We start from the raw sequence: 115343 nt of genomic DNA, 5'->3' as shown, positions 1-115343 counted from the left end.
TGGATGTGCTTATGATTGGGCGCAGCGATTGAACACTGTGTGCCCGGGAATTGCTATTCCTGGGGAATCTCATTGCGCTAAAAGACGGTTGGGAACAGTTCCATGCCGCTTTGCCAGATACCCGGATCGACATCATCATACTGGCTAATCGCGTTCGATAAGAACGGTACTGAGATCAGCGATCAGGCGGCAGGCGCAGAAGCTTTGCTAAGCGAGCGCATCCTCTCTGAACTCAAGCTCCGCCCCCCGACTGATATCTTTCTCTCCAGCCACGGCTGGAAGGGCGACCTGCCTGGCGCAAAAGAGCAATACAACCGCTGGTTTGGCGCGATGCTTGCGCGGCAAGACGATCTGAACGCTATGGGAGCGGATTTCCGGCCCTGCTGGATCGGATTGCATTGGCCAAGCCTGCCTTTCGGTGAGGAGTCGATCGACGCACCGGCATTCGCTAATGAACAGCCCTCCCCCGAAGAAATCATGGCAAAATATGTAGATTTCTTCGATGGCGACGCAGCAAACACTCGACGATTGCTCGAAGTCATCATTCACGAAAATGAAGACAATGCCGGCGCGGTATTGATGCCCGATCACGTGGCACAAGCTTATCGAGAACTCGGGCAACAGATCGGCTACGAAAGCGGAGGCCCGGATGGTCCACCCGATGGCGATGGCGTGCAGTTCGATCCCGTTGCCGCGTTTGAGATATCTGAGGAGTTAGGTGCCAATTTTGCCGAACCGACAGTTCTCTCTGGTTTGCTTTCGCCGCTTCGGCAGCTCTCATTCTGGACAATGAAGAAACGGGCTCGACGGCTCGGCGAGCATGCCATGCATCCGTTCTGCGCCCAGCTGCAAGAGCAATATCCCGCAGCTCGTATTCATCTCATCGGGCACAGCTTCGGCTGCATCGTCGTATCTTCCATTTTGGGCGGTCTGAAGGGAATTGCCCGATTGCCCCGTCCCGTTGAGTCGCTCTTCCTAATCCAGGGAGCGGTATCGCTATGGGCCTTTGCCGATTTTATTAAGCTTGTTCGGAAGCCAGGATACTTCAACACCATGGTCCGCATGCCCGCGGTGAGCGGGCCTATCGTTACGACTCGCTCCAAGCATGATGGTGCTGTCGGGGTGCTCTATCCCCTGGCCGTGGGATTGGCCTTGCAAGTCGCCTTCGACGACCAGCTGCCGATCTTCGGCGGAATTGGGACGTGGGGAATTCAGGGGTTAGAAGAAGCGCAAGATTTTGAAATGCTGCCTGTTTCCGAGCGTTACCCTTTCCGAAAGGGCGGTATCTACAATCTTGAGTGCACAGCGTTCATCGGCGGACACTCGATGATCGACGGCGAAGAAGTTGCGCACGCGATCTGGGACGCCGTGCGCACTGGCGCGGGACGTTGAACCCTATGGCGTCGAAATGAATGATTCAGTCGAATTGGATGAAGACGACGACCTGCCCGTTCCCAACGGGATCTGGGAGAATGGCGACCTCCTCCCACCGCTCGACGTTCGTGTACTCTCCGAGGTCGACGTGCCACCAAGAGAGATCGTTCAGCGCGGCGCCGACAGGGATTCAGAAAAGCTTGCGATCAGCGACATCGATACGAATAATCTCGCTGAAGCAGGCTGGGGCATCATCTTTGCGGAAGGTGTAGATCCTTCCATTCGTGAGGCGCTAGATTCACTTATTTCTTATCGCGCAAGCCAAGTGCGCAGTCCGCGTCTGCTGCAGGTTTTCGAAGGCGGCAGAGGATATCAGCGCAATGATACAGCCCGCTCTTGGTTGACCAAGAATAATGTTGGGTTTTCAGTTGTCGACCCCCATCTCGGTGTGCCGTTCTATTTGACCGTTGTCGGACCTCCGACCATCATCCCCTTCGAGTTTCAATACCAACTTGACACTTATTGGGGTGTTGGCCGTCTCGACTTTGAAAAGCCTGAGGACTATCGCAGCTACGCGCGCCAGCTTATCGATTATGAACAGGCCTCAAGCGTGAAGCAACGCCGAGAAGTCGCAATCTTTGCACCTAGAAATCCAGGTGATCGCGCGACCGCTTTACTGCACGACCTTGTCGCGCAGCCGCTGGTAACGGGCAACGCCCATGTCAAACCTCTTGGCGCTCGGCAACGATTTGTGACGAGACCGCTACTTGGGAAGGACGCGACAAAGGGCAATCTTCAGTCTTTGTTGCGCGGCGATCGCGGAGCCTTGCCGGCGCTGCTGTTCAGCGGCTCTCACGGCCTAGCCATTCCCTGCGATGCGCCAGGCCAGCGCGAGCGCCAAGGTGCGATCATCTGCCAGGAATGGAGATCGGGACCGGTCACTCCCGAGATGAGCTACTCGGCTATTGACGTCGATCAAGATAGCAAGCTGGGTGGCCTGATACATTTCTTCTTCGCCTGCTACAGCGGTGGATGTCCGGCTTTTGACGATTATGCGTGGCACGCTCCCGGACGGGCGGTACAACTTGCAAGCGCTCCGTTCACCGCGCGCTTGCCGCAGCGGCTCCTGCTTTCCGGGGCGCTCGCCGTCCTTACACATATCGACCGAGCGTGGTCCTATTCGTTTCGGGGCGGTCGCAGTGTTCCACTAGTGCAGGAATTTCGCGATGTGATGGTACGAATCCTGAAGGGCGAACGGCTCGGACAGGCGACAGATCTTTTCAACTTGCGCTGGTCGGTGCTGTCGGGAGAACTCGCCGACATGCAGCGCGCGCGCGAATTTGATCCGCGGAAAATCTCAGACGCAATTTTGGCAAACCGTTGGGTCGCGCGCAATGATGCGCGCAACTATATTTTATTCGGTGATCCGGCCGTGCAGCTCAGGGTCGAAGCGATGATGGCGTCCTCGCCAGATTAGCTTACATGTTTTCAAATAGAATTGCCGCAAGCTGGTCGATCTCTTGCGCGGCACCGTCGTCAATGGCTTTCACCTCTTCGTCACCAGCCACCCCGTCGGGGCGTGTTGCCAGATGGTGTTCGCGAAGCTTCGACCAAAGGAGCTTGACGGGATAGGCCTGAGGTGGCTGCTCCATCAAGAGCCGCGCGGCCCCGACATAGGCTCGGGGGGGCTTCGGTTGATCATTTGGCAGCTCGCCACCTTGCCGGTATAGGTTCGCGATTGCGACCGAAGTGTTCCACACAGCCGGCTTGAAATTACCATACGCGTTCTGAGTGAGATCGCATACTCCGGAAAAGGCGCTGATAACAGTTTCAAAGTCAGCAACGAAGTCGGCCATCTCGTTGCTCGGATAGGCCTGCGACCAGCCGCCCTCAAATTTATTCGCTTCGTCTGCGAAACCCAGGACGCGCAGCCCGTAACAGCAGAACAAGATTCGAACGGTTGCGGTTGGGTATGAAGTCCAGTCGCCATTTTGTTGGGGCCGCTTTTGCCGGAGAATTCGTGGCGGGTCGTTGGCGAGATGATCGGCGAGCGCCGCGACAAAGGGGGGCCCTCCCATCGCGCAGCCGTACCAGTCGGCGAACGCCTCTTTTCGCCAAGCCTGCCAGGCCTGACGGGACAGGTCTGTGGCGAAGGCCGCACGAGCGATCGCCTGATCGAGGGCATCCGTAAGGCCGGCACTGCGTTCGAGGGCGTGACCCATTTCGTGCGCAAGCAGCGCCATGTGAGGCAGATAGGATAGATATGACCAAGGAATTTTAATGAGAGTCAGTGGGAGCCGATCGAGCGCGTCCTGAAACTGCTGTGGGGTCGGCAGGCCGTCATCATCTCCGTCGGCATCCCTCCCCGGTTCCATATATGGCGTACTTTGCTCATCAAATGTCACGAGCGGCGCAGGACAAAGCTGATCCGAAGCGAGACCACGCAATTGCCGGTGGACGGGAATGTAGCAGTCCCGGGCGTAGGCGTCCGCAAGAGCAAGGTAGCTATCAAACGGCGGCACCAATCGCAGGCACAAGCGATTACGAAATTGGTCCCACACGGTGTGCACGACCAACGCCTTTTTCTCCAAGCTTTCTGCGCGGAGCCAAAGTTCGTCAGCCCGAATAGCCTGATCGACTGCAACCGTGACAAGGTTTTGAAGTCCCTCGAGCCGAAGCGAAAGCCGACTGATCTGGCTGTGGTTCTTTTGCAGCGCGTGCCTTTCTGCAGATTGCTCACGCCACACCTTGAGCTCATCAGGTAAGCTTAAAAGCTTCCATCTCAGTTCGTCTTCCTTCCGCTTCAAATAATCCTGGAGCGCTGTCATGACGATTGCAATGCGCTGGTCTCGACGTTGAGAAAGAGCGCACTCGCGGGGACGCCCAGCATCTCCTCAAGACTGTTTCCTTGAGCAGGGTAAGCCTTCCCGCGCAGGTTTCGCATGATGTCCATGGGGCGTTTCGCGCGCCAGAGGTAATCGATCAACGTATCCTGCAGGGATGGGTTTTCTGGCGGATTTGTGATCCCGATCGCAAGTACGCCCGAAACCGCCCCGCTGTTGACCAACGCTTGTGCCAGACGATTTCGAGCGAACGTCTGCTCAATCGCAGCCGTGACGCCGCCGATCAATGGCGAATGCAGAACCACGAATGGCAGCGGTCGGGCGGGCGTACGCCTCCGTTGAATTTCGCGTCCCATGAGCGCGCCGGTCATACCATTGGGAAATTGGGGTTCACCAATTGAGGGGGAATCCTCAATATCACTCATGATGTAGATAATATCGGCCGAGGTCGGTACCGGAGAAATCGGTATGTTGCTAGCCATGAGCCTATCATCAAGTATGCTCATCTGAGCGATCATGTCTTTTGAAGGCGAATACGGCACTCGGTAAACACCAATGCTTGGGATCGCTCCGGAATGCTTGAATAGGCCTGAAAGAGAATCGGCCACTCGGTGAAAGTCTTTTGGGCGTCTGATTTCATCAACGACGGGGCCTTCAAGGCTGCCATTGCCGATGCGAATGGGCAAGCTTGATGGCGGCAGGCTAAGCTCCCAGGGCACCGCGACGAAGCTGGGACTGCCAAGCGCCAACAGCACCACATCCTCATTCCTGCCAGCAGGCTTCGGCAAGTCCGCGAAGGGCTCGTGCAAATCAACGATCAAAGCGGGCCAATTGGACAGGAAGACCGGAGCAAGCCGTCTTGGGCTCGCCTCGCGGGAGTACCGTGCAAGAATGCTAAGAGCTTCGTTCTCATAGATCGACAAACGCCGATTTTCGCCCCCTGGCATTTCGATCAAGAGGCGTTGGGCGTCGGCTGCAAGTAGGATGCAGGAATAATCGGCCAAGGTCAGGCCGTCCTGAGCAACCGACTCAATCTCGTTAGTACTGGTCGACGCGCCATCAGAGCCTTCCGCAGCATCGAAGATAACCTGGATCTGAATGCAACGTTCGCTCAGGACAGGATGCAGCGAATGCATTTTGACGACATCGCTGGCGGCCTCCAGACATTGCCTCGCCGTCGTCATGTCCTTGTGGTCAAAGGCCCGTTCGGCATTCTCCACCAGCGCTACCACGTAAAGGCTTGGCTCGGAGGCAAGCCCGCACCAGAACTCCAGTGGCTGGGCGAGTACTTCGGAATCACTCAGGCATCTTTGCCGATACACGGCCAGTTCGACTGCCCCGGCGCCCTTCCTGGCTACGATCTTGGAAAAGGCCGCATCAGCCCTCTTGCGATCCCCCATTGCGAGAAGCGCGCGGCCATAACGAACCGAGTCCATCATCTCAGGCTGGTTCCCCGTAGTTTCCAGCCGATTCCGCAATTCTAATCGCCTTAACCAACTGAGCTGCCAAGCTTTGGTTCTTCCGAGGAGAACCGGCGGTTCCATGAGCTGGCACCGCGCAGCCGGATTGCCGACCGCAGTGAGCATATTGGTGAATGCTTCGTCGATTGCTTCAGAGGGAAAGAGGCCCCATGAGACGCCCGCTATCGTTGCGCGAAGTCGAGTTTCAATTGGATGACGAGAACTCTTAAGCTCGTCCAGGATCCGCTCGCAGGCGGCTGTATTGCTTCGTAGTTGGAATGCCCTGATCAACTCCAGCTCATCAACAACGCTCGACCGAGACTGTCGTTGACCCGACGGCTCTGTTGGCAGGCCCGCCTCGAACAGGCGGAAGATGAGCTCGTCACGGCGCACATCATCGATGAACTCCGGTGTTTCGCTCTTGGAAACTGCCTGCATGGCCGCGGCAAAGGCAGCCGCGGCCTCATCGACGCGAAGGAGTTGTCCCAATGCGCACGCACGCAGATGATGAAAGCGGTAGTGGGTCTTGTCAGTCACGTTTTCGAGCACTGCGAGGGCAGACCATGCGTCCCGACGCCCCAGGTGGATCTCTGTCTGCAAGGCCCACAGCTTTTCGCCGAGTGCCGGGTCGGTCACCAACGCCTTTGTCATTTCCTCGTCGGCGTCGCGCAAGCGAGCGGTCTTGACTAGATATTCAAGCAGTTGAGCTTGGATCCGCCTGTATTGCTTGCTTTTGGGCGGCACTGCTCCATAGCTCAAACGCAGATAGCGCTCCATTGTAGGATAAAGCTCGCGCCTCTTGTAGGCTTGGGCTGCCCGTTCCATCAGCGCCCACCCGGGTATACGATCCGATCCTGTGCGGCCACCGAAGAATCCCCACAGGATAGAGTACACGAAGGCAGAGATCTTTTCCTCCGCGAAGATCTCGCTCAACAGCAGCAAATAGCGCGACCGTCCCTCCATCGAAGTGACAACCAACACTAAGTCGGTAAGCACGTTCCAGACGCCAGGGATATTGCCGTCGAGAAAATCGCGCCACCTGAACACGAACGAAGGCAGTCGAACGTCGGCAGACCGGTTGAGATCGACGGCGCGTTCGAGATTCCTTCGGATATCCTCGCGCCGCGCGCCGCTCGGCAAATAGTCGAAGTTCGAATCGATAGCGATAGCATCGGCGATCTCGTAGTGAGCGAGCGCTAATATTGAAGATGGCGCATCTGAGAAGTCGCCATCCGACTTGACAATCTCGCGTAGGACTTCGAGCCGGCTGGCAACATCGTCAGGCAATGGCCGTTCGTCCAAGGCCTTGTTAAGAGCCGTGACGAGATCGGCCTCTCCGAGCTGAATGCGATGAAACAAGCTGGCCAGCGTCAACTCGATCCATTGGCCCGCCTCCTGCGTCTTGCGATTTTCGACCTGGATCAGGGCCTCGCGGTGAATCCGGCCAAAGATCGGCTGCTCCTTCAGCAGTCTGCGCATGGGTTTGACGACATCTGGATGCAATGTTGCGGTGCGCGCATCGCGACTTTCCATAGAGATCCAGCTGCGATCGCTCACGTAACGGGCCAGGCGTTCCCATAGATGCTCCGGCTCAAGCATGACGTCTGCGCTATGGAGCCATGCTTCACGCTCCTTCGGCGACGGAATATCTTCGTTGGCTTCTTCAATTTTTCCGCTGAGCGCGTCAACCAGGAGTGGTTGAAGAACCTCTTGCAGGAACGAATAGGTAAGTCGCCGAGGGAGCGCCCCGTATCGCAATAGCCAACGAAGGCCGAGCTCCGTTCCCACCGGGATACGTTCGATAACGCGCTTGATGAGATAAGCAAGATCGACATCACTTCCGTACTCTTTGAGCTTTGATGCCGTCATGTCAGGATTCTTGCTGATAGTCTCGCAGAGCATCCGCAGCTTGAATGGATTTCCGCCGGCCGCGGAAATCATCACTTGCATGAGCTCGGAATCCACTTCCGGCAACTGGCTCCGAATGAAGCCGGCCGCTTCGATAGAATCGAAGGGTTCGAGACGATCGAATTTGGTTTGCCCCCTCAGAGCATCGTCATATTGGAAGAAATGTCCCCTCCTTCCCGGAACGAGCGGATCATCGTTTGAGGAAGGCGGATACCGACCGGTCAAGACCAGACGTAGCTGCGGTAACGCAGCGTGCAGTTCCTCGAAACGCTCGAGCACGCGACGGAATTCGGCAGGCCAATGCAGCGACGCCTCTTCAATTGTGTCGATGAAGATTACCAGAGGACGTTCACGAGGCAATTCCATGCATCGGCTGACGAAACCGGCCCAGTGCGAAAATTGTTCGGACGCGAGCGATCTCAGGCGATAACGTTGCTCATCCGCTAGAGTCCGACTTCGATTAGATCCTATCCGGTAAAGGAGCGGGCTGAAGATCTTGACGTCAGATAGGAATTGTTCCGCGAACAAGGGTTGAGTGAGTTGCTCGTCCAATTCCTCTGCGATTTCGATGGCGACGAGCCATGGCGTCTTGGCAATTTCGGCCACTTCGATATCGTCAAGATCAATGCGTGCGACGAAAGGAAACGGGGCCGTTTTGAGCAGCTCATGCGCAATCGTCCGATGTACGAACATGGTCTTGCCCATGCCGCCCGCAGCCGAAAGGTAGAAGATCCACTTGGCTCCATCGCCTTTGATCAGCTCCCTTAGATCGCGCTCAACCGTCTCGCGCGGGTAGTAGCTGATTGTCCGTTGATATTCGCGCAAGAACCGAGCGCGGCCGCGGTATCTTGCCGAGATCGATTCGAATTGAGGACGAAGATCCTGGTCAATTATGGAGAGATTGGCATCAACTTGCTGGACAAGAGAATGGCACAGGTTCAGGTCGTCTTCGGCGTTTGCGCGTTCAAACACCGTGCTCAAAAGCTGCAGTGCTTCGTGCGAATCCACACGCAACAATAGGGCCAGTCGTTCGGCCGGATCTTCGTCGTTTATCTCGAGCCACGACGCAAAGCGCCAGGTCCACTGCTTGCGTTCCTCTTCACGACTATTCCAATAGTTCAGCCAATAGTTTTGCAGGCTTTCGCGAAGCCAGTATTTCCCATCCACCCGCGGCACGGGTTGCACGCCCGGATTGTCGATGATCTTGTTAAATGGGGGCAGACCTGGATCAAACTTTAGGCAGACGTCGTCGTACATGGTTTCGTCGAAGGCGCGGACGATACTGAGAATCTGAAGTGCCCTATCCTGCGCCGAATGTGATTGGTCCGTAAGCTTCTGGCGAAGCGCCTCGTTGCCGCTTAAAAGCGCATCGAGCTCTCGTCGCCGCTCGTCATCGAGGTCCAGCTCGTGCAGGTTCATGTCACTTCCACTGCGGCTTGTTCGACCAGCTGGCCCAGGAACTCAAGTTTTGTCGCATCCCATTGCGAATCTTTGACAAGGATGAGCGCAGCCTTATGCAGCGTGGGGATTTCCCCACCGCGATAAAACCGGCATAGCTCTTGAAACAACATCGGAACGTCGTTTCGTCTGAACAGACTAAGTTCGATCGGCTCGTCGGGCAGTGCGGCAAGACCGTAGCTGTCGTATAATTCGTCACGCACGACGGTGATCAGGCGCAGGTTTTTCACAGCACCCTGCGCAATCCTCAACCAGAGCGGCAGCAAGAAGGCCCGAAATTCAGCCGCTGGGAACGATTCAGATACCGCAGCCTCCCTTTGAAATTGATCGAGCACAATCGTGAACTGGTGGGTCTTTGTGATTTCCTGAAGCCCTCTCTCGAAGGCTTCGACTATCCGTTCGACGGAACTGGCGGCATCTCGCTCAGCCACAAATTCCTTGAATGCCTCACCGTCCAGCGCCCCGTGCACCTCTGAACCGACTTGGGTGCGATCGGGATCGATGATCGCGGAAAGCAACTTGACGTAATTCATGGCGGGACTTCTCTCGCCGCATACCGAGACATATTTAACGCGATGACCGATTTGCACCGCATCACGGAGCGTTCGCATCACGAGCCACGATTTCCCCCCCTTGGGCGGCCCCTTAATGACGAGGCAATGAGAGCGGCGTAGGGCGTCGATCGCCTTGAAGCGCTGGTTCATCCATCCGAGCCCTACGAACGGCGCCGGCAGGCCTTCATTGCGCATGAATTTTCTGAGGACGGCACAGCGTCGCAAGATTTGAATTGGATCGGGCTCCAACGCGGGCCTCGGTGGAAATAGATCCTCGGGAGCAATCGAAACACTGAGGACGGGAAGTCCCCAATCACGCGATCGCCAGCCTGCGCCACGCTGGCGCTGGCCAATCTTGTACCGCGCCTTCGTCAGCGCTACATCGACTGGCTTGTCTTGCAGCAACTCTCTGTAGAAGGCTTGCGACAGTTCGGAGGTAACGGCTTGTCGGATCGGCGCTTGCGCCGCAATGACCGCGGTAATTCCGCAGCTCATGAGCGTTTCAAGAATCGAATACAGGTGCCCGGACGCCTGCGCCGTGTCACATGCGTTTAGCACCACGAGACGGGGTTTCTGCGTCCGGTTATGGAAGACCGTGCGGATGCCGTCAGTATCCCACCACCATGTTGGCTCACCCGGCTTATTGAATTTGAGAGCGGGCCTCTGCGTTTCCGGGTGCAGCTCGCCATGACCGCTGAAATGCACAATGTCTGGGTTGAGGCGATCGAGGATCCCTTCGAGGGTTTCAAGTGAAGGAGCTTGCAGCAATTCGGCATGGGCGAGACTTTCTGAGCGCTGAAACTCTCGTAGGACCGCAACGGCATCGTCGCCGGGAAAGCCGCCATTTTCCCAATCAACAACCTCGCCCGCGATGACGAGGATATTGAGTTGGCAAGATAGCGGACCGGGCGATCTGCCTGCGCCTTGAGTTCGCAACATCGGTCTGTCTGGATCCGAGAAATACCGTTCAACGAGCCCACCGGGGAGCTTTCTCGCAAGATATTCCCAAGGTAAATCAACTAGTTGTCGCTCGTAAGCAGGTCTAGCCTCGTTGCGTTTTACTTGTAGATAGGTTCGCGTACCGAACTCACGCCGCCGCTCCCATTCGGCAACGACGTCCTGATTCAACAACCTGAAAAGCTCAGTCCCGAAATCCTCGAATAAAGTGATCGATGGCCCTCCGCTGGCCATCTCCGCCGCCCGATCCGTCCATTCCTGCGAGCCAATACTGGCGAGCGAAAAATCGCGTTCGATGACCGGACGCGTCCCTTCAGCGGGGAAGGGCGCGTCAAACAAGGCGACGCGGCCGTTGTCCCGGTCCAATTGTTCGACGCGGAGCCACAGGGAATGCATAAAATTGCTCGTCCTGAGAGCCGGTGCGGCGTTCTATTTTAGCGGAATGAACCGCCTACCGGTCAACTCCTGATTTTGGCCAACAGACCTCCGGAAGCCTCCCTGTCCCCATTCAAAGCTTCACTTGGATGGTGGAGAACACGGCAGCGGCCGGTGCAAGAGTGCCTCTCAACATCCGATTTTGGCTCTGACGCAAGTTTGGTGTGTCAATCGGCTCGGTAATCCTGTGAGTGTCTGTTTCGCGCCCCTGAGATCTCTGAAGCCCCCGCGCCCTTTACGATGGACGCGGCTAGGTAAAACTGGCGACACTTGGTTTCCGCCTTCCGCCCTCTCGCGACCTATGAGCTGACAGCCACGGAGATCTCGATAATCCTCGAGCTTTTGTCGCTCTTATGAGCCGCGCCCAACGAGACGAAAAACATCGCTTTCTCGCCGCGTTAGTAGCTCGTCAGACTCCTTTTGCAAGGTGCGACGAAGAGCCCGAAGCAGCTCGGCGGAAAGTTTCGGGCCGCAAGGAAATTCCGCGAATTGGCATTTCAACAATCGTACGCAGCGCCGCGATCGGAGTGGCCTTAGTTCATAGCCGATGAACCCCGCATCCGCACAAGCGATAACCTTGTGCCGCAACTTCCTCGGGTGCGAGTGCGATCACCGGAATATCAGGCAAGCCGAAGCAACCGCGTGCCCTTCATGCGCTGCATTTTCCTGAGTGACATCCACCAAGACCACCTCTGGGCGACACTTTCGCATAGCCGTAGCAATAACATGAGGAAGGTTGGCTTACATACAAACCTAGCTCCTCAACTCAATGTATTTCGCTAGCAACTGTTGCCGGACGATCACCATCTTCTGCTCCGAGGAGGATTAGGCTGCACGGGCAATCAAGTTCACCTTGGAGTAGTCCCGGTAAGGAGGAACGAGATGTCAACGAAAAACTGCTTGCGCATCGCGCTGACCGGAGCCGTAATGTTAGGTGCAGCGGTCGGGGGCAATAACCCGGCCATTGCAGCGTCCGACAACAACCCTCACACGTACGCCGGGGATTACCAGGGCGGCTCCCTTCCTATCGGCACGGCAGTTGTGTCCCAATATCTGGGCTATGCTCAATCTAATGCCTTTGTCGATCCTACCGGACGTACACTGCCGAACTCGCACGCCAATACTTGGTATGAGATTACGCGTGCCACTTATTTTGCCGAGTTCGCCAACCGTCCCTTGGTGATCGAGGCGGACCTGGCCTTAGCGACTTTGACCAACCTCAATATCCCCGGCACTAACAACGCGGTTGCCGGAGGCGTGGTGGACCCCGTGCTGCACGTGACATATTTCTTCATCACTGATGCCAAGGTGCAACGCTGGCTCGGCTTTACCAGTTTTTTCTGGCTGCCGGCCGGGCGAAGCTTCGACAACCGTGCAGCTGTCAACGTCTCTACGCCAAACCAATTCACTGTCACTCCTCAGCTCGGTTACACGGAGGGCCTTGGAAAGCTTTCGCCAGAGCTGAATGGGCTGTTTTTCGATCTGATCGCTAATGCGTCGTTCCACACCGACGGGAACAATCCGATCCAGGTAATTAATCCGCCTGGCACGCCAACCCCCGGAATCTTGACATACGACACCTTGACACAACGGGCTTCGTACGACGTCAAAGCCTTTCTACGCTATAACCCAAGCACCTTTCTTTATGCAGCTATTGGGATAGAGAAGTCGTGGGGCGGCGAGCAGACAGCTACAAATGGCAGATTTTTGGTTGCCGGATTGCCGATCAGCTTAGCACAGCCGAATTTGTCGATCGGTCGAGATGATTTCTTGAGGGGCCATTTCGAATTCCAGATCCCCGTCACGCCGGACTTCGCAATAGCGGGCGACGTGTTTCACGACTTCCAAGCAACCGGCGGCTTCAGGCAGAACATTGGGGTCGAAATTCGCCTTGCCAAATTGTTCTATCCGCCGCCGCGCCCGAATTAAAAGCTCGTTGTGTGCCGGCGTCGCTACTTGCCCACGCTTGCCGCGACCACCATGACGGGAAATGTCTCGCCGGCTAGCGCCAATGAATCTCGCTTCAGTTCGAGGAGCGTTGAACCCTTGGGCGATGGTTGAGGAGGTGTAGCCGACTGCCGGATTGGCTGCGATGAACAGCGTAGTTAGAAACGCAAGGAGCCAATGGCTCCCAAATCTCGCGCGCCGAAAAGAAGCGTACCCACGCTGATTATCAGGGTCGAAACCTTTTTCACACAAGTAGGAATCGTAGCGCGGGCGCTGCCGCTGCGTCGGATGCAGCCTGTCGACACGCTCATAGGGCTCAACGCCGCATTCGCTGACATGCACGCCGATAATAGAATCCGGAGCGATGCCGAGCATTTTTAGCCCTTCGTGGTCCGGCGCCATGCCGGTCTTGCCGACCGGCATGTTGCGGACGCCGATCCTTTTCAGGTGGTCGCCCCCGTCGGCTTCGCCGATGAGCGGGGGTCAGCTGTTCCGGTACGAGCCGTGCGAGCGCATGTTCGGCCAATATAGAAGCACATCCGCGACGGACCGCAGATCGGCGATTGCGCGTAAACATTGGAGAAGCGCACGCCGCGCCTGGCCATGGCTTCGATGTGGGGGCTTCAGCGTGGGATGGCCGGTGCAGCCGAAGTAATCACGGCGAAGTCGGTCTAAAATGATCCAGAGTACGCTTTTCGCGCGGGCTTGAATGAGTGAAAAACTGCGCGATGCTGCGATATCAGGCAGAAGACAAGCGCCTCACGTCGTCCACGGCTCCGCCTCGGCCGCGCCCTTGGCGTTGCCGGTCCGGCGCATCGCCGATCACCTGAGCAAGCGCATGCAGTGCTTCCTGACGCCGGTCGCGGCGGAAGCAGCAGTGGCGTCCTTTTCGCGGCGCGCTTCAGCCGCCCGGCAGGGCTACGGCGGCAACCCTTTTGCTAGGCCGGATTGAGCGCATAGTTCTGATTCTCGGCTTGTTCGCCCCGCTTGCACGGGCTGCTCCGGATCAAGAACGCTCGCGTTCTTCGGAATTCGATTGCGGCAAAACGCTAGCTGTTGACGAAAAGATTGGTCGCACCGGGTGCCCTCATGCTCAAGGTCACGGCGTATTGCAGCATCGGCTGCAATGGTGCGTTGGCGGTAAATCCCAGGGTGCCCGGAATATCGAGGCTTGCATATTGGTTGACTCTGACGGTCGCCGCTGGCAGGGCGGTTGGTGTGCCAACCTGATAGGGAGCAAACTGGGTCGCAACCACCGCCTGGTAGCACGCTTCCGTCGGGCTCGATGCGTCGCGGAATTGCTTCAGCCCGATGGTCGAGAATGTAGTTGGGATGGTCGCCAGAAACGCCTGGAGATACGGCTCGAGGATTGGATAGGCGAGGGTGTCGAGGCCGATCCACGGCCAATTGCCGGGAGGAGGCAGCGGTGTCCCGTTGTCGGGTTTGATCTCCACTATAGGCTGCCAGTTGAGCTGTGTCGTCGCAGAGTAAGCTTTCAGCGCAAGCGCGGAGACCGCTACGGCGAACGGGCTGGGGTTATGAACCGGCGTTGGATAGAACTGCGCCATGACCTTCGGAAAGCCGATGACGTTGCGGCCGCTTATCATAGACCATGAATTATCCACGAAAATAAACGGGAACATCCATTCGGGTATCGTTGCGGGAAACAGGACGCCGGTTCCTGGTATCGGCTCGTGTTTCCAAATCATGAAGCGAAAGTAGAGCTCTTGCTGGGTAGCATAGCCCCAGCTGTTGTAAGGCGCGTCGTCAAAAAGCATTTTGGGGTAGGTTACGATGTCCATGTCCACGAAACCCACAACGGCCCGGTACTCAAAACCGCGGCGCTGGAGCGATCCGATGTTCAGCAACTCGTCGCAGAGATTCTGGAGGTTTGCCACGTTTGCCGGTAAGCGGAAGCTCATGATGGACATGTTGGGAAAATCGTAGGGTGGTGGAACTTCGGGGTTGTCGGCTCGCACGATAAACTGAACCATAGCCATCTCCATTTCCTGCAACGCGCCAGCCGGCCAATCCATGAACCGGCCAATTCACATCATGGGACGCTCCAAGCGGACAATGAATCGGCGAGTTCCTCCCGCCGGGTGCCTTTGAATTCGAGAACGAGATCAGCTCCATAAACCCCGGCCGGTGTCTGGAAGCCGGGACGGAAATCGCCGCCCGCCACCCGCGTGGCGATTTCGGTGGCTGCTTCGGCGGTGAAGCTGTAGCCATCAGGTGTCTCGAGCCGCGCGCAACTGCGTTGCCGCCAGCTATCCTCCACCTCCGCGACGATGACACATCTCTCCATCTGGCGCCGCTGCGCGGAGGGGCCGTCGGGCAAGGTGCGAACGACGGCATCGAGCCAACGCTCGACCGGGGGAAGGCGCAACGCATCGGCGACGCCCGCGCCCAGCTGGTAAAACGCGCGTGAGGCAAGGTTGGCTTCGAAGTACGCCTCGATGTTACGAATGCCAGTCGAGTAATACGCCGTGAAGACATCCGCCCAATTCACGGCAACGCTCTCGCGCCCGCCGTCACCATAGTCGAACACCCGCTGCAAGCGGCCAACCGGCACGAAGATCAATCGCCCGTTTCGTCGGATCGTCACCTGCGAATTGCTCAACCCAAGCGCCGAGCGAATAGAGCCGCGCGAAAAGGAATCCGGCCGCAACACCGCCATCCGCAGGTACTTCGCATTCGGGATTCGGCCGGCCACATGCAGCGCGAGACAATCGGACGCCACAATGCCCAGCCCGACGCCCGGCATGATCATGATCCCGCGCTCCCGGGCCGCGTCGTCATAACGAGCGGCACTCTGGAAGATCGGAAGCTCCCCGGTGATGTCGAGATAGTGGGTCCGTGTGCGTAAGCACGCCTCGATCAGGGGCGGCGCTGTTCGCGCGAACGGACTTGCGGCATTGATCAGGACGTCGATATCGCCAAGCGCGTCGTCGATAGCCTGGGGCTCGTCGAGTGTGACGACGCGACCAGACAAAGCCAACTCCGCCGCCAGCGCCAGCACGCGATGCTCCGTCCGACCGGCGATAACGGTCGCACGCCGCAAATTTCGGGCGTACTCGGCGATCAATCGGCCCGTGTAGCCCGTTCCCCCATAAATCAAGATTCGACCACGCATGGACTGCCCCTCGATCGTCGATGCACAAGCCCGTCCTTGAAGGCTGCGCATTCAGCGCAAGAATATCCATGTCGCAAGACCTTGCAGGAACGCCTTGTCCCGCGACTGCGGAAGCTTGCCGTAGATCAAGTCGAATTGGTGCAAGGCGGCGCCGGCCAGCGCGTGGGCGAAACGGCGCGCATATCCTACCGAGTCGCATGCCGCCATCAGCGTCAGCAGCCAGCCTACATCCTGCTCACTGCGTTTCTCGCGCGGCCGCTGGAACAGCTTCGTCATTCTGGCGCGCTCGACCGTCGAGCCATGACGGTAGGCGTGAACCAGCAGGAGACTCCGCTTGCCCTCCAGCAAATCTCCGTTCAATTCCTTCCCGTAACGATCGTCGGGTGACAAATTCAGCAGATCATCCTGGATCTGGAAGGCCGCGCCGAGAAAAAAGCCAAATCGGATAAACGGTTCGAGGTCGAGCGTCCCCCGGCTCCCGATCAGCGCCCCAATCCGGGACGGATGGATCGTCGCGAGCCAGCAGGTCTTCTTCAAGACCATCTTCAGATAGTCGGCATCATCCAGCTCAAGCACATTCTCCCTTATCCAGCCGAGCTCGATCGCTTGGCCTTCCAGCGAATGCCAGGAGACGGCCTCCATTTCGCGCAGGATGCGGAGACCGAGGCCGCTGCCGAACAGGCCCATATTGTCGAGCAGCGGACGAAGGCTCAGGAGAAACAGTGCATCGCCGGCGTTGATCGCAAGCGGCACGCCATGAAGCATGTGAAGGGTGGGCGCGCCGCGGCGCAATTCGCTACCGTCCTGGATGTCGTCGTGAACCAACATGGCATTGTGCAGCAGCTCTATGGCCACGGCCGAACGCACCGCAACCGCGGGGCTGACGCCGAAAGCGCGAGCCGTCGCGATGCAGATGGAAGGTCGCATCATCTTGCCGGCCCGCTGAGGATAATCGGCGAGCAATTCGTACAGATACCGCTTCGGATAGCCGCTTGGCAGGTAACCGAGCAACGCCTCCCGCGTCATCGAACCGTATTCCTCGAGCGTATCGGCGACAAGCGAGGACATTGTCGCGCCAGGAGGCGATCGGGGCTTGCGGGCCCTATCGGCCGATAGTGACACTTACTGTCCCTCCAGGTTCGTTGGTGTAGCTGTCGACGACGACGCCGGCATAGACGGCCTGATGCTGGCCGGCCTGCCCTCTGACCGACAGCACGAGTTTACCCTTGTCGTTGCGCGTGAATTCCACGGTCGCAAGACTGTATTTCGGATCGCGCCCCTGAAGTTCGTGCAGGAACGGTACAAAGCGTAATGAAGGCGGCCGCAGATCGAGAGTCACGCTTTTGACTCCGGTCCCGGTCACCACAATGTCCAGAGGCACTGGTTCGATCGTTGGGTCGTTGGGCGTGATGCTGCTGGTCGTCGCAGCTCCGCCGGATGTGCCGGTTACGGTTTTCGTTCTGGATGGATTCGACGACCCTGGCGGAGGCCGGCCGCCGCCTGGTGGGGGCGACGGCTCTTTCCCGATCGACCGCAGGACAATTGACAGCAACTCGAGCCAGGTGGCTCCAACGTCCTTGGTTGTCGTCACCAGGCCATCGACGAGTGCGGTGACGTCCTTGTTCAGCCGCTCGGAGCCGGAGATGCCATCCCGCAGCCGCTCCGCAGCAGTTTGACCCGCGCGTATCTGATCCTCGATGACGGTCGAACTCAACTCGACGATGTCGGCGATCGCTTTCTGAAGCGTCTCCGAGACCTGGCTCTTCGGACCGGACTGCTTGTTGCCACCATTGCCGTTTCCCGATCCCGAGTGGTTCCGGATATGATCGGTTGGGCTCCGGTTCGGAGTACCGCGCTCCGGATCGCTGCGTCGAAGCCGCTCTGGTTTTCTGCTTTTGCTTTTTGTCGCCATGACGTCCCCTCCGGGCATTGCATGGTTCAGTTAAATTGCATGGTTCAGCTATTAAGGATGATCGTAACCGATAATGTCCTCGAGTGCCGGGCAGTGTGAAAGCGCGTGAGCGGCCAGCCTGCCCGACATAACGGCGGACTCCACACACCCAAGGTTGAGGCTGCAGTCTGTCCAATCGCCGGCAATCGTGAGGTTGTCGTACGTATTGTCAAGTGGTGAAATGCGGTACTCGAGCCGGCTGGGAAGGGAGAGAGAGTAGCGATCGGATGGATTGACGTTGGCGGTCCAGAACTGCGTGTCAAAGAGCGCGCTCGTCGCGGTACGTTTTGCTTTCCCCGCCGCTTCCGGATCGACCAAAAATTCCCAATAAAATCCGCCGGATGGGTGCTCCGCCGCCGGCCACAAGTGCTGAATGTCCCGGTTGAGAAACCCGATGGCGTTAAGACGAACCTCCTCGCGCCGCCGAGAAGGATAATCGATGTCGAACGCGCCGGGCTCGCGCGGCGGGTCCGCAAGCACGTTGCAGAAGTAGGCCACCGTCCGGGGCGGGTTACCGTGCCAAGCCTCGGCCGGGACCAGGTGCCCCATGTCGGCCCATGTATCGAACGGCTTGACGAAGCTGGTGAGCGTCACCGGCGGTAATTCCCAGCCCAGCTCCTGCAGGTCGGCGTTGAGCCAGATCTGAAACGCCTGCGTGGCAACGGTTTTGACGCGCTCAACCATCGCTCGCCAGCGCGAATTGGAAGCAATAATTTCGCTGCAGACGTGCGGCAAGGCGCCGATGCCCACGCCGAGCACGACGAAGTCGAAATCGCGCGTCACTCGAAGCTCGAGCGTCGCCGTCCTGCGCTGATCCCAGTGCGATTCGAAGTCCCGCTTTTCGCGCCGGAATCGCGCTCCGCCTTTCAATTGACGATAGTCGGGCTCGGAAGGCCAGCACTGCATCCCGCGAACAGTGACAAGCGGCTTATACTCGCGTCCCTCGAGGGTTTCCGCCTGCACATCGAACTCGAGTGCATCGACATACTGCTTCTCTCCGGGCGCGAGCTCTTTACGATCCGCAAGTCTGACATTGCGAAGCCGATGAAAGAATTTGAAAGCTACGCCGCGTCGGCGCAATACTTCGTAAAATGGCGCGAAAACGACATCGCCCATACCCGCGCGCATTTTCCATAAGGGTGAGCCGCGGTAGCAGAACAAGAGGCGCAGCGTTCCGCGGAGCGCCGTGCCGGCCGCTATCGACGGCCGCTCTGGATCGCCGTCCTCGTAGGCGAGCGTCAGATCGTAAAGGATGCGCGTAAACGGCGAATTGATCGCGCGCTCGGACGCGCCGTTGTGCCGGAGCCATTGCCGATGGTCGAAATGATTGATGGCATCTAGTCCATTCGGATCGGTAAGCAGCCGAAAACGGATTGCCCCGACTAGATTCGCGAGGATGAGATCGACAATCTCCCACTGGTAGCGGATGCGATCGTCAGTTGCGACGAGCCGCTCGAACTGTTCACGGATGGCGGCGGCAATTGCCTCGACCAGCTTGAGGATTGCGTTTTCCCGGATCACCGAGATCGACTTGATCGCCGCTTCGACCAGGGCAAGCGCTTCGACGACGACTGCGGCCGACGCCAGCACGCCGGAACGTAACAGGCGCGCCACTCTCGCACCAATAAGGTCTGAATCCCCGCCTATTTCATCATACAGCTGATCTGGATCCGCCGCCTTGCTGCTTGCCGGGTGGAAGGTGTCGAGGCCCAACAGGAGTGTGCGCAGCAGCGCAACGGTGCGTCCGAAGTAGTGCTGGAGTGCGAAGGGATTGATCATGTCCAGAGGGTCGCCGGGTAGTCCCGGCGCCGGTGGAAAATGGCTCGCCCAGTTGATCCATCCGCCGCTCGCCGAGTTACCCGCCACGGCGATGTATGGCTCCGGCATGAAGAGTTCGTCCCAATTTTTCCCCGGCTTCTTCGAGCCAGCATTGCGTTCTTCGTAGCACTGCCGCAGCAACTGGAATGCGTTGTCGTAGAAGCCAAGCCAGACGTGAAGTCCGTGCTCTTCGATACGCCCTGCCGGTCCTCGGCCGGAGGAGCCCTTGCCGCCGAGGCGCCAGCCCATCTGATATATCGTGACTTCGTACAATCCCTTGTGCTGCGGCCGGGTCAGTTCGAACGCTGCCGCGACGGAGGCGCAGCCGCCGCCGACGATGACGATCTTTATAGGTTTTCGGGTACCCAATCGCCGCCTTCCTATGTTCGCGGGGAGCTGCCCGCATCCGTTGCCAAGGCCTTCCGGCATATTCAATTCTACACGTACGTGTGGTATTGAAAAGACCCTCCCACTCGCCTTGCGGGAGGCAGGCGGATCTTGGTCCAGGGCGATCTGGCGCCAGGTCCTGACGGACGTGATATAAAGGATGAGATCTTATCCTACAGGAGCGGGTCCGATGGGCGGTCGTCCGAGGGTTGCGTTGCTGCAAGCGGGGCAGGAAGGCGAGCACCGCCAAATAACCGTCCTGATGACCGATCTCGTCGGCTTCACGCCGTTTGTCGAACGATCGGGCGAAGAGGCCGCGTTTGCATTGGTAAGTCACGTTTCCCAACTGACGACGGCAGCTGTGCATCGCCATCGCGGCAGCGTGAAGAACTTCACTGGCGATGGTATTCTGGCTCTGTTCGGTACCCCGACGGCTCTTGAGGATGGACCGCTACGGGCGTGCCGTGCAGCGCTCGAGATACAGGCCCGGCTCATCGACGCCAGCGACAAAATGGAGGTCGAGCTCGGCATCCGTCCGCAGCTTCGGATCAGCATTACGACAGGGCCCGTCGTGCTCGGCGCAGTCGACAGCGGCGAAAGCACGGGCGTCACTGCTCACGGCGACATCGTCAATTTCGCGGCACGCCTACAGACCGAAGCCGAGCCAGGCACAGTGTTGATCAGCGAGGCTATGCTCCGGCAGGTAGAGGGGATGGTCGAGGCACGGCTTGCTGGTGAATTTCGCTTCAAAGGTAAGAGTGGACCGCAGCGAGCCTATCAGCTTGTGGCGGTGCGCGATCATGCGACGCGGTTCGATGCTGCGGTGGCCCGCGGGCTCACCTCCTATGTCGGAAGAAGCCATGAGCTTGCCGTTCTGCAGGCCCAGCTAGAAAGCGTGAGCTCCATTCGTGTCGTTGACATTGTCGGCGATGCCGGTATCGGAAAGTCGCGCCTGCTGCATGAGTTTGCATCGAAGCGCGGCGCTGATCAACTAACGATACTGCGCGGTAATTGTTCTGCCGATGGGCAGGGCACCCCCTTCCTCCCGTTCATCGAAATAGTGCGGCAATGGTTTGCGTTAAGCGCCGGCGAACCGGATACCATCATCCTGCTCAAGCTCGAGGATGGCTTGAAGCGGATAGGCCTTTGGTCTTCGTTCAACCGCGAACTTCTGCTCAATCTGCTCGGTCTGCAAACCGATGAAGGCGCGCTGTCCGAACTGGACGGCACGCTGATAGGGGCACGTACCAGAGACCTCCTGCTGCGACTGATCGCAGAGCAAAGCAGACAATCTAGGCACGTGCTGTTGCTCGAAGACTTGCACTGGATCGATAGCGCTTCGGAAGATTTATTGTTGCGTATCATCGAGGGGGGAGCGGCACTGCCTCTCATGATCCTGCATACACGCCGACCGGAGTATCATCCAACCTGGGCCGTGTGCCCCGGTATCATCGAACTGCGGCTTGCTCCTTTGTCATCGGCTGAAACATTGCGCATTGCGCAGCATCGATTCGGTGTCGACGAGCTTCCAACATTGCTCGGGAATTTGATTGTCGATAAGGCCGAAGGCAATGCGCTCTTCGTGGAGGAGATCGCGAGGTATCTGATCGAACGCGATGTGGTGCACCACACTCCGACGGGATTGATATGCGATGCCGGTATGGCCGCCGCGGCGCTGCCGGCAAGCGTCCAACTGCTGTTGACGGCACGCGTAGACCGTTTGCCGCCGGAAGATAGAAGGCTCCTGCAGATCGCCTCGATCATCGGGCGGCGGTTCGACCTCGATCTGCTTGCCCAGGTCGGCGCAGGTACAGGCGATATCGAACGCAGGTTGATGTCGATGACAGACCTCGACCTCGTTCATCGCAGCGGCGGCTCCAGGGATTTCGAGTTCAACCACATACTCGTTCGCGATGCAATTTATGACGGGATGTTGGGTTCCCAGCGCTCCGAGCTTCACCTACGGACAGCGGATGCGATCGAACTTCGCGGTGCGGGCCGCATCAGCGAAGTAGCTGAAGCGCTCGCGTACCACTATTCCCAGTCGACGCGGCACGATCGGGCGTTTCGGTACTGTGCGTTGGCGGGACGAAAGTGTCTGGACATCTATTCGCTGGAAGAAGCCGAACGGTATTTTCACAAGGCCTTGAGCCTAATCGAGGCTGCGCCTCAATGCGCAGATGACCGAGCCATGGCCACCGTTGCGGTAAGCCTGCTAGAGGTGCTTTATCTCAGGGGCGACTTACTCGGATTGCGCGAAGCTGCAGAATCATGGCTACCGAGGCTGGAAGCACTGGGCGACAGCTCGCAGCTCGTGTCTGCGCTCTACTTCCAATGCATGCTGCTCAATCATCATTGCAACTTTGTGGCAGCTGAAGTGCGCGCAAAATTGGCGCTGTCCATTGCTCAACGTCTCGATGACACCCGTGCGCAAGCTTATGCGCGGTCGGCGCTGCTATTCTGTTCGACCATCCTCGGCCGTTATACGCTTGAGGAGGCCGAGGCCGAAGGAAGCCGGGTACTCGAAGCCTGCATTCGAGCCGGCGACAACTATATTCTCAATTGGGCCTACTGGTCGATTGCCTGGGATTATATCTGTCGTGGCCTGACAAACAACGCGCGCATTTGGGCTCTCAAGTTAATCGACGCAGGCCGCGTGCGCCAGGACGATCGTGCGCTTGGCATGGCGTACTGGACGCTGGCCTGGATCGACATTCAGGACCACCACTTTGCGGATGCCATAGCAGACGCGCAACAATGCCGTAAGACCGCCGCAACGCCGTACGATCGCAACGCCGGAGAGATGGCCATCGCCACTGGATTGCTGCTAGAGGGAAAGATTGCGGAAGGATTGGCGCAATTGCTAGCTTTGAAGAAATGGGCAGTAGACAATGGGTGGTTGTACTCAGCAGGGGGCGTCGATTTCGCGGCCGGCCCCGCCCTTGCAGCCACCGGCCGTATTGCCGAAGGAATTCGGATGCTGAAGGCGGGAATTGCCGCTTGCGATGCGAGCGGCTGTCGTGCCATGGCATCGTGGAACCGACTCTCCCTGGCGGAGCTGTATTTGCGCATGCTTTCAGCGGACAAGGCGCCATCGCTGAAATTCGTTCTGTCGAATTTACGTCCTATCGTTTGGGTGTCAATGTACGGCAATCAGCAGGCGCAGCAACTGCTCAACGAAGTGCTGCAGAACGACCAGCTCCACAAGCTGAGCACGTCACGGGGTTGGATTGAAATCAATCTGGCGCGGCTGTGCCTTTTAAAGGGTTCGAGTGATCAGGCACTCCTCCACCTGGAGGCGGCTCGCGCCGCCGCGACAGCTCAGGGCTCGACGCCGATGTTGAACGAAATCCTTTGCATTGAAAGGACGCTGTCCTCCCCCGCACCTGTGCCAGTTCAAAAACAGTCGCCTTCCTGACCTGAAAGCGCGATGCAAGCAGTCGATCTTGACCATAGATGAGACCGCCGCTTGCTATCACACAGCATTTCGCACGACCTCGCTGTTTGCGCTGGTCTCGTCGGAGCCGGTTGAGATAGTGAAGAAGAGACCAAACGGGATGTGCGCGGGTGATGTTATCGTCGTCTCGGCTTTTCAACCGCCAACTATCCCGTCTCGGCGATATCGCTGTGATAGGTCAACCGATCGGGGATCGTTGTCATCATGAAGCCGCGAAACACGCTCGGCCATCCGCAGAAAGCGAGATCGGTCATAGCGATGGAGCGGCGCTAAGGCGTTCCAAGAATAGCTTGGATCCTCTTAGAAACGCCGTGGGCCCAGAGGCGGACTCGGCCCGCCCTCATGTAACCGAAGCAATTTCAAAGACTTAGCGACTCTCCTCCATCTCTATTTGTACCACCGCTCTGTGCTCGCGTCCACGGCCTCCCACACGGTGTCAGGAGAAGATCACGGGAGGGCATTGCCGGCTCGATCTATAGGGATCTGCACCCATCATCGGCCAAAAATTGGTTCGCAATGTAGTTTTCATTCCAGCGGCACCTCAGGGAGAGAGCAAGACAAGAACAGGCTCTGGCCGCTCCCCGCGTGGCCGATCTACGCGGCTGGCTTGCGGTGGCGTACCCGGGCGGCCGGCGGAGCCCGCGGTGCTTATTGCCACAGTCACTGCCGGATTCCGCTCGGGTTCTCAATGGGCTGTTAGCCAAACGCCTGCATTTGCCTCAACGCAGCCCCCGCTTGTTAGCGGCTTTGAAGCTAAAAATGATGATCGTCATCTTGAATGCACCCTTAGCAGGTGACTCCGTCGTGGCATCACTAAATCAGGCGATACATCGCAAGCCTCAACTGGTCGTCGGCGCCTTCCTGGCCGTCATGATGGCGTGCGTCCTTGGCCTCGTCTCGTGGAAGGCCTCAGTGGCCCGTCAAGCCACCCTGGCCCGGGCTCAGGAGGATTTAGGCAATCTGGCCCGTTCGCTAGCTCGGCACGCAACCACTACCCTCAAGGCCCCTGATGTGGCTATGACCAGGTTGGCGGACTTGCTGAAGTACCAGGACCCACTGCCTGAGCGGCTCAATGCCCATCTGGTCGCCACGACCCATTCGCTGCCTCAGATTCGCGAGATTGGCGTTTTGCAGGCCGAGGGCAACTGGCGATACTCGTCTTTCGAGCGTCTACCAGACCATAACAACTCTGATCGGGCGTACTTCGCGCACCATCGAGACAATCCCAGCCCCAAGATGCTCGTGAGCGGACCGATCGTCTCCAGGACTAGCGGGCAACCATCCATCATCCTGTCGAAGCGGATCAGCACTCCAACCGGGGACTTCGCAGGTGTCGTGGTCGCGGCGATCGACTGCGACTACTTCAGCAACTTCTATTCGTCCTTTGGCGTCGGCGCTCAAGGCGGCATCAGCCTCCTGTCCACCGACGGAACAATGTTCGCTCGCTGGCCGGTAGTGGAAAGCGGCCGAAAGCTCGCCGACACCTCTCTGTTCCAGAAGCGCATAAGCGAAAGCCCTAGCGGGTCCTACAAAATCACGTCGCCGTTCGATGGTCTGGTCAAATACATCGCCTACGAGTTGGACCCCGAATACGCCGTGGTAGCCACGGTAGCGCGATCAGAGAATGAGGTATTGGCAAACTGGCGGACCGATCTAATCTCGGATGCGGTCGTAGCGGTCCTGCTGGTCGCAATCATCGTCGCCATGGCGGCGCTGTTGAGGAGCCAATTCACCTTCAGGACTGGACTCGAACGGTCGCTGCGGGAGCGGGAGGCGCGTCTGCGTTTGTTGGCGGACAACATCGCCGACATCGTGATCGTGATGGACCGAAGGGGATACCTCCGCTACGTGTCACCTTCTGTGGTGGCTGTGCTCGGGATGACCGAGAATGATTTCCTCGGTAGGTCGTGTCTCGACGTGGTCCATGACGACGATCGCGATAAGGTCACGGCTGCGAGCCGAGAATTGAAGCACGCGAACGCCTCCAGCTCTGTCCGGTTCCGTATTCGACGGGGAGATGGGGCGATCGCCTGGTTGGAGGCGCACTTCAAGCTGGCCGAGCAGTCCATCGGCGGCGAGCTGGAGATCGTCGGAACTCTTCGCGACATCACGAAGCAGAAGCGCCTCAAGGACGAGCTGTCATCAGCCAACCTTAGACTGGCGCAGCTCGCGACGACAGACGGTCTGACGCGGCTCGCGAATCGGCGCAGCTTCGATGCCTTCTTGCGGGAGGCCTACGCCAAACATGACATGCTATCGGTTCTCCTGATGGACATTGACCAGTTCAAGGGCTTCAACGACGCGCTGGGCCACCAGGCCGGGGACGGTTGCCTCCAGCGCATCGCCGAGGTGATCGGAAGCGCCACCGCAAATACGGGAGGATTGTCGGCGCGGTACGGCGGCGAGGAGTTCGCCGTGGTCCTGCCCGGCGTGAACGAGGAAAGGGCGGTGAAGGTGGCCGACGCGATTCGGATGCTGGTCGCTCGTTTGCAGATCTACCATCCGCGCTCGCCGCGAAAGTACGTAACGATAAGCGTGGGCGTCGCCGAAAAGCGGGATGCGACCACGGATGAGTTGGCGCTCACCCGTGACGCCGACATAGCTTTGTACCGCGCGAAGGAACAGGGCCGGGACTGCTCGGTCGCAAGCTCCTCGCTCGTATCCTCGCGCCTGGAGATGCCGTCGCTGGTGCCCTCACTGCCTGATCTGGAGGGTGCGTGATGAGAGCACCGGTCTAGCGAGGGACACGGCAGTTGCGTTCGACCGGGCTATTCCGGCGAGCATGATGGCGATCGACGGAACATGGCAGCGCGCTTGCACCTTGAAAGATATATCTGATGTGGGAGCCAAACCTCCTCATCGATGGCTCGGTGGAAGGCTTGCCGTGAAGGAGTTCTTCTGTGTTTCGGCGGGGGGGCTCGACCTTGATCGGCGTGGGGTCCGATCAATCAGATTCTACACAATCAGTGACTTAAAGGGGTTCCGAACGCGCCGATGGGAGTCACTTTTCGGTCAGCATTCACATCATAACGTTCAGAGTGAAGGAAATGGGTGAGCGGGTCGCAGTTTCCGGCGTCTAAAAAGCGTCGGTATCGGGCAGCCAAGCTCAGGGCTGCAGCCCAGCTCGCGCGCAATCCGCTTCAGCCCTCATCCGCACGCTCTCAGGCGCAACATCTCCGCCACGTCATTTGGTGTCTTCATTACCTGCCCCCATGGATCACTCCACGGCGAGCCTCTAGTGATTCGTTCCTTGTTCATTTGCTCTCTCCTTGGCTATCCAAGGAGGGGGCAATTCCTCATGGCGCCGAGGCGGCAGTTTTCCATGGCGCGCGACAGCGAGGGCTGCAACGCGCGTCAACGACGGCTTCAATGCGCGTTTGCTCTGACGGCTGGCTGGGCTCACTCACTCGCCTGCAACCCTGCCTCGCTCTGCACGTTCGCGTATGCGTGGTTATGGAACGATGGGCTGATCGGGTTCACGAGCCTGTCTGTTTTGAATCGAACTAGCAATCTTGTGAACTAAATCACTGCATAATCTTCCGTCGTACTGTTAGGGTTCATTTATTGATTTGCTAGGATGCTCAACGCAAAAGATTGAGCGCGACCGCGTCGTATGTTGACGCGAAGCAAATTTGATTGTGCCGGCTTGTGCGCCATTGCGACGATTCAGAAATCGGATCAAAGTCGCCTTGTAAGAATGTTCATTTGGAGGAAGCCAATGAACGAAACCTTCTTACCCAAGCGTTTGGCCTATTGCTGCCGTTCAGCGCGGTTGAAAACATTCGTTGCGACCTTATTGGTTGCTGCGCCCGTCGCGCTTGCGTCCGCGCAGTCCGTTGCTCCCGCGGAAGGCGCGTCTAGCGGCCAGAATAGCGCTATGCGCATCAATCGGGACGGCGAGGGTGACCCCATTTCGCTCGAAGCCGTTCAGGACGGGGTCAGAAACTTCGAATTGCGCCAGGCGGGCGTTGGGCGACCTAGTGCCACCAGCGCGGATGACACCAAACGTCGCGACTTCGGACCGAGCAAGTCTGATGTGGCGGATCGGTTGGTTTTCCCTGTCGATCGCAAGCCGCCGCGCGATGCACTTCCGCATCGGGGCGCCGAGGCGACAACAGTCCAAACGGAGGCGCCCAACAGGCCGCTGTCTGCGCCAAAGGATCGCCCAAAGCCTCCGGCCGATTATCCTTCGCGCGGCGCGTCGGATGTCCGATCATTTGAGGCCTATCAGCTTGGGTTCTCGGGAGGGACGATGACACCGGCCTCCGGGGTCGACCCGCGCATACGGTCGGATTTAGCGGCAGGGGAGCGGACGGAGACCTATGCCTTTCTGCTGATGGAATCGCTGCCGGACGCGGCCACGGAGCGCACGCTGATGAGCGAGTTCGGGGTCGCATCGCTCGGGCTGCATGGGACAGCACTCAAGGTCCGCGTCCCCCTGCAAGCGCAGGCGTTGGAGGGCATTGCCAAAATGCCCGGGTTTAGATCATTGTCTTACCCCTCACCCGACCAAAAATTAGCGCCGGAGCTGAAATCTGCCATCGAGCGTCTCGGCTCCGAGGTGGTTCGATTTCCAATTATTATCAGCCTGTTCGAAACTGATCCCAAAACTTCGTTCGCCGAACGGGTCCAAGCTACGGGTGCGGAGGTCGGTCGCTACGACCCGGTGTTGCGGAGCTATGAGGCTCTCGCAACACCCGAACAGATCCGCATTCTTTCCGGTTTGGATTTCATCCTGTTCATCGAAATCGAGCGCCGGAGCGGCGGTGGACACGATCAGAGCATGGCTACGAATGGAGTCGATTACATCCGTGCGTCCGGCTTCCTGGGTGCGGGAACTGTATTGGGCTTACTCGACACCGGCGCCATGTTGGGAAGTGCGGCCGCAACCATGCACCAAGACCTCAACAAGAACGGTTGCGGGATTAATTTCACGAGCGACGCCGCGGGCGTTTGGAATGATCAGAATGGCCACGGCACTCACGTTCTCGCGACCATCTCCGGAACTGGCACCGCGAAAGCGCGGTTCCGCGGCGTCGCAACTGCGGTCGGCTCGCGTGAGCGCATCCGGGTTGGAAAGATCTGGAAATCGACCAACACCGGACAAAACTCTTGGCTTCGGGACGCGATCGACTACATGGCGGACGCAACCAGCTGCGACGCGCCGCGGCCCTCGGTCGTTAATCTCAGCGGTGGGGCGAGCGGATCGGGACAGACTGGGACCGACTCCGAATCGCGCAAGCTCGATGCCCGCGTCTGGGAATCCCGCCAAGCCTACATCGTGTGCTCCGGCAATAACGGCCCGGGCGCGCAATCGATCTGGTCTCCCGGTGTGGCCAAGAATGCGCTTACAGTTGGAAACGTGCAGGACGCGGGATCAAGCCTAGTTGGCGAACTGTCCGGCAGCAGCAGCCGCGGCCCGACGGGCGATAATCGGATGAAGCCAGACCTCGTCGCAACGGGCGCTGTCGTGACCTCCGCGCAGGCGGGAACGACGGATGGTTATACGGATAAGAGCGGATGCAGCATGGCAGCGCCACATGTCAGTGGCATCGCGGCGACGTTGCTGGAGCACTATCCTGATTTCAGAGATCGACCGCACTTGCTGCGTGCCCATCTCATGGCTTCCGCTACGCTGCATTCGGACGAGGTTAGTCCCGCGAACAACACTGGTGGCGGTCGCAATGATTTTGGACTGGGACGCGTCTCCGACTATCAGTCGCATTGGGCGCGGCTCGACCCCAACGGCTGGAGCGGCCACTGGGCCTGGATGACGATCACAGACAAGTCTTGGGGCTTTTTCGACATCGACGTGCCAAGAGGAACCAAGCGCGTTGTCGCCGTACTTACCTGGGACGAGCCCGAGGCGAGCGCAGGAGCGTCACAGGCGGTGACATACGATGTTGACCTGTGGGCCGATCCCGGCGCCAGTTGCACGCCGGACGCAGTTGGACAATGTGGTGGCTGGGCCTCGCAGTCTAATATCGACAACGTCGAATATCTCATCATCGACAATCCACCTCCTGGCGTTCTCCGGCTCAAAGCAATCAACTGGAGAGCTCCCTCATTTGGCTTGCCGGTGGCAATCGCGGCTAAAATCATTCGCGGCGATCCAACGCCTGCGATTTCGATGACGGCTACGCCGAGCACAACGTCTCCCGCGATCGGCTCGACCTTCACAATCAAGACAACCATTTTCAACCCGAGTTACGAGGCATATGGAGTTCAGGTGTCAGCGGCGGCGGGGTCTACCGGTTTAAGCCTGCTCGGGGTCTCGACCACCCGCGAGGATGGGGTGGCGATGGATTTTCCAAATGCGGCCAGCCTCACACTTGGCACTGTAACGGAGGCCGATACGCGCTCCGCCATCTGGAAATTCAGTGCCACCTCGCGAGGTCCGCAGACCGTCCGCTTCAGCGGCCGCTCCAACAACGGCGGCACTGTCTTCAAGAGCGTGACCGTTACACCTTGAGCACCCCGGGCGGACCGTATCCTAGTTTGACCAAGGTCGCCTTAGACATCCTAGTTCAGAGTACACGGTCGGCCGAATCGCCGAATCGCGAATGTATCGCTATTGAGAACGCGCGAGGGTTCGAGACGATAGGCACGCAATAGCGAACCTCCGGGATCAGCAGCTTCGGACCGGAGACCGACCTTCGGCAGAGATTGGTCGGACCGGTCGGTTAACGGACTAGTAACGGCTTCTTGCCAGCCTGCAACCATTGCAGATCGTCGCCGCGGCTAGTTTAGAAAACATATCGTCTCTCTCAGTTCATACCTGCTCGGTTGGCAGTCTCATCAAGGGACAAGTCCGCTATGTGCAAGGGAATTCTGATTTCGATTAATGCGCTATTCCTTTTGCTGATTTGCGATCAGTTCTGGTCGAACGGCCGCTATACGGATGTTGCTATCGTGATGGCGAAAGACATCAGTCGCTCTTTCGGCGTCTGATGCAGCCAGTTTCCGCGAGTTCGAAATGACTGACGCAGGTGCTCTTGACGCATGAACCAGAGAGAATGCCCGGATTGCTGGTCAAAGAAGATGTTATCTGGATTGGCGGGTTGATTGCGGAGCACTTGGAATGCCTCGCCGGTGAGGCACGCTTTTACGTTGCTCCGCGACCTCCACATGCCATAATCTTCATCCGACAATAGACCATGCGAGAATCAACAAGCGCTTGCCATGGGTCAACAGCGCCTGCCGTCATTGCCGACCACCTACTTGCAGTCGCGGCAGATCCCCCCTGCTGGCTCTCATGGACATGATGGACGAGACCAGACATTGCCTATTCGACCAAGGCGTCGCATTGCCGACTGATACAGGCCAATAGAGCTGACTTTTCTTATCCGGCTCGGTTCGACTAAAACCAGTTGAACACAAAGGGACCGCGTCGATTGTCGCGTGGCTAGTCGGCCGACTAACCAGTATTGCCGGCATGGAGCGAGGTAGCATACTGATATGAACGGGTCATCCCCAGTCAACGAAGGCCTCCTGAATCAGCGCCTCATAGAGCTCGGGTCGATAGCGAGTTGGGCGCCGCAGACCCTCTCGAATCTCGAAGGTTTTATTCGCGCCTCCGGCGACTATGATCTCTTTCGAGTCAATCCTATCCAGTACGCGACTGCCAACGGCCTACGTGACGCCGAAGGAATCGAGCTGTTCGTGTACGCCGCTAAGGTTGGGTTATTCGAGATGCAGTGGCTGCTCATCTGCGCCTACTGCCCGCAGGTCGCCGGCACTTTTCGTGAGCTAGACCAGGTTCATCCACGTTTCCAATGCGAATTCTGCAACGCCCTCAATGAGGCGGCGCTTGACGACTACATCCAAGTCACCTTTACCGTCTCGAGTTCGATTCGCGACATCCTATATCGTCATCCGGACATGCTGTCCGTCCAGGACTACTATCTCCGTTACAACTTCTCCAAGGACTTCAAGCCCCCGCACGGAATGACACACGAGCAACTGATTGCGGCACTCTCGCGGGGATTCGCCGATATCGAGGCGGGTCAGCGGTTGATATTTGAATTCGCCGTAACTGCCGGTCGTTTCGAGGTGCTCGATCTTAGCCATAAACTTCTTCTGGTTTTCTTCGCGAACGGTGAACCGGCGGAACGCCAGGAAACGCTTGTCCAACTCGAATCGGGCCGGTTCGTTACGGATCGACCCACTAAACCGAGAGATATGATTCTTGGCGACGGACGCTTTGCGTTTCGACAGACGGCCGATCTTAGCCCAGGCAAACACATCATCCACATTGAGAACCGCACCAAGGATCGTGGCCGCTTCTGGTTTCTCCAATACCCTTTCCAGTTCCAGCCCCATCTGGTCGAATATGAGCCTTTTCTTTCCGGTAAGCGATTGTTGCTGACGCCCTGCTTCGGCGAACTGTACAAGACCCAGCTGGTGGACGAGCGCGAAAGCCTGGCCGTCTCCGACGTCACCTATCTGTTTACTGATCTAAAGGATTCGACGCCGTTGTACGAAAACATCGGCGACGTGAACGCTTATTTTCTCGTTCGTCAGCACTTCGACATCTTGAATAAGATCATCAAGATTCGATCTGGCACTATCGTGAAGACGATCGGTGATGCAGTCATGGCTGCCTTCGGGCGTCCCCAGGACGCGGTTCTTGCATCCGTCGAGATGATCGAAGAGCTGTCGCGTTTCAATCGGACCGCTTCGCAGCCGCTCGGCCTCAAAATCGGCGTGCACAGAGGCAGGGCCATAGCCGTAAGGCTCAATGACCGGATCGACTACTTCGGACAGGACGTGAATATTGCCGCCCGTGTGCAAGGTCTAGCCGGCGTCAACGAAATCTGCCTGACAGAAACGGTGATGGAGGCCCCTGGAGTGAGTGACATCGTCAAAGGATGCTCGGCATCGCGCGACTACCAAAATTTGAAGGGCATCGGCCAAAAAATGGAAATACATCGTATCAAAATTCATCCGGCGCAGAGATAGAGGACCGCGCGCGTCCGCGCAACGCAGACCGATTGTCGGCTGCGGTTTAAGCGCCAATTTCGCGCCACTGCGCGTATATTCCGGGCGAACGAGGCCAGCAGGCATCGCTGTGTCTGCATTCCCAAGCAGCGCCATTGTTCGGAGATCCAACCTGGAGTGACTAGGTTCAAGCCAGGGTGCACACGCAAGCAGCGCAACGTTCGCATTTGTACGACATCGAAGCCATACTTTGTCATTCGGCCTGCAATATTGACCCCCTAAGCCGGGGGATCGGCGTCCAAAATTGACCCCCTACAGGTTGGTCTGTTGCGCTGCCTGCTTCGTAACAAAGCAGGTGGTGGGGGATGCTGATCGTGGAGACGATTGCCCGGATCCGGCGCGAGCACTTCATCAAGGGCAAGACGATCAAGGAGATCGCCCGTGACCTGAAGGTGTCGCGGAACACGGTTCGGAAGGTGCTGAGGTCGGGAGAGACCTCCTTCGAGTACGAACGGCAGGTGCAGCCGCGGCCAAAGCTCGGACAATGGGCAGTCGAACTTGACGGGCTGCTTGCGTCGAACGTGACTAAATCCGCTCGTGAACAGTTGACGCTGATCCGGATCTTCGAAGAGTTGCGCGGCCGCGGCTATGACGGCGGTTACGATGCGGTGCGGCGTTACGCCAGGCGCTGGAGCAAAGAACGCGGGCAACCGACCGCAGCCGCTTATGTTCCGCTGAGCTTTGCCCCAGGCGAAGCCTACCAGTTCGACTGGAGCCACGAGGTGGTCTTGCTGAGCGGCACCACGGTGATGGTGAAGGCCGCCCATGTCCGGCTCTGTCACAGCCGCATGCTGTTCGTGCGAGCCTATCCGCGGGAGACGCAGGAGATGGTGTTCGATGCCCACGACCGGGCGTTCGCCCTGTTCAAAGGCACCTGCACTCGCGGCATCTACGACAACATGAAGACCGCGGTAGAGACGATTTTCGTCGGTAAAGGGCGTCTCTACAATCGCCGCTTCTTGCAGATGTGCAGCCACTATCTGGTCGATCCGGTCGCCTGCACGCCAGCGTCGGGCTGGGAGAAGGGGCAGGTCGAGAACCAGGTTGGGCTGGTCAGGGAACGCTTCTTCACGCCGCGGCTGCGGTTCAAAAACCTCGACGAGTTAAACGCCTGGCTGCTCGACAAATGCATCGCCTACGCCAAGGCTCATCGCCATCCGGAGTTGGTTGATCAGACGATCTGGGACGTGTTCGAAGCCGAACGCCCCAAGCTCGTTCCCTATGCCGGCCGCTTCGACGGCTTCCATGCCGTGACGGCGTCGGTCTCGAGGACCTGCCTGGTGCGCTTCGACAACAACAAGTACTCGGTCGCAGCCAGCGCAGTCGGACGACCGGTCGAGGTTCAAGCCTATGCCGATCGCATCGTGATCCGTCAGGATGGACGCATCGTTGCCGAGCACCCGCGATCCTTTAGTCGCGGCGATACCGTCTACGACCCCTGGCATTATGTGCCGGTGCTCGTCCGCAAACCCGGCGCCTTGCGCAACGGTGCTCCCTTCAAGGACTGGGTGCTGCCGGCCGCGATCGAGCGGATCCGGCGCAAGCTTGCCAGCACCGACGATGGCAATCGGCAGATGGTCGATATCCTCAACGCGGTGCTGACTGACGGTCTCCCCGCGGTGGAAGCGGCCTGTGCCGAAGCGCTCAGTCACAGCGTCCATTCCGCAGATGTCGTTCTCAATATCCTGGCCCGTCAACGTGAACTCGCCCCACCGGCCAACATCATGACGCCGGCCGCACTGACGCTCCGTCATGCACCGATCGCCGATTGTGCCCGCTACGACAACCTCCGGAGGACCATCTGATGGAACGAACCCAAATCTTCGACCTCATGGGCGAACTCAAGCTCTATGGCATGAAGGCGGCCTTCGACGAGATCATGGCGACCGCTGTCAAACGCCAGCACGAACCTCAGCGCATTGTCGGCGACCTGCTCAACGCCGAGATCAATGAGAAGCAAGCCAGGTCGATCAAATACCAGCTCACCATTGCCAAGCTGCCACTTGCCAAGGACATCGCGGACTTCCAGTTCGATGGCACGCCAATCAATCAGACTCTCGTCAATGACCTAGCCGGCGGCGGCTTCATCGCCCAGCAACGCAACGTCGTACTGGTTGGCGGCACCGGCACAGGCAAAACCCACCTGGCCATTGCCATCGCCAGAAGCTGCATCCGATCCGGTGCTCGCGGCCGCTTCTTCAACGTAGTCGACCTCGTCAATCGCCTCGAGACCGAGACCCGCAACGGACGGCAAGGACGGCTCGCCGAGCATCTGACCCGGATGGACTTCATCGTGCTGGACGAACTCGGCTATTTGCCCTTCGCCCAGTCGGGTGGCCAGCTTCTGTTCCACCTCGTCAGCCGGCTCTATGAGCGCGCCTCCGTCATCGTGACGACAAATCTCGCCTTCGGCGAATGGCCGAGTGTGTTCGGCGACGCCAAGATGACCACCGCGCTGCTCGACCGGTTGACCCATCACTGTGACATCGTCGAGACCGGCAACGACAGCTGGCGGTTCAAAAGCCGAGACGACGATCACGCCACCCGCGCTCGTCTCGCCTCCGCTATCCCGGCCAGCTCCGACGAGACGAGCGCTACCAGCAAACAACGCCGCACAAAGGGGTCAAAATTGGACGCCGATGAGGGGTCAAAGTTGCAAGCCGATTGACAATACTTTGCATGTGCGCGCAGGTGAAGCCGACCTCTGCGTCTTGGAGAGAGCTAATCCTCTCAAGCGCTGAAGGCTCGGCTCCCTCTCCCTCTCCCTCTCCCTCTCCCTCTCCCTCTCTCTCTCTCTCTCTCGGGCAAATGGCGTCGCTTCTGCGTCGCAACATCTCCGATAACCACGTTACCGTTTTTAATCTACCTTTACCGATCTACTAAGAATTCCGGCCTCAAGATCGTCTCGAATGGGAGACGACCCATGCCGTTGATTAAATATTTCGGGTTGTCGGCAGCGCCCTTGTCCTTTGGCTGATCGGATTGGGGTGGTGTTTGCCGCAGCAAGTGATGGAACCTACCGGTGGCTCGACCGAAAGGCCCGCCATAAGGATAGCCTCGGCCGAACGGGTGCCCGAGCGGGTCGTTATCGACACAAGTTTGCCGACGATCGTCTCGCCGCCGAGCGTACTGGAGTTTGCTGAACGATGGCCACAAACAGCTGTTGCAGCTGTCGTGCCTCCTCCCAAGATAGCAACTGCGACGCCGGTTGGGGACGTACCGACAAAGCCGACTCTCTCAAACCGAGAGCGTTCGAAAAAGCTTGCTGTTCATCAATCAAATACGAATATCAAATCCTCAAGGAACGACAAAGCAACAACCTCACCTGCAGTCGCTGAATTGTCTCTGTTGGACAGCTTGAAGGAAGGGTTGGGACAAGCCCTGGTGGCGAGCCTCGGAACCGTGACAACCAACGCTTCGAAGTCCCGGCTCGAAAAACGGCGATGATGCTACTGCCCAACATCGTCGTTGGGGGCTGACCGCGATTGTACCTACAGAAATTCGGAACCCGACAGATGAGGCACCTGAAGGGGAGCAAGTGCTCCTCGAGGGAGATACTGCACCAGCACGAGGCTGCCTTGTCCAGCCTGCGAGCGCTCCGGTCCTGGCGATCTGTCGGAGGGTTCATCGTCGAACTGAAGCGCAACGATTAACGACGGCTGATGAAGGCCTTTGATGATCCCGGCCCGGTCAACTAAGTGGCTGGGGGAACGATGAAAGCGAGATGCGGCGCCATGCATAATGTTTTCCTTGGCATCACCTTCGCCGGAGCCCTGGTGCTCGTCTTGGCCTCTCTTATCGCACTTCAGAGGATAATCGAGTGATCGTCGCCTGACGATCCGTTGCACTGCTTGCGAGGAACTTTGGCTTGTCGCGGTTTCTTCCAAGTGTTGTGAGCCATCTCTCACAAGATTGCGTCGAGTCTGGCGTATGTTTGGCGTGTAGGTCGCCTTCCGCAAACATCGTGGAGATCGAAATGGCCAAAAATCCAACGGGCTCTGCAAGTGACCGTCTTCCGCATCCATTCAGCGAATTGCTCGCCGCCACCACCGTACCGCCGCAAGCCGAGTTCCTCGTGCACAGCGTAAAGGTCGTTTGCGGCAGACAAACCGAGACGAACTGCTGCTGTACCGCAGGCGCCCGGCCCGGCGTGTACGCGACCGAGGTCAACATTCAAAATATCACCGGTCAGCCGGCGCAGGTCGCGAAATTTTTCGTACCCTTGATCAACGCGGGCGCCGTTATTGGACGCGAGCCCAAATTCGCCGATCCAGCTAAAATCTCTCAACACACCGGCGAGCTCATCACCCTTCCACCGCTGGCGGCGACGATGGACGATTGCTGCCACATCGCGGAATTGCTGCTCGGCGGTCCGCCAAGCGGAGAGTCGGCGCTCACAATCGGCTATCTCACGATCGGGAGCTTCTTCGAATTGGCTGTCTCTGCGGTCTATACAGCGACCCCCCTGAGCGGAGACGGCATCAGCATTGATGTCGAGTACATTCTGCCGCGGCGGCTGGGACGTGGCCCGGGTCAAGGCTGAACCGCCCGACAGAACAAAGGTCATTGCGAGGTGTTGGCCGCTTTGCGCACGCTGGGCGGTCTTCCTTGCCGAGGAAATCCACCTGCAGCGGAAATTGGGCCTACCTCCCGATAGGTCCGCGTCGCGCGCAAGCATTCAGCTTCGTTTGAAGAAGATCCGAGCTGCTGCGCGAGCAAGAACGGGGATTCGCAAATCTTTGTTATGAAAGATATCGGCCGGAGGCCGATCGACCTACCACGAAGGCGCGCCAAGCACATTGCGGAAGCCAAAGGCACCGCGTCCCACGGATGCCACCTTACCGGGATTGGCACCTCCCAAATTAGAGCCCCCGGGCAAGAGCTTAGCCGACGACGTCTGTAACGGCTGAGGATTTTGACAAGAATCTGCTGGGTTGTCTCCAACGAAACTCTCCGCATCACGGCCATGGTCAACGCATGTCCTCAGCGACTCGAGCCAAAATGGCCGATTTTGATGTTGCGGATTTATGAAAGGTGATGAGCAGCGTCCTTGTCATGTCGCCGCCCAACTTCTCGGCCTCGCCACTCTGACGTACTCACCTGTCGAACCCGTAGGCTCAAATTTTGTTTTCCGAAACTTTGCCGGCGATCACTGACCCATCTTCCCCGGAATGATCGCTATCTGTCGGGCGGGCAGGACGAGAGTTTGCGCACGATCTCAACGCCCCTGTTTTGATCGTCGTTCTTGCGCAGGCAACTTGAGTCGCTTGGAATCACGCAACAGGGCGACACCGCCGCCGGGAGCGATAGCCTTCGCACCTGCAGCAACGATCCTCGTTGCTTAAAATCGGTCTGCCGATAAGCTTTCCATATTGTCGCCAGTTCATTTAAGCACCTTTGGAGATTGCTTTGACGAACGACACAGCCGTTTACGTCGTCGGTCGCGTCGATCCAACTACCCGCAGCAAGGAGTGGGCCGGCCGCATGGGCACGCGACGCACCATCGCCAGAGATGGGCTTACCATCGATCCCGCATCCCTCGCCTATTGCCGGCACGAATGGCTGAACGGAAGCGGTTACGTCGATATCGAGCGGGTACGAGAATTCCCGTCGATGTTCACGCTCTGAGCATCAAGATGAACCGGCAGCCTCCTCCGGAAGAGACAGTCCGCCGACTGCTAGGCCGCCTCGCAAGACGAGGTCGGCCCGCTCGAGTGCTTTCGACAACGCCTCACGCGACCGACAGCAACCCAAACCGCGAATTCGCGAAAACCGATCAGTCAGTGGTTTGGTTCTTCGTCTTCTTACCGATCTTCGTGCTGCTCTACGCGATAGTCGAGAAAATGCACGTTAGATAACGCACTCGGCGGCCGCGCGTCGATCTCAAGTCGCAAACGTCCTTAGTCGCATCGCTTGAAGATGCCCTGCTCTAAACTAAATCCCGATCACACTAGTGATCCCTGAGTGCATTCCGCTGGGCAACTCGTATCAGGTCGACCGTTGAAGTGAACTAACTAGGTCTGCCGGCGCGTAAAGCTTCTTTGACTGCTTTCTGATAGGGCGAGGAAGCCAATAGCTGAAACAGCGCTCGTGCCGCCCTATATCCCGCCTCGGCCCGACTGCGCTCTCGGCCTTCTACTAAGCATTCGCCCGAGCTTGTCCGAATGAACCAGCCCCAACGTCGTCCCCTGCGTTGAACATCGATGTCAAAGGTTGGCAGATCACTGGTTCTATTCCGACAGAAGTTGCGGTCGTAGCTTTTCATGAATACGGGCTCGTGCACAGCGAAACTCGTGAACAGCGGACCGGCCCGCATTGCCCAAGAGGGCGGTCGCTACGAGCCCCTGTAGGACCGTGGCCAACTTCCATGATGGTCATTTTGCTCTCGCCTTGCCGAAGTGGGTCTCGCGGGGCTACCCCAACCCCTTGATAAGGCGAATATCCTGAGGCAGCATGGCCCAATTGGGCTATGCCTTTAGAGGTGCTGCGGCACATTCGACGACGTCGGAATGGTGGATGGAACCCTTTGATCTGCAGCGACTTAGCCGCGTGTTGGCCGCCGCCGCGATCGATCCCTCTCTCTGGACAGAGGCATTGCAGACGGCGGCGGAATGCACCGGGTCGTATGGCGCGGTCCTGTTACCAGTTGTCGGAGCATTGCCTATCGTTGCTGCTACTCCTTCCATGGATCGCAGCGCAAATGTTTACGTCAGTGACGGATGGCAAGGCCGCGACGAGCGCTACCGGGGAAAGGCCGCCTTCTTGGCCAATGGAGTGGCGACAGACGACGACTGCATGCCATTAGACGCACGCAAGCGTTCGCCTTTTTATCAAGAGTTCCTTCGGAACTGTAATCTTAGCGGTTGGGCAGGCGTCCGGATCGGCCGGGAAGATCTAGTTTGGAATTTGAGCCTACAAAGGACGCCAGAACAAGGTTCTTATTCCGCGAGAGAGTTGCGAGCTCTTTCCGAGCTGTCCAACAGTTTGGATTCGGTCGTTCAGACTTGCGCAGCGCTCGGCCTGGCAAAAGGGGAATCAGCACTAAGTGCCTTCGATTTCTCAAAGCGCGCGGCACTTCTGCTTGACCGGTCGGGCCACGTCGTTCGCGTCAATCCGGCGGCGGAGCGACTAATCGGATTGGATCTGCAGATTTCGGCAGGACGCATTCGCTGCCAAGATCCGAAATCAAATGAGCTCCTGCACAACGCGATCAGAGCTCTGTTCTGGAGCGTTGAAGCCTTCACTATCGCGCCCATAGTTCTGCAAAAGGTTTCAGGCGGCCGACTTGTCATCTACCCGATGCGGCTTACTGGTCTAACCGACTCTCCCCTTTCCCTCTTCCACGCAATACTAGTTATCTCCGACACCGACTTAACGCAGTCAGCAGGTATGATGACTCTGCGCGAGGCCTTTGAGCTGACGGCCGCAGAATCCCGGCTTGCATGGGCTCTTGCGAGCGGCAAGGATTTGGAGAGTTTTGCGGCAGAGCGAGGACTTTCCAAGCAGACCCTGCGCAATCAATTGAAGTCTGTTTTTATGAAAACGGGGACACATCGCCAGGCTCAGTTGGTGATGATGTTGTCGAACCTCGTTCCGGAGAAGTGATGACTCCAGTTTGGCGACGCCATCTATCACACTGCTAGACCGGTAAGAACGATTGACGTCAATCTTCGAGCGCCATGGTGCCGCAGGCCGGCAACGCTCACTTCCGTCAATTACGCGATTCCGGACTTATCCGAGACGATGCTAAGTGCGGCCACGCGCCCTGTAGTACTGCCCGACGACGTCGGCAAAACCAGCCCTGAAACGGTGCGGCAAAAGCGCAAATCTGACCGCCTGCAACCTGAAGTCACAAGGGCGCAATCGAGAATCCCCTTTACAACCGCCTAGCGCGCATCGTCCATGGCAACTATGCTACAATAAGTGTCCGCCTTTCATCTTCAGTCTTCAGCGAAGCATTCCATCTCTCATTTCCTGATGAAGTACCTCCGCGAAAGTAAAAATGGCCTCCACTATTAACAAGATCGCGCTCTTCATCGATGGAGCCAATCTCTACGCGACGGCGAAAACTCTGGGCTTCGACATCGATTACAAGCGCCTGCTGAAGGAGTTTCAGAGCCGCGGGACGCTGCTTAGGGCGTTCTACTACACCGCGATCATCGAGGATCAGGAGTACTCCTCGATCCGGCCGCTGATCGACTGGCTCGACTACAACGGCTACACCGTCGTCACCAAGGCGACCAAGGAGTTCATCGACGCCTCCGGCCGCCGCAAGGTCAAGGGCAACATGGACATCGAGCTCGCCGTGAACGCCATGGAGCTCGCCGAGCACATCGACCAGATGGTGCTGTTCTCGGGCGACGGCGACTTCCGCTCTCTGGTCGAGGCCGTTCAGCGCCACGGCGTGCGGGTCACCGTGATTTCCACGATCGCCAGCCAGCCGCCGATGATCGCCGACGAGCTGCGCCGCCAGGCCGACGTCTTCACCGACCTCGTCGAGCTGCAGTCCAAGCTCGGCCGCGACCCGTCCGAACGCCCCGCCCCGCGTGATCGTGAACCGCGTAACCACATGCCGAAGTTCTTGCAAGAGCCGAAAGGAAATGACCCTCTCGAGTGAGACAGCCTTCCTCAATGGCCTACTTGCGGCTAAACCAGGACCCATAGCTGGATTGTTATTGGGGCATCACAATCGACGTCCCGTCTCGATGCAATCGCGTCGTTTCGGCGAAGATCGTAGAACTCTTCGCGTGACCTGGCGCGCATCATGGCTTCGTTAGTCTTGCAAGCGCGATGTACATGCGGTGCCGCAGCTTCTTTATTCTCGGCCTCGCGACGCGCGCGCTCGCGTCCTTTTGCCGTACCGTCCCTCGAACCTTTGACCGAGCGACCGTTTGCAGGAGCTTGCCGACGAACCGAGTTTTTTTCGTGCAGGTTGCGGGCCTCGCAGTAGCTAGACCCCAGGGTATCGAAGGCAACCAGTCAGCACAAGTTTTCGCTGTCTGTCAGCGATACGATCCCTATGCGAGGCGGCTTCTCCTGCGATTTGATCCCTATCGATTGCTCCGTTAGCTGCCCGCCAATAAGACCGGTCGCCACCGCTGCGATCAGAACAACGAGGGATGGACAGCCGGGTGGCAAATTCCGGGGAAACCCGCACGAGTGCCGGCGAGGTGCTGCGCGTCGAAGGTTTAACCGTCCAGTACGGCGCGCTGGTCGCGCTGCGCGACATGAGCTGGTCGGTTCATAGCAACGAGATCCTCGGCATCATTGGCCCGAACGGCGCCGGCAAGAGCACCTGCTTTGCAGCCGTTACCAACGCCGTGACGTATCGAGGCCGTGCCTTCCTCGATAGCAGCGACGTCTCCGCGCTCCAAACCTTCGATCTCGCCAGCCGCGGCCTGCGCCGAACCTTCCAGCAGAACTCGTTCTTCGGCGAGTTAACGGTCCTGCAGAATGCCGCTTCGGCGATCTTCCGCGACTTCTCGACCAATTTGATGACTTCGCTTTTCGCACCGTGGCGCGAGGCCTCGACCCGCCGTTCCGCCGAAACCGCCGCCGCACAACTACTCGACTTCTTCGGCATCCCACGGCAGTACCATGGCCAGCTTCCGGGCGACATTCCCTACGGCGTACAGCGGCTGCTGTCGGTGGCGCTTGCCTATGGCACCGGAGCAAAAGTGCTGCTGCTGGACGAGCCTGCCGCCGGCCTTAGCGGTGGCGACATGAAGAAGCTCGCCGACGTCCTGATCGGGTTGCGCAAGCGCGGGCTGGCCCTTGTGGTGATCGAGCATCACATGGACCTGATCATGTCAATCGCCGACCGCATAGTCATGATCGACCAGGGCGCGATGCTGGCGACGGGAACGCCGACCGAGATCCAACGCGATGCCCGGGTTCGCGAAGCTTATCTGGGGCGCGACGAATGACCGGCGTGCTGAGCAGCGACGATCTCTGCGTCCGCTACGCCGGCAATGTTGCGGTGTCAGGCGTTAGTATCGACGTTCCCGCCGGCCGGATGGTCGGCCTCGTGGGCGCCAACGGTGCCGGCAAAACCACGCTGGTCAACGCGCTGGCCGGCTGGTCACGCGGCCACGCCGTTGTAACAGGTCAGGTCCAGCTTGAGGGCCGCAACATTGAGAGGCTCGCGGCCCACGAGCGGGTGGGACGCGGCCTCACGTTGGTACCGGAAGGCAAGAACATTTTCGCCGAACTGACGGTGGACGAGAACCTCGAGCTGGTGCGTCCCCCGGCCGACGCGACCGGCAGGCACCTCTTCACCACCCCGGAGGTCTTCGACTTTTTTCCACGCCTAGCCGAGCGCCGCTCGCACAAGGGCGCGGCATTGTCCGGCGGCGAGCGGCAGATGCTTGCTGTGGGACGCGCACTGCTCGCTGGACCGCGCGTTCTGATGCTGGACGAGCCCTCCGCGGGGCTCGCGCCTCGACTGATCACCGACCTGCTCTCCCGCATCCGCCTGCTGGTCGATCGCGGGCTGCCGGTCCTGCTGGTCGAACAGAATGTGAAAGCCGCGCTCAAAGTGGTCGACCATCTTTATCTATTGGAACGCGGCCGGGTTGTCGGCGAAGGTGCGGCCGCGGTAATGGCGGCCGATCACCGCATCATCGAGGCCTACCTCGGCACGATCGCGGATGCACCTCCATGAACGTCGCGCAGCAGATCATCAACGGCATCGTGCTCGGTTCCGGCTATGCATGCATCGCCCTCGGCTGGACCATTTTGCTAGGCGTGGCTCGCCTCGTGAATTTCGCCCATGGTCAGCTCTATATGCTCGGGGCGTTCGTCACCTGGTACGCCATCACCAAGCTAGGTCTGCCCTATCCGCTCGCCATCCTCGTGGCAATTGTGGTGCTCGGAGCAACCGGCCTTTTAATGCAAAGCGCGATGATGCGCCTGGTGATGACCCAGAACCTAACCAGCCTGATGATCGTGACACTCGGGCTGGGCTATGTACTCCAGGGCGTAAGCGCCCTGATCTTCGGCGGCAATCCGCAAATCCTTCCCGGAACATTGGCGCGCGCCAAGGTGGATCTTGGTACGCTGTGGTTCACTTGGCAGGACGTGCTTGTGCTTGTCGTGACGATTCTGCTCTATGGCGCCGTTTGGGTATTCACGCAGCGTACCCGCTTCGGCGCGGTCATTCGCGCTGTCGCCGAGGACCCCAAGCTCGCGGAGCTGTTCGGGATCAACGCCAAGACAGTCTATCTGCTCGTCTTCATGTTCGAATGTTCTGCGGTGGCTCTGGGCGCGGCACTGGTTGCGCCCCGTTCACCGATCTTGACCAGCATGGGCTTCAACGAGGTTATCATGACCTTCGTCGTTGTCGTGCTAGGCGGTATCGGTTCGATCGGCGGCGCGCTCGCGGCCGGCATCGGACTCGGCCTGTTTACGGCTTTCTTCGGCGCATTCGTTGCGCCCGCCTACACGACGGCGGCTGCCTTTGCGCTACTGCTGGCTTTGCTGGTGATCCGTCCCGCGGGGCTTGCGACCAGATGACCACTATCGAAGCCCCCCGGCCGCTATCGATCCCGTTCCTGCGCCTGGTCGCAATCGCGGCTTCCGTCGTGATCGGCTTCTTCCTGCCGCGCCTGCTCGGCGGCACCTCGGTTGCCTATTCGACGCTGACCACGATCGCGATCTTCGCGGTAATGTGCTACGGTGCCGATATCATTCTGTCTTATCTCGGCGAGGTCAGCCTCGGGCACACCGTGTTCTGGGCCATCGGCGGCTATGCAGCCGCGAACCTGTCCGTCAGCTACGGCGTCAACGGATGGATCACAGCTGCGACGACAATCGCGCTGTGCCTCGCGGCAGCTGCCTTCCTCGGCGCAGTCACCTTGCGGACCCGCGAATTCGTTTTCTCGCTCGTGACCTACGCGGCCGCCGTCGTCGCATACGAGATCGCCTTCAACTGGGACGCGGTGGGCGGTTCCGATGGCATCGTCGGCATTCCGCCCTTAAAGTTACCTTTGATTTTCACGAATTTCTCCGGCGCGATGCAAGAGGATCTCTGGCCGATCGCCTTCGCTCTGCTTGTGTTGACTTTGGCCTTCATCGCACGCTTTCGTCGCTCCCGCCTCGGCACCACTGCGCTGATGGTGCAGATGAACCCGGCACTCGCCGCGAGCCTTGGCGTCGATCCACGCCGGATCAGGCTCGCAGTATTCGTGATATCCGCGCCGATCACGGGGCTCGCCGGCTGGCTGTACGCGTATCAGCGCGCCTATGTCGGCCCGGACATGTTCGAATCCTACTTTCTGGTCCTTATGCTCACCGCCATCGTGCTGGTCGGACGCCGCATCCTGCTGGGGCCCCTGATCGGCACCGCACTCCTGATCGCCCAGCAGAACCTTTTCTCACTCGGCGGTGACTGGAACAAGATCGTGCTGGGATCGGTGCTCGCACTGGTCCTGATCTTCTGGCCCACCGGTCTTGTGGGCCTCTATCGCCGTATTACCAAGAAGTTCTGAAGACGCATATTGGGAGGAATAGCATGCACAAGACGAAACTGGCTCTCGCGCTGCTGGCGGGTCTCGCATCAATGCCGGCGATGGCGCAGGACATCAAGGTCGGCACCATCTTCCCGCTGAGCGGCGGCGCTGGCCCAGACGGACAGACCGTGACCAATGCGGTCAAGTTGATGGTGCAGCAGATCAACGACAAGGGCGGCCTGCTCGGCCGCAAGCTCACGATGATCTCCAAGGACGACGAGAGCACGCCCGCAGTTGGTGTCAGCCGCGCCAACGAGATGATTGCCGAGAAGGCCGACGTGGTCATTGAAGGCTGGAACTCACCAGTAACGCTCGCGATGCAGCCGATCCTCGCTCGGGGCAACGTTCTCGACATCACGGCGGTCTCGAAATCGGAGCTGATCCTCAGCGGCGAAACCAATCCGTACGCGATCCGCATCAACAGCTCGAACGGCTTTGACGCTGCCGTGATCGCCAAATATGTCGTCGAGACCATGAAAGCGAAGAAGGTGGCTTTCCTGACTCAGAACGACGTCTACGGCAACGGCTTCCAATCCGCCGTCGAAGCCGAGTTCAAGAAGCTGAATTTCTCCGGCCAAGTCGTCATGACTGAGAAATTCGCATTCAAGGACACTGATTTCCGCGTCCAGCTCACCAATCTAAAGGGCGCCAGTCCGGACGCGATTATCGTCACGAACTCCTCAAATTCTTCAGGCTTGCCGGCGATGGTCGAGCAGTACCGCCAAGCCGACATCAAGTCGACCTTCGTCGGCGCGGTCGGCATCATGTTGACCACGGTATTCAAGGTCGCCGGCGATGCGAATAACGGCGTGATATCGGCGGACATCTTCTTCCCCGACCTGCCGCCGTTCACGACCATTCCAAAAAGTAACGCGTTCGTGGCCGCTTATACAGAGGCCTATGGGGCCGCTCCCGACAAGAGCGCCGCGTTGGGCGCCGCTGCCGTGCAGGTGTGGGCGCAGGCGGTGGAGTCGACAAAGTCGCTTGATCGCAAGACCGTTGCGGAGGCGATCCGCGGCAAGCCAGTCAAGGGGACGGTGTTCGGCGACGTCCAGTTCCTGCCGAACGGGCAGATGCAGCCGCACTATGTTATGTTCAAGGTAGTCGACGGCAAGAGCGCCAAGCTCGAGGCGCTGCAGCCATAGCTTCGCACGCCCACTGGACACTTCTAAGCCCGCCATCCCGTGACGGGCGCCTCGACCAACCGCAGCGTGATACGGTGCGCTCACCGTCTCATTGGCAGTAGTAATTTGCTCTCTGCGTGCTCGATTGCCTCCGCAAGTCGAGAATTCTGTGTCCGCATCTGGCTTCGGCCGGTGCTTCCGTGGAGGTCGCCGTCCAATCGCGGTTTACTTGAAGCCTACTGGCGAAAACCGCCTCCGTTTGCATAACACTGAGCCATCACAGCTGCGGCTTCATTGGCCCTGCTCATTCACTGTAGGATCGCTGTTGCCCCGATTCGGCCGTCTCGTTCGAGGCCAAGCAACGCCGCGCCCGCTCTATCTGGACGTTGGTGGCACCCTGACTACGGGCATACATTTCAGCCACCGCTGCTGACACCTTGCAACGTAGTATCTGACTTCCGAGCAGGAGATCCGGTCGCCGGGCCTGTGTTGGCATGCGGCATACGCGGCAGAGCGCATCGGGATGAGGAACAAAACGGCAGCTCCGATTCCCGACGCGACCTTCATTGCTACCTCCGTACTTGGTGGTTCATTGCACGGAGGTGGCCTGACTGGCGGTCGTTGCGCAAATTAACATTTGTAGTCTCGCGCAACGCCGTGCGGGGTGTTGCTCTCTTGCGCCACAGTCAGGGTCGTAGAAATGTGAGCGTCACGATGGCGCAGCATCTGGAATGGCTCGTTGCTCCGACGACGGCCGGCTCACAAGCGCCCGACTTGCGTCGGCGTGGAAATCCAATCTCCCCACAGACTCACCAGCCGGTTAAGCCGATGGGTTCCTCGATTAGGTCGCGTGTGGATTCACGACTGTATATCCGCGCAATGAGCGAGCATGAACCCGTGTTGCATGCCCGCCAGAGTTGGAGTCGTACGCCATCCACATGTCGCCACCAACGTGCTGTTCCAATACAAACACGTGGCCGCGGCGTGCGGCGACCATCCCCGGTGCTGGCGATGTACGGGGGAAACGGAGCCAATTCGCCGCAAGGTTCAGCTCCGGAATCACCCGACCGAACACGCGGAGCGCGGCGCCACAACCGCAATATGAGGAAGGGCAGCCGGCCGGACGACCGCCGATCACGCGCCCCTCCGGCTCGCTCGCGCTCGCAAACGCATTCATCGCAGTGCCTCGTTGACGCATCTGCAGCCAGTCACCGCGTCGTACATTGCTGCGATCGGCCTGCCGGTACGAGAAGTCACACGGCATCGACACGTTGCATTCGGCGATTTGCTGATTGCGGAAGGGACGCGCTTCAGATGGGATTGAGCCGGTGATGAAAACAAGCGAAGTGAGAAAGACTAGTTTCAACATGCAGGACTCCTACGCGTGTCCTGCCCCGCCTGCAGAGGCTAAAAACAATTTGGTCAATTGAAGGCTACTTAATGGTCACTCGGCTTCTGCGGCCGTCCTGCTTAACTCAGGTTAAACCTGCTGCTGACCGATAAGGATTGCCGACAATGCTTGTCAGTCTAGAACAGTATCTCCGCTTCGGATTGATACAAGCAAACCGAGTGATGCTCCGTCCTTCAAATTGTCATCAGATTGGGTGCCACTTTCCGCCGCTGCGCTCGGCTTCAGGAGCGGATGGCGTCAATCGCGTGAGCTATCAGGACCGCAACGCTGGCCGCGATTATGATGACTAGCAGCCAACTGATCACGCTCGTCTCCATCAACGTTGTGGAGTGAATGCGCTCAATCCCGCACAGTCAAAAAGAACCCGCCGGAAAGCTTAATTTCAGCGAGGGGCTGAGGACTCAAGGCAACTCTTGCGTCCGCAATCGGTCCTATCAGCGAAATGCCAGTAACCGGGTCTCAACCGAGCCCACCATGACCGGGACTGTGTGCCGCGCCCTCTCGCTTCGCAGCCGTGAAAAATCGGAATTGTTCCGCCTTCGGAACAGAATGCCCGCTAGATGGATTTCGGTTCCGCCGAAATTTGTGTTTGCAAAACAGGCAAAGCTGCGGCAGATTTTTGCTACCGGGGCTGGCTGCATATTTCACTTGGTGTTTTTAACCCGGCTTCATTTGACGACGCGTGGGCCGCAGCGTTTTAACCTCCCGCTGCGGCCTTCGCCGCACGGCAGGCCAGCGTGAACCGGCGAGCGCCCCTCAAGGTACGCCCTGTCGTTGGCGCCTCAGAGTCGGAGGACCGTGAGAACGGCTCAAGCGTCTCCAGCCGCAGCTTTCCCGTCTGCTCCGCTGATTGAGCTTCGCAGGAGCGGGTCGCCCTGGGCATTAGCCATTGGGACAGTGGCCCCGAATCGATGCCGGTTGCACGAAAGGGGCGGAATCCGCATTATGGTTTTGCTGGGCGAAGCGGATCTACCGTGGCTCTGAAGAACCCCGACGCCATTGCGGCAGTCGTGACTGCGCTGCGGCTTACTTACGGCGACGAAACGGCACGAGCCATGCTGGTCGGCGGCATGAGCCTGGCCGCGCTGATAGAGGCGATGTTCTCCGCCTCGGTTGAGCGACGCGATGCCGTTCGATACGTTGCGTCTGCCTTGGACGACTTCGCCATCTCACCGGAACCCGGCCCCGTCTGGCACCTTCGCTACGTTTACGAAAGTCATGGCTCGTTTCGCGTCGTCGATATGGAGATTGCGACCCCAACGGGCACGCTGTCCAGCAAAGACGTTTGGCTACGTCTGCCCGTCTAGCTACCTTGCCACCTCTGCGACGTCACCAGTGCTGTCGACGATTCGCGAGCGCGCGGTGCCTTCCTTGACGGCCTTGTAGGTCTTGATCTTTCCGGCTGGTAGTTCCTGGATCTGCGAGTATCCTGCGGCGCGAAGCTTAGCGACAATTTCCTCCGACGTGAGGCACAGCGCAAACGAGCACGGCCAGACCGCTATGAGGGCAGCCATGACGAACGATCGCAGCACTGGCCCTCGTTGCGCGCACGCCGCCATCGGGTTGGCTCCTTAGCTTATCCGCTGACCGGCCCCGACAACGTCTCCAGTCCCGCCTCTATTGCCGCGATGTCCTGCTCGATCTGCGCAATCGACAACCTGCAGTCAAAGCCCACCCAGGCTTTCAGGTCTCCGGCAAGTCGCCGGCGATGGATCCTCAGCTCTTCAAGCGACTGGCGGTCTTTCACTGTTGTGTAGCTATCCACAATCAACTCAATCGCACTGGACATGACGCTACTCCACAAAAACAACTCGGATCCAATCGAATGAGCTTAGTGCAAGCCGCGCGGTGGCCGCAACATCTGCGCTGGGTCCTACAAGCTGGCCCCTCCGCCGGTTTGCACTTCACAAATGGAGCGGCTGGGAGCGACAAGAGCCAGAGAGCGCCACGAATGCCCAACCAGGATAGGTCATGATCATTGACGGGTTCGCGCCCTCATCGTCCAACGGCAAACTCTTCGGAAACGGAAGGGCATAGGACCTTGGTTTTTTCTAGCTTTTCCCGAACGGAGGCGTCAAACTTGCCCCTATTGAGAACGTATTTTTTTAAGGGACATTGCGATGGGAAAACCTGCCGTTTCCCGTGATGCCTTCCGGGGACTATTCGCTTTGTATGCGGCGAAGGCTCATCACGACCATAAGGCCGAGGCCGAACATTCCCTTTTGCGGATGTTCGGATCTGCGGACGATATACCCGATACGTTGCTGCAGCAGTGGTCGGACAGAGCTGAGATGCTCGGCTCAGAAACCGTTGGCCGCATATTGGATCCACGCGTCCGTCAAATCACGAACGGCAACGCGCAATACGACCATGCCAGCGACTTTCTCCACACGCTGCTGAGAGACCTCGGGCAGAAAATGCAGTGATCGAACCGGCATGCCATTGGCCGCAGCCGTCAGACGCATAGACTTGGCAGCTCTTTTCCTGTGCTTTTGATCGACTTGGACTTCGTAAGAAACCATCCTGCCTTCAGCCAAGCTCAATGAGCCGGCGCGCCCCACTGTGCTAGGCATCCATACCGCCATTATCGGGCTGGATGAAGCCGACCCACGCCCGCTAAACCACTCGACTGTGTCTGCGGCCACCTAGGCGACGATCGCAAGGCGGTGTGAAATAGTTCGCAGATTGGGAAAGAAAAGCTCGCTACCATGGAGAGAGCGGTGGAGATGCTCCCGCCTGCTCTTGCTCGGTCGCCTGCCGATCCCGCTTGATGATGAGTTGTTTGTCGATTCACTCCCGGAAAGCCGACAACGATGATTGACGACGATTTGGTCCGGGCACATCGCAACAATATTCAACGCTATCACCTCTTATTGCAGACCACTCTCACGGACTTCGAACGGCAGTATGTCGAAAGACGTCTGAGCGAAGAGCAATCGAAGCTGGATAAGCTAACGACTCGTGCTCAAGCAAAGCGAGACGGCCAATCGGCTACAGATCACGCAGGGTAGAACACCCGATGAGGCACACGGGTGCTGTTAAGGGCTGCCGCAGAAAAGCTTGTGCGAGCAGCTGCGCAGCTTCAGCATTCCGAGCGGAGACAACTAGCCGAAGCACGGCAGCACCACCTAAACACTTGCACTCGCCCTTCGGTTGCGGTTGGATCGTCTTTTTAGGATTTGATCCAATGGCAATTCAATTCCTTGTGGCGAAGGTTCTCAGGGACGAGCTATCTTTAAGGGGCATGCAATCATTAAGCGTTGAAGATTCCGAGGCGATTGCTGCTCGCATCTTCGAGCGGATCACTGAGCTCGAGCTGGAACTTGCCGCCCGGGGGTTCAACATCCCCGCGAGCGGCGATGATAGACCGACGTGACGAGCCGGCGTCATGTCCATTTACGATCCGCTATTGAGGGAGCTGGGGCGCACAAGGGCGCAAACTATTCGGCTCACGTTCTCGGAAATCGAGGGAATTCTTGGGAGGCCGTTACCGCCGTCAGCTTACAAGTTCAGTGCCTGGTGGGGAAATGAGAGTTCGCGCAAAGCTGGGCACACGCAGGCGATGGCGTGGCTGCAGGCAGGCTTCACGGCCAGAGTTTCTCTGAAACAGCGGGCGGTGGAATTCCGTCGAGCCTGAAGGCTTTCACGGGCGCCACCTTACTGTTGCGAGCTTTCCCGCGCGTCCGGGCACTGTTACTCCACGGAGATGCAGTTCGAAGGTGACGGACTGATCCAGCCCGGTCCCCGCGACCCTTCTCATCCAGGGTTAAGCTCGAGAAACGAGGTCCAGAACTGCAATTCTTTGAGACAGAATAGCTCTCGTTCGAACGCCCCCCACTCCTTGGGTGATCGCTCAGGCCGAATAGCAGCTTACTCAGCAGACGACGAAGACCTTTCCGCGAGCTGATTTCAAGAGCCAATCGGCCAGCTGCACTCGAAAATCAATAAGGCAATTGGCGCCATCGGTGGTACCGGACAGATGATCCAAAAGTCGTCGGCTAACAGGTTGTGGCGCAATCGAGAGGCCGCTCTAGCAGCGTCGCATGAACAGCACCGTGGCTCGAATTTAGCCGGGGGAAAGGCGTACGCCCGGGCTCCTCGCCTCTGCGGGGCGACGCCTGGGGAGGCGCCAGCCTAGCGGTCCCGGGAAGCTGTTGGCGATGCTCAACGCGTGGTTCTCGTCGGTTTCGAGAGCTATTTTCTGGGCAAGCATGACGTCGCCCTGAGCCAAGCCACCTAACGGGACGAAGCAGCGCCCTGTTCCGAGCCGCCCGTATTCGTCTATCTCGTTGACGTTGGCGGACGTCCCGCGCCGAATTCGGTACCGCTTCCCAGTATCGCATCCCACGACGTCGAAATATCTCTTCCTATCGAAGTCCGCCCTCTGCTGAGGCGAAAGCCAAGAACGAAGGAGGCGTAGCGCACGAGCGTGGATCGTTTTCTCGTCCTTGGACGCTTCATAGAGCTTCCCAATGGAGAGGCTACGAAGGGGCCACCGGCTGACCCGAGCTAAGTTCCTCTTCACCTGGCCATCACCCACCGACTAGCCGCGGGAAAAACAATGTCTCTTCGGCGGTCGGATCAAACGTGGTGATCCTGGTTACCTCCTCCGGGCTGCTCCGCACCGCTGCGGTGTATCCTTTCCCGGTGAATTCCAGAAAACGTCTCTCCGCCTCCGCCAGAGCATCACCGCCGGAGTTGTCGAAGAAGTAGCGGCTGTCGCCGCTGTGATCCATCACGATCTGCGTTGCCATGCTGAGGCTCCCGATTGCACTTCGGAAGGAATGTAAAAGCGGAGACCTCGTTCCCATTTTCGTAAGCGCCAGATATTTTTTAGTTGTGCGCCTCACTAGGCCCGACTGTGTAATCCGCCTGGCACGACTGACAAGCGCTCGCTTCGTCAATGTCGTCACGCAGGACTGAGAACGATTTAGGAGCTGACAGTGCCCGATCCTGTGCAGACGAGATCCCACCAGCCCGGTGCAGCCGTTCCGGGGCCGGTGCGATTTCGGAGACGCGGGCGGCAACAAAGATGGTCGAGGGATTGACCAGATGTGCCCAGTGCCATGTGAATACTTGCGCAGGGCGCGCGCCTGCGATGGAGAGGTCTATCGGCAGTCCGGGACGGCCCCACCCGACCAGCGGCCCGGAGGGGGCGCTGTTCCGTTGGGGCGCAACTTCAAGAGCCGGCGGCACCTCGGAGAAGGACGTTGGAGAAACTGCCAGCGTCAAGGTCGCGGCAAATGGACGGGAACTGGGGCCCAACGCATTCTGCTGAAGCCGCAACGGCTTGCCGACGACCTAAAGCGGCCACGGCCCTATCCCCAGGCCCTCTTTCCACAATCCCGTAGTATCGGAGTAAGCGTCATGCGTTCCTCGCCGTCGATTGTGCCCGCCATCGCCCATCGAGACCTCTATCTCAGCCGCTCTACAACAAGGCGCCCTGCCAAACAAACGGGCTTACGCAGACCGGGCTTTGCCGCTTCCGCGAGCCCGATGCCGCTGACATGGCGCTATTCATCTTTCGGACTAGAGCCGCCTTGGGCGGGCTTGCTCCAGCCGCCCCCGGTGACGCAGCAGGCCGATTTGCTGCCGGATGCCATGTTCAGAGACTATTTATGGGGATCGTCAATCGAGCCGGGGCGCGTCCGCGGTGAATGGCGCTCGCCGAGGTCCTGTAGTCGGCACCGTAATTAGTTCAGCTTGAAAAACGTCTGCCCTAGCCGCTCCTTAAGTGTTTCCAGTAACGACAGTCTTGTATCAGGCGCCGCAACCTGCGCCCTCGTTGCGGGTACGGGGATAATATCCAACGGTTTCGCTGCTCGACGGCTAGAGACTTTTTTAGCGGATTCTCCTTTTGCAGCATGCTTCGGCTTCAAGACCTCGCCGCCTGATTTCGGAGTGACCGGTTCCCGGGCGACGTCAAGTTCGGAGAATGCGCTCTGCAGAGGCCGACCAGATTGCACCGACGTCATCGATGTAGAAGGACTGATATTCGACGGAGCCACAATGGTCGGCAAGCTGGTATCGATTATGACCCGTTCAGGTGCCCGCTCGGCTGAGCTGATCCTGATGGACGGTCGCTCTACGTCAGTGTTACCGGGGCCCATCGCCTGCTGCGGCAAGCACCAGCCGATTGCGATCAGCAACAGGACGAGAGAGCTGCCGACAAATGCGAAATATTTCATCAAAGGCATAGGCCGCCTCCGTTTGGCGACGACCTTGCGACCTCGATTGTTAGCAAAAAGCTAAAGGTAGATTAAAACAGAAGACATGGTTATCACGCATGCTGCGACGCAGCGGCTATTTCGCCGGCGTCCGTGACTTCGATGCTGCATCGTAGATCTCGATCTTCAGCATCGGATACTTGGCCAGCAATTCAAGGGCCGCTTTAGTCGCGGCGTCCTGATCAAGAAATTCCGTCTTGAAACGACCATCGACGAGCATTGCATAACCGGTGGCCGGCGCGAGGTCAGCACGCCGAACTTGGCTTGATTGCGGACGTTCAAGGTGAAGGGTTGTTTTGTTCATTCCTTACTTATCCGGTCGGAGAACGCCCTTGCTGCTGAGGCTCTCGCAATTCGCCGAATTGGATGCTTGGGGTTTCCCAACCGGCGTAAGCACAGAACAAGAGTACAAAGATTCGAAATGCAATCGACATGCCGCCCGCCTTTTCTTATTGGTGAGGACGGTACAAGCAACGTCTTACGTCAGCTTAGGAGAAAGGGTTTGCGCAAGGTATACGCCGGAGCAAAGGGCGAGGCCGGTTTGCCGAAGCCGCAGTCACATTTCTGTCAGTGACCGCACCGTTTCAGCATTCATGCTGAATTCGCTATCGTGACCAGGTGTACTGCGGCGGTGCCCAGCTGCTCCATTTCCTTGTCAGCAGTGTAGGCTGAAGCCGCTCGTCGATAGGCGATTGCAACTGTTGCGTATGCATCCGTGATCAGTACAGCTGAATGGTCGTGCGCATCCTTGGCTTTCCGATCACGTACTTGGACGACTTTTGTCGCCGCCTGAGCGGCTAATTCAGCAAGCTTCTCGTTACTTAAACTCGGATCATCAATACCAGGCTGACATGCAGAAGCCGCGCCGGCGATGGCCTGATAGTATTGGCGCTTTTGCCACTCATTGGCCGTCAGGTAACTCTGCAGCAGGCGGCGAGCCCTCACTTCAAGCTGCTTTCGATCGCTTCGGATCTTTTGATGATCTGAGCTAAGCCAGCGGAGCATCGTCTGCCTATTCACTTCGGCGCCTAACGCAAAGATCAAGGGGCTGTAGAGTTCCATCAGCACACTTGAGCGCGTTCGCCCAGCGCCCTCGGCAAATGTTGAAGTCGATTACAGCCTGCAGGTCTAGCGAATGAGAACGAATTCTACGATGAATCAAGTGAGAGGAAAGAGGGAGTTGAGCGCAGGTCGAAAGTAATTTGCCTCCATGTTGCTTTGTCCGCCCTGCGAAGGATGCGTGCCGTCAGGGTATAAAGCTTGGTTTGCGGCAGCGGAGTCAGGGCCCCAGGTCGGATCGGCAGCCCAATCGACAACAAAGTCGCACTTTCCTTCACTCGGAAAACGTCGCAGAGCCCCGTCGGCGGTGGCCCGATTAACATTGAAGAGACCTTCGTTACGAGGATTGTGAGTGCTGATTCCGAGCTGCACGATTTTGCGTGAGGATTTAATTGCATCCTGGAAAGTGGCCAAATACCCGGCAAATGCAGCAAGCCACGCTGAAGTGTCAGTCGAACGAAGATCGTTTTGTCCCGCCTGAACGAACAGGATGTTCGGGACATCCTTGAACGCGGCGATTACTGACGATTGTCGGCCGAGCATATCTGCAAGAAGAGCACCATCCGTCGCAAAGCATTGCTGACTAGTCTCATGGATAGCGTTTGGCAGGTAGAGGGTGTGATACGATGTCGTCCTAGCCCCGCCGTTATCGACACTGGAGCTTGAACCTTCAACGATGAGGTGACGCATCAGAGGCATTCGGCTTCTCCCAGTTGCAGACCATCAGTGCAGCGCTACGGGAGCATTTGGCCCCACCACCTGCTCGGCTGGAGCGCATGCCCTGCGCTGGTCGCACGACTCTTTGCGCCCTCCCAATAATCTGTTTTAGCGCCCTGTTCTTCTTGAGTGACTTCCATTTGGAACGAGATCGAGCTGGGGCGTTTTTTCCTATGCAGCATAGGAGCCCACAATGAGATCTTCCACATTTCTCTTCGTAGCGGCGCTAGTTTTGACCAGCGCCTCGGCGCTGGCGCAAGCTGGCGGAGGTGGTTCAGGTGGAGCTTCTGGAGGAGGAACAGGCTCAGGCAGCACGGCGGCCGGCTCGATGTCGAGCCGTGGCACCGCGAGCGGTACGGGTGGTTCGCCCGGACCTAACACAAGCAACGCTCTCAACTATCAAACCACGGGAAACCGGCTGGGCAATCCCGCCAGGAATGAGAACAACGGCTCTTCTACCCCCGCCAGCGGCTACGTCACCGATCCTACGATGAACAAGGCTGTGCAGGATTTGGGGAATACGAACACTGGTATTGTAGCGCCGAATCGCTAGGCCTCCCCTCCCACCGTGGACGTTCATCAATTCCGGCTACTTCTCACGAGGATAGACCAATCTCCTGGTGGGTGGACCGTGCCGTCTGCAAACCTCGGGAAAGAAAAAGACCGCCAGAGCAGGGGCCTAACCGCTGATGTACCGCCGCCACGACGCGCAGAACATGTCGGGGCCGAGGAGTTTTGCCAAGTGGTGTACACGACCAACACAATCATTCGCGACAAACGGGTGGCGATTCCCGCCTACGTCGCGGGCAAGTCAAGCCAGGCATAGGCGCTTGAGGTTTTGATTCCAGCGATGAAGCACGTCACTGAACGCCCTTTGCCAATCCAGAGGCTGCCGCCCGCCAACTCGTTCAGCTGGCTTCGGGCATTGCGCCAATACAGGACGGCAGAATCTATATCGAGAAGATCAACTACACGCTCAAGGGAAGCGGCACGGAGTTCGGCGCCGGCATCAAGTCTGCATTCGAGCGCGACTGGTTCGATCTGCACGAAAGCGGCACCTATGTGCGACTCCTGACGCCGGGCAAGGATTTGCTGGCGAAGGCATGAAGTGGTCCGCTTTCGACGAGTCGATCGTGCTGCCAAACCGCGGCAAGTTAGTGACGCTGCTTGACGCTAGTGGCAAGCCGCGATGGACCGTTGATTTTGGTCGCGGAAGGTGGAAGCCGACCATGTTTGCCCGCATCGTAAGCGATGTTCTCAGGCCACGCGCCAGCGTTCTTGGGTAGCGAGATAGGCCCAGGGTAGCAGTTTGTCGATCTGGCTATTCGGGTGATCGTTGACGATGCGGGTGATGACGTCGACGAGATAGGCGTGGGGTTCGACGCCGATGAGCTTGCAGGTTTCGATCAGTGAGGCGATGACGGCCCAGTGTTCGCCGCCGCCGTCCGAGCCGGCGAACAGGGCGTTCTTGCGGTTGAGCGCGATTGGGCGGATAGCGCGCTCGACGACGTTGGAATCGATCTCGATGCGGCCGTCGGCAATGAAGCGCGTCAGCCCGTCCCAACGCGACAGCGCATATCGGATGGCCTCCGCGAGTTTGGTCTTCTGGCTAATCAGACCAAGCTTGGCGCGCAGCCAGGGTTCGAGCTCGTCGGCGATCGGCCGGCTCTTCTCTTGGCGGACGGCGCGACGCTCGTCGGCGGTGCGGCCGCGGATCTGGGCTTCGATGACGTAGAGCGCGGCGATACGTTCGAGCGCCTCGCTGGCGATCGGTGCGGGACCGGCCGCGGCGAGTTCGTAGAAGCGCCGGCGCACATGGGACCAGCAGAACGCCAGTTCTACGTCACCGCGCTCAGCCAGGACCCGATAGCCGGCATAGCCGTCGACCTGGAGGATGCCGGCAAAACCCGCGAGGTGGACGATCGGCCGTTCGGCCTTGCGATCGGGAGCGTAGACATAGGCGACGGCGGGCGGGTCCGTGCCGCCCCAGGGCCGGTCGTCGCGGGCATAGGCCCAGAGCTGGCCGGTCTTGGTGCGGCCGCGTCCGGGATCGAGCACCGGGGCGGTGGTCTCGTCGGCAAACAGTTTTGTCGACTGCTTCAGCCTCGCGAGCAGTCGCTCATGCACCGGCCGCAACAGGAAGTCTGCCCGCCCGACCCAATCGGCCAGGGTCGAGCGATCCAGCTCGAGGCCCTGGCGGGCGTAAATTTGAGCCTGCCGATACAGCGGCAGATGGTCGGCATATTTGGCGACGAGTACCTGCGCCACGGTGGCTTCGGTCGGTAGCCCGCCCTCGATCAGCCGCGCTGGCGCCGGTGCCTGCACCATGGTCTCGCAGGCCCGGCAGGCATACTTCGGCCGCCTTACGACCAGGACCCGGAACTGGGCCGGCACGATATCCAGTCGTTCGCTCACATCCTCGCCGATCCGGTGCAGCGCCTGCTGACAGCACGGGCAGGCGTCACCGTCGAGGTCAATCAGCATCTCGACCCGCGGCAGATGCGCCGGCAGCGCTCCTCTGTTCCTGCGGCGCCGTGCGGCTCGGCTCGATCGCTCGGCAGCATTGGCTGCATCGGTTGCGGCATCACTGCTCGCCTCGACCTGCTCGACCTCCTCCAGGCCGAGCAGCAACTGGTCCTCCGGCAGCGTCTCGGCCCGGCGGCCGAAGCGATGACGCTGCAACTCCTTGATGATCTGCTCGAGCCGCGCGACGCGCGCCCGTTCCGCCAGCAGCATCGCCTTGAGTGTGCCGGCATCGTCCGGAAGCGTGTCGGCACTTGTCGCCATGATGCGATTACACCATGCGTCGCGGCATCCCGCGAGCGCGACATGCATACTGATTCACTGTGCCGCAGTTCAACTCGCCTGGATCGGCGACGGTGTCTCGCGCGCGGCGTGGACGCGCCTCCAGTCCAGTCCTTCGAGCAAGGCTGACAGCTGCGCTGCGGTCAGGCGAATGACGCCGTGCTGCACGTTGGGCCAGCAGAACGAACCGGTCTCAAGCCGCTTGGCGAACAGGCACACACCCGTGCCGTCCCAATAGATCAGCTTCACCCGGTCGGCGCGCTTGGCGCGGAACACATACACGGCGCCGGAGAACGGATCGGCCTGCATGCTCTCGCGCACCAGGGCCGCGAGCCCTTCGGCACCCTTGCGGAAGTCGACCGGCCTGGTCGCCACCATCACCCGCACCGCGCCCGTCGGACCGATCACGTGCAACTCTTCAGCACATGGATCACCGCCGCAATCGTCGCGGCATCCGCGCCGCGGCCGACCCGGAGCGCGACGCCGTTGATCTCGAGCTCGATGATGCCACTGTTCTCGGCGCCCTCGGGCGCCTTCCGAAGGCGTCGGCGCTGCCGCGGTGAGCGCTCCGGCGGCGTGCACGATGGGGTAACGACAGCGGGCACGAACGTCTGCGGCTCGGGTCCCACAGGGCTCGCAACCGGCCGTCGCATTTGCCGGCGCCACGTAAACAGCTGTTGCGGCGACAATCCGTGCCGCCGCGCGACCTCCGATACCACGGCTCCCGGGGCCAGCGTCTCCTCGACAAACCGCGCCTTGTCGTCGGCCGAGAACTGCCGCCGTCGGCCGCTCTCCGTGATGACCTCGACCCGACGAACCGAGGTCCTGGGCTCAAGCATATGGTCAAGCTTAGACACAAGCCGATCTCCAATCAGAGATCGATCATTCCTCGCTCGAGGCAACGGGCACTAGAACCACACTGAGGCCGACGCAAGCTGAACAGGATCAATGATCACGGCTGCCCCTGAGGGTCACCAACCTATCGCATGCTGCACATCGCGAAGCACCGTAGCTGTGCTTCGTGTATAGCGGCCATCGTTCCAGCGATGATCCGCTGCATATGCCGCAATCGCAGCAAAGATGATTGCAAATCCGATCTTGCCCATTATCCAACTGCGCTCGCCCGCGCTCAAAATGAACTTCGGGATCAAATTGCTACGCAAGACTGTCGTCTAACGAAAATTTCGATGTGCGCGGCAGTGTATTTCTCACGGAAAAGCCGCAGCGTGGTTCCAGCCCCACTGCGGCATTCCCGGTCAACTTGAAATTGGTTGGTATTTAAATCGCGCCGGTGTTCTCACAGTAGAACACCCCGTTTCGAAAATGGACTCCGGACAACTACCGGATTCCGGTTTTGTACGCATTGTCGATATAGGGCTAACGTGGCATCGCATGGCTTCCAGCCCCCAATGCTCCCGGCAGCCGATCCAATTGCGGATTAGAGCGCCGGGAGTGCTAGGCCGGCCAGCGTGACCGGAGCCCTTAACCCCGCAGTTGAAGGCCGAAGTTTTCCGCCACACGCTTCACTGATGAAATGTATCTATCCAACGCACTCGCAATCTGTACCGCGCCGGCGCCTTCGCGCGACAGAGCGAGCAAGAGTTGCACCTCTGCATCGGTCCATTCTTTGGGTCTGTCGTTTCTCTTCATCCACGCGATGCTTGATGGATCATCAGACTGTTTCAGATAGGAAGAAAGCCCGCCAGGTGCGTTAGCTAGCGGGCTTCCGGCCGAAGGTCGCAGCGAGTTCACCATTGCGACCGACGAATATGAACGCAACAGTTTGTTAGCGGCGGCTGCGTAGCTTGTCGCTTGGGATGGGCCGTGGGGGACATACGCGGCCTTGTGCTCGGGGTGAGAGCCCGCCAGCTAGCCAGCCTCGGCGGCGCTCTCCCTCAGCATGGATGGTTCAGATTAATCACTAATGCGGTTTGTGATTTAGATCATATTTCCCTTGCCCGACGGCCCGGTATGATCGGTTCACCGGGGCTGGCTCCATATTTCACTTAGATCTTTTCCACCCGGATTTTTGACCGCGCGGGGCCGCAGCAGGATCTCCCTGCTGTGGCCTTCGCTCGCCGGGGCGCCGATGGAATTCCCAAAGATCGATCGCGACACGCTTCGCCTGATCAAAGCGTTCAAAGAGATCAAGAGTCGCGGCACGCGCCGCGCAATTCTCCTGCTTCTTAAGCAGCTAGCCCACAAGAACGGCGGAGCCTCAAACGCCGACCGGAAGGGCCATTAGGCCGTTAGAGGCAGCCTGTGAGTCGAAGCCGTCCATCTTCAAATGTGAACTCCGTAAAACTACAGTCTACAAACTGTCATTGCTGCGGCGCACCAACTATGCTTGCTTTTTAGGCACCCTCACCTTCATAAGACACCGTGATCAATTGGATCGGAGATCTCCTCCGGGACTGATCGACCAAGGACCATTTAAACATGACCGATTTTTTCAACATTCAGCAGCATCTTACCGCTATTACAACCGCCCAGACCGATTTCGCGAAATCGTCGTTCGAGGCCAGCAAGGCCTATTTCGAGAAGCTTGCAGCCGTGAAGGTTCCCGACAAGTTCACGGAATTGACAACCGAATACGCCAAGTCTGCACAAGAGACGTTCTTCGCTGAAGCGACCAAGATCGGCGAGCTTTACAGGACTTTTGCGCAGGAAGCCTTCAAGCCGATCACCTCAAGTTTTCTGCCCAAGTGACCGCATAGCTCGGGCACTCCGACGCATTGAAGAAGCAGCGATAAGCTGCATCAGGCTCCGGCGGCCACGACAGTGCTTGGATTACTAACGCAAGTAAGGATTTCGCGCCGTAGCAGTTTGATTGTGACACGCTTTGTCCGCGAAATCTGTGCGCTGCAAGATGCGCGAAGGCCGTCAGCCCGAAACCATATGGCAGGTCCCACGAAGCGATCCTGAAACAGAACGGCACTAGCCTTCATCAGGTGGATAGGGGACCTCACGTCATGTGGACGATCATCAACGCACTCTATGAAGAGTACTGCCAGGCTCGTCTTGACGAGATGCTACGGATTGATGCTGTAAAATAGACGCTGACTTCCGCGCCGTGATGGGCTGAGCGCGAGTTTGGCTCAGCCGCGACAGAACAAATTGGAGGGCAACATGGCGGCATTGGCTACCCGTATTTTTGCCAAGGCGTCGGTCGAGACGATTGCTGACTTCGAGACGTTCTTGTCGGTATCGCTATTCTGTTTTGGCGGCTTGCTCGTGTCTGTGAGCATTATTGTTGCCGACAAGTACATGCCGGGCGAGTGGTTCTGACCGCACGTTCTGATGAAGGCGAACTCGATGGTGCGTACGATAGTACTTGCCGCATTCTTATTGACGTCGGCCTGCTATGGTGCTGCCGCTCAGCAGGCTACCGACGATCAATATGCCGATCTGCAGAAGAATTTTGCCGCGGCATACAATCGCAAAGACGTCGATGCCATGGCTGCAGCGTTCACCGACGACGCCATTAGAGTGACGCCAAGCGGTATGTTCGTGGGCCGAGAAGCGATTCGGCGTAATCTGCAGGACGTCGTCAACTTGGACCTGCACGACTACTCGGTCGAGCGCAACGTGTCGCGGTCCTTCGGCAACTTCGTGTTCAATGCCGGCGAGTGGCAGGCCAAGCTCGGCGACCACCCCCTACACGGCTAATATACCGCAATCGTGGTCCGAGACGGTAGCGTAGCGAAGATCATGGAAGAGACCGTGACCATTGCTGCTCCTGGGCAGTGATGAAGCCTTATCATGAGGCGGAGATCGGCGTGCTGCGCTGGTTGGCATTGTTCTTCTAGCTGTGCTTAACTTGCGGCTCAGTTCACGCCGAACGGTCATCGTCACGATGAACACTGGTCCCGTCTCACTGACGACGCGAAGTGTTCAACTTTCACCGGTCGTAGCCCATGCTCAACGTCACGGGCAAGCCGAAGGGCCGCCCCCAGGCAGCATCGTCGTCTTGAGGACTTCGCCCGTATGGTTAGTATTGGGACGACTTCCTTCAAAGTGAAACTAGTACCTGCGCATTCCATGCAATGCCGAAAGGTTATCGGAATGTTCTGGGACCGGCTGCTGGCAGCGCCGCTGACATGCTCTCACGCCGCCCCCTCGTCGCGGCGCCCAATACGTACGCAAGACAGTCATCGGCGGCGAGACCGCGTCCGACGGCCGGCAGGTAATCTGGGATGGCATTTCGATCGGCAACGCGATACAGACGAGTGCTTGATATTGTCTGCGTTCATCGATGTGATATTTTTAGGAGTACGATCCTTTTGGGGATCGTATGCTGCGTCGCGTTCGCCAGTTTTGTGGGTCCGCTATGGGCGAAATTCGCAACTTCCGATCCGGGAACAACGGTGACCCCCCTTCACACGGCGTGGGGCCTCGCCGTCTGGCAGCGATCATTGTCGGTGACATCGCTTCCTACAGCCGCCTGATGCAGGCCGACGAAGAGGGCACGCACGTCCGCGTCAAGCGGATCGAGCGGGATCTGATCCAGCCCAGCATCGTTGAGCACCATGGGAGCCTGGTGAAGACGACGGGCGATGGCTTCATCGCGATTTTCGACAGTCCGGTCGAGGCCGTGCGATGCAGCATCGTCATCCAGCAGAACCTGATCGGGCGCAACGCCTCGCTTCCGAAGGATACGCGGATCGAGTACCGGATTGGCGTCAATCTGGGCGACGTCATCGTTGAGTCGGACGATATCTACGGCGACGGCGTCAACATCGCCTCACGCATCGAGGGCATCGCCGAGCCAGGCCAGGTCTACATCTCGGGCGCGATCTACGAGCAGATCAAGCACAAGGTGGTGTGCGGCTACGAGTCACTCGGGGACCGGAAGGTCAAGAACATCACCGATCCCGTGCGCGTCTATCGCGTGCTGCCGGATGCAGATGCAGTCGGCAAGACCAAGGGCCGGCGCGAGAATATCTTGATCTTCCTCCTGAGCCTCACGCTGCTGGTCATTGCGACCGGCGTGCTGTGGTACCTGCTGACGCAGGCGCCGGGCAAGGTGAGCGAGCATGCCGCCCTGCCCGCCGCTTCTCCTAACGCTTCTCCTAACGCTTCTCCTGCCGCATCGCCAAGCCCGCAGCCGCCGCCGCGCGAGGGCGTCGCGCAAAGGCCGCAGCCTTCTCCCTCCTCGGCTTCGTCGCCTCCCTCGCCCGCTCCGCTGCCAAGTCCATCGACAGTTCCCGTCCGCGAACCCGAGATGGTCGCCATTCGCGGCGGCAGCTTTGCAATGGGAAGCAACGATGACCCGACCGAACGTCCTGTCCATCAGGTGACTGTCAAGCCGTTCTCGATCGGCAAATATCCGGTGACCGTGCAAGAATGGAACGAGTGCGCCGCTGCAAAGGCGTGCGGCTTCACGGCCATCGGCAAGGACGATGCGCCGGTCAGCAATGTGAGCTGGACCGACGCGCAGCAATATGCGGCCTATCTCGCTCAGGCGACGAAGAAGACTTATCGGCTTCCGAGCGAAGCCGAATGGGAATATGCCGCGCGGGGCGGAACGCAGACCAAATATTGGTGGGGCGACAAGCTGCAGCCGGGCATGGCCGGTTGCAAGGATTGCGGTGATCTCGCGGCCGAGCAACCGGCGAAGGTCGGCAGCTTCAGGCCGAATCCGTTCGGGCTCCACGACATGGGCGGCGGCGTCGATCAGTGGGTCGAGGACTGCTGGCACAAGACCTATCAGGGCGCGCCCACCGACGGCTCGGCATGGAGCAGCGGGGACTGCAGCGCTCATGTCCTGCGCTCGGGCTCCTGGAAGAACGATTCGCGATATGTGCGGCCGTCCAACCGCGATGGCTACGACACCAATGTTCGTTATCCCACGCACGGATTCCGCGTGGCGCTCAGTCCTTGAGTGGAGGAGTTGGTTTGATGCAGGTCCTTCGTTGCGTCGCGCTGGCGGCGGCGCTCGCATTGCTTCCAGGGATAGCCTTTTCGCAAGGCAAGGCAGCGCCCAAGGACGCAAAGCTCTATTTCATCACCCCGCATGACGGACAGAAGGTCCGCGGCGGATTCTGGGTCCGGTTCGGCTTGCGCAACATGGGAGTGACCCATGCCGGCGACGAGTATCAGAACGCCGGTCACCATCATCTGCTGATCGACGTCAACGACCCCATCGATCCCAAGGAGCCGATCCTGCAGGACAAGTCGCATCTGCATTTCGGGGCGGGACAAACCGAAACGCTGCTCGAACTTCCGCCCGGGACGCACACGCTTCAGCTCGTGTTGGGCGATGCCAAGCACTATCCGTTCGAGCCGCCCATTGTGTCGGAGAAGATCACCATCCGGGTCAGGCAGCCCGCGACGGCGAAGTAAATCGCAAGCGGCCAGCCCCGTTATGCCGCCATATGGGAACAGGGGGCATCCTCTGATCGGCAAGCGCGGCACGGGATGTCGCGCAGCCAATACCAGCAGCCTTTTGACCAGATGGCCGTCGACGGTTTCGCGCCCGTGCCCGGTTTGCGGGTTCCGGGTCAATTTCGACGTGCGTTTCGCGGCGATATGGGAACGGCGCCCTGGCCTCGAATGGGTGGGTCGGCACGGCCTAACGGCGAGCGAGTATCAGAAGGCCTTTAATGAGCAGAACGCCGCAGGTTTCCATCTGGTTTCAGTGAGCGGGTACAGTGACACAGGGATTGCTCGCTACGCTGCAATTTGGCACGAGGACCAGGTGGGCGAATGGCAAGCACGGCACGGCCTAGATAGTGCGGGATACCAGCAGGCCTTCGACGATCTGTCGCGGCGAGGATTCCGTCCTGTGCAGGTCTGTGGATACGGTGATGGATTTTATCCGGCCTAGATCGCGAGGTGCCTCCGCTCAGCGGTGGACAAGCTCTCGAACTGCGCGGCTAATTGTACCGATCACACGGGCGAGGTGTAACGCGTCGCCCGACCTTGATGATCATGTTACCTTGCCGTCTGCAAGTGCTCCGGTCTTGACGGCTTGGCAGAAGTGTCGGCTGGAGAATTGGTGAAGCAAGCTTTTCCGTATCCGTCTTCGACGTCAATAACTCTGTTCTGACTGAGTAAGTGTGCTCAGCGCACGGGTTGCAGCGAGACTCGCGGCGGTTGCAGAGTTTCAGAAATGGGTGCCGACTTACTGCAGCTTCGCCGCGCAAGGGCCAGTAGACTAAAAACAAGCGGCCCGGCTCCGGAAGGGTGATGAGCTCCGTGGGAGCCGGAATCTCAGCCAAACTTCATCATAATTTCAGTACAGTGCCCCCGGCCATGGTCTACTGGGAGCGGCTTAGTCGCGAACGCGGTGCCATCCAAGTCGTGACAGCATCGTGTTTGAAGACACTTTTCGAAATTCTCCTTCAAGGCTGACCGGGAGAAGCCAATGAGGTTGCGAGACCTTCGAAATGTCGTCCGCGTCGCGATGCTTCTTGCCGGGGCCACCTGGGCGACTGTATCCACCTGTCATGGAGACGACGCCTGGCCAGTGCGCAATGTGAAGATCATTGTCCCGTTTGCCGCAGGCTCCGCCAACGATGCAAGCGCGCGTATCTATGCCGACGGTTTGAGCAGGCGCTGGGGCAAGCCGGTCATCGTCGAGAACCGGCCCGGCGCCGATGCCGTCGTCGGAGGCGGCGCGTTTGCAAACGCCAGGGACGATCACACCCTTCTCTATGGAACCGCCTCGATGGTCACCGTGAGCCCGCTATTGCAGGACTCGCTTCCCTACGATCCGTCCCGGGACATGGTACCGATCGCCTCGACAGCTAGTTCGATCCTGGTTATCGCGGTTCACGACCGCCTCCCAGTGCGCTCGCTACAGGAGCTGGCGGACCTTGCCCGAGCGAAGCCCGGTGAATTGTCGTGGAGTTCGGGTCCGAGCCTGCCGCATTTCGTATTCGCGGCAATGCTGGCGCGGCACGGGCTCAAGCAGATCTACATCCCCTATCGGGATGCCTCGGCCCAGCAGGCGGATTTTGGCGAGGGACGCGTGCAAATTCTTTCCCACGCCCTGCTGTCGGTGAGAGCTCCTGTCCTTGCGGGCAAGGCGCGGATACTGGCCGTCACAAGTCCCGAACGCCAACCAAGCTTGCCCGACGTGCTGACCGTTGCTGAATCCGGGTTTCCTGAAATGGAAATCGAGGGTCTTGCAGGCCTGTTCGGCTGGCGCGACTTGCCGCCGGCGTTGCGCGACCGGATTTCTGCGGACGTGAAGGCGGTGGCCGCCGATCCCTTGGTCCGCTCTCGAATTGAGGCAAGTGGCGCACAAGTTCTCGGCAGCACGCCCGGTGAGTTTTCCGCGGCCATCGAACGGCAGCGAACGCGCATCCAGCAGATCAGCCGCATCGTCGATTTAAAAAATATCCCAAGGTAGTGCGGCTCGAGAACAGGGAGGTTCAAATGGAGCTACGGGCCGCCATCGTCGGCGGAGGAATAGGCGGTCTTTCCGCGGCATGCGCTCTGCGTCAAAGGGGCATCGACGTCATGGTTTTTGAGCAGACCGACGCGCTGGGCGAGATCGGTGCCGGCCTGTCGATCTTTCCCAACGCGCTGCGGCAACTCGAGCGAATGGGGCTGGGACCGGCTCTGGCCAAAGTCGGTGCCAAGATCGGCGATGCATCACAATACTGCCGCGCCGACGGCACCAGGGTCGGCTCTGTCGTCACAACCGACTCCAGCGGCTGGAATGGAATGTATGGTATGCACAGGGCCGATTTGTTGAATGTGCTCGCGGCAAGCATTCCTGGGGAAGCCATTCAAGCCGGCTATCGCTGCATCGGATTCGAGCAGAGCGCGGCCGCAGCGCGACTGAAATTCGCGAATGGAGAAACCGTCGAAGCCGACGTCGTGATCGCTGCCGACGGCATACATTCCGCCTTACAGAAGTATGTGGTTGAGCCGACGCTACCGGAATATTCAGGCGTCCGCTCCTATCGCGGTTTGATTGCCAGCGACAAACTTCCGGGATGGCCGGAGGCAGCCCATCAGGTTTGGATGGGGGACGGAAAGCACTTCATTGTATTTCCGGTGCGTGCAGGCCAGCTGCTAAACTACGTCGGCTTCGTCCCTAGCCCTGACCCGAAGGCCGAATCCTGGTCCGCAATCGGAGACCGCGACGAGCTTGCGTCGTCCTTCATCGGATGGGACGCGCCTGTCGCGAGACTGCTCGAAGCGGTGGAGAGCTGCTTTTGGTGGGGCTTGTATGACCGCAAGCCGCTGCAGTCGTGGACGAACGGGCGGCTCGCGCTGTTGGGTGACGCTGCCCACGCCATGCTTCCGCATCTGGGGCAGGGCGGCAACCAGGCGATCGAAGACGGCATCGCTCTGGCGGTGCTCCTCGAGGGACGAGATCCGGCCGAGGTGCCGGCCATCTTGCCGCAGTACGAAACAATGCGCCGGGTCCGGACTGACGTCATTCAGGCCGAGGCACGGAAAAACGGACTGCGTTTTGATTCGAAATATGAAGACCTTGAACAACGCGATCGAGAAGTCGCAAACTCCGCCGCATTCCGCAGATGGCTGTTCGATTATGATGTTCAGAACGCTGCCATTAGCCAGCGCCAGCATAGTAAAGTTTCGCCAGCTCATTGCTGATTGCTGCGATGCGACCAATCGCTTGGCGACTTTGAGCGTCGTTTCCGCGCCATGCCGCTGCCCGACCAGCGCCAAACCCAAATCTGTTCCCGCAGTCACACCCGCCGCGGTGATCAGCCACCCATCGCGCACATAAATCAAATCAGCTCGACTTTTGCTCTTCAGAGCCTGGCGCCAGCGCCTGCCAAGCGAATGGCAATCACGGACGCCCGGAATATCGTCAAAGTGCGATTATTTCCTCAATTACATGTTTCAGCGGCGTTCCCTCAGCGGACAAGGTCATTCGTAGTTTGAGCTCGCCACCTTCCACTGCCCCGCTACGCACGAGGTTCTCAATTTCACGCTGCGATGTAACCCCGACATGCTTCAGAAATTTACGGATAGCCATATTGAAGCGGTCTTCATCGAACTCGGCGGTCATGGCTGTTCTCCTGGTCTGACGGGCTAAGTCTATCACGACGCGCGCCAAGACCAAAGATTAGAGACCCAACTCGCGTCACCGCCGACTTCCCCTCAATTTGATTGCCTGAATGCGAGAAGGTTGCGAACAAGAAGCCGGTCACGACGCGGTACAGCACAACGAAGCGCGAGATCAAACGCTGGCACGACACCGAAAGGGCGTTAGGCGAAGGCTTGCACGTGTTAAGTGTCGGGCGAACCGCCGCCCGGGTTTTCAAAGTGGTTAGTTTCGGGGATTGAAATGTTCACAAGTTAGTCGCACGTCAGGAACTGAACTGACGATACCAGTTCCCACCAGGTTGCTTGCGGCATCCGCCAATCAATTCCGGAGAGGGAGATAGGATAGCTGTGCAAGGCTGATCGTCACAGCGCCGTCCGCCCGCGATGGTCACAAAAGCGGCCGCGCTCCAGCCGTTTCGTGAACAGACATGCGCCTTGGCCATCATGCCAGATGATCTTGATCAGGTCGCCGCGGCGGCCCCTAAAAACGTAGAGATCACCGGCATGCGGATCACGCCTCAAACTCTCTTGGACCAGCCGCGCAAGGCTCGGGAAGCCGCGGCGCCTATCGGTGTGGCCGGTCGCAAGCCACACCCGCACAATACCCGGTATGGTAATCATCGGCGCTCAAGCACCTCGAGGGCACGCGCCAGCGCTTCTGGAACGACGTGCGCGTCCACTCGGATGCGTCGCCGGTTGCCAAGCTCGATCTCGATCAATCCAATACGCGCAGCCACCACAGACCGCCCTCGGCTATCACCCGCAGGTAAAAGCTTCGGAGTCTCCTCCGCTTCCGTGGCGGCAATCTGCACCGGCGCAAAAGGTGGTACGACCTGCTCGGGGATGTCCGCGCTTGTCGACGCCAGGTAAACACCAGGCTGGCCGCTACTCGGTTGCGACGCGCAACCGCAACCACCTTTGCACCCGGCGCCAATGTCTCCTCGACAATCCGCGCCTTGTCATCCTGCGACCAGCGCCGCCGACGATCCAGCCCACCCAAAAGCTCAATCCGCATCACCTGATGACCTTAAAGCTAGACTTAAGGTCACACGCTTGGCGAATTACGGCGTGTCAAACAAGACGGCGCCCGCCCGATGCGTACCGCAGGACCGCCGCTTTGCCCCCCCAACAGCGCCTGACAATGTTCACCGCGGTTATTGGGGCGGGAGCGTGCAGGACTCTCGGTCACCGATAAAAGCCACGGAACGGGCAGCGATCCGAAGGCCCTACACTGAATAGCCAATTCCAGATGAGGGAAGAGAATAGGCTACTTCTAAATCAACCAATCCACTGGGGCCCCGCCATTCGTTAACTGTATGCTCTTATTGTACGGCAGACATCATCACGACTTGTCGTTCATGAACGGATTGGCGGACCACGTCCAGCAGATCGAAACCAATGACCCTTTCGAGGCCCGACGTAGCCGCTACGCCCAGTATCGAGGACTAGTTGCCACCCTCACCTTCGGCCGCGCAACGGTGAGAGGCATGGTCAGATCGGTCAAGGAAGACAGCTCTTGTACCCCAGTTCGATGGTTGATCACTATCGCTCCGACATAGCAGCTGGCAATTCGTAAGGGTAACCGGCCTTCGACGGACACGGATATTCCGCGCCCTGACCGCTACACCATTATTCCCGCGATGTCCGCCCAAAGGGTTCTTGCTGGGCATCCTAAGGGCCGAGCCAAATCTCCCGGTTCCTGTCCCCTCGGTAAGTTGTGCCGTCGCCTCGACATCATGGAAATCCAGACGCTGACCCGAAGGCTTCGGGGCGCCGCCGTGACAAGATGGTCGTTCAGATGCGGAATTGGGGATGGGCCACTCTCGATGCGCCCCCCCGGGTATCGCGCGTCGGCCGCAGCATTCGACGACGCTCGTTTTCGTCATCTCACCTTTGCAAGATACGATGAACGAGACAATTCGACCACCAACTGCCATGACGCAGACCTCGCTTGGCCACTATCGATTGCTGATCAAGCAAACACAATGCCACCAGCAACGCGGTGGAAGGTTTAGCCGATCAATTAGGAGCCGAGGGAGCGACAATGGTCTTGGATGAGCCGCCAGGTGCGGGCTGCATATCCGGCGGTGTCCCTCCCTGCGGACTTGCAGCCGGCGCCCCGCCTGAACCTGTCGAGTTTGGCCCGGTCCATCCCTGCGGCTGCAGCTGCCCCTTGTTGTCCGGCAGCACAGTCCGTCCAGTACTGTACGTGGAGTCTCTCGGGCTTCTGTCTTCAGTTTTCACCTGTGCCACAGCAATGTTGGCAACAAGAGCGATACAGAGCGGCAGGAGCAAGACTGGCATAGTCCATCCACAGGTCGGTTGATGACATACTTTATTTGGCCGCCTGCTACAGCACGCCGGGCGCACTCGAGGGTCCGTCCGATCTGTCGCCGGCTTCAGTGAGCAAATTAGCCGGTCGGCGCGCTGCCGGGAGGGTGAGCGCCAGTGCACCAACTCGTACGCTGGCCGTCTCACACGAGGCATGCAGCTTCATCGTGATCTCCGCTATCGCACGTCCTTGATAACGTGCGCCGGAGAGCTCGTTTTGAGACGGCTTTCGGCTGCCGTCCCCACCAGCGATTGTACTAGCGCCGTAAGGTGAACCACCAGTGACTTCGTCGAGCTTAGTCTGACCCACAAACCCATAATTCAGGCCGACAACCGTCATTCCGAAGTGCAACAGGTTGGTGATGATGGAGAACAAAGTGGTCTCCTGCCCCCCATGCTGGGTTGCGGTCGAGGTGAAAGCGCCGCCAACCTTTCCGTGGAGCGCACCTCGAGCCCAGAGACCGCCCGCTTGGTCGAGAAAACTCGCCATCTGCGACGTCATGCGGCCAAAGCGGGTGCCAGTGCCGACGACGATCGCGTCATATTCCGCCAGATCCTCGATATTCGCTACAGGCGCAGCCTGATCGAGCTTGTAATTCGACGCCTTTGCAAGGTTGGGCGACACCAATTCTGGGACGCGCTTGATGTCTACCGTGACTCCCGCCTCGCGTGCCCCGTCGGCGACAGCGTTCGCCAGAGTTTCGATGTGTCCATACGCCGAATAGTAGAGAACCAAGACCTTCGTCATGTTCGCTTCCTGAAGTTTTGTAGATGGGTAGATGGTGCGCCCGTGAAGCAGGTTCGAAGAGAAGTTGATCGTATCGCATGTAGAGTGTTTCGTGTCTTCGTTGGCTCGAGCTAGCCGCCGACCATCAGGGCAAGCATCGAAGCTTCCAGCGCCGTCTGCAGCTAATCTTATCTCGGAGCTGGAAGTTCATTCACCACGACGGTTCGTTTTGATGCCTGCTGAGTTGGGCTGGAACTGAAACGATTTCAATTGCCAGATGCAGCCCGTTCAGTGAAGTGCTTGGAAGCTGACCACAACTGTGGAATACGGCATCAGTTCAGCTTGCGCCGCAGCATTGAGACGTTTTGGAGTAGACGGTGCGACCTCAAGGATATCACTGATGATACGCCGCAGCACAGCACACCCGTTTTGAGAATCACAGTCTCGCCCGAAATGACACGCTCGATCTTCCCAACGAGTGTCTTCAAATCAATTTTGTACCAACGGGCATCCTCCCTCGTCCATTGGGCGGAATGCCTCTTCTTTCGGAATGGTGGCCAGGAGTTTGTAATAGTCGAACGCGTATTTGGATTCTTCGGGCGATTTTACCTGAAACAAATACATGTCTCGCACGAGCCGACCATCTCGCCGGATTTTCCCGCCTTTTGTCATTAGGTCATTAACCGGCATCTCACGCATCTTCGCCGCAACCGCGGGACCGTCCAGAGTCCCTGCGGCGCCAGCAGCCTTTAGGAAGTGCATCACGGCACCGTAAGTGCCAGCATGGATCATCGTGGGTACCTTGTGTGTGCGGGCGATGAAACGCTTGGACCAAGCCCGCGCCTCGTCGGTCATGTCCCAATAGAAGGCCGAACTCAACAAAAGGCCTTGAGCGCTCTGCAGACCGAGGTTGTGGACGTCTGCAATGAAGACGATCAGCCCGGCAAGTCTTTGCGAACCCAATATGCCGAACTCATGGGCTTGCTTTACAGCGTTTATGAAGTCGCCACCTGCATCTGCGAGCGCAATGACGTCTGCGTTAGACGCCTGCGCTTGCAGCAGAAAGGACGAAAGGTCCGTTGTACCGAGAGGATGCTTGACGGCACCGAGAATCCTTCCGCCAGTCGATTCAATCACCTTGCGGCTCTCCAGCTCGAGCTGAGATCCGAGAGAATAGTCCGCAGATAGAAAGAACCAGGTTTTAGTACCGAGCTGTGAGATCGCTTTTGTCGCTCCATGAGCCAAGGCGTACGTGTCGTAGGTCCAGTGAATTCCTGCATTTGAGCATTCATCGCCAGTCAGGCGGGATGTCGCGGCTCCCGTCGCCAGAAAGATCTTCTTTCTCTCGCGCGTGATCCCCTGCACCGCCAACGCAACCGCAGAATTTGGCACATCGACGATCACTTCAACGTTTTCGTTCTCCAGCCACCTCCGCGTGATCGCCGAACCCACGTCAACCTTGTTCTGGTGATCCGCGGCGACAATTTGAATGCTACGGCCGAGCACCGTGTTCCCGGAGTCCTCAACAGCCATCTCGGCGGCTATGATCGAGCCTTCCCCACCATTGTCGGCATATAGCGAGGACATGTCTGTCAAAATCCCCAGCTTGACTGGCGCCTCTGCTGTCGCCGGGCCAGAAATAAAGGCCATAGTTGCGACTGCCAAAACGGCTTCTTGCAAGGTGCTGACAGTTGTTCGCTTCCGACCTCCCATAGCCGCCTTCTCCCAGAGCCTCGCTTAAAGCGCCATTAATGATTGGCATGCACCCAAGGAGAAGTGAAATTGTTACAGCACGATCCTGAATAGAGTTCACGGCGCGTGTGCAAGGCAGCGCGGCTACAGCATCGTTTTTTTAGAGGAAGGTTGTAGCTAACTAGCGCATCGTAGGCCTGAAAAAATTAGTTCCGAGTCAGGAGCGGCGATCGTGGCCGCTTCCTTCACGCAAAACCTGAAACTACTTTCGATGATCAACACTTACGGCGGGGCGCCAGCCAGAGCCACACAGGGTGATGCACCAGCAGATCAAGCCATTCCATCCGCTCACGCTGGCACGATCCCCACATCGAAGCGCTCGTTGGAAATACGCGGCCGCACATACGGCGACGCAGCGGAAGTCCAGCGGCACGACCACTACCCCGATCCGCTCCAACCAGCGGCAGATCGGTGAGACTTCGTTGATATCGGCGATGAATGCGCCCTAGCTCCGCAGCCGGGAAGGCTCTTGTTGCTTCTGCGGCGGGTGGCTTGAATCGTGGCTTGGCTGGCGGGTTCGACTGGTCGCTATGAGTGGATGTATTATGCTCTCCTTGAGTTCTGTCGTTCATGACCCAAAAGCGGAGTTTGCGGTTCGAACACACTCGAGCGAGCCGCCTCGCTCACGGTATGATTCGCTTCTCTCGCAGAGTCGTGAACAGGTCGAAGAAACTCTCGTCCGTCGCCTGATAGTCAAGGAACCCCAGCCGACGACTCTTGCCCATGTCGGTTACAACCTCGATCGGCCGACCGAGGTCTCCATCGGTGTGCCACGCAGACGCAAGCCGGTTGAGATCCGGTTCTGCCAAATGATGCTTCCGGGCGATGTCGGACCAGATCGGGCGGGCGTCGCTCATCTGTCGCTCAAGCGGATTGCGCTCGTTCGGAAACGCTGCTGGCTGCAGTCCGAACCAACCCGCCAAGCGTCCCCACATCCACTTCCAACGGAATACGTCCCCGTTGACAACATTGAAGGCCTGATTGCGGGCAGCATCTGTCATGGCCGCCCATTCAGATGTCTGGCCAGCAGTCTGGCGTCCGTCATATCGGTTAGTGCGTTCCACTGAATTGCAGAGCCAGGAAACAGAAAAGGCCGTCCGATTTCGCGGCAGATCGTAGCATACGCAGCGAGCGTTGTGCCCATGTTCATGGCATTCCCGAGGGCATAGCCTATGATCGTATGTGGCCGGTGAATGCTCCAGCTGAAGCCGTCTCGTTTCGCCGCCGCGAACACCTCATCTTCCTGGGCATAGTAGAAATTCTCGGCATCGAGCCGCGGCTGGTCCTCTCGAAACGGCGTGGCGATCAAGCTGCTTTGACCATAGGATTCGAACGGCCCGAGATAGTGCTGGAGGCCAGTTACGAGTGCGACGTGCCTGACCGACGCGGCAGAAGACAATGCATCCAGCAAGTTGCGCACCATCGCAGAGTTGATCAGGATATTCTCCCTCTCCGTTTTCTGACCAAGCCACGTGGTGAAGAAAACATGCGTGGGACGCAGATGGCGCAGCGCCGATCCAAGGGACACCGGATCCAATAGATCAGCGGCGATCGGCAACATACCGGGGATATCAATTCCTGGCCTGCGTGCGAGCCCGTACACTGACCACCCGCGCTCCAGGAGATGTCGGGCAAGATTGTTGCCCACTATGCCGGTTGCTCCTGCGACAAGTGCTGCACGTTACATCTTCGGCCCCTTCGCGATCCATCGGAGATGGGGCGCCGATTAGACGCAAGCAATCCGAATCTCTGTTTCATTCGAAAGGCGTTTCGTGCATTGGAGCGGCAAATGATTGCAGGCAGCGATAACACCGAAGAACCTGATGAACGACCATAAGAGAAACACCTTGAATGTCTCTGAACGATTGGCTGGTGAAGCTTTTTGCTGCGCTCAAGGTGGGCTCGGCAAATGCTTGCGTAAAAGGCAGTGATGCAAATGAAAAGATCCCTAGCTCTTGTATGTTTCGTTACTCTTTGTGCCTTCTGTAGCCTGATCAATGCGGTCAATGCCCAAACGAACGAGATTCGGATTGGCTGGCAACCGGCCGCTTTCTTCGAGTTCTTCTATGCTCAACAGGAAAAGCTGTTTGAGAAGGCTGGCCTCAAGCCAATTTTTGTGAAGTTCACCTCGGGCCCTCCCATACTCGCGGCGATGAAGTCGGGCGACATCGATATCGCCTTTGGGGGAATGCCTCCCTTCATCGCGGGGGTCTCCGAGGGATTGGACATTTCCCTGTTTTGCTTTCTCGAGACAGGCAATACATCGTTGATTATGCAACCTTCCGAGGAAATCACTTCGGCCAGTCAGCTGGTGGGCAAGAAAATCGCTACGATCTTCGGCACCTCTGCGCACTGGACCTTACTGAAATATTTGAAAGATGAAAAAATTCCACTCAAGGAAGTAACGATCGTGAACATGGCCATACCGAGCATGATGCCCGCCTTTACCAACAAGGACGTCGACGGCATCTCCGTTTTTGAGCCTTGGGGAGTCAAGTTGATGAGCGCCGGCGGGAAACCCTTCGGACCTTTCGTCGGTGCGAGCGGTTACGAGCAGGGGGCGATCTATTGGGGACGCCGCCAATGGATGGCGGATAATCCGCAAACCATGAAGATGTTTCTTGCAGCGCTTGATGAGAGTTTGCGTGCGATTAACGAAAAGCCCGAGGCCGGCGCCGAGGCCCTTGCTCGTTACGCTGGCATGGATCCGACCGATGCCTTGAAAATCCTCACCATGAAGAAGCACGTTCTCCTCAAGGACATGAGCGAGGCTCTTGAAGGGTCGGTCCTCGCCTTGAAGCCGAAGCCTGGTGAGAAATACTCCGGCCAAGTCAAATTGATCAAGGAGATGGCCGATTTCTTATACCAGAACGGCAATATCACGCGCGAACTTGGTTTTGACAAGCTCGTAAAGGCCACGACACCGGCCTATATGGAGGCCTACATTTCTTCGCGGCAGCCTGCGAAGTGAAGGTAGAGATACCGCAGCTGATATCGAGGCAGGCGTATGGCAGCCGCGCCCATGCGCACATCCGGTGGGCATAGCTCCGCTGGTGGCATTCAGCCGGACCAGAGAAACTATTGAGTTTGCGCCGATACCTGTTCACGAACCTTGGTCTCATTCGTTGATCTTACGACCAAGCGCCCGCCGTCCATTGCGCGGACACGCGCGCCCGCAAAGGGTGGCGCCGCCAAACTTTGCGTGAAACGTTGCTGACGTCCTGGGCGACACCGTTCCGTGAGCTGGCCGGGCGCCCGGCTCACCGTTATAACCCAGAACAATAGCGCCACCGAGCTGATGCCGGCGCCAAGGAAGCATACGCCTATCCAGCCTGCCCTGGCGTAGACGGCGGTCGAGCCGATGGCACCAAGCGCGCTGCCGATCGAGTAGAACACCATGTAGCCGCCGATCAGGCGGCTCGCCGCCTCGGGACGCGTGGCGATAATTAAGCTCTGGTTGGTCACATGCACGGCCTGTACCGCAAGATCAATCATGATTACGCCGAGGACCACGAACCACAGCGAGGTGTCGAGAAAGGCGATTGGGACCCAGGCGGCGAGCATCAGCATCAGTGACAATCCGGTGGTCCGCTGGCCCAGCCGAGGTCGGCGAGCCGGCCCGAATTGCGCGCCGCCAGTGCGCCGGCGACGCCGATGATCCCAAGCAACCCGATTGACGTATGCGACAGCGCAAATGGCGGTGCCGCGAGCGGCAGCACGATCGAGTTCCAGAACACATTGACACTGGCGAAAATCAACAGCGCGAAAGTGGCGCGCTCCCTCAGGATCGGCTCTTCCACGAACAGCGTCACGGTCGAGCGCAACATGAGTACGACTGCTTCCCCACCTCCCCGCCTGTATATGCTCGATGGCTGGGCAGGACTCGCGCCAGGAGCGTGGCCATGACCACCATCATCGCGGCGGACACTAGATAGACGAGGCGCCAGCCGCCGATATCAGCCAGCGTGCCGGCGACGAAGCGCGCAAGAAGGATACCCGACACCACGCTGCTGGTAGCGGTGCCGATCGCGCGCCCGCGCTGGGCTGGCGTCGCCAGCGTTGCGGCGAATGCGACGAGCACCTGCACCGCGACAGCCAGCAGCCCGACCAGGATCATGCCAATCAGCAGTGCAACTGGACCGGACGCAGTGCCGACCGGCCGACTGCCTTACTGAATAGTTCATGCTGCTCGCGCTTTGAGGTACGCCTGTGCTAGCCGCGAGAACATTACCTCGAACGCTCGCACGTTAGCTAACACGCTCACCGCCTTGGAACCGCGTAACCACATTCAGGGTCCCTCGCAATGCAGAGTGGGTCAATCACAGTCAACCATCTCAAGAGAGACGATCGAGCGGTTCGGAATCGATCCTTGTGCCTTGGCCGGGTGTGCAAGACGCGAATCAACGCTTCGAAGAACTTGTCCGCGGTGGCCAACTCCGACTTCGAATCGCGCTCCACCGCAAGCTCGGCAAAGAGCTCCAGCACAACTTTCCCGATGTCTTCCGGCTTGTGGGCGATCGCGGCGCTCGTCAATTCGCGTAATTCGGTCGGGGCAAGCTTGCCAGCAGTCGAGATCAATCGCCTCAGAAACTCGCGATGGTTAGCTCGCCAGTCGCGCCACATTTCGTCGTCGTATTCCGGAGGAAAGCTGTCTGGTGGCAATCCGTCGACATAAAGCTGATCGAGTTCTATGGCGACGGAGGTGCGCCTCAAGAAATTCGTTATGTCTTTTGAGGTCAGCGCCTCGCTAGCTTGTTCTGCCATCTTCAGATCTCCTGTGGACCTAATATTCCACTGAAGCTCAATCGACGCAAGAGCTTTGAGGAACTATCACCAGATTCCGAGCCTCGTTTCGTAAAATTGAGCGATGAAGGCGTCCGCTGCCTGAGCCACGGGGGCATCCTGTGGCGGCATGTGGAGCTATTGGACTTCGCGGAGCCGCCTGCCGGACCACCCGTGATCCGCCGCGGCTACAGAAAGCCTGGGAAGTAAGAGCCCTTGCGCGGCTTGGGGATGCGCAGTTCGACCGCGCCGGCCCGGGTCTCCCAGATCCGGTCGCGATAGCCGTTGCGCTGGGCCAGGCGTTCGGGATTCTTCTCGCCATGGGCCGCCCCGGTCTGGCCTTCGACTTCCAGCTCCATCAGGCGCTGGGCCGCAAAGCCGATCATCTCGCGCAGCAGATCGGCGTCAGGGTCTTCTCTACCAGCGTGCGCAGGTTCATCATGTCGTCGGTCATCGGTGGGTCCTCGGTTGTTTGGCGTCTCGCAACCCGATCCTACCGGAGAACTGCCGGTGACCACCGCAAAGCCGCCCGCCCGCTACGGCGCGATTTGGGAGCGCGCGTCCGGGCGGCTTTGCTCTACCGAGCTACACCACCACCGGGGACATGACCCAATCCGGTTGATTGGGCATGGATCGCAAATTCAATCGACCGCACTTGGCGCTGATGTGGGGCGAACGGCTATTTTAACAGTGAATTCCGTCGGCGGTGCCCCGTCCGGATGGCCCCACTACTAGGCGATTCTGATATGTGCCAGTCGGGCCGGCATCCTGTCTTCAATACTGAAGGCAGAAACATCGACGATGCGGGTGACTCCCATGGTGATCGCGACAATACCGGTACGAACTCGGTCAAGGTCGCGTAGAAGAGAACTCGCCACTTTGACGGCCGGTCTCGACCGCGTGGTGCGTCGTCTTTCGCAGTCGTCTTCCCGAATGACCAAGGGCCGGCCAAGCCTTTAAACCGAAAAAAGCCCGCAAGCAGCGGGCTTCTTCATGCCTGATACACCGCGTGACCTTTACTCGGCCACGGTCTCTGACTTGTCCGCACCGTTGCGCGGGTGCTTCGGCACCGACGACTTCTCCTTTGGCGCGCCAGTCAGCGCGGCGGTCATACGCTCAAGGCTTGCGTTCGCCCTCTCCAGCTCCTGCTCCTCGCATGATCGCGCGACCTTCATTTCGGCTTCGAGCGCGGCCACGCGCACCTCACCTTATCCGCGCGGACGGCGGCCTGCTTTTGTGCTTGCTCGAAGTCGGTGCGCACCCGGTCCGCATCCTCGAGGCTCTTCGTCAGGTCGACGAGCCGACGCTCGGCGTCGTCGACCTCGTACAGCATCTCTCTGGCCTGGCTCTCCGCCGCCGCGATACGCGCCCCGGCATCCTGGCGAACGTCCTCGACCGCCCGGTTGGACAGTTCCTGCGCCGCCTTCCAATAATCGAGGCTGAGGATCGACGTCTTGTCCTGGAGTACCTGCGGCAGGTCGGTCCGAACCGTGTTGAGGGCATCGCGCTCTACCCTCACCTTGCGGATCGCTGCGCCCACGTCCGTCATCGAGACGCCCCGATGAGCTTTCTTACCTCGCGCACCGACGGTGCAATTCCGCGCGATTCGAGGTCATTCATGGCCTCGCGAACTCTATCCAATCGTACTCATCTACATCAGGTTCCGTAACACGTAACAGATTGACAGAACAGTCTCTGGTCGGCTTTCGTATCGGCCACGACGCTCCTCCGCATCGGAGGGCGCGGACCGTTCAATGCAGCCGGGGTATCGGTCACAGCGGCATGGAGAAGTACGACGAAGTGGAGAATGAACCTCGGCGACAAGATGATGCCGCCGACCGAGGACAAAGCCCCTTTGCAGCGGCTCGCCCGCATAGAGAAAGTCGCAGCGGCTGATCGATCTACAGCAATTCGTCCGGCCACTGCGCCGACCGTGAGTGCGCTCAGAATGATTGGATGATCGCTTGTGGGCAGCGGCGTGTCTTCGTCTACGCGACTTCCTTCATTGCGCGAGTGAAGACGGACTGCGCGACCACGGCAGCGACGATCACCTCCTCCCTTACGCCGACGATGCTGTTGGCGTCATGCATCGCCGAGCCCTTTCCGTAAGTGCGCACCACTTCGTAGTCGCTTTCCTCCTCGTGCCGGCTGATCACGAGGTACTCGGTCGGCCGGGCGCCGGGCTGCCCCAGGACGTCGATCAGTGCTTCGACCGCCTCCTTCGCTTCCTTGAGTCCGGTTTCGAATGCATCACGGAACACCTTAATGGCCGCGATCGTCTTGCCCTCGCTCAGGAGTGAGACGACGGTGTGCATGGGGTTGTTGACGTGGACGTTCATGGTAGCTGCCTTTCTTGCTGGTGGTGGTGACGACTAGAACTGCGAGTACCCAGTCGAAGCTCGCTCTCCCGCATGGCGGCAGAGATCATGGTCGGCCTACCGCCCGCGCTTTCGAACAGACTTCGTGGTCCTGGCCTTATGCTGCGCGTAAGCCTCGTCGAGCATGGCCTCCAACGACGCCCTGCGACGGTGCAGAAACGAGAAGTGGTTCACGTCGACCGCCTCCCGGCCGTCGAGTGCAGCCATGGTCAACGCTTCGAGCTCCTCGCAGCACTCGAAAAACAGATCGAGTCTGGTCTCAAGCGCGTGCAAAGGCAGAGTAAGCGACAGCACGTCCTCCAGCGCCAATCCCTGATCGGCAGCCCGCCGCCGCTCGGAGGCGAGGCGCCGCGGATCCATGGCGGCAATCTCGGCGGCGACGCGCTGCCGCCGGGTCGGCGCCTCGAAGGTGCGGAATCGACGGGTGACGGGGCGGTCGAGGTAGTCGAAGTCCGGAGGCACGTCTCGGTCAGGGACGAACACCTTGTAACTCTCGCCTTGGGTATTGGGCGTTAGGTCCACCAGCCCGGTGTCGGTCTCGAACATGGCGTAGAACTGGGCGGCGACGTACAGCGCGCTCGTCTGGATACGATATCCGAACACGGGGCGACCCGGGGTCTCCAGCATGGCTTGCGCGATGTTCAAGACGTAATTGGTCGGATCGGCGTTCTCGATAGGACGGACCGGGACGAGCACGAACTCCGTAAGGCCCAGCTCTGCCTTGCAGGGGAGATAGACGTCGACCGGAACGCAGGGATAGATGATTGGCGTCGTCTCGGTCGTCGCTTCCGACGCATTGGTATCGGCCGCCGTGCTGGCGGGGACGTCGTTGGTGGTCGGTGCGTCGCCGATGTCTGCGACGTCGGCGACGGGCTGGCCAGTCGAGAAGGCGATGACGTTGGTGGGCATTTTGGTTTCCTTTCGGAGGTGAGTGGATTGTTACTGTCCGAGGTGGGCGTTTGCTCCTGTCCGGACTCGCGCGTGAGCTGGCCGGCGCCGATGAGCGAGGCAAAGTTCTGGAGGTAAGGAGTGACCTGCTTCGGGGTGGTCTCGAACAGCATTGGCGGCATAAAGGCAGGCATCCCTTTCATCTCGGCTTCTCCTAATGAGCGAGATATCCACTCCCTCGAATGGATATAGACCGGACCTCACGCCGGTTTGCAATCACTTCTGAAGCGATTGGTTAATTCTTCGTTGCGGACGGTAAGAACGTTTCGGCTGAAAGCGTTGCTTCACCGGGCGGTAGGCAGAAGTAGTGCGGGGATGTCAGAAGGACGACGTCGGCGAGCGAGGAATGCAGTTTTCCGGCTGAGGATGCCGATTGGTCCGTTGGCTAAGCGGGTGCGAGGACGAATCGCAGCCGTTACAACTCGATTTCCTGCGGACTTTTCCGTTGCACATTAACCAACCAACTGCATCTACCAGCCTCTTCCATGAGTTGCCCCTTCTAGAAACGCCTAGGTAGAAGCTTCATCGGGAGGCTGTTCGCGAGGATGCCGAACCAGATCATGACGATCTTCCTTCGCACCAGTGGTATGCAAAGCAACTAAAACGTTATCGGCGCGCACCGTTGCCGATGCGCGCCGAGGGTACCTTTGCCAATTGCAGTCCGCCTGATCAGTTCAAGCGACCGCGTCTCTTAAGCTGATTGCGGTGCTCCTTCGGAGCAGTTTGAAGGCGCTCCCGCACGTTCGCGAAGTTGTAGTGACGATCGGCGACCTTCTCGGTGATTACCAACGCATCAGCCGCGACCTTATTGCCCTTCTCCCGCTTGATAGCATTGTAGACCGTCTTTCGGTCGGCATGGGGACCGTAGGTCCACACGTCGCAATAAGGTCCATCGTGATGCTCGCGCAGGATGGTTCGCGAGTCGCGGACCGTCATCTGGTGAAAGCCGATCGCGTCCATGCGCTGCTTGTTGCTGTTCACGGCGAAGAAGCTGTCAGACTCGCGCCCATTCAGAATGAAGTCGCGAGAGCCCCCCGGACGCGTGTACTCGTCCAATGCAGCATACAGACCGGCCGCGTCCTCCAATTCGACAACTGCCCATTCGTCGTCCTGGAAAAAGTCGCTATCGCGGCCATTTTTGAAGTCGTCACGGTGGTTATGGACCTCCCATTTCCCGTCAACGCGACGGACAGATCCAGTATTGTCCGGCCGCCAGGTCAGTCCGCGCTTTGTGCGCGAGCGGTGCGGCACCTGATACCCAAACTGTTGTCTGATGAACTTACGAACAGCGTAGGCCCGTGCACGCCCGCCGCCGGTTTCGTCCAGTTGTTTTCGCGCAGTCATGGTGGTGACGTGTACGAAGTCGTATGCGTCGGTGCGCAACACCGGCAGCAATTTCTTCTTAGGCCTTGAAAGAGAGCGTCCCTTCTTCTTCAACTTCTTCTCGATCTTCAGGATCAGCTCCTTATATTTGCACGCGACAGCGGCACACAATGCGTGCCAATCGCCCACCTCGTTTGGAAACCACTGCTCCAACAGAACAATTGCAGCAGGAGGCAATCGATCGAAGTAGTCATCATGCTGATCGAGATAACCGCCCGACTTCACCATGTCTTTCGCGAGGACCAGCATGTTGATGTCGTCGGGGATGTGCTTCTTGTCGGGTCGACGTTGCCGCACAAATTGCACACTGTCCCAGATCAAGAGGGGTACGACGAACAGTCCGATCGTCATGTGTTCCGGCGCGAAGCCGTCGCGGCGCACCTGCATGATGGCGCCAAATGCCTGTTCGACCTGACAAGCCACCCTCTCGCAATAACCGATAGACCAGTAGCTTCCGTCATCCGGACCTTCATAGCTGCTCTCCTCATCGTCACGATGAAAGGAAAACAGCTCGGCGACGTCATCGACGAGAAGGCGGCCCCAGTTCTTCGATTTGTGACGATACGGGCTCTGGATCAACGTAGCATGATGTTCATCGACATGCCGCGCACGCAGTTCGCGGTAGGCGGCGTAAGCGCTACGGATGAGGTCATGGATCTTCTCCGTCCCTCGTGTGAGGATATCCTCCGGCAACCTTGCCGTTACCTCGGCCTTCGTCTCTTCGTCCGTCGGCACCTCGGCGGGCCAATAGCTATTGGGAATTGTGCCCCCGCCGATGAAATTGAACCGCAGCCGCTTACGGAGCGTTCCTTCAGGAAATTTCAATCGCTTCTCGACCAATCTCATCAACCGGTACGAAACGAACCGGTCCGGCATCGCGCCTTTCACCCAATCGGCGACCGTAGCAGGCGCCGCATCGCAATCTCGGGCCAGTTGCGAGAGCGAAATACCCTGTCTTTCGCAACCGTGCAGAATTGCCTCCCCGAAATCGTCAGGGATGAAGTCGATGGCGACAAACACTTTCGCCCCACGAAGAAGGTTGCCAATCCTACTGCGAACGCTCGGATCAGCCTCAGTACGGAACGCGTGCTCGAGACCTTCAATCGCAGGCGTATCAAGGCCGCGGCCCGCCGGATCCAACTTTGCCGCGCGGCGCACGGCGTGCATGAACTGGGACCGGCTTGCCCGGCCAATATTGAAAACTTCCAACATGTTATGCTGCCTCCAACAGCTTCAGAATATTGCCCAAAGTGAGCGCTCCTGGTGCCCGCTCGGGACCCGTGCCCAAACGCTTCAGTTCATCGAAGACGAGGGCACGGCTACGATGGCGCTTATGGATGAGAGTCTTCACCCCGATCCCCGCGCCACGCGCAATCGCGCGCATGTTCGGCTTCCCGGCGATCGTCGGGATACCGAGGCCGCTCCGTTCACGATCGGCGAGATAGCGCTTCACTCGTTCGTGCATAGCGTCGGACCTTTCGAAGGTGCGCCCCTTCCCGCCTTCGTCACACACGATCAGACCGTGGCGACGGACATAGTCCATCAGAACTTCACGATGACGGCCGGCCCCGGTAGAGATCGTCCATCTCGGGATTTCGGCCTTCTGCGCAATCATGGTGACGAACGGCAGGGCAGGGTTGGCCCGCGCGGCTGGCACCTTGCCCCACTTCTCGACTTCCGCATCGAGCACTCCGGTGAGGCGCGTAAGTTCGGCGGCGATGACGGCCGCAGAAACGCGCGCGCGGTTGGGAGCCGATGATCCAGCGATCGGGGAATTGACCGCGATCGGCACGGGACGCACAGCAGCGATGGGAATGGAGAACCCAATGGACGAATAGTCGGAAGTCATGTTAGTTTAGCTCCTGTTGTCGTGAGCTCGGGTCCCAGCTCGACACTGTCCCCGGCTCCTTCACGAGCCCGTCGGAGCACGCTCCGACGGGTTTTGATTTGGCGATGACAAGAATGAGCATCTCCGCGCCTCGCCAATCGCAGAGAAGTCAGTACTCTAGGCCGCCAAGCTGCAGCCTCGTATTTCCGCCGGGCGCTAGGCAAACTTGATGGCGTTGACGTCGTTGCTCAACGGCGCAGCTTTCGGATTGGGATCGCTGACCGGCGGCTTATTAGTCAGGGAGCGCCCGTCGGAGCACATCATCATCTGGCCGTCGGCGACTTTAGGACTTGTGGATGGGAGCAAGTGCATTCGATCGCTTCCTTTCGGGTTGTTGAACAAACTGGCTTCGTAGAGACGCGAGGAAACCGTGCTCTGACCTGAACCATAAATGGACCGGACCTCGCGCCGGTTCAATAGTAGCAATGAGGACTCTTACGGGTATGGTAAATTTGGCGCGAATCGAAAGGATCAAATGCCCCGAAGGAATGACAGATTTGGCGATCCAGTTGCAGCGCTAAACTTGAAACGAGCTCGCCTGGCAGCCGGTTTCACATCAGCTGCTGCCGCAGCTTTAAGGTTTGGCTGGTCGACCGATACCCTCCGCGGTCACGAGAGCGGACGGCGCGCCATGAGTGAGAATGACGCCCAGAAGTATGCCTCGGCCTTCGCGACGGATGTGCAGGCTTTTATTTTCAGAGCCACGAGGGGCGAGACCGATAGCGAGCGGTTAGCCCGGGTCAAACTCAATCGCGCGAAGAGTGAGGATGAAACGGCTCGGGAAAGGCGACGCGAGGCGATCGCCGAGAGGCTGCGCTTTGCGCGAAGAGTGCGGGGGCTTTTCACAGTTGGCTCGGCGACGGAATACACCGGCCTAACCTATCGAATGGTTAGTACTCATGAGAACGCAATAAACGCCATGTCTGAGCGCGTGGCCGAAGCCTACTGTTTTGGCTATGGAATCAAACTCCCGTGGTTGCTTCACGGAAGTCTTCCGTCGGGTCTAGGCGATCAAGTGGATCAGATCTGGAGCAAGCGGCGAGATACAAGCGACCTCAAGGAACTAGCCGAGATTTGCCAAACCATCGCGACGCCGTTTGATCCTCCGGGAGGTGCCCTGGTCCATACAGCATTTGAACAGGCTACGGCCAAAGAAAGCGCCCCTGCGACGGCGGGCGAACGGGTCTACGACCTCAATTCGGAGAGTGCTTGGGAACTGCCGACCGGCATCTTGTCCAAAATGATCGGCTCGAAGCCAGACGACGTCGTCGTCATCGTTCTTGATCGCGACTTCGGCGTTTGGAAATCAGGCGATCGCGTGTTCGTGGATAGCTCGAAGCGAGATACAAGCCCCGGCGGGTTGTTTGCCCTCCAAGATAAAAGCTACTTCCGATCGACTATCCGAAGATTTGTGCCCGGCGAAAGTCTTGGTGGTGAAGGCGATTGGCAATTGCTCGGCAAGGTCGTGGCAACATTCTCGTGGCACAAGACCGACGATGACCTCCGGGAGCGATATCGCGACCTCATTCAGATCGACTAAGCGTCCCAAGCAGCAATATCGAATCCTGCTCGACCTCGCCGCCCTCATGCGGCTGGCCAAACAGGATCTTCGGCCGGACGCGACCAGGGCCGCGGCGGACTTCTCCGCGCTGTCGCAGCCTTCGGCGCGGATGGCGGCGGCGAGGTTGCGGGCGCGGATCGGGCTCGCGAACTCGCGGTAGGGATGACGCATCGCCAGCGTCGGGCGGCGCAGACCGGTGTAGGGCGCCACCGCATCGGCTGTCTGCGGCCCGTCGTCGGTCGCGATCTGGCGCTTGAGGAAATTGTTGAAGGTCGAGACCAGCACCCGACGCCCGGTCAGGGCGGCGTGGATCATCGCCGGGGCGAAGTAGCCCTTCGACTTGTCGACGCCCGACCAAGCGCCTATTACTATTTTGATGCTTCGGAGATAAAGATCAAGCCGTAGTGTTTTGCGTGAACTCTCGATACACATTGGATCGTTATGAACGACTTCTCCTTGGATAGGCCATCTCCTGTGCGGCGGGCCAAAACGTTTGCGGCAGACCGCCGGCATGCTGCCGTTCATGAGGCTGGGCACGTGGTCGTCGCGAGGTATCTCGGACTATCTATCGTTCACGCGGAAATTCGAAAGATCGAACCCCAAGACTACAGCGAGAAGCAGTGGGTCGGGTCGACCCAATGCCTGATGCTAGGCGCCGATCCGAGCACGTGCATCATGGTGGCCGTTGCAGGAGCCGTAGCCGAGGCCTGCTGGGGGAACGAGATTTTCGACGAGTTGTACATTACGCTGCAGGAATCTCCTGAGAAGATGTCGCAAGCTGATTGGGAGATGTCCGGCTGTTCTCCTGGCGAAGTGTCCGAGCAGTTCTGGGATGCGATGGAGCAGGTATTTGAGCTGCTCAATCGAGAAACGGGTAAGCTTTGGAATACACTCCTAACTGAAGCACGCGGCCTAATCGAGAAATCCCGGCCTGAACCTTCGATGGATCCTGAACCAATCGGCCTCGTCCGATAAGAGACATAGGTTTATCACCTGAGGCATTCGGTCCGCCGATACTCTTTGACAACACGGTCGCTGCCTTGGCTAAGCCGACGGCAATAGGCTTTACCCACGCACCAATTTGATCTCTCGCTTTTCGTGTTACCTGGTCTTTGACCAAAGCGACAGTTTCGGGGTTACGAAAAATCAGGGGCAGAATGAAACCACCCAGGCGTCGCGTTCGACCGCGCGCCACTGCCCACGCGAGCCGGATACGAGGCGCTGTATGCCCTTGTCGGCTTGAGTAATCCACCACTTGCACGGAAGTCTGTCCAAAGTGCTGCGCGAGCTCCGTGGGCACACCGTATCTTCCGAAGCCCGAGCGTGCAATCTCGCGTTAGGGTCTGCCATTGTCGTGGATGGCCCTTGCGCCGCGACAAAACGCTAGAGCGAGCGGGGAAACGATCGTTTGGTCACGATGCACGAATCTTGAAAACCGCGAGGTGGCGATCGCCAATGTCGCGGAAGAACACCAACGTGGCAGGCAATTCCGTCTTTCCGCCGTCGGGGCTGATGTGCCAGCCGCGTCCGAGCGCCATCGCTTTGTTGCGTTCGGCACTCCTGATCAAGTTGGCTTTCCTGACGGCCTTCGCTTTATTGACCGCCTTACCCTTCGTAGGCACCTTTGTCTTCCCACTGGTCAGGCCGGTCGCGTCGGCACGGCGGATGTCGGCTTTACGCCTGGGGATCCTGGAGTCGGCCGGACCCCGTTGGAAGCGGCCGGTTCGGAAGACGCCCGCGTCCGGAACCCGAGCAGGTCGGCGCGACGGCTCTCCATCCGTCCGACACGCTTTCCGGTGTTCGTCATCTTGGTCTTCTTTGTCATCGTCTTAGCCATCTCGAGCTCCTTCGTTGATAACTACATGAATCCTCGGGGCTCTGCGTATGTTGCTATTCGGCCGACCGTCTATAGACGGTCTGGCTCCGTTCAGCCGCCGCCACGCAAGCTAGTGCAGCCTGCCGGCACGCAGCTTTCTCACATCCTCTTTGATTGCCAATTCCGCGAGAATGCGAAGCATGAAGGCGGGCAACCGCGGCGACTTCGCGAGATCATCGCGACCGTTGGCGAACCCGTGGCAATAGGATTGCGACCGGTTGGCCGACGGTTCCGGGGAGTCCTCCTTCCGGCCGTCCAGATAGCCTTCTGTCATCTCCCCAACGAACATCTCCTCGAGTTCGTGGTCGTCATCCTGATTCACTTCAGCATCTCCTCGATCTTGAGCACGTCGTCGGGGGAATTCAGGACCAGCATGTGGATGCCGTGGTCAAAGTCGTCGGCGTTCGGCTGATTCCAGGGCAGATAGGGCTCGCAGATTGGGTCGATGATGTGCTCGAGGCCGACGCTGTACTCCTGGACGAGGTCCCAGCCAGCTTCATCGAAAATCAGACGGAGCCATCCCTTAAATTCGTTCTTGTGCACCGACATCTCGACGATCTGGATCTGCCACATGTACTCTAGGATGGCATCGCGGTCGGAGCAGCGTTCGAACTCAGGTTCGATATCCTGGATATCGCACGTGATCGTGAAGCCGTCACCGATGAAGGCATCGATGAGCTTGGTCGCAATCTCGCGATCGATGCGGCGCACCTCACGCGCTTCCTTCACGCGACGCACCCGCTTATCGAACTGCTCGTCGCTGTTGATCTTGCCGTTCCAATAGAGATGACTCAACCGCAAGAACTGAGCCGCGATCATCTCGAGCGCCATCGCCTCGTCTGCCACGCCATCGGTCGTCCGGATCACCGTCGCATGCAGCTGCTCGCTCCAAGACCGTTCGGCCGGACGCTTGTCGGGCGATACGGTCGAGACGTAGTGCGTGAAGGAGCCGTAGTCGTTCTGTTCGAGCCGGATCTTCCAGGCGTCTCCGTGACTGCAGGCGAGCTTCATGGCTTCGCTCGCCGAAAGTCCGCGGGCGAGCACATGGTCGTCCTGATCGATACAGTGGACCGGAATGTAGGCGGTATAGGTCTGCATGTTCTTCATCGATGTCTATCCATTCTTGGGATTGTTGGGTTCAGCTTTCCGACGACGGCGCCGTGCGAGCGCCGCTCGAAGCTCGATCCAGTCGATCGCGTCCGAAAAGGCGGAGGCGGCCTCTCGCTGTTCGATCTCGAGGAGCGCCTTCTTTTCGATGCGCGGATTGACGAAGGCGCGCAGCAGCTTGCCGACGGTGGGCGGATCCAGCGCCCGCAGGCAGCGGGCCGTGGCCTCGCTGCGACGCTCCGCCGAATCCCAGTCGGCCTCCCAAAGCGGCTCGAAATCGCCGGGCACGATACCTTCGAGCGGGCGATGCCGCCGCTGGCTGCAGAGGTCGAGAAGCCGTCGGACAGCCGTGAGGCGGATTTTCGCGACGATGCGGTCGGCCGCCGCGTCGTACCGCTCGAACTGCAAGCCGTGCGGAAAGCCCACTCGTGTCGCCAGGTGAATCGCGAAAGTTAAACAGACTGACCGCGCGACTTCCGAGCATTGCTTTTCGAAATCCAGCACCTCGTCCAAGAGATCGAGATACTCGCCGAAATCTAATTCGCCTTCGGGCTGGTGCTGAAGCGAAAAGATCTCTGCGGCGCGGATGCGCGGCTCCGCCAAGAGCGCCGCCCACTTAGGCGATGAGAACCCCGAAAATTCCGGCAGATAGACCTCCAACATGATCGGGGGCGGCGCGTACGGCTCTCGCTGATATTTCTCGCTTGGCATACCGATGTCCTCGCTTCTGCAATCTCGCGCCATGGCTTCTCCCTTTGCCAAGGCTCTAATTCTCGTTTGCGCTTGTCCCATTCCCATCAACACGCTTGCCATGGCGCGACGACTGCCTTGCCTTCTGAACGCGGGCCGAGATCTCTGGCGCTCCGCGCATGTAGATCCGGCGAGTCGTCGTCTTGGTGGCGTGAGCGCCCGAGCCCGCAAGGTCGTCGTGAGAGGCGCCGGCACCAGCGGCTTCGGTGATCCCGCCAGCCTTGCTGTCCATATTCCAGACCGACTTCGGCACCCCGGCCGCGTTGGCGTACTCACGCCAGAGTTTTCCGAAGTCCATGTGCGTGGGCCAAGGAGTGCCGTCTTTCCGTCGGGCGACAGGCATCTCGGGGTCAACGGGTCCCAACTCCTTCAGGCAGCGCGTCACCAGTTCGCATTTGTCCAAGTCATGGACGACGAATTGACCGGTTTTCGAGGTGCGGACGCGAAGGATCTTGTTGTCGGTGAGGATCATGTCCATGGTCATGCCTGACCAGACTTTGGCGCCGTGCTGTACTTCGCCCGGCTTTGCGACGTAGCTGCTTTTCGCCCTCCGCCATTTGCCGACGATGTCGATCTGGCGCAGAAAACATTCGAATTGCAGCGCCTGAACCAACGCCGAAGAAATGTCGTCGGCTTCGAGTGCCTGGTTCACGATGGAGTTCGCGTGCTCGTAGGTGAGGACCGAGTCCCGGGGAGGATTTTTTGCAAACCTCATCTTCGAAAGGCCGCTGAGAAGACGTTCGCAGTGAGCATAGAAGAGGTTGGCCTGCATTCCGTAGCCGAGCAGGATCTTGATCATCTGGATGCAGCCGTAGGCGCGCCGCACGCGCGGCTCTTCACCTTGCGAGGCTGGTTGCCGCCAATTTCGGTAGCAGGTCCTGAAGTACTTGGCGGGCAGCAGGTCGATCCGGCGAAGTCCAATCGTTTCGCGGATAATCTTCAGCCAATCTCGATACGAGCTCTGAGTGTTGTCCTGCACGTCCGCGAATCCGCTCTCAGGATCGGACTCGTAAATCAGGCATAGGCTTCCGAGGGTGCCGTTGAACTTCGGCTGAAGGCGCTCCTTATCGTCGTTGCCTTTCTCCAACCAGCGCTCGAGGCATTCTTGCTCTCGCTGACAGATCTGCTCGATGCTTTCCTTCGACGCGGGATCGGTGAGGTCGACGTGAATGCGAACAGTAGCGGGACGGTAGTCCGCGCACTCGGGTCTCTCGTCCTTCGCCCAATAGAGCTGAAGCTTTCCTCTGCGTCGGATTTGCTTAAGGCCCGGCGCACGGAGTTGCACGACTTCGCCGGCGATCCGCACTTTTGCTGTACGATTCCGTCTGGTCATGGCCCGAACATGTCCGGACCATCTTCGGGATAGTCAGCTTCGACGCTACCGATGCTTTCGCGGCGATCAAGGAACCTCAGAACAGCGGGAACGTAATAAAGATGGCAGACGGAGGCGCGCGGCGCAGGCAAGCCGTCGCGCTCGAAAGCCCTGCGGACTTCCGTCCAACGGGAGGCCTTCTCACCCAGTACGATCTCGGCGAGCAAACTGTCGTCCGCATACAGCGGAGTCGGGATGATCATCCCGTTTTGCCCGATCGCCCGATAGACCAAGTTTTTTGCCATGCCCTCTCCGTTCAGTGCCCCAAATATGGCACTAAATTTTTAGTTGGGCAATAGGTCCACAAAAGCTATGGTTAACGACAATGATTCGAGGGTGCCCTGTGGTTTCATCGAGAAAGCTGGCCGACGTCGTGGCCGACGCCATTGGGATCTCTCGCGAGAGCGCTCAACTTCATCTGAAAATGATCAGGCTTGAGGGACTGATCTCGTTCAAAGGCTACGGACGCGGCGCCGCCGACATGAGCGAATTGGACGGTGCTCGCCTCGTGCTCGCAGCTGCTGCGAGCACGTTTGCCAAGGATTCGGCTGAGGCCCTGAGGCGTTTCGCGAACCTCGCGCCGGTTGGCACCAAAAAGAGCCGGATCACGCTGGAGGGCTTCCTCGCCGATCGCATCAAAGAGTTGCCGATGGACGTTGAGCCGGAACGGCGCTTCGAAGGTGGCTTTCGCTCGTTTGGCTCCAGACGCCTCGCGCGCACGGCACTTCAATTGTACGAGCCGCTGGGAGAGGGCACCGAGAAACTACCGCGCTATGCCGTGGTCAGGTGGCTCGAAGGGAGAGGACACAGCAAAAGGAAGATCTTCGGCCCGGTCGACATGGCGTTCCACAAGGGCAGATCAAAGTCTGCGGAAGCCATTCGAAGTGAGGACTCGGACGATACAGATACCGGAGCCGCGGAGCTGCACGATGTGCTGGCTCAATATGCGACCCACCAGCTCTTTCAGATAAGGGTGATAAGAAGAGAGGCCCTGATCGAAATCGCGGCTGCGATTAAGGGCGTCGAGAGTTACGGTAACGCTTACGGTAACGCTCGGTAACGAGCCCGACCGGCTCCGGAAAACCGCTGCGAAATCAAAGCCGAATGGCGCGCCCGGAACGATTCGAACGTCCGACCCTCAGATTCGTAGTCTGATGCTCTATCCAGCTGAGCTACGGGCGCGTTTTTCGCTGACAGTGCGGGCATGGCCCGCAGGCAGCCCCCGGCTACGCCGGAGGGGTGCGAAAGAGCGCTTTGACTAACCGCTCTTGCCCCAATTGGCAAGGTCCGGATTGGGGAGATTTTGCTGGGACATGACGGTTTCCGCACTCGGCCGCTGGCCGACCTACGCCCGCGCCCGCTCGTTGCGGACGGAGAGCAGTTCCACGGGGCGGTCGGGGATGACGATCCGGAAGGTGGCACCGATGGTGCCTTCGACCAGATGGATGTCGCCGCCATGGGCGCGGACCAGCTCGGCGGCGATGGCAAGGCCGAGTCCGCTGCCGCCGGGACGGCCGGAGGTCTGGAACGCCTCGAACAGATGTTCGCGGGTCCTCTGCGGCACGCCAGGGCCGGTATCGGAGACCTCGATGATGGCGACCGCGCCCTCGCGTTTTCCCGTGATCCGGATCTGCTGCGCGCCGCCCTCGGCGGACGCATGGCTTTCCAGCGCCTGGGCGGCGTTGCGGACGAGGTTGAGCAGCACGCGGAAGAGCTGGTCGGGATCGGCGTCGACCGCGAGCCCGCGCTCGATCGCGGCGACCCAGGCGATCGAGGCGTCGGAGGCAAGGCCAGCGGTCTCGCGCACCTCCAGCACCACCGGCTCGATCATGATCATGCGCCGGTCGGGCGCGGCTTCCTGGGCGCGGCCGTAAGACAAGGTCGACTGGCAGAAGGCGATGGCGCGCTCGAGCGAACGGACGAGTTTTGGCGCAAAGCGCTGCACCCGCGGATCCGGCACGCTGGCGAGCTGGTCGGACAGGAGTTGCGCCGAGGCCAGCAGGTTGCGCAGATCGTGATTGATCTTGGAGACGGCGAGGCCGAGGGCGGCGAGCCGGCTCTTCTGATGCAGCATCGACATCAGGTCGCGCTGCATGTCCGACAATTCGCGCTCGGCAACTCCGATCTCGTCGCTGCGCTGGCTCGGCACAATGATCCCCGCCGAACTCTCGGGATTTTCGTGGAAGCCGACCAGGCTCGCGGTCAGCCGCCGCATCGGGCGCACGAAGAGATAATGCATCGCGAGATAGACGAGGCCCGCGGTCAGCACCGCGATGATCAGCGCGACCACCACGACGTTGCGGGAGAAGCGGTACATCGACTGCCGCAGCGGCAGCTCGTCGGTGACGATCTCCATGAACTGGGCGTTGCCGACGCCCGGCCCGACGATCCGGATGGCCTGGTTGCCGGTCTCCAGCATCATCCGGAACGAGCCGGTGATCGCCTCCCACGCCGTCATGTCGCGCAGGTCGATGTCGTGCTCGATGGCCGCCGGCAGATTGTCGCTGGCGAGCAGACGGCGCTGCTGGCCCATCTTGATGGCGACGGCGCGCGCATTGATGCTTTTCAGGATCTCGCGCGACAGCGAATCGGGAACCATGCCGAGCGGCGCCGCATCGAGCACCAGCGCCGCCGTGTTGGCCGCGGCGACGCGGTCGTTGAGCCGGTTGACCCAGAAGTTGGCGATGGCCGGTACGTAGAGCAGGATGGCCGCGATCATCACCAGGGGAACGGTGAGCAGCAGCAGCTTGCCGGACAGCCCAAGCCCGCGCGTCCCGCGCGGCAGCGCCGCCGGCGGGTCCCGCTGATCCCCATCCTGGATCGGCTGGAGGTCTGTCGCTGCCACGAAATTCGCCCTCGCTGCCTTTGCCGGATGAAAGATGTCGCCGGGTGAAGGGTGTTGGCGCGTATGAAGATGCGGCCCGCCCCCAGCGCGGTCAAATTACAGATCGTCAATCTGCCAAGGTCGGATGTAAGCGCAGATCTGGCGAGTCGCTACCTCAAGGGTTAAAAACCCCGCACAAACAGCGATATTCGCCGGAATTGAGCTCTTGTGCGGCGTTGACGAAAAGAAGGCGCTCGCTTATAAGCCGGCCAATTGTCCGCGATGACCCGGTGTGACGCCGGGAGCGGCTCTCTTGGGGCCGAAAAAGGCCCGTTTTGGGCAGCATCTTCCGGACTTTATCATCAATTCTACAGGCAAATTGCCCGGTCAGCGGAGAAAAACCCGTGAAGCGGACTTATCAACCCAGCAAACTGGTGCGCAAGCGCCGTCACGGCTTCCGTGCCCGTCTCGCCACGGCCGGCGGCCGAAAGGTGCTCGCCGCCCGCCGCGCCCGCGGCCGCAAGCGTCTGAGCGCCTGAGCCGGACCCCCTTTTTGGGATTTCATCATGGATCGGCTGAGGCAGCGAGCGGATTTCCTCGCCGTTGCCAATGGCGCGCGGGTGAATAGTCCCGCGTTCGTCCTGCAAAGCCTCGACCGCCAAAGCCTTGACCGAGACGACAGCGGCCCGATCCGGATCGGCTTCACCGTCACCAAAAAGAACGGCAACGCCCCCCAGCGCAATCGCATCCGGCGCCGGCTTCGCGAACTGGTGAAGCGGCTCGATCCGGTGTCAATGCAGCCCCATCATGATTATGTGCTGGTCGGCCGAAGGGACGCGCTCTCGCGCGACTTCGCCGCCATGCTCGACGATCTGCGCATGGCGTTCGCGAAGCCCGCGCGGCATACGCACAAGGGACGCGGCCCAAGAAGCAGCCCAAAAACCGACTCAAGAACCGACGGCTTAAAGCCCGGCCCCGCTCCTGCGACCAGCCGCAAACCGGATTGATGACGAGAGAATGATGACCGACAACCGCAATACCATCCTCGCTGTCATTCTGTCGGGCTTCGTGCTGATCGCCTGGCAGTATTTCTACAACATGCCGGCTATGGAGAAGCAGCGCGCCCAGCAACAGGCGCAGGCCGAGCTGCAGAAGACCACGCCGCAGCCGACGGCTTCCGCGACGCCGGGCGCCACGCCGCAGGCCGGCAGCACGGCCCAACCGGCGACGCCGAGCGCGAACCAGCAAGCCCAGCCGGTCGTTGCGCGCGACGTTGCGATTGCCGCCAGCCCGCGCGTGAAGATCGAGACGCCGCGAATCGCCGGCAGCATCTCGCTGAAGGGCGGACGCATCGACGATGTCGCGCTGGTGCAATTCCGCGAAACGGTCGATCCGAAGTCACCGCCGATCATTCTGTATTCGCCCTCGGGGACCGCGGAGCCCTATTACGCCGAGTTCGGCTGGGTACCGGCCACGGGCGTGACGGCGAAACTGCCGGACGCGCAGACCGTCTGGCAGCAGGACGGCAGCGGCAGCCTGACGCCGACCACGCCGGTGGTGCTGAAATGGGACAATGGCGAAGGCCTCAGCTTCCGCCGCACCATCGCGGTCGACGACCACTACCTCTTCACCGTCAAGGACGAAGTGAGCAATGTCGGCAACGCGCCGGTCACGCTCTATCCGTTCGCGCTGATCTCGCGCCACGGCACGCCGCAGGTCTCCGGCTACTACATCCTGCATGAAGGCTTGATCGGCTATCTCGATGGTTTGCAGGAATACGCCTACAAGAAAATCGACGAAGCCAGGACGGTGAACTTCAAGGCCACCAATGGCTGGCTCGGCATGACCGACAAATACTGGGCCTCGGCGCTGCTGCCGGACACCAGTGCGCAGATTCAGGCGCGCTTTTCGTCGAACCCGAGCGGCAACGTCCACACCTACCAGACCGATTATCTGCTCGATCCCGTCACCGTCGCGATCGGCGGCTCCGCGACCGCGAATGCGCGGCTGTTCGCCGGCGCCAAGGAAGCCAGCGTCGTCGGCATCAACTTCCCGCTCGCCGGCCATGGCGGCTACAACAAGGAACTCGGCCTCAACCATTTCGATCTGTTGATCGACTGGGGCTGGTTCTACTTCATCACCAAGCCGATGTTCCTCGGCCTCGACTTCTTCTACCGCTTCTTCGGCAATTTCGGCATCTCGATCCTGCTCGTGACCGTGATCGTGAAGCTCTTGTTCTTCCCGCTGGCGAACAAGTCCTACGCCTCGATGGCGAAGATGAAGTCGGTCCAGCCGCAGCTTCAGGCGCTGAAGGAGCGCTACCCCGACGACAAGGTGAAGCAGCAGCAGGAGATGATGGAGATCTACCGCAAGGAGAAGATCAATCCGGTTGCCGGCTGTCTTCCCGTGGTGATCCAGATCCCGGTGTTCTTCTCGCTGTACAAGGTGCTGTTCGTCACCATCGAGATGCGGCACGCGCCGTTCTTCGGCTGGATCAAGGATCTTTCCGCACCGGACCCGACCAACCTGTTCACTCTGTTCGGGTTGATCCCGTTCGATCCGACCACGATCCCGGTGTTCGGCCACTACCTGGCGCTCGGCATCTGGCCGATCATCATGGGCATCACGATGTGGTTCCAGATGAAGCTGAATCCGACGCCGCCGGATCCGACGCAGCAGATGATCTTCAACTGGATGCCGCTGATCTTCACCTTCATGCTGGCGGGCTTCCCGGCAGGCCTCGTGATCTACTGGGCCTGGAACAACACGCTCTCGGTGCTGCAGCAGAGCTTCATTATGCGCCGCAACGGCGTGAAGGTGGAGTTGTTCGATAATCTCAAGGCGACGTTCGCGAAGAAGGCGACGTAGCTCCACTCTGTCATTCCGGGCTGGTGCGAAGCACCAGACCTGGAATCTCGAGATTCCGGGTTCGATGCTTCGCATCGCCCCGGAATGGCAGCAAGCAAAGAGCCTTCGCATGACCGACGACAAAGATGCGAAGCTGATCGAGGTCGGGCGAAAGCTGTTCACGCGCGACTGGCAGTTCATCTGGGCCTCGCCCTCGACTGAAACGCTGCCGCCGATGGCGGGACTGGAGATCGCCTTTGCCGGCCGCTCCAATGTCGGCAAGTCCAGCCTGATCAACGCGCTGACCGGCCGCAACGCGCTGGCGCGCACCTCGCATACGCCGGGCCGCACCCAGGAGCTGATCTTCTTCGAGGTCCCCGGGAAAAGTGACCTGCGCCTCGTCGACATGCCCGGCTATGGCTATGCCAAGGCGCCGAAGAGCCAGGTCGCGTCCTGGACCGAGCTGATCCACAAATTCCTGCTCGGACGCGCCAGCCTCGCGCGCGTCTACGTGCTGGTCGACGCGCGGCACGGCCTCAAGGACGTCGATCTCGAAGTCCTGAAGACACTCGATCGCTCCGCGGTCAGCTACCAGATCGTGCTGACCAAGGCCGACCAGATCAAGACCACCGAGCTTCAATCGCGCATCGTCGAGACCGAGGCCGCGCTCGCCAAACGTCCGGCCGCGTTCCCGAACGTGCTCGCGACCTCGTCACGGAGCGCGACCGGCATGGCCGAGCTGCGCGCCGCGATCGCAAAGCTGCTGGAAGAGCGGACCTCGTGATGGCGGCATTCCGCCTGCTGATCGGGCTTGCCGGTGTGATGGGCGCCGCCGGCGTCGCGCTGGCCGCGGCTTCCGCGCATGGCGGCGATGCGAGCCGGCTCGCCGCCGCAAGCGCCATGCTGCTGTTTCATGCAACCGCCATACTCGCGGCCGTCGCCCTGCTCGGGCGTGGCCTTCTGCACGACGGAATTGGCATCGTCGCCGCGTCCGGCTTCGCAGCCGGCGCCGCGCTGTTCGCGGGCGACCTCACCTTGCGGCAATATGCCGGCCATTCGTTGTTTCCATATGCGGCGCCGACGGGTGGGTCGGTGATGATCTTGAGCTGGCTGGCGGTGACGCTCGCGGCGGTGGTGGGGCAGCGGTGATCCGTAGCCCGGATGAAGCGAAGCGCAATCCGGGAGAGCTTGCATGAGCAGATTCCCGGATTACGCTTCGCTCCATCCGGGCTACGCGGCTGCGTCGGGGGTACGAAGACCACTTTGCGCCCCACGCGCCAATCGGATAGAACGCGGCCCGAGTATCCCGCCAGCGAGATCCGCCTCATGACCGAAATCTCCCCGCTCGACCAGGCCCGCATCCTGTCCGAAGCGCTGCCGCACATGCAGCAGTATGACGAGGAAACCATCGTCATCAAGTATGGCGGCCATGCCATGGGCGACGAGGAGACCGCGAAGAATTTTGCCCGCGACATCGTGCTGCTCGAGCAGACCGCGATCAATCCGGTGGTGGTGCATGGTGGCGGCCCGCAGATCGCGACCATGCTCAAGCGCCTCGGCATCGTCTCGGAGTTTGCCGCCGGCCTGCGCATCACCGATGCCGCCACCATCGAGATCGTCGAGATGGTGCTCGCCGGCTCCGTCAACAAGCAGATCGTCGGCTACATCAACGAGGCCGGCGGCAAGGCGGTGGGGCTGTCCGGCAAGGACGCCAATATGGTGAAGGCGTCCAAGACGACGCGCACCATCATGGATCCGGACTCGCACATCGAGAAGGCGGTCGATCTCGGCTTCGTCGGCGATCCCGAGAAAGTCGATCTCACGCTGCTCAACCAGCTGATCGGCTACGAGCTGATCCCGGTGCTCGCGCCGCTCGCGACCTCGAAAGAGGGCCAGACGCTGAACGTCAACGCCGACACTTTCGCAGGTGCCGTGGCCGGCGCGCTGAAGGCAAAGCGACTGCTGCTGCTCACCGACGTGCCGGGCGTGCTCGACAAGTCCAAGAAGCTAATCCCGCAGCTCTCGGTCAAGGACGCGCGAAAGCTGATCGCCGACGGCACCATTTCCGGCGGCATGATCCCGAAGGTCGAGACCTGCATCTACGCGCTCGAACAGGGCGTGGAGGGCGTCGTCATCATCGACGGCAAGATGCAGCACGCAGTCTTGCTCGAGCTCTTCACCAACACCGGCACGGGCACGCTGATCCACAAGTGAGAGATGAGAAAACGAGAGACGCCGTCGTGGCCGGGCTTGTCCCGGCCATCCACGACCTTTCGTCCCGCGCCAAGAACGTGGATGCCCGGGACAGCCCCGGGCATGACGAGCGGAGCGCGAGGCGGCAGCGCCGCTCCGTCCTGACGCGCTTCCTGATGACCCTCCCCGCCGCGGCCATCTCGTTCGTGTTCTCCTCCGCACCGGCCTTCGCCGACCTGAAGATCTGCAATCGCATGTCCTATGTCGTCGAGGCCGCGATCGGCATCGACGACAAGGCGGCGACCGCGACGCGCGGCTGGTTCAGGATCGACCCCGCCACCTGCCGCGTCGTGGTGCAGGGCACGCTCTCCGCCGACCGCATCCTGCTCAACGCCCGCGCGCTCGGCGTCTACGGCGCATCCCCGATCCCGCAGAACGGCAGCGACACGCTGTGCGTCGCGCAGGACAATTTCGTCATCGCGGCCGCGCGACAGTGCCGCAGCGGCCAGACCCAGGCCGCCTTCACCCAGATCACGCCGACGCAAGGCGCGGACGGCAATTTCGTCGCCTATCTCGCCGAGGACTCCGAATATGACGACGAGCAGGCCCGCCTTGCCGGCATCCAGCGGCTTTTGGTGATCGCAGGTTATGACGCCGCGCCAATCGACGGCGTCGACGGGCCGAAGACGCAAGGCGCGCTGGCCGCTTTCCTGAAGAGCCGCGGATTGTCGTCCGACATCCTGTCGTCGCCGAACTTCTTCAAGACCATGGTCGATGCCGTGCAGACCCCGTCTGCGACCGGCCTCACCTGGTGCAACGACACCACGCACAAGGTGATGGCGGCGGTCGCCACCGACGACGGCAAGGCGGTGACCAGCCGCGGCTGGTATCGCATCGACCCCAAGACCTGCCTGCACCCTGATGTGAGCGGCCAGCCGAAGCAGATCTTCAGCTTCGCGGAAGCCATCGACGCCGACAACCGAATCGTCAAGCTGAAGGACAAGCCGCTGAACTGGGGCGGCGACAGGCAGCTTTGCACGCGCGAGACCAAGTTCGAGACCAACGAGCAGACCGACTGCGGCGCGCGCGGCTTCGCGGCCACGGGCTTTGGCGCGGTGGACATGTCGAGCGGCGGCAAGACGCTGCGGTTTGCGATGCCGTGACGGGTGGTGTTGTGATCAGGACGCGCACTCCGCTGTCGTCCTGGCGAAGGCCAGGACCCATGACCCCAGGATTGGGTTTGGCAGAGAACGACGACCAGAGTGCCCCAATGATCCGTCACGGCCTATGGGTCCTGGCCTTCGCCAGGACGACGATTGAGGGTGGAGCGCCGCCGCGGTCAACGGATAGAGAGTGAAGATGAAATCTCCCCGCGCCTTCGCCCATGTCGACACCTGGGTGTTCGACCTCGACAACACGCTCTATCCGCACCACGTCAATCTGTGGCAGCAGGTCGATGCTCGGATCACCGAGTTCGTTTGCAACTGGCTGAATCTGACGCCGGCGGAAGCGCGCAAGATCCAGAAGGATTATTACCAGCGCTTCGGCACCACCATGCGCGGCATGATGACCCTGCATGGCGTCCGCGCCGACGACTATCTCGCCTACGTCCACAAGATCGACCACTCCCCGCTGGAGCCGAACCCGTCGCTGGGCGAGGCCATCGCAAAACTGCCGGGACGAAAGCTGATCCTGACCAACGGCTCGGTCGATCATGTCGATGCGGTGCTGGCCCGGCTCGGCTTTGCCATGCATTTCGACGGCGTGTTCGACATCATAGCCGCCGACTTCGAGCCGAAGCCGGCGCCGCAGACCTACCGCAAGTTTCTCGCCGACCACGCGGTCGATCCGACTCGCGCCGCGATGTTCGAGGACCTCGCCCGCAACCTCACCGTCCCGCACGAGCTCGGCATGACCACCGTGCTGGTGGTGCCGGACGGGACGAAAGAGGTCGTGCGTGAGGACTGGGAGCTCGCGGGCCGTGACGCCGCCCATGTCGATCATGTCACGGATGATCTGGCGGGGTTTTTGGGCAGGCTGTCGCATTGAACGGTAGCCCGGATGGAGCGCGAGCGAAATCCGGGGCTTTGTTGCGGTGAGACCGCCCCGGAATGCGCTTCGCTCCTTCCGGGCTACGGTCTTCGCGGGTGATGACACCGAACCAAGCTTGACTCCGTCCCCCCAAATCCCGAAAAAGCGCTCCAAATCACCGCAAATTCCCGCCTGCCTGTGAGGAAATCCCGATGTCCCTGTCCGCCCTCGAATCCACCATCAACGGCGCCTTCGAGGCGCGCGACGGCGTCTCGACCTCGACCAGGGGCGAGGTCCGCGAGGCCGTGGATCACGCGCTGGAGATTCTGGACAAGGGTGAGGCCCGCGTTGCCGAGCGAGGCACCGACGGCAAGTGGAAGGTCAATCAATGGTTGAAGAAGGCGGTGCTGCTCTCGTTCCGCCTCAACGACATGGGCGCCATTCCCGGCGGCCCCGGCAAGGCGGCCTGGTGGGACAAGGTGCCCTCGAAGTTTGACGGCTGGGGCGAGAACCGGTTTCGCGACGCCGGTTTCCGCGCCGTCCCCGGCTCTATCGTGCGCCGCTCGGCCTTCATCGCCCGCAACGTCGTGCTGATGCCGTCCTTCGTCAATCTCGGCGCCTATGTCGATGAATCCACCATGATCGACACCTGGTCGACCGTCGGCTCCTGCGCGCAGATCGGCAAGCGCGTGCACATCTCCGGCGGCGTCGGCATCGGCGGCGTGCTCGAGCCGCTGCAGGCCGAGCCTGTCATCATCGAGGACGATTGCTTCATCGGCGCGCGCTCCGAGGTCGCCGAGGGCGTGATCGTGCGCAAGGGCGCGGTGCTGTCGATGGGCGTATTCCTGGGTGCCTCGACCAAGATCGTCGACCGCGAGACCGGCGAGATCTTCATCGGCGAGGTGCCGGAATATTCGGTCGTCGTTCCCGGCGCGCTGCCCGGTAAGCCCATGAAGAACGGCCAGATCGGCCCGAGCACCGCCTGCGCCGTCATCGTCAAGCGCGTCGACGAGCGCACGCGCTCCAAGACCAGCATCAACGAGCTGCTGCGGGATTAGGGACTAACTATCTCACCGTCACCCTGAGGTGCTCGCCTCTTCTGCGAGCCTCGAAGGGCGACGGCCCGGCTGCCAGCAGCATCGTGGCCGCTCATCCTTCGAGGCTCCCCTGCGGTGCTCTGCACCGCAGGGGAGCACCTCAGGATGACGGGTCTGGCAGCGGCATCGAACCCACCCTTCCCCCATCGCGACCAACATCCGGGCGACCTCTCCCGCCCGGAGCCTTTGGCATGGACTGGACGTGGTATCTCTTCCGCTTCGACGGCCGCATCAACCGCGCCCTGCTGTGGCAGGCGCTGCTGATCGTCATGTTGCTGGCCTGCATGCTCGGGATGATCGACCAGGCCATCAAGGTGCTGAACGGGGCCGCAACTTTCGCCTTCAACTTCAAGGTCGACTTCGATTTCGGTGTCGACGACATCTTCAACGTGGTCGATCCCAGGGCCTACCGTCTGCTGGCAACCACCGATCGCGCGACCCTCATCCTCAAGGTGCTCGGCAGCTCGCTCTTCCTGTGGATCTACCTCGCAACCGCGACCAAGCGACTGCACGATCGCGACCGGAGCGGGTGGTGGCTGGTTCCGTTCTTCGTCGTGCCCGCGTTGTTCGACCAATTCTCGGACCTGCTGCCGACCGAATCAAACTGGGTTCTTGCCCTCGCCTGGGCCGTGCACATTCCCTGGTTTTGGGGCCTCGTGGAAATGTTCATTGTCCCCGGTACCTCCGGCGACAACCGGTTCGGCCCCGATCCACTGGTCGACGTTGAAGATGGCTCCGCGCCCGCCTCGCCTGCGGCGAAAAGCTGGGACCAGCAGAGCGAGATCGAATTTGTCCCGCCCAGTGCTAGCCCGCCCGGCGGCATGCATGTTAAGCGAGGTGCATGACCGATGCTCTCTCGATTGCCCGCGATCTCATCCGCTGCCCCTCGGTAACCCCGGCCGATGCCGGTGCGCTGGGCGTGCTCGAACAGGTTCTCACCGCAGCCGGCTTCACATGCCACCGCGTCACCTTCAGCGAGCCCGGCACCGCCGACGTCGACAATCTCTATGCTCGGATCGGCACTGACAGGCCGCACATCACCTTTGCCGGCCACACCGACGTGGTGCCGCCGGGCGACGAGAGCGCCTGGAGCGTCGGCGCGTTCTCCGGCGAGGTGAAGGACGGCTTTCTGCATGGCCGCGGCGCAGTCGACATGAAGGGCGGCATCGCCTGCTCGGTTGCCGCGGTGCTGGAGCATCTCGCCGCGAACGACGGCAAGCCGCGCAGCGACGGCCAAACATCAGGCTCGGGTTCGATCTCGTTCCTGATCACCGGCGACGAGGAAGACGTCTCCATCAACGGCACCATCAAGCTGCTGAAATGGGCCGCCGAGCGTGGCGAAAAATTCGACCATTGCGTGCTCGGCGAGCCCTCCAACGTCGAGACGCTCGGCGACACCATCAAGGTCGGCCGCCGCGGCTCGCAATCGGGCACGCTGTATGTCGACGGCGTGCAGGGCCACGTCGCCTATCCGCACCGCGCCGCCAATCCGGTGCCTGATATCGCGCGGCTGATCGTGGCGATCTCGGACGAGCCGCTCGACCATGGCAGCGCGGCGTTCCAGGCTTCCAATCTCGAATTCACCTCGGTCGACGTCGGCAACACCGCCAACAACGTCATCCCGGGACAAGCCCGCGCAAAATTCAACATCCGCTACAACGACAATCACACCCAGGCGAGCCTGCGCGAGCTGGTCGAGACGCGGCTGACAAAAGCCTGCGGCAACCGCATCCGCGCCCGCATCGTCTGGGAGCCCTCGAACTCGAACGTGTTCGTGACCAAGCCCGGCCCGTTCACCGAACTCGCGGTGTCCGCGATCGAGGAGGTGACGGGCCGCAAGCCGGAGCTGTCGACGTCAGGCGGCACCTCGGATGCGCGCTTCATCTCGAGCTATTGCCCGGTGATCGAATTCGGCCTGGTCGGCCAGACCATGCACCAAATCGACGAGCGTGTGCCGGTCAGGGACCTGGAGCAGCTGACGAAGGTGTATCGCGGGATTCTGGCAAGGTATTTTGGGTAGGCCACGACCGCCGCGCCATTCTCCGCTGTCATCGTCCGCGAAGGCGGACGATCCAGTATTCCAGAGACAGCGCTGATTGAGCCGAGACGCCGCGGCGTACTGGATGCCCCGCCTGCGCGGGGCATGACACCGGTGGGGAGGCGAGAACTCCCCGCTCCTAATAATCCACCTGCATCAGGTAGAGCCCGTCCGGCGGGGCGACGATGCCGCAGGCGGCGCGGTTGCGCGCGGCGAGCGCTGCGGAGAGATCGTCCGCGGTCCAGCGGCCTTCGCCGACCCACATCAGTGACCCCACCATCGAGCGCACCTGGCTGTGCAGGAACGAGCGCGCCGAGGTGAGAATCGTGATCTCGCGTCCGTCGCGCAGCACGTCGAGCTGATCGAGCGTTTTCTCCGGCGATCTGGCCTGGCACTCGGTGTCGCGGAACGTCGTGAAATCGTGCTTGCCGAGCAGGCGTTGTGCTGCCGCATGCATCGCATCGGCGTCGAGCCGGCGCGGCACGCGCCAGGCATGGCCGGCATCGAGCGCAAGATTGGCGCGGGTGTTGACGATGCGGTAGCGATAGTGGCGCTTCACGGCCGAGAAGCGTGCCTCGAAAGTCTCCGGCACAATATCGGCTTCGAGCACGGCGATGGGATGCGGGCGCAGATGCGCGTTCAGGCCGTCGCGAAAACGGCCCGGCGGAAACTGCTTGGCGATATCGACATGCGCGACCTGGCCACGCGCATGCACGCCGGCATCGGTGCGCCCGGCACCGTGCACGCGCGCATCCGCGCCGGTCATCGCCTTGACGGCAGCCTCCAGCGCGCCCTGCACCGAGGGCAGCGTCTCCTGCACCTGCCAGCCGAAGAACGGCGCGCCGTCATATTCGATGATGAGCTTGTAGCGGGGCATCTTGTCCAGTTTCGCTGTCATCGCCCGGCTCGACCGGGCGATCCAGTACTCCGCAGCCTATCCGTTCGACCGAGAAGCCTCGGCGTACTGGATACCCCGCCTTCGCGGGGTATGACAGCGTCACTTGAATTGGGCGCCTGCCTTCAACGGCACGCCGCGCAGGAAATCCGCGGCCTGCATGCGCGCCTTGCCTTCGCGCTGGAGCTCGATCAGGCGGATTGCGCCCTCGCCGCACGCGACGGTGAGGTGATCGTCGAGCACCTCGCCGGGTGCGCCCGTGCCGTTCGCCAGCTCGCAGCGCAGAATCTTGACCCGCGCATTCTCAAGCTCGGCCCAGGCGCCGGGAAACGGCGACAGGCCGTGGATATGGCGCAGCACCTCGCGCGCGGGCCTGGTCCAGTCGATCCGCGCCTCGGCCTTGTCGATCTTGGCGGCATAGGTGACGCCGTCCTCGCTCTGCGGCTTGAGCTGGAGCCCGCCGCGATCGAGCGCGGCCATGGCGCGCACCATCAGATCGGCACCGAGCCGGGACAGACGATCGTGCAGATCGAGCGCGGTCATATTGTCCGTGATCGCGAGCCGTTCCGCCATGGCGACGTCGCCGGTGTCCAGCCCGACATCCATCTTCATCACCATCACGCCGCTCTCGGCATCGCCGGCCATGATCGCGCGGTTGATGGGAGCAGCACCGCGCCAGCGTGGCAGCAGCGAGCCGTGCAGATTGTAACAGCCGAGCTTTGGCGCATCGAGGATCGCCTGCGGCAGGATCATGCCATAGGCGACGACGACGGCCGCATCGGCATCGAAGGCGCGAAATTCTTCCAGCGCCTCCGGCGTTTTCAAAGTCTTCGGCGTCAGCACGGGCACGCCGAGCTTTCGCGCGGCCTCTTCCACCGGGGTCGGCTGCAATTGCAGGCCGCGCCGGCCGCCGGGCTTCGGCGCGCGCGTGTACACGGCCACGATCTCGTGGCCATGCGCGATGAGCTCGAGCAGCGTCGGCACGGAGAAATCGGGCGTGCCCATGAAAATCAGGCGGAGGGGCATGACAAGGACTCGGTACGTTCCCTCCCCCCTTGTGGGGGAGGGCTAGGGAGAGGGGTGCCACACGACGCGCTCTCTCGGTTTCAGGTTTCGCGGCACGCACCTGATTCAGATGACGGAGAGACTTCCGTCTGGGCTACCCCTCTCCCCCACCCTCCCCCACAAAGGGGGAAGAAGCGCAGGGGAATGTGGGGCAGCACAGTCGCTTGTACTCACTCCGCGCGCTTGGCGGCTTTCTCGAACTTCTTGAGCACGCGGTCGCGCTTGAGCTTTGACAGATAGTCGACGAACAGCACGCCGTTGAGATGGTCGATCTCGTGCTGGATGCAGGTGGCGTAGAGGCCTTCAGCGTCCTCCTCGTGCACCTTGCCGTCCAGATCCATGTAGCGCACCCGAACCTTCGCAGGCCGCTCGACCTCCTCGTAATATTCGGGAATCGACAGGCAGCCCTCTTCGTAGACCGACAGGTCCTCCGAGGAGGCGATGATTTCCGGATTGATGAAGACGCGCGGCTCGGGCTTGGTCTCGCCGTCCTGGTCGGGCTTGGCGAGGTCCATGGTGATCAGCCGCAACGGCTGCGCGATCTGGATCGCCGCGAGCCCGATGCCGGGCGCGTCGTACATGGTCTCGAACATGTCGTCGGCAAGCTTGCGGATCTCCGGCGTGACCTTCTCGATCGGCTTGGAGACCAGACGCAGCTGCTTGTCGGGCAGGATGATGATTTCTCTGAGGGCCATGGCCGCGATTTAAGCCGCGCGTTCGATGCGGTCAATGCGGCCGGGAACCCCGTTAACCCTCCGCCAACCATAAAACTTCGGGTTTCGTTAACCATAAAATTTGACGGGGCATTTACACTAAATGTTCGCTATTCGTTCGTGCGGGCGAGCGAATCGGCTAGAAGCAGGGGCATGAACGAGATCATTTTCATGCTCGGCGACTGGCCGGTGCGCGCCGTGGACGCGCTGATCGGCTTCGGCGTCCTGGTCCTTATCCTGATGGTGGTGATTGCCGTGGTGATCGCGCGCTCCGGGCGGCGCGGCGCGGAACTCGCGATGGCCAACGCGATCCGCGCCGACGAGCTCGAGGAGCGCATCAGCCAGATGCTGCACGCCCAGAGCGAGGCTTCGGGCCGCGTCGACGCCATGACCCAGACGCTGGCCGGCCGCCAGGCCGACATGGCACGCGCGGTCAACGAGCGGCTGGATTCGGTGACCCACCGGGTCGGCCAATCGATGGAAAACACCACGCGCAACACCATGGATAGCCTGCGCGCCCTGCACGAGCGGCTCGGCATCATCGACAGCGCGCACAAGAACCTCACCGACCTCACCACGCAGGTGACGACCCTGCGCGACGTGCTCGCCAACAAGCAGTCGCGCGGCGCCTTCGGTCAGGCGCGGATGGAGGCGATCGTCCAGGATGGTCTGCCCAAGGGCGCCTACGAGTTCCAGTTCACGCTCTCGACCGGCAAGCGTCCGGACTGCGTCGTGTTCCTGCCCGACCAGCGGCCGCTCTGCATCGACGCGAAATTTCCGCTGGAAGCGATGACCGCGCTGCATGACGCGCGCACCGACGAGGAAAGGCGTATCGCCACGCAGCGGCTGCGCGGCGACGTGATGAAGCATGTCAGCGATATCGCGGAAAAATATCTCGTCGCCGGCGAGACCCAGGACATGGCGTTGATGTTCGTGCCGTCGGAATCGGTCTACGCCGAAATCCACGACGGTTTCGACGACGTGATCCAGAAGGCCTATCGCGCCCGCGTCGTGCTGGTGTCGCCGTCGCTGCTGATGCTGGCGATCCAGGTGATGCAGCAGATCATGAAGGACGCGCGCATGCGCGACGCCGCCGACCAGATCCGCACCGAAGTGATCAAGCTCGGCGACGATCTCGGCCGCCTCAGGGATCGCGTGCTGAAATTGCAGAAGCACTTTGCCGACGCGAACGAAGACGTCCGCCAGATCCTGATCTCCGCCGACAAGATCGAGAAACGCGCCGGGCGCATCGAAGAGCTCGATTTCAGCAAGACCGATGCACCCGAAGCCCCGCATCTGGTGGCCACCGGCGCTGCCGAACTGTTCCCGCGGAAGCTCCAGGCGGGGGAGTGAGATTGAGGCACACTGTCATGCCCCGCGAAGGCGGGGCATCCAGTACGCCGCGGCAGTCGTGATTGAACCGGGATGCTGGTGATTACTGGATCGTCCGCCTTCGCGGACGATGACAGCGGAGCGGGAGGCGGCAGATGGGCGGGCGCTGCTACTACGTTTATATCCTCGCCAGCAAGATCGGCGGAACGCTGTACATTGGCGTGACAAATGATCTCATCCGCCGCGTGGCGGAGCATAAATTGCAGTTGGTCGAGAGCTTCACGAAGGAATATGGCGTTGTGAAGCTAGTCTATTTCGAGCAATTCGATGATCCCGAGAATGCGATAAAACGCGAGAAGCGCCTGAAAAAATGGAAGCGCGACTGGAAGATTGCGCTGATCGAGAAGGATAATCCTGATTGGAACGATCTCTATGCGGGGATCGCAGGTCCGCCATAACTCCGGCCTCTGGAATACTGGGTCGCCCGGTCAAGCCGGGCGACGACACCTCACTTGTGGCCGCCAGAATCTGCTAACACCACCCCATGACCGCACCCGACGCGACCTCCCCCGCCAGTCCCGACACGGCTCCCACCTCCTGGCGTGACAGCCTTGCCGTTTACCTGCAACCGCGGGTGCTGATCGTGCTGTTCCTCGGTTTCTCGTCCGGGCTGCCGCTGGCGCTGTCGGGCTCGACGCTGCTGGTGTGGATGCGGGAATCCGGCGTCGATCTCAAGACCATCGGGCTGTTTGCGCTGGTCGGCACGCCCTACACGCTGAAATTCCTGTGGGCGCCGCTGGTGGATGCGATGCATGTGCCGCTGTTCACGCGCACGTTCGGGCGGCGGCGCGGCTGGCTGCTGTTCTCGCAATTGCTGCTGATCGCAGCGATCCTGCTGCTGGCACTGACCGATCCCGCGCGCTCGCCGTTCTACGTCGCGCTCGGCGCATTGCTGGTGGCGACGGCCTCGTCGACGCAGGACATCGTGGTCGACGCCTTCCGCGTCGAGAGCCTGCCGGAGAGCGAGCAGGCCGCCGGCATGGCGTCCTATGTCGCGGCGTATCGCATCGGCATGCTGGTCTCGACCGCCGGCGCGCTGTTCATCGTCTCGGGCTTCGAGAGCACCGGCATCACCCGCACGTCCGCCTGGATGTGGGGCTATGTGGTGATGGCGGCGATGGTGCTGATCGGGACGATCACGGCGCTGGTCGCGACCGAGCCCGAGCAGTCGTTGCGGGCGGAAGCCGCGACGCAGACGCAGACCGCGTTGGCGCGGGTGCTGCACGCGGCGATCGGCGCTTTCTCGGAATTCCTGACGCGCAAGGACGCGCTCGCCGCGCTCGCCTTCGTCGTGCTGTTCAAATTCACCGACGCCTTCTCCGGCACGATGACCGCGCCGTTCGTGATCGACCTCGGCTTCTCCCGCAACGACTATGCGGCGATCGTGAAGGGCGTCGGCCTCGCGGCGACGCTGATCGGCGGCTTTGCCGGCGGCTTCGTCGCGCGGCGCTATTCGCTTGCGACCAGCCTCTGGATCGGCGGCGTGGTGCAGGCGCTCGCGAACCTCTCCTTCTCGTGGCTGGCCTTTGTCGGTACCAGCCAATGGGCGCTCGCCTTCGCCATCACCTGTGAGAACTTCACCAGCGCCATCGGCACGGTGATCTTCGTCGCCTATCTTTCGGCGCTCTGCCAGAACCCGCTGCACACGGCGACGCAATATGCGTTGCTCACCGCGCTTGCCGCGGTGGGGCGGACCTATCTCTCGTCAGGCGCCGGCTTCGTGGCTGATACCACCGGCTGGCCGCTGTTCTTCGTGATCTGCATGCTGGTGGCGATCCCGAGCCTGGTGCTGCTGGCCTGGCTGCAGAAGCGCGGGCACTTTGACGCGCTGGGGCCGGTGAGGGTTTAGGTCGACTCTCTCACCTTCGTCATTGCGAGCGACGCGAAGCAATCCAGACTGCCGCCGAGGAGACGGTCTGGATTGCTTCGTCGCAAGTGCTCCTCGCAATGACGGAGAGAGCAGAGCGCCCCGCACCCTACTGCTTCTTGATCAGGCTCCACTTCGTGATCACGGCCTCGCTCATCTGGCCGGGATCGCTGGCGCAGGCGATCTCGTCGACCTTGACCGAGATCTCCTTGCCGGTGAACGTCTTCAGCTGTGCGGCTTGCGCATCGCCGCTGGGAACGAGCTGGAAGGTTTCGGGCCCGGTCTCGAGATTGCACAATCCGTTCGGCGGCGGCAGCCGGCGCGGCTCGGAGGTGATCTGGTACATGGCAATCCGCTTGCCGACGTTCTTGACGTCGCGCACTTTCATCGTGTTCAGCTCGCCCGAGAGCACCTCGCCGGCATTGATCGGCTTGCCGGGCCTCGACGGCGGCGGAGCCCCGTCGTCCTGCTGCGCGGAGATGGCCGGCGTCGCCAGCATCGTCAGCGTCGCGACCAAAGCCCATCGTTTGGCGAAAAGTTTCGTCATGTCGTCCGTTCCGTAAGTCTGATGGCTAGAACAGGGTACGCTGCCGCATCGCGGCGGATAGCGTACCTTCATCGAGATAATCAAGCTCGCCGCCGACCGGCACACCATGGGCGAGCCGGGTTACTTTTACGTTGGCGTCCTGAAGCAGGTCGGTGATGTAGTGTGCCGTGGTCTGGCCGTCGACGGTGGCATTCAGTGCCAGGATGACCTCATGCACCTGCGCCTCATGCGCGCGCGCGACCAGCGCCTCGATGGTGAGGTCCTGCGGGCCGACGCCGTCGAGCGGCGACAATGTCGCGCCCAGCACGTGATAGCGCCCTTGGGTGGCATTGGCCCGCTCCAGCGCCCAGAGATCGGCAACGTCGGCAACGACGACGATGATCGAGGGATCGCGCCGCGGATCGGTGCAGACCGTGCAGGGACTTTGCGTGTCGATGTTGCCGCAGGTCTTGCAGACCTGGACCTTCTCGAGCGCGACCTGCATGGCCGAGGACAGCGGCATCATCAGCGCTTCGCGCTTCTTGATCAGATGCAGCGCGGCGCGCCGCGCCGAGCGCGGGCCAAGGCCCGGCAGCCGCGCGAGAAGCTGGACCAGCCGCTCGATTTCAGGACCTGCAACAGCGCCCATCCTACTGGCCGAACAGCCCCGACAGCCCCGGCGGCAGGCCGAGCCCGCCGGTGAGCGACTGCATCTTCTCCTGCATGGCGGCTTCCGCCTTGCGGCGGGCCTCGCCGAACGCGGTGACGAGCAGATCCTCGAGCACCTCGCGCTCTTCCGCCTTCATCAGCGAAGGATCGATCCTGACGCCCTTGACGTCCATCTTCGCGGTCATGCGCACGGCGACGAGGCCGCCGCCGGAGATGCCCTCGACCTCGACGTTGGCGAGTTGGTCCTGCATCTCCTGCATCTTGGATTGCAGCTGCTGCGCCTGCTTCATCATGCCGAAAATATCGACCATCGGTGCTGTCCTTGGAAAATTGGCTCTAGAGATCGTCGCCGTCGGAACCGTCGGGCGGATCGTCACTGCCATAGTCGGCATTAATATCGGATTCCGGCGCCTCGGGGGCAAGCCTGCGGACCTCGACGACCTTCGCGCCCGGAAAACGCGACAGCACCTCGCGCACGCGCGGATCGGCCTCGGCGGTGCGCGCGTGTTCCTGCTTGGCCGCCTGGCTCACCGAGCGCAGCGTCGGCTGGCCCGGCTCGTTGGAGACGATCACGGTCCAGCGGCGCCCGGTCCAGAGCTCGAATTTGCGCGCAAGATCGGAAATCATGGTCTTAGAGGCGTTGGGCTCGAGCGCAACCTCGAGCCGGCCTTCCTCGAAACGGACGAGGCGCATGTCGCCTTCGAGCGCGCCCTTGGTCAGGAGGTCGCGCTTCTGCCCGGCCAGCGCAACGAGCTGGGTGAAGCTCGTGACGCGCAATACGGGCGCGGCAGCTTGCGGATCCGGGGCGGGCGCAGCCATTTGCGGACGGGCACCACCGCCGCCGAACGAGGACGGTGACGAAGTCGGCATGCGAATTGGCGCTGCGGACGCCACCGGCCCGGCCGGCGCGTTGCGCGCGGCACCGCCGCCGCTCACGACCGGCGAACCGCCGCCGTTCTGCTCCAGCATCTTGAGCGCTTCGTCCGGCGTCGGCAGGTCGGCGACATAGGCGATGCGCACCAGCACCATCTCGGCGGCAGCCGCGGGCCGCGTCGCGGCCTGCACCTCGGTGATGCCCTTGAGCAGCATCTGCCACATCCGGGACAGAACGCGCATCGAGATCTTCGAGGCGAAATCCCGCGCGCGCACGCGCTCGGTCTCGCCATAGGCAACGTTGTCGGCAGTCGCCGGCACGATCTTCACGCGGGTGACGAAATTGACGAATTCGGCGAGATCCGAGAGCACGACGATCGGATCGGCGCCGACGTCGTACTGGTCGCGGAACTCCCTGAACGCGGATGCGATGTCGCCACGCGCCAGCGAATCGAAAAGATCGATGACCCGGGTGCGATCGGCGAGCCCCAGCATCTGCCTGACGGCATCGGCCTTCACGGTGCCTGCCGCATGCGCGATCGCCTGATCGAGCAGCGAGAGCGAATCGCGCACCGAGCCTTCCGCGGCGCGCGCGATGATGCCGAGTGCTTCGGGCTCGATCTCGACGTTTTCCTTTGCCGCGATGTTGGCGAGATGCTTCATCAGCACGTCGGCCTCGACGCGGCGCAGGTCAAAACGCTGGCAGCGCGACAGCACGGTCACCGGAACCTTGCGAATCTCCGTCGTGGCGAACACGAATTTGGCGTGCTCCGGCGGTTCCTCCAGCGTCTTCAGGAAGGCGTTGAACGCCGCCGTCGACAGCATGTGGACTTCGTCGATGATGTAGACCTTGTAGCGGGCACTGGCCGGCGCGTAGCGGACGCTGTCATTGATCTGACGAACGTCGTCGACGCCGGTATGCGAGGCCGCGTCCATCTCCAGCACGTCCATGTGCCGGCTTTCCATGATCGCCTGGCAATGCACGCCGAGCGTCGGCATCTGGACCGTCGGGCCCTTCACCGAGCCATCCGGCATCTCGTAGTTGAGCGCACGGGCAAGGATGCGCGCGGTGGTGGTCTTGCCGACCCCGCGGACGCCGGTCAGGATCCAGGCCTGCGGAATGCGGCCAGTCTCGAACGCATTGGAGACGGTGCGGACCACGGCCTCCTGGCCGATCAGATCGTCGAATGAGGAAGGACGGTATTTCCGCGCCAACACCCGGTAGGGCGTGCTGGCCTGGCCGGCGCTATCAGGGTTGGGAGGGGCGCCAGCGTCGGTCATCGGTCGATCCGCAATGAAGTGTCTTTCGGCCGGCTTTGCGGAAAGGAGCGCGCTGGCGGCCCGAGCCGCCGGCGCAATTCGCTCGGAAAAACAGGTAGGAGACTGACGAGCGACCCGATCCGGACCTCGTTAGGGCTGCTTCCTTCCGGACCTGACCCGGTTGGCGAGTGGCTCGTCCACCGCCAATCTCCCGGTCCCTATTTGGGGCCAAAAGGACCGGAAAGCAAGCGGGTATCGGCTTGAACAGGCTGGGCTTCATGGTGGCATGGTGGCTTGCCCAGCATCCGGGCAATTCCCGGTCTGCCCAGCCGATAGACCCGGCGCTGCTGGTGAGCGACAATCCGCGGGAGGCGGCGACGCGCGCCTTCCTCAGCCATTTCCTTCCACCGCACCGGCGCATTGCCGCCGGCCACAACGGCTTCGTGATGTCCGAAATCAATCGCGTCTATCTCGTCACCGGCGCCGCCAGCGGCATCGGCCGTGCCACAGCAAAACTGCTCGCAGCTCCCGGCGTCGGGCTCGTGCTGCATACCCGATCGAATGAGGACGGCCTCAAGGCGACCGCCGCGGAAGCCAAAGCAAGCGGCGCGGCTGTTGCAACATGCCTCGGCGATCTCGCCAATGAAGTGGCCCTGACGCTTGCTTGCGCGACCGCCCATCTCGATTTTGGCCGGCTTGACGGATTGATCCTGGTCGGAGGTCACGCCCGGCGCGGCAGCGCGATCGGCACGCCCGCGGATCAATTCCTGCAGGCGATGGACGAATCGGCCCTCGCCTTCACACGTTTCGTCAAGCTTGCTCTTCCGCAGCTGCGTGCGGGACGAGATGCGCGGATCGTGGCGGTATCGTCCTTCGTGGCGCATGCGATTCGACCCGAATTCGCGCCCTTCGCCGCGACGGCTGCGAGCCGCTCCGCGCTCGAAGCGCTGGTACGGCTCACTGCAGTCGAGCTCGCCAAGGAGGGCATCACCGTCAACGCAGTCGCGCCGGGCCTCATCGTCAAGGACAAACCAAGCGAAAGCCGGCTTTCACCCGAGCAGATCGCCGCGACCGAGGCGCTGATCCCGATGGGCCGCCGCGGGCGGTCGGAGGAAGTCGCCGAGATCATCGCCTTCCTCGCCTCGCCAAAAGCGTCCTACGTCACCGGCCAGGTCTGGCACGTCAATGGAGGCCTGACATGACCGAAGCGACCGTCGAACGTCTCAGGCTGTCCTGGTCGGAAGCGCGATCAAGATGGCGCATCCAGGGCGTCGGCAATTTCATCTAGAAGGTCAAGACCGGCGTGAAGCCGCATCGCGAGGATCTCGAGCACCTCCCCGCGATCCGCAACGAGTTCGACGACAAGGTCGACCTTCGCGTCGATTACAACCAGGCCTTGGCGCCGTTCGGCGCCATCAAGATCTTGCGCGACGTCGGGCAATTTGCGCCCGAATCTTCGCCAAACCCAATCCGGTGGTAAGGGGTCCTGGATCTGCGCTGCGCTTGTCCAGGACGACGATCGCGTATGCGGCTGCCGCGGAGCGCGATCCTTCCCCTATCGGAATCGCTGTCGTATGGTCCGCATAAATATTCAGGGGTTCCGCCCCGCCACGCCCGACCCCA

The 115343-nt window shown here is 60.1% G+C and carries 100 protein-coding genes, 1 tRNA gene, 1 other RNA gene and 6 pseudogenes; 52 read left to right on the top strand and 56 right to left on the bottom strand.

Annotated elements, in window-relative coordinates; genetic code table 11:
- Positions 1–102: 102 nt before the first annotated feature.
- Together BRA471DRAFT_RS03920 and BRA471DRAFT_RS03915 are read left to right on the top strand one after the other, a co-directional pair.
- On the top strand, positions 103–1392 hold the full coding sequence (locus tag BRA471DRAFT_RS03920) for a hypothetical protein (protein ID WP_007604815.1): 1290 nt from the start codon (positions 103–105) through the stop codon (positions 1390–1392).
- A 16-nt stretch (positions 1393–1408) separates the two neighbouring features.
- Positions 1409–2851: a hypothetical protein gene (locus BRA471DRAFT_RS03915; protein WP_007604814.1), complete on the top strand. Its 1443-nt coding sequence runs from the start codon at positions 1409–1411 to the stop codon at positions 2849–2851.
- A gap of 1 nt (position 2852) precedes the next feature.
- Here the strand turns inward: BRA471DRAFT_RS03915 and BRA471DRAFT_RS03910 are convergent, their stop codons facing one another.
- Genes BRA471DRAFT_RS03910 through BRA471DRAFT_RS03900 form a run of 3 tightly spaced genes read right to left on the bottom strand, consistent with a single transcriptional unit; the run spans position 2853 to position 10950 of the window.
- Entirely contained in the window at positions 2853–4202 is a 1350-nt protein-coding gene (locus BRA471DRAFT_RS03910; protein WP_007604809.1) for a hypothetical protein, read from the bottom strand.
- Positions 4199–9004 carry a hypothetical protein gene (locus BRA471DRAFT_RS03905; RefSeq protein ID WP_007604807.1) on the bottom strand — a complete coding sequence of 1602 codons (4806 nt, stop codon included), beginning with the start codon at positions 9002–9004 and terminating at the stop codon, positions 4199–4201. The genes BRA471DRAFT_RS03910 and BRA471DRAFT_RS03905 overlap by 4 nt, the downstream gene beginning before the upstream one ends.
- Positions 9001–10950, bottom strand: a complete 1950-nt coding sequence (locus BRA471DRAFT_RS03900) for a CHAT domain-containing protein (protein WP_007604805.1) — start codon at positions 10948–10950, stop codon at positions 9001–9003. The genes BRA471DRAFT_RS03905 and BRA471DRAFT_RS03900 overlap by 4 nt, the downstream gene beginning before the upstream one ends.
- A gap of 921 nt (positions 10951–11871) precedes the next feature.
- On the opposite strand from BRA471DRAFT_RS03900, the gene BRA471DRAFT_RS39310 reads away from it, so the two are divergent.
- Positions 11872–12918 (top strand): hypothetical protein, encoded by a 1047-nt coding sequence (locus BRA471DRAFT_RS39310; RefSeq protein ID WP_007604803.1) that lies wholly within the window; start codon positions 11872–11874, stop codon positions 12916–12918.
- A gap of 1067 nt (positions 12919–13985) precedes the next feature.
- Here the strand turns inward: BRA471DRAFT_RS39310 and BRA471DRAFT_RS03890 are convergent.
- The 5 genes from BRA471DRAFT_RS03890 to BRA471DRAFT_RS03870 form a co-directional block, all read right to left on the bottom strand.
- Positions 13986–14930, bottom strand: a complete 945-nt coding sequence (locus BRA471DRAFT_RS03890; protein ID WP_007604800.1) for a hypothetical protein — start codon at positions 14928–14930, stop codon at positions 13986–13988.
- Positions 14931–14989: 59 nt separating this feature from the next.
- On the bottom strand, positions 14990–16072 hold the full coding sequence (locus tag BRA471DRAFT_RS03885) for a trans-acting enoyl reductase family protein (protein WP_007604789.1): 1083 nt from the start codon (positions 16070–16072) through the stop codon (positions 14990–14992).
- Positions 16073–16123: 51 nt separating this feature from the next.
- Positions 16124–17098 (bottom strand): polyprenyl synthetase family protein, encoded by a 975-nt coding sequence (locus BRA471DRAFT_RS03880; RefSeq protein WP_198287856.1) that lies wholly within the window; start codon positions 17096–17098, stop codon positions 16124–16126.
- 76 nt (positions 17099–17174) lie between these two features.
- On the bottom strand, positions 17175–17984 hold the full coding sequence (locus tag BRA471DRAFT_RS03875) for a hypothetical protein (RefSeq protein ID WP_007604787.1): 810 nt from the start codon (positions 17982–17984) through the stop codon (positions 17175–17177).
- Between the two features lie 51 nt (positions 17985–18035).
- The gene (locus BRA471DRAFT_RS03870; protein WP_007604786.1) at positions 18036–20210 is read right to left on the bottom strand and encodes an NAD(P)-binding protein; all 2175 of its coding nucleotides are present in this window, start codon (positions 20208–20210) and stop codon (positions 18036–18038) included.
- A gap of 208 nt (positions 20211–20418) precedes the next feature.
- Here BRA471DRAFT_RS03870 and BRA471DRAFT_RS03865 point away from each other — a divergent pair, with 208 nt between their 5' ends.
- The 15 genes and pseudogenes from BRA471DRAFT_RS03865 to BRA471DRAFT_RS03795 all read left to right on the top strand — a co-directional run bounded on the left by BRA471DRAFT_RS03865 (position 20419) and on the right by BRA471DRAFT_RS03795 (position 46339).
- On the top strand, positions 20419–23646 hold the full coding sequence (locus tag BRA471DRAFT_RS03865; protein WP_007604785.1) for an AAA family ATPase: 3228 nt from the start codon (positions 20419–20421) through the stop codon (positions 23644–23646).
- A gap of 798 nt (positions 23647–24444) precedes the next feature.
- The gene (locus tag BRA471DRAFT_RS03860; RefSeq protein ID WP_007604783.1) at positions 24445–26406 is read left to right on the top strand and encodes a diguanylate cyclase domain-containing protein; all 1962 of its coding nucleotides are present in this window, start codon (positions 24445–24447) and stop codon (positions 26404–26406) included.
- A gap of 997 nt (positions 26407–27403) precedes the next feature.
- Positions 27404–30157 (top strand): S8 family serine peptidase, encoded by a 2754-nt coding sequence (locus BRA471DRAFT_RS03855; RefSeq protein WP_007604779.1) that lies wholly within the window; start codon positions 27404–27406, stop codon positions 30155–30157.
- A gap of 986 nt (positions 30158–31143) precedes the next feature.
- Entirely contained in the window at positions 31144–32646 is a 1503-nt protein-coding gene (locus BRA471DRAFT_RS03850) for an adenylate/guanylate cyclase domain-containing protein (RefSeq protein ID WP_007604775.1), read from the top strand.
- Between the two features lie 344 nt (positions 32647–32990).
- Positions 32991–34481 (top strand): annotated as a pseudogene (istA, locus tag BRA471DRAFT_RS03845) (IS21 family transposase); the annotation flags it as partial.
- A gap of 8 nt (positions 34482–34489) precedes the next feature.
- The gene (gene istB, locus BRA471DRAFT_RS03840) at positions 34490–35353 is read left to right on the top strand and encodes an IS21-like element helper ATPase IstB (RefSeq protein ID WP_007604773.1); all 864 of its coding nucleotides are present in this window, start codon (positions 34490–34492) and stop codon (positions 35351–35353) included.
- Positions 35354–36661: 1308 nt separating this feature from the next.
- Complete coding sequence (locus BRA471DRAFT_RS03835; protein ID WP_007604772.1) at positions 36662–37228, top strand: hypothetical protein; 567 nt, start codon at positions 36662–36664, stop codon at positions 37226–37228.
- Positions 37229–38094: 866 nt separating this feature from the next.
- A complete protein-coding gene (locus tag BRA471DRAFT_RS03830; RefSeq protein ID WP_007604771.1) occupies positions 38095–38313 on the top strand; it encodes a hypothetical protein in 219 nt (72 codons plus the stop codon).
- 888 nt (positions 38314–39201) lie between these two features.
- Positions 39202–40290, top strand: a complete 1089-nt coding sequence (locus tag BRA471DRAFT_RS03825; protein WP_157233969.1) for a helix-turn-helix transcriptional regulator — start codon at positions 39202–39204, stop codon at positions 40288–40290.
- A 397-nt stretch (positions 40291–40687) separates the two neighbouring features.
- On the top strand, positions 40688–41302 hold the full coding sequence (locus BRA471DRAFT_RS03820; protein ID WP_007604768.1) for an NYN domain-containing protein: 615 nt from the start codon (positions 40688–40690) through the stop codon (positions 41300–41302).
- A gap of 514 nt (positions 41303–41816) precedes the next feature.
- Positions 41817–42611 carry an ABC transporter ATP-binding protein gene (locus BRA471DRAFT_RS03815; protein WP_231171028.1) on the top strand — a complete coding sequence of 265 codons (795 nt, stop codon included), beginning with the start codon at positions 41817–41819 and terminating at the stop codon, positions 42609–42611.
- Positions 42608–43348, top strand: a complete 741-nt coding sequence (locus BRA471DRAFT_RS03810) for an ABC transporter ATP-binding protein (protein WP_007604766.1) — start codon at positions 42608–42610, stop codon at positions 43346–43348. The genes BRA471DRAFT_RS03815 and BRA471DRAFT_RS03810 overlap by 4 nt, the downstream gene beginning before the upstream one ends.
- Positions 43345–44199, top strand: coding sequence for a branched-chain amino acid ABC transporter permease (locus BRA471DRAFT_RS03805; protein WP_007604765.1), 855 nt, complete (start codon positions 43345–43347; stop codon positions 44197–44199). Before BRA471DRAFT_RS03810 ends, BRA471DRAFT_RS03805 begins: the two co-directional genes overlap by 4 nt.
- Complete coding sequence (locus tag BRA471DRAFT_RS03800; RefSeq protein WP_007604764.1) at positions 44196–45173, top strand: branched-chain amino acid ABC transporter permease; 978 nt, start codon at positions 44196–44198, stop codon at positions 45171–45173. The genes BRA471DRAFT_RS03805 and BRA471DRAFT_RS03800 overlap by 4 nt, the downstream gene beginning before the upstream one ends.
- A 23-nt stretch (positions 45174–45196) precedes the next feature.
- Entirely contained in the window at positions 45197–46339 is a 1143-nt protein-coding gene (locus BRA471DRAFT_RS03795; protein WP_007604763.1) for an ABC transporter substrate-binding protein, read from the top strand.
- Between the two features lie 820 nt (positions 46340–47159).
- Here the strand turns inward: BRA471DRAFT_RS03795 and BRA471DRAFT_RS39295 are convergent.
- Positions 47160–47687: a hypothetical protein gene (locus BRA471DRAFT_RS39295; protein ID WP_007604762.1), complete on the bottom strand. Its 528-nt coding sequence runs from the start codon at positions 47685–47687 to the stop codon at positions 47160–47162.
- A gap of 1016 nt (positions 47688–48703) precedes the next feature.
- Between BRA471DRAFT_RS39295 and BRA471DRAFT_RS03790 the strand changes: the two genes are divergently transcribed.
- Complete coding sequence (locus tag BRA471DRAFT_RS03790; RefSeq protein ID WP_007604755.1) at positions 48704–49036, top strand: hypothetical protein; 333 nt, start codon at positions 48704–48706, stop codon at positions 49034–49036.
- On the opposite strand, the gene BRA471DRAFT_RS03785 is transcribed toward BRA471DRAFT_RS03790, so the two are convergent.
- Positions 49037–49243 carry a hypothetical protein gene (locus tag BRA471DRAFT_RS03785; RefSeq protein ID WP_035973517.1) on the bottom strand — a complete coding sequence of 69 codons (207 nt, stop codon included), beginning with the start codon at positions 49241–49243 and terminating at the stop codon, positions 49037–49039.
- 62 nt (positions 49244–49305) lie between these two features.
- On the bottom strand, positions 49306–49518 hold the full coding sequence (locus BRA471DRAFT_RS03780) for a hypothetical protein (protein ID WP_007604751.1): 213 nt from the start codon (positions 49516–49518) through the stop codon (positions 49306–49308).
- A 331-nt stretch (positions 49519–49849) separates the two neighbouring features.
- On the opposite strand from BRA471DRAFT_RS03780, the gene BRA471DRAFT_RS03775 reads away from it, so the two are divergent.
- Together BRA471DRAFT_RS03775 and BRA471DRAFT_RS03770 are read left to right on the top strand one after the other, a co-directional pair.
- Complete coding sequence (locus tag BRA471DRAFT_RS03775; protein ID WP_007604749.1) at positions 49850–50155, top strand: hypothetical protein; 306 nt, start codon at positions 49850–49852, stop codon at positions 50153–50155.
- A 761-nt stretch (positions 50156–50916) separates the two neighbouring features.
- Entirely contained in the window at positions 50917–51105 is a 189-nt protein-coding gene (locus BRA471DRAFT_RS03770) for a hypothetical protein (protein ID WP_007604743.1), read from the top strand.
- 690 nt (positions 51106–51795) lie between these two features.
- Here the strand turns inward: BRA471DRAFT_RS03770 and BRA471DRAFT_RS39290 are convergent.
- The 10 genes from BRA471DRAFT_RS39290 to BRA471DRAFT_RS03720 all read right to left on the bottom strand — a co-directional run bounded on the left by BRA471DRAFT_RS39290 (position 51796) and on the right by BRA471DRAFT_RS03720 (position 59394).
- Positions 51796–52254, bottom strand: a complete 459-nt coding sequence (locus BRA471DRAFT_RS39290) for a hypothetical protein (protein WP_007604741.1) — start codon at positions 52252–52254, stop codon at positions 51796–51798.
- 7 nt (positions 52255–52261) lie between these two features.
- Complete coding sequence (locus BRA471DRAFT_RS03755) at positions 52262–52483, bottom strand: hypothetical protein (protein ID WP_007604739.1); 222 nt, start codon at positions 52481–52483, stop codon at positions 52262–52264.
- Between the two features lie 939 nt (positions 52484–53422).
- On the bottom strand, positions 53423–53926 hold the full coding sequence (locus BRA471DRAFT_RS35595) for a hypothetical protein (protein WP_157233968.1): 504 nt from the start codon (positions 53924–53926) through the stop codon (positions 53423–53425).
- Between the two features lie 106 nt (positions 53927–54032).
- The gene (locus tag BRA471DRAFT_RS03745; protein ID WP_007604735.1) at positions 54033–54260 is read right to left on the bottom strand and encodes a hypothetical protein; all 228 of its coding nucleotides are present in this window, start codon (positions 54258–54260) and stop codon (positions 54033–54035) included.
- A gap of 287 nt (positions 54261–54547) precedes the next feature.
- Complete coding sequence (locus BRA471DRAFT_RS03740) at positions 54548–55018, bottom strand: hypothetical protein (protein ID WP_157233967.1); 471 nt, start codon at positions 55016–55018, stop codon at positions 54548–54550.
- A 96-nt stretch (positions 55019–55114) separates the two neighbouring features.
- Positions 55115–55714 carry an SGNH/GDSL hydrolase family protein gene (locus tag BRA471DRAFT_RS37835; RefSeq protein ID WP_007604734.1) on the bottom strand — a complete coding sequence of 200 codons (600 nt, stop codon included), beginning with the start codon at positions 55712–55714 and terminating at the stop codon, positions 55115–55117.
- An 813-nt stretch (positions 55715–56527) separates the two neighbouring features.
- Entirely contained in the window at positions 56528–56779 is a 252-nt protein-coding gene (locus BRA471DRAFT_RS37830; RefSeq protein WP_157233966.1) for a hypothetical protein, read from the bottom strand.
- Positions 56780–56989: 210 nt separating this feature from the next.
- A complete protein-coding gene (locus BRA471DRAFT_RS03730) occupies positions 56990–58519 on the bottom strand; it encodes an IS66 family transposase (RefSeq protein WP_007604731.1) in 1530 nt (509 codons plus the stop codon).
- Positions 58520–58588: 69 nt separating this feature from the next.
- Positions 58589–58945, bottom strand: coding sequence for an IS66 family insertion sequence element accessory protein TnpB (gene tnpB / locus BRA471DRAFT_RS03725; protein WP_007604730.1), 357 nt, complete (start codon positions 58943–58945; stop codon positions 58589–58591).
- A complete protein-coding gene (locus tag BRA471DRAFT_RS03720; protein ID WP_007604729.1) occupies positions 58942–59394 on the bottom strand; it encodes a transposase in 453 nt (150 codons plus the stop codon). Before BRA471DRAFT_RS03720 ends, tnpB (BRA471DRAFT_RS03725) begins: the two co-directional genes overlap by 4 nt.
- Positions 59395–60976: 1582 nt before the next feature.
- On the opposite strand from BRA471DRAFT_RS03720, the gene BRA471DRAFT_RS03710 reads away from it, so the two are divergent.
- From BRA471DRAFT_RS03710 to BRA471DRAFT_RS03680, 9 genes are all read left to right on the top strand, one after another.
- Complete coding sequence (locus BRA471DRAFT_RS03710) at positions 60977–61246, top strand: phasin family protein (RefSeq protein ID WP_007604728.1); 270 nt, start codon at positions 60977–60979, stop codon at positions 61244–61246.
- Positions 61247–61666: 420 nt separating this feature from the next.
- The gene (locus BRA471DRAFT_RS38660) at positions 61667–61825 is read left to right on the top strand and encodes a hypothetical protein (RefSeq protein WP_007604727.1); all 159 of its coding nucleotides are present in this window, start codon (positions 61667–61669) and stop codon (positions 61823–61825) included.
- A 27-nt stretch (positions 61826–61852) separates the two neighbouring features.
- Positions 61853–62206 (top strand): nuclear transport factor 2 family protein, encoded by a 354-nt coding sequence (locus BRA471DRAFT_RS03700; protein ID WP_007604726.1) that lies wholly within the window; start codon positions 61853–61855, stop codon positions 62204–62206.
- A 661-nt stretch (positions 62207–62867) separates the two neighbouring features.
- Complete coding sequence (locus BRA471DRAFT_RS03695) at positions 62868–64421, top strand: SUMF1/EgtB/PvdO family nonheme iron enzyme (protein WP_007604725.1); 1554 nt, start codon at positions 62868–62870, stop codon at positions 64419–64421.
- Positions 64422–64438: 17 nt separating this feature from the next.
- A complete protein-coding gene (locus BRA471DRAFT_RS03690; protein ID WP_035973510.1) occupies positions 64439–64882 on the top strand; it encodes a DUF4399 domain-containing protein in 444 nt (147 codons plus the stop codon).
- Entirely contained in the window at positions 64883–65143 is a 261-nt protein-coding gene (locus BRA471DRAFT_RS40115) for a hypothetical protein (RefSeq protein WP_371258322.1), read from the top strand.
- Positions 65052–65366 carry a hypothetical protein gene (locus tag BRA471DRAFT_RS40110; RefSeq protein ID WP_371258299.1) on the top strand — a complete coding sequence of 105 codons (315 nt, stop codon included), beginning with the start codon at positions 65052–65054 and terminating at the stop codon, positions 65364–65366. The genes BRA471DRAFT_RS40115 and BRA471DRAFT_RS40110 overlap by 92 nt, the downstream gene beginning before the upstream one ends.
- Before the next feature lie 540 nt (positions 65367–65906).
- Positions 65907–66896: a tripartite tricarboxylate transporter substrate binding protein gene (locus tag BRA471DRAFT_RS03685; protein WP_007604724.1), complete on the top strand. Its 990-nt coding sequence runs from the start codon at positions 65907–65909 to the stop codon at positions 66894–66896.
- 26 nt (positions 66897–66922) lie between these two features.
- A complete protein-coding gene (locus tag BRA471DRAFT_RS03680; protein ID WP_007604723.1) occupies positions 66923–68116 on the top strand; it encodes an FAD-dependent monooxygenase in 1194 nt (397 codons plus the stop codon).
- Here BRA471DRAFT_RS03680 and BRA471DRAFT_RS39285 read toward each other — a convergent pair.
- From BRA471DRAFT_RS39285 to BRA471DRAFT_RS03645, 7 genes and pseudogenes are all read right to left on the bottom strand, one after another.
- Positions 68117–68272 (bottom strand): annotated as a pseudogene (locus BRA471DRAFT_RS39285) (AraC family transcriptional regulator); the annotation flags it as partial.
- Positions 68273–68336: 64 nt separating this feature from the next.
- Positions 68337–68537 carry a DUF6494 family protein gene (locus BRA471DRAFT_RS03675; RefSeq protein WP_007604722.1) on the bottom strand — a complete coding sequence of 67 codons (201 nt, stop codon included), beginning with the start codon at positions 68535–68537 and terminating at the stop codon, positions 68337–68339.
- A 401-nt stretch (positions 68538–68938) separates the two neighbouring features.
- Positions 68939–69196, bottom strand: coding sequence for an IS66 family insertion sequence element accessory protein TnpB (tnpB, locus tag BRA471DRAFT_RS03670; protein ID WP_198287853.1), 258 nt, complete (start codon positions 69194–69196; stop codon positions 68939–68941).
- Between the two features lie 94 nt (positions 69197–69290).
- Positions 69291–69590, bottom strand: a complete 300-nt coding sequence (locus BRA471DRAFT_RS40105; protein ID WP_083843122.1) for a transposase — start codon at positions 69588–69590, stop codon at positions 69291–69293.
- Between the two features lie 1470 nt (positions 69591–71060).
- Positions 71061–71654 (bottom strand): annotated as a pseudogene (gene wrbA / locus BRA471DRAFT_RS03655) (NAD(P)H:quinone oxidoreductase); the annotation flags it as partial.
- Positions 71655–72122: 468 nt separating this feature from the next.
- Entirely contained in the window at positions 72123–73283 is a 1161-nt protein-coding gene (locus BRA471DRAFT_RS03650; RefSeq protein WP_157234116.1) for an ABC transporter substrate-binding protein, read from the bottom strand.
- 725 nt (positions 73284–74008) lie between these two features.
- Positions 74009–75036 (bottom strand): annotated as a pseudogene (locus BRA471DRAFT_RS03645) (SDR family oxidoreductase).
- Positions 75037–75315: 279 nt separating this feature from the next.
- On the opposite strand from BRA471DRAFT_RS03645, the gene BRA471DRAFT_RS03640 reads away from it, so the two are divergent.
- Entirely contained in the window at positions 75316–76356 is a 1041-nt protein-coding gene (locus BRA471DRAFT_RS03640; protein ID WP_007604718.1) for an ABC transporter substrate-binding protein, read from the top strand.
- A gap of 107 nt (positions 76357–76463) precedes the next feature.
- On the opposite strand, the gene BRA471DRAFT_RS39280 is transcribed toward BRA471DRAFT_RS03640, so the two are convergent.
- The 7 genes and pseudogenes from BRA471DRAFT_RS39280 to BRA471DRAFT_RS03615 form a co-directional block, all read right to left on the bottom strand.
- Positions 76464–76955 carry a hypothetical protein gene (locus tag BRA471DRAFT_RS39280; protein ID WP_231171027.1) on the bottom strand — a complete coding sequence of 164 codons (492 nt, stop codon included), beginning with the start codon at positions 76953–76955 and terminating at the stop codon, positions 76464–76466.
- Entirely contained in the window at positions 76955–77212 is a 258-nt protein-coding gene (locus BRA471DRAFT_RS39275) for a hypothetical protein (RefSeq protein WP_231171026.1), read from the bottom strand. Before BRA471DRAFT_RS39275 ends, BRA471DRAFT_RS39280 begins: the two co-directional genes overlap by 1 nt.
- A complete protein-coding gene (locus BRA471DRAFT_RS39270; RefSeq protein ID WP_231171025.1) occupies positions 77194–77502 on the bottom strand; it encodes an MFS transporter in 309 nt (102 codons plus the stop codon). Before BRA471DRAFT_RS39270 ends, BRA471DRAFT_RS39275 begins: the two co-directional genes overlap by 19 nt.
- 143 nt (positions 77503–77645) lie before the next feature.
- Complete coding sequence (locus BRA471DRAFT_RS03630; protein WP_007604717.1) at positions 77646–78149, bottom strand: hypothetical protein; 504 nt, start codon at positions 78147–78149, stop codon at positions 77646–77648.
- Between the two features lie 209 nt (positions 78150–78358).
- Positions 78359–78621, bottom strand: a pseudogene (locus tag BRA471DRAFT_RS03625) (transposase); the annotation flags it as partial.
- Between the two features lie 562 nt (positions 78622–79183).
- Entirely contained in the window at positions 79184–79363 is a 180-nt protein-coding gene (locus BRA471DRAFT_RS03620) for a hypothetical protein (protein ID WP_007604716.1), read from the bottom strand.
- Positions 79339–79716, bottom strand: coding sequence for a DNA-binding protein (locus tag BRA471DRAFT_RS03615; protein WP_007604715.1), 378 nt, complete (start codon positions 79714–79716; stop codon positions 79339–79341). Before BRA471DRAFT_RS03615 ends, BRA471DRAFT_RS03620 begins: the two co-directional genes overlap by 25 nt.
- A gap of 258 nt (positions 79717–79974) precedes the next feature.
- Here BRA471DRAFT_RS03615 and BRA471DRAFT_RS37825 point away from each other — a divergent pair, with 258 nt between their 5' ends.
- Complete coding sequence (locus tag BRA471DRAFT_RS37825) at positions 79975–80127, top strand: hypothetical protein (protein ID WP_157233965.1); 153 nt, start codon at positions 79975–79977, stop codon at positions 80125–80127.
- 28 nt (positions 80128–80155) lie between these two features.
- Here BRA471DRAFT_RS37825 and BRA471DRAFT_RS03610 read toward each other — a convergent pair whose 3' ends face one another.
- The 5 genes from BRA471DRAFT_RS03610 to BRA471DRAFT_RS37820 all read right to left on the bottom strand — a co-directional run bounded on the left by BRA471DRAFT_RS03610 (position 80156) and on the right by BRA471DRAFT_RS37820 (position 85076).
- Positions 80156–80506: a Ribosomal protein L7/L12 gene (locus BRA471DRAFT_RS03610; RefSeq protein WP_007604714.1), complete on the bottom strand. Its 351-nt coding sequence runs from the start codon at positions 80504–80506 to the stop codon at positions 80156–80158.
- Positions 80507–80602: 96 nt separating this feature from the next.
- Positions 80603–81454: a hypothetical protein gene (locus tag BRA471DRAFT_RS03605; protein WP_007604713.1), complete on the bottom strand. Its 852-nt coding sequence runs from the start codon at positions 81452–81454 to the stop codon at positions 80603–80605.
- A gap of 708 nt (positions 81455–82162) precedes the next feature.
- Positions 82163–84088: a hypothetical protein gene (locus tag BRA471DRAFT_RS03600; RefSeq protein ID WP_007604712.1), complete on the bottom strand. Its 1926-nt coding sequence runs from the start codon at positions 84086–84088 to the stop codon at positions 82163–82165.
- Between the two features lies 1 nt (position 84089).
- Positions 84090–84725, bottom strand: coding sequence for a hypothetical protein (locus BRA471DRAFT_RS03595; RefSeq protein ID WP_007604711.1), 636 nt, complete (start codon positions 84723–84725; stop codon positions 84090–84092).
- A 195-nt stretch (positions 84726–84920) separates the two neighbouring features.
- On the bottom strand, positions 84921–85076 hold the full coding sequence (locus BRA471DRAFT_RS37820; RefSeq protein ID WP_007604709.1) for a hypothetical protein: 156 nt from the start codon (positions 85074–85076) through the stop codon (positions 84921–84923).
- A 319-nt stretch (positions 85077–85395) separates the two neighbouring features.
- Between BRA471DRAFT_RS37820 and BRA471DRAFT_RS03590 the strand changes: the two genes are divergently transcribed.
- From BRA471DRAFT_RS03590 to BRA471DRAFT_RS03585, 3 genes are all read left to right on the top strand, one after another.
- Positions 85396–86304 (top strand): hypothetical protein, encoded by a 909-nt coding sequence (locus BRA471DRAFT_RS03590; RefSeq protein ID WP_007604706.1) that lies wholly within the window; start codon positions 85396–85398, stop codon positions 86302–86304.
- Between the two features lie 183 nt (positions 86305–86487).
- A complete protein-coding gene (locus BRA471DRAFT_RS37810; RefSeq protein WP_157233964.1) occupies positions 86488–86730 on the top strand; it encodes a hypothetical protein in 243 nt (80 codons plus the stop codon).
- A 36-nt stretch (positions 86731–86766) separates the two neighbouring features.
- The gene (locus BRA471DRAFT_RS03585) at positions 86767–87300 is read left to right on the top strand and encodes a hypothetical protein (RefSeq protein WP_035973505.1); all 534 of its coding nucleotides are present in this window, start codon (positions 86767–86769) and stop codon (positions 87298–87300) included.
- Between the two features lie 437 nt (positions 87301–87737).
- Here the strand turns inward: BRA471DRAFT_RS03585 and BRA471DRAFT_RS37805 are convergent, their stop codons facing one another.
- From BRA471DRAFT_RS37805 to BRA471DRAFT_RS03560, 6 genes are all read right to left on the bottom strand, one after another.
- Positions 87738–87893 (bottom strand): hypothetical protein, encoded by a 156-nt coding sequence (locus BRA471DRAFT_RS37805; protein WP_157233963.1) that lies wholly within the window; start codon positions 87891–87893, stop codon positions 87738–87740.
- Positions 87894–88271: 378 nt separating this feature from the next.
- The gene (locus tag BRA471DRAFT_RS03580) at positions 88272–88523 is read right to left on the bottom strand and encodes a hypothetical protein (RefSeq protein WP_007604702.1); all 252 of its coding nucleotides are present in this window, start codon (positions 88521–88523) and stop codon (positions 88272–88274) included.
- Complete coding sequence (locus BRA471DRAFT_RS03575; protein ID WP_007604701.1) at positions 88520–89308, bottom strand: hypothetical protein; 789 nt, start codon at positions 89306–89308, stop codon at positions 88520–88522. Before BRA471DRAFT_RS03575 ends, BRA471DRAFT_RS03580 begins: the two co-directional genes overlap by 4 nt.
- Before the next feature lie 6 nt (positions 89309–89314).
- Positions 89315–90019 carry a hypothetical protein gene (locus BRA471DRAFT_RS03570; RefSeq protein WP_035973504.1) on the bottom strand — a complete coding sequence of 235 codons (705 nt, stop codon included), beginning with the start codon at positions 90017–90019 and terminating at the stop codon, positions 89315–89317.
- A 55-nt stretch (positions 90020–90074) separates the two neighbouring features.
- On the bottom strand, positions 90075–91391 hold the full coding sequence (locus tag BRA471DRAFT_RS03565) for a hypothetical protein (protein ID WP_007604699.1): 1317 nt from the start codon (positions 91389–91391) through the stop codon (positions 90075–90077).
- Positions 91388–91675: a hypothetical protein gene (locus BRA471DRAFT_RS03560; protein ID WP_007604698.1), complete on the bottom strand. Its 288-nt coding sequence runs from the start codon at positions 91673–91675 to the stop codon at positions 91388–91390. The genes BRA471DRAFT_RS03565 and BRA471DRAFT_RS03560 overlap by 4 nt, the downstream gene beginning before the upstream one ends.
- 128 nt (positions 91676–91803) lie before the next feature.
- Here BRA471DRAFT_RS03560 and BRA471DRAFT_RS03555 point away from each other — a divergent pair, with 128 nt between their 5' ends.
- The gene (locus tag BRA471DRAFT_RS03555) at positions 91804–92490 is read left to right on the top strand and encodes a hypothetical protein (protein ID WP_157233962.1); all 687 of its coding nucleotides are present in this window, start codon (positions 91804–91806) and stop codon (positions 92488–92490) included.
- 45 nt (positions 92491–92535) lie between these two features.
- Here the strand turns inward: BRA471DRAFT_RS03555 and BRA471DRAFT_RS03550 are convergent.
- A tRNA-Arg gene (locus BRA471DRAFT_RS03550) sits at positions 92536–92612 on the bottom strand.
- Between the two features lie 163 nt (positions 92613–92775).
- Positions 92776–94275 (bottom strand): ATP-binding protein, encoded by a 1500-nt coding sequence (locus BRA471DRAFT_RS03545; RefSeq protein ID WP_007604696.1) that lies wholly within the window; start codon positions 94273–94275, stop codon positions 92776–92778.
- A 383-nt stretch (positions 94276–94658) separates the two neighbouring features.
- On the opposite strand from BRA471DRAFT_RS03545, the gene rpmH reads away from it, so the two are divergent.
- From rpmH to dapE, 11 genes are all read left to right on the top strand, one after another.
- Positions 94659–94793, top strand: a complete 135-nt coding sequence (gene rpmH, locus BRA471DRAFT_RS03540) for a 50S ribosomal protein L34 (RefSeq protein WP_008542748.1) — start codon at positions 94659–94661, stop codon at positions 94791–94793.
- A 27-nt stretch (positions 94794–94820) separates the two neighbouring features.
- Entirely contained in the window at positions 94821–95261 is a 441-nt protein-coding gene (gene rnpA, locus BRA471DRAFT_RS03535; RefSeq protein ID WP_007604695.1) for a ribonuclease P protein component, read from the top strand.
- A gap of 13 nt (positions 95262–95274) precedes the next feature.
- Positions 95275–97122 carry a membrane protein insertase YidC gene (yidC, locus tag BRA471DRAFT_RS03530; protein ID WP_007604694.1) on the top strand — a complete coding sequence of 616 codons (1848 nt, stop codon included), beginning with the start codon at positions 95275–95277 and terminating at the stop codon, positions 97120–97122.
- A 109-nt stretch (positions 97123–97231) separates the two neighbouring features.
- Positions 97232–97885, top strand: a complete 654-nt coding sequence (yihA, locus tag BRA471DRAFT_RS03525) for a ribosome biogenesis GTP-binding protein YihA/YsxC (RefSeq protein WP_035974615.1) — start codon at positions 97232–97234, stop codon at positions 97883–97885.
- Positions 97885–98250, top strand: a complete 366-nt coding sequence (locus BRA471DRAFT_RS03520) for a DUF423 domain-containing protein (protein ID WP_007604692.1) — start codon at positions 97885–97887, stop codon at positions 98248–98250. Before yihA ends, BRA471DRAFT_RS03520 begins: the two co-directional genes overlap by 1 nt.
- A gap of 177 nt (positions 98251–98427) precedes the next feature.
- Positions 98428–99315: an acetylglutamate kinase gene (argB, locus tag BRA471DRAFT_RS03515; protein WP_007597683.1), complete on the top strand. Its 888-nt coding sequence runs from the start codon at positions 98428–98430 to the stop codon at positions 99313–99315.
- A gap of 155 nt (positions 99316–99470) precedes the next feature.
- The gene (locus BRA471DRAFT_RS03510) at positions 99471–100457 is read left to right on the top strand and encodes a DUF1036 domain-containing protein (RefSeq protein WP_035974613.1); all 987 of its coding nucleotides are present in this window, start codon (positions 99471–99473) and stop codon (positions 100455–100457) included.
- A gap of 196 nt (positions 100458–100653) precedes the next feature.
- The gene (locus BRA471DRAFT_RS03505) at positions 100654–101343 is read left to right on the top strand and encodes a pyrimidine 5'-nucleotidase (RefSeq protein WP_007604690.1); all 690 of its coding nucleotides are present in this window, start codon (positions 100654–100656) and stop codon (positions 101341–101343) included.
- 194 nt (positions 101344–101537) lie between these two features.
- Positions 101538–102383 carry a 2,3,4,5-tetrahydropyridine-2,6-dicarboxylate N-succinyltransferase gene (gene dapD, locus BRA471DRAFT_RS03500; RefSeq protein ID WP_007604689.1) on the top strand — a complete coding sequence of 282 codons (846 nt, stop codon included), beginning with the start codon at positions 101538–101540 and terminating at the stop codon, positions 102381–102383.
- A 230-nt stretch (positions 102384–102613) separates the two neighbouring features.
- The gene (locus tag BRA471DRAFT_RS03495; protein ID WP_007604688.1) at positions 102614–103267 is read left to right on the top strand and encodes a DUF805 domain-containing protein; all 654 of its coding nucleotides are present in this window, start codon (positions 102614–102616) and stop codon (positions 103265–103267) included.
- Positions 103264–104442 carry a succinyl-diaminopimelate desuccinylase gene (dapE, locus tag BRA471DRAFT_RS03490; protein ID WP_007604687.1) on the top strand — a complete coding sequence of 393 codons (1179 nt, stop codon included), beginning with the start codon at positions 103264–103266 and terminating at the stop codon, positions 104440–104442. Before BRA471DRAFT_RS03495 ends, dapE begins: the two co-directional genes overlap by 4 nt.
- Positions 104443–104599: 157 nt before the next feature.
- Here the strand turns inward: dapE and truA are convergent, their stop codons facing one another.
- The 3 genes from truA to def all read right to left on the bottom strand — a co-directional run bounded on the left by truA (position 104600) and on the right by def (position 107115).
- Positions 104600–105337, bottom strand: coding sequence for a tRNA pseudouridine(38-40) synthase TruA (truA, locus tag BRA471DRAFT_RS03485; protein ID WP_035974611.1), 738 nt, complete (start codon positions 105335–105337; stop codon positions 104600–104602).
- Positions 105338–105457: 120 nt separating this feature from the next.
- Entirely contained in the window at positions 105458–106381 is a 924-nt protein-coding gene (gene fmt / locus BRA471DRAFT_RS03480; RefSeq protein WP_007604685.1) for a methionyl-tRNA formyltransferase, read from the bottom strand.
- 209 nt (positions 106382–106590) lie between these two features.
- Positions 106591–107115 (bottom strand): peptide deformylase, encoded by a 525-nt coding sequence (gene def, locus BRA471DRAFT_RS03475; RefSeq protein WP_007604684.1) that lies wholly within the window; start codon positions 107113–107115, stop codon positions 106591–106593.
- Positions 107116–107286: 171 nt separating this feature from the next.
- On the opposite strand from def, the gene BRA471DRAFT_RS03470 reads away from it, so the two are divergent.
- The 3 genes from BRA471DRAFT_RS03470 to BRA471DRAFT_RS03460 all read left to right on the top strand — a co-directional run bounded on the left by BRA471DRAFT_RS03470 (position 107287) and on the right by BRA471DRAFT_RS03460 (position 110374).
- Positions 107287–108486 carry a DNA recombination protein RmuC gene (locus BRA471DRAFT_RS03470; RefSeq protein ID WP_007604682.1) on the top strand — a complete coding sequence of 400 codons (1200 nt, stop codon included), beginning with the start codon at positions 107287–107289 and terminating at the stop codon, positions 108484–108486.
- Positions 108487–108620: 134 nt separating this feature from the next.
- On the top strand, positions 108621–108923 hold the full coding sequence (locus BRA471DRAFT_RS03465; protein ID WP_007604681.1) for a GIY-YIG nuclease family protein: 303 nt from the start codon (positions 108621–108623) through the stop codon (positions 108921–108923).
- A gap of 86 nt (positions 108924–109009) precedes the next feature.
- Positions 109010–110374 (top strand): MFS transporter, encoded by a 1365-nt coding sequence (locus BRA471DRAFT_RS03460; protein WP_007604680.1) that lies wholly within the window; start codon positions 109010–109012, stop codon positions 110372–110374.
- 127 nt (positions 110375–110501) lie between these two features.
- Here BRA471DRAFT_RS03460 and BRA471DRAFT_RS03455 read toward each other — a convergent pair whose 3' ends face one another.
- From BRA471DRAFT_RS03455 to ffs, 5 genes are all read right to left on the bottom strand, one after another.
- The gene (locus tag BRA471DRAFT_RS03455) at positions 110502–110939 is read right to left on the bottom strand and encodes a hypothetical protein (protein WP_007604679.1); all 438 of its coding nucleotides are present in this window, start codon (positions 110937–110939) and stop codon (positions 110502–110504) included.
- Positions 110940–110964: 25 nt separating this feature from the next.
- Positions 110965–111567, bottom strand: a complete 603-nt coding sequence (gene recR, locus BRA471DRAFT_RS03450) for a recombination mediator RecR (protein ID WP_007604678.1) — start codon at positions 111565–111567, stop codon at positions 110965–110967.
- A gap of 1 nt (position 111568) precedes the next feature.
- Positions 111569–111898, bottom strand: coding sequence for a YbaB/EbfC family nucleoid-associated protein (locus BRA471DRAFT_RS03445; RefSeq protein ID WP_007604677.1), 330 nt, complete (start codon positions 111896–111898; stop codon positions 111569–111571).
- Between the two features lie 25 nt (positions 111899–111923).
- Positions 111924–113741, bottom strand: a complete 1818-nt coding sequence (locus tag BRA471DRAFT_RS03440; protein ID WP_007604676.1) for a DNA polymerase III subunit gamma/tau — start codon at positions 113739–113741, stop codon at positions 111924–111926.
- A gap of 94 nt (positions 113742–113835) precedes the next feature.
- Positions 113836–113932, bottom strand: an RNA gene (ffs, locus tag BRA471DRAFT_RS35870) — signal recognition particle sRNA small type.
- A gap of 234 nt (positions 113933–114166) precedes the next feature.
- Here ffs and BRA471DRAFT_RS03435 point away from each other — a divergent pair.
- Together BRA471DRAFT_RS03435 and BRA471DRAFT_RS37800 are read left to right on the top strand one after the other, a co-directional pair.
- Positions 114167–114922 carry an SDR family oxidoreductase gene (locus tag BRA471DRAFT_RS03435; protein ID WP_035974609.1) on the top strand — a complete coding sequence of 252 codons (756 nt, stop codon included), beginning with the start codon at positions 114167–114169 and terminating at the stop codon, positions 114920–114922.
- A gap of 98 nt (positions 114923–115020) precedes the next feature.
- Positions 115021–115200, top strand: a pseudogene (locus BRA471DRAFT_RS37800) (cycloisomerase); the annotation flags it as partial.
- Between the last annotated feature and the right edge of the window lie 143 nt (positions 115201–115343).

Source organism: Bradyrhizobium sp. WSM471, from assembly GCF_000244915.1.
In the GTDB taxonomy this organism is placed as follows: Bacteria; Pseudomonadota; Alphaproteobacteria; order Rhizobiales; family Xanthobacteraceae; genus Bradyrhizobium.
This window is presented reverse-complemented; position numbering and strand designations above follow the sequence as displayed.

What these genes read in the sequence shown, in the direction of transcription:
- BRA471DRAFT_RS03920 (WP_007604815.1), top strand. Translation starts at nt 103, where the DNA reads ATGCCGCTTTGCCAGATACCCGGATCGACATCATCATACTGGCTAATC.
- BRA471DRAFT_RS03915 (WP_007604814.1), top strand. Translation starts at nt 1,409, where the DNA reads ATGAATGATTCAGTCGAATTGGATGAAGACGACGACCTGCCCGTTCCC.
- BRA471DRAFT_RS03910 (WP_007604809.1), bottom strand. Translation starts at nt 4,202, where the DNA reads ATGACAGCGCTCCAGGATTATTTGAAGCGGAAGGAAGACGAACTGAGA.
- BRA471DRAFT_RS03905 (WP_007604807.1), bottom strand. Translation starts at nt 9,004, where the DNA reads ATGAACCTGCACGAGCTGGACCTCGATGACGAGCGGCGACGAGAGCTC.
- BRA471DRAFT_RS03900 (WP_007604805.1), bottom strand. Translation starts at nt 10,950, where the DNA reads ATGCATTCCCTGTGGCTCCGCGTCGAACAATTGGACCGGGACAACGGC.
- BRA471DRAFT_RS39310 (WP_007604803.1), top strand. Translation starts at nt 11,872, where the DNA reads ATGTCAACGAAAAACTGCTTGCGCATCGCGCTGACCGGAGCCGTAATG.
- BRA471DRAFT_RS03890 (WP_007604800.1), bottom strand. Translation starts at nt 14,930, where the DNA reads ATGGTTCAGTTTATCGTGCGAGCCGACAACCCCGAAGTTCCACCACCC.
- BRA471DRAFT_RS03885 (WP_007604789.1), bottom strand. Translation starts at nt 16,072, where the DNA reads ATGCGTGGTCGAATCTTGATTTATGGGGGAACGGGCTACACGGGCCGA.
- BRA471DRAFT_RS03880 (WP_198287856.1), bottom strand. Translation starts at nt 17,098, where the DNA reads ATGACGCGGGAGGCGTTGCTCGGTTACCTGCCAAGCGGCTATCCGAAG.
- BRA471DRAFT_RS03875 (WP_007604787.1), bottom strand. Translation starts at nt 17,984, where the DNA reads ATGGCGACAAAAAGCAAAAGCAGAAAACCAGAGCGGCTTCGACGCAGC.
- BRA471DRAFT_RS03865 (WP_007604785.1), top strand. Translation starts at nt 20,419, where the DNA reads ATGGGCGGTCGTCCGAGGGTTGCGTTGCTGCAAGCGGGGCAGGAAGGC.
- BRA471DRAFT_RS03860 (WP_007604783.1), top strand. Translation starts at nt 24,445, where the DNA reads ATGATGATCGTCATCTTGAATGCACCCTTAGCAGGTGACTCCGTCGTG.
- BRA471DRAFT_RS03855 (WP_007604779.1), top strand. Translation starts at nt 27,404, where the DNA reads ATGAACGAAACCTTCTTACCCAAGCGTTTGGCCTATTGCTGCCGTTCA.
- BRA471DRAFT_RS03850 (WP_007604775.1), top strand. Translation starts at nt 31,144, where the DNA reads ATGAACGGGTCATCCCCAGTCAACGAAGGCCTCCTGAATCAGCGCCTC.
- istB (WP_007604773.1), top strand. Translation starts at nt 34,490, where the DNA reads ATGGAACGAACCCAAATCTTCGACCTCATGGGCGAACTCAAGCTCTAT.
- BRA471DRAFT_RS03835 (WP_007604772.1), top strand. Translation starts at nt 36,662, where the DNA reads ATGGCCAAAAATCCAACGGGCTCTGCAAGTGACCGTCTTCCGCATCCA.
- BRA471DRAFT_RS03825 (WP_157233969.1), top strand. Translation starts at nt 39,202, where the DNA reads ATGGAACCCTTTGATCTGCAGCGACTTAGCCGCGTGTTGGCCGCCGCC.
- BRA471DRAFT_RS03820 (WP_007604768.1), top strand. Translation starts at nt 40,688, where the DNA reads ATGGCCTCCACTATTAACAAGATCGCGCTCTTCATCGATGGAGCCAAT.
- BRA471DRAFT_RS03810 (WP_007604766.1), top strand. Translation starts at nt 42,608, where the DNA reads ATGACCGGCGTGCTGAGCAGCGACGATCTCTGCGTCCGCTACGCCGGC.
- BRA471DRAFT_RS03805 (WP_007604765.1), top strand. Translation starts at nt 43,345, where the DNA reads ATGAACGTCGCGCAGCAGATCATCAACGGCATCGTGCTCGGTTCCGGC.
- BRA471DRAFT_RS03800 (WP_007604764.1), top strand. Translation starts at nt 44,196, where the DNA reads ATGACCACTATCGAAGCCCCCCGGCCGCTATCGATCCCGTTCCTGCGC.
- BRA471DRAFT_RS03795 (WP_007604763.1), top strand. Translation starts at nt 45,197, where the DNA reads ATGCACAAGACGAAACTGGCTCTCGCGCTGCTGGCGGGTCTCGCATCA.
- BRA471DRAFT_RS39295 (WP_007604762.1), bottom strand. Translation starts at nt 47,687, where the DNA reads ATGTTGAAACTAGTCTTTCTCACTTCGCTTGTTTTCATCACCGGCTCA.
- BRA471DRAFT_RS03785 (WP_035973517.1), bottom strand. Translation starts at nt 49,243, where the DNA reads ATGGCTGCCCTCATAGCGGTCTGGCCGTGCTCGTTTGCGCTGTGCCTC.
- BRA471DRAFT_RS03780 (WP_007604751.1), bottom strand. Translation starts at nt 49,518, where the DNA reads ATGTCCAGTGCGATTGAGTTGATTGTGGATAGCTACACAACAGTGAAA.
- BRA471DRAFT_RS03775 (WP_007604749.1), top strand. Translation starts at nt 49,850, where the DNA reads ATGGGAAAACCTGCCGTTTCCCGTGATGCCTTCCGGGGACTATTCGCT.
- BRA471DRAFT_RS03770 (WP_007604743.1), top strand. Translation starts at nt 50,917, where the DNA reads ATGGCAATTCAATTCCTTGTGGCGAAGGTTCTCAGGGACGAGCTATCT.
- BRA471DRAFT_RS03755 (WP_007604739.1), bottom strand. Translation starts at nt 52,483, where the DNA reads ATGGCAACGCAGATCGTGATGGATCACAGCGGCGACAGCCGCTACTTC.
- BRA471DRAFT_RS35595 (WP_157233968.1), bottom strand. Translation starts at nt 53,926, where the DNA reads ATGCCTTTGATGAAATATTTCGCATTTGTCGGCAGCTCTCTCGTCCTG.
- BRA471DRAFT_RS03745 (WP_007604735.1), bottom strand. Translation starts at nt 54,260, where the DNA reads ATGAACAAAACAACCCTTCACCTTGAACGTCCGCAATCAAGCCAAGTT.
- BRA471DRAFT_RS03740 (WP_157233967.1), bottom strand. Translation starts at nt 55,018, where the DNA reads ATGGAACTCTACAGCCCCTTGATCTTTGCGTTAGGCGCCGAAGTGAAT.
- BRA471DRAFT_RS37835 (WP_007604734.1), bottom strand. Translation starts at nt 55,714, where the DNA reads ATGCCTCTGATGCGTCACCTCATCGTTGAAGGTTCAAGCTCCAGTGTC.
- BRA471DRAFT_RS03730 (WP_007604731.1), bottom strand. Translation starts at nt 58,519, where the DNA reads ATGGCGACAAGTGCCGACACGCTTCCGGACGATGCCGGCACACTCAAG.
- BRA471DRAFT_RS03710 (WP_007604728.1), top strand. Translation starts at nt 60,977, where the DNA reads ATGACCGATTTTTTCAACATTCAGCAGCATCTTACCGCTATTACAACC.
- BRA471DRAFT_RS38660 (WP_007604727.1), top strand. Translation starts at nt 61,667, where the DNA reads ATGGCGGCATTGGCTACCCGTATTTTTGCCAAGGCGTCGGTCGAGACG.
- BRA471DRAFT_RS03700 (WP_007604726.1), top strand. Translation starts at nt 61,853, where the DNA reads ATGGTGCGTACGATAGTACTTGCCGCATTCTTATTGACGTCGGCCTGC.
- BRA471DRAFT_RS03695 (WP_007604725.1), top strand. Translation starts at nt 62,868, where the DNA reads ATGGGCGAAATTCGCAACTTCCGATCCGGGAACAACGGTGACCCCCCT.
- BRA471DRAFT_RS03690 (WP_035973510.1), top strand. Translation starts at nt 64,439, where the DNA reads ATGCAGGTCCTTCGTTGCGTCGCGCTGGCGGCGGCGCTCGCATTGCTT.
- BRA471DRAFT_RS03685 (WP_007604724.1), top strand. Translation starts at nt 65,907, where the DNA reads ATGAGGTTGCGAGACCTTCGAAATGTCGTCCGCGTCGCGATGCTTCTT.
- BRA471DRAFT_RS03680 (WP_007604723.1), top strand. Translation starts at nt 66,923, where the DNA reads ATGGAGCTACGGGCCGCCATCGTCGGCGGAGGAATAGGCGGTCTTTCC.
- BRA471DRAFT_RS03675 (WP_007604722.1), bottom strand. Translation starts at nt 68,537, where the DNA reads ATGACCGCCGAGTTCGATGAAGACCGCTTCAATATGGCTATCCGTAAA.
- tnpB (WP_198287853.1), bottom strand. Translation starts at nt 69,196, where the DNA reads ATGATTACCATACCGGGTATTGTGCGGGTGTGGCTTGCGACCGGCCAC.
- BRA471DRAFT_RS40105 (WP_083843122.1), bottom strand. Translation starts at nt 69,590, where the DNA reads ATGCGGATTGAGCTTTTGGGTGGGCTGGATCGTCGGCGGCGCTGGTCG.
- BRA471DRAFT_RS03650 (WP_157234116.1), bottom strand. Translation starts at nt 73,283, where the DNA reads ATGGCCTTTATTTCTGGCCCGGCGACAGCAGAGGCGCCAGTCAAGCTG.
- BRA471DRAFT_RS03640 (WP_007604718.1), top strand. Translation starts at nt 75,316, where the DNA reads ATGCAAATGAAAAGATCCCTAGCTCTTGTATGTTTCGTTACTCTTTGT.
- BRA471DRAFT_RS39280 (WP_231171027.1), bottom strand. Translation starts at nt 76,955, where the DNA reads ATGCTGATGCTCGCCGCCTGGGTCCCAATCGCCTTTCTCGACACCTCG.
- BRA471DRAFT_RS39275 (WP_231171026.1), bottom strand. Translation starts at nt 77,212, where the DNA reads ATGTTGCGCTCGACCGTGACGCTGTTCGTGGAAGAGCCGATCCTGAGG.
- BRA471DRAFT_RS39270 (WP_231171025.1), bottom strand. Translation starts at nt 77,502, where the DNA reads ATGATCCTGGTCGGGCTGCTGGCTGTCGCGGTGCAGGTGCTCGTCGCA.
- BRA471DRAFT_RS03630 (WP_007604717.1), bottom strand. Translation starts at nt 78,149, where the DNA reads ATGGCAGAACAAGCTAGCGAGGCGCTGACCTCAAAAGACATAACGAAT.
- BRA471DRAFT_RS03615 (WP_007604715.1), bottom strand. Translation starts at nt 79,716, where the DNA reads ATGACGGACGTGGGCGCAGCGATCCGCAAGGTGAGGGTAGAGCGCGAT.
- BRA471DRAFT_RS37825 (WP_157233965.1), top strand. Translation starts at nt 79,975, where the DNA reads ATGAACCTCGGCGACAAGATGATGCCGCCGACCGAGGACAAAGCCCCT.
- BRA471DRAFT_RS03610 (WP_007604714.1), bottom strand. Translation starts at nt 80,506, where the DNA reads ATGAACGTCCACGTCAACAACCCCATGCACACCGTCGTCTCACTCCTG.
- BRA471DRAFT_RS03605 (WP_007604713.1), bottom strand. Translation starts at nt 81,454, where the DNA reads ATGCCCACCAACGTCATCGCCTTCTCGACTGGCCAGCCCGTCGCCGAC.
- BRA471DRAFT_RS03600 (WP_007604712.1), bottom strand. Translation starts at nt 84,088, where the DNA reads ATGTTGGAAGTTTTCAATATTGGCCGGGCAAGCCGGTCCCAGTTCATG.
- BRA471DRAFT_RS03595 (WP_007604711.1), bottom strand. Translation starts at nt 84,725, where the DNA reads ATGACTTCCGACTATTCGTCCATTGGGTTCTCCATTCCCATCGCTGCT.
- BRA471DRAFT_RS37820 (WP_007604709.1), bottom strand. Translation starts at nt 85,076, where the DNA reads ATGCACTTGCTCCCATCCACAAGTCCTAAAGTCGCCGACGGCCAGATG.
- BRA471DRAFT_RS03590 (WP_007604706.1), top strand. Translation starts at nt 85,396, where the DNA reads ATGAGTGAGAATGACGCCCAGAAGTATGCCTCGGCCTTCGCGACGGAT.
- BRA471DRAFT_RS37810 (WP_157233964.1), top strand. Translation starts at nt 86,488, where the DNA reads ATGACGCATCGCCAGCGTCGGGCGGCGCAGACCGGTGTAGGGCGCCAC.
- BRA471DRAFT_RS03585 (WP_035973505.1), top strand. Translation starts at nt 86,767, where the DNA reads ATGAACGACTTCTCCTTGGATAGGCCATCTCCTGTGCGGCGGGCCAAA.
- BRA471DRAFT_RS03575 (WP_007604701.1), bottom strand. Translation starts at nt 89,308, where the DNA reads ATGAAGAACATGCAGACCTATACCGCCTACATTCCGGTCCACTGTATC.
- BRA471DRAFT_RS03570 (WP_035973504.1), bottom strand. Translation starts at nt 90,019, where the DNA reads ATGCCAAGCGAGAAATATCAGCGAGAGCCGTACGCGCCGCCCCCGATC.
- BRA471DRAFT_RS03565 (WP_007604699.1), bottom strand. Translation starts at nt 91,391, where the DNA reads ATGACCAGACGGAATCGTACAGCAAAAGTGCGGATCGCCGGCGAAGTC.
- BRA471DRAFT_RS03560 (WP_007604698.1), bottom strand. Translation starts at nt 91,675, where the DNA reads ATGGCAAAAAACTTGGTCTATCGGGCGATCGGGCAAAACGGGATGATC.
- rnpA (WP_007604695.1), top strand. Translation starts at nt 94,821, where the DNA reads ATGGATCGGCTGAGGCAGCGAGCGGATTTCCTCGCCGTTGCCAATGGC.
- yidC (WP_007604694.1), top strand. Translation starts at nt 95,275, where the DNA reads ATGACCGACAACCGCAATACCATCCTCGCTGTCATTCTGTCGGGCTTC.
- yihA (WP_035974615.1), top strand. Translation starts at nt 97,232, where the DNA reads ATGACCGACGACAAAGATGCGAAGCTGATCGAGGTCGGGCGAAAGCTG.
- BRA471DRAFT_RS03520 (WP_007604692.1), top strand. Translation starts at nt 97,885, where the DNA reads ATGGCGGCATTCCGCCTGCTGATCGGGCTTGCCGGTGTGATGGGCGCC.
- argB (WP_007597683.1), top strand. Translation starts at nt 98,428, where the DNA reads ATGACCGAAATCTCCCCGCTCGACCAGGCCCGCATCCTGTCCGAAGCG.
- BRA471DRAFT_RS03510 (WP_035974613.1), top strand. Translation starts at nt 99,471, where the DNA reads ATGACCCTCCCCGCCGCGGCCATCTCGTTCGTGTTCTCCTCCGCACCG.
- BRA471DRAFT_RS03505 (WP_007604690.1), top strand. Translation starts at nt 100,654, where the DNA reads ATGAAATCTCCCCGCGCCTTCGCCCATGTCGACACCTGGGTGTTCGAC.
- dapD (WP_007604689.1), top strand. Translation starts at nt 101,538, where the DNA reads ATGTCCCTGTCCGCCCTCGAATCCACCATCAACGGCGCCTTCGAGGCG.
- BRA471DRAFT_RS03495 (WP_007604688.1), top strand. Translation starts at nt 102,614, where the DNA reads ATGGACTGGACGTGGTATCTCTTCCGCTTCGACGGCCGCATCAACCGC.
- dapE (WP_007604687.1), top strand. Translation starts at nt 103,264, where the DNA reads ATGACCGATGCTCTCTCGATTGCCCGCGATCTCATCCGCTGCCCCTCG.
- truA (WP_035974611.1), bottom strand. Translation starts at nt 105,337, where the DNA reads ATGCCCCGCTACAAGCTCATCATCGAATATGACGGCGCGCCGTTCTTC.
- fmt (WP_007604685.1), bottom strand. Translation starts at nt 106,381, where the DNA reads ATGCCCCTCCGCCTGATTTTCATGGGCACGCCCGATTTCTCCGTGCCG.
- def (WP_007604684.1), bottom strand. Translation starts at nt 107,115, where the DNA reads ATGGCCCTCAGAGAAATCATCATCCTGCCCGACAAGCAGCTGCGTCTG.
- BRA471DRAFT_RS03470 (WP_007604682.1), top strand. Translation starts at nt 107,287, where the DNA reads ATGAACGAGATCATTTTCATGCTCGGCGACTGGCCGGTGCGCGCCGTG.
- BRA471DRAFT_RS03465 (WP_007604681.1), top strand. Translation starts at nt 108,621, where the DNA reads ATGGGCGGGCGCTGCTACTACGTTTATATCCTCGCCAGCAAGATCGGC.
- BRA471DRAFT_RS03460 (WP_007604680.1), top strand. Translation starts at nt 109,010, where the DNA reads ATGACCGCACCCGACGCGACCTCCCCCGCCAGTCCCGACACGGCTCCC.
- BRA471DRAFT_RS03455 (WP_007604679.1), bottom strand. Translation starts at nt 110,939, where the DNA reads ATGACGAAACTTTTCGCCAAACGATGGGCTTTGGTCGCGACGCTGACG.
- recR (WP_007604678.1), bottom strand. Translation starts at nt 111,567, where the DNA reads ATGGGCGCTGTTGCAGGTCCTGAAATCGAGCGGCTGGTCCAGCTTCTC.
- BRA471DRAFT_RS03445 (WP_007604677.1), bottom strand. Translation starts at nt 111,898, where the DNA reads ATGGTCGATATTTTCGGCATGATGAAGCAGGCGCAGCAGCTGCAATCC.
- BRA471DRAFT_RS03440 (WP_007604676.1), bottom strand. Translation starts at nt 113,741, where the DNA reads ATGACCGACGCTGGCGCCCCTCCCAACCCTGATAGCGCCGGCCAGGCC.
- BRA471DRAFT_RS03435 (WP_035974609.1), top strand. Translation starts at nt 114,167, where the DNA reads ATGTCCGAAATCAATCGCGTCTATCTCGTCACCGGCGCCGCCAGCGGC.